Genomic DNA, 115,343 nt, shown 5'->3' with positions numbered 1-115,343 from the left:
TTAATATCGTCTCCAATAACATCCATCGCTGGACAACCACTATACGTTGGTGTAATTTCTACTTTTACAATATTATTTTCTATGACTGCAGTACGTACCACTCCCATATCCATGATAGATAATACTGGGATTTCAGGATCTGAAACTTGTTCCAGAATTGGAATTAAGATTTGGTCTATGTTTTGTTCTGTTGTCATATTCATTTTCCGTGAAAACGGGAATTTTGTTTTATTGCTTCTCGATACAATTCCGATAAAAAAAATCGGAATCACTCGAAGTGACATTTTGTTTTAATTTTTGAGATTAGCTTCGCTGAACCAAAATATTTATCTGCCTTCTGAGGAATTTGTGTTACCATTCCATATTAGGATACGCACGTTGCATATATTGAAGCTCTGCTAATAAATACCCTAAATGTTCGGTGTGAATGCCTTCTTTCCCTCCTTTTTGAAACCATTTTGATTCTGGAATTTCGAGTGTTGCTTCTTCTAAAATTTCATTTACTTTTTTATAATAGGTCTCTTTCAGTTTTGTAACATCAACACCAATTCCTTCTGCAACCATTGCTTTATCTGCTTCAGTTTGATGGAATAATTCGTCTGTATAGGTCCATAAACCATCAATAGCATCTTGCATTTTTGCTTTACTTACTTCTGTTCCATCTCCTAAACGTTTTATCCAATCACTAGAAAAACGCTCGTGATAACTTACCTCTTTTATAGATTTTGTTGCAATAACTGATAAAGTTAAATCTTTACTTTTTTCTAATTCCTGTAAAAACAATAAATGATATACATCGAATAAAAACTGACGTGCCATGCTATATGCAAAATCTCTGTTAGGTTGTTCAACCAATAATACATTTACATATTCTCGTTCTTTACGAAGCATTGCTATATCATCTTCAGTTCTCTTATCTCCTGCAATTTTTGCTGCATATTGAAAATAGCTTCGCACTTGTCCGAATAAATCTAATGAGATATTGGTGCAGGCAATATCTGTTTCTAGGCTTGGACCGTGACCTGTGAGCTCTCCTAGTCTTTGGCCTAGGATCAGACTGTTGTCTGCGATTCCTAATATATAGTGGTATAGGTTTTGTTTCATTTTAAGTGCCCATGAAAATGGGTATCTATTTAATTACTTCTCGATACGATTTGCTCGTTCCTCACAAATCACTCGAAGTGACGTTCTTATTAATAATGAGATTCTTCACTTTGCTCTGAATGAGATTTAGATTCTCTTAATGAGATTCCTGCATTTGCAGGAATTTGTTACATATGTTTTACTTCATCTGGTAAATCATAAAATGTTGGGTGACGATAAACCTTGTCTTGTGCTGGCTCGAACATTTCACCATTGTGTTCTGGATTTGATGCTGTGATATTTACAGATTCTACCACCCAAATACTCACACCTTCGTTTCGTCTTGTATATACATCTCTTGCATTTTCTAAAGCCATTTCTGCATCTGCGGCATGAAGACTTCCAAAATGACGATGTTCTAATCCGTTTTTACTTCTTACGAAGATTTCCCAAAGTGGCCAGTTTTTTTTGTTTGACATAATAAATATGTTTTGTTTCATCTTGTTCTCGATATAATTTTCTTTGATTTCGACTGCGCTCAATCTGACAGAAAATCACTCGAACTGACGATGAAATTTAAATTGCTTGTTTTTGTTTTCTTGCTTGTTTCTTTTCGGCATAAGCCATGGCAGCATCTCTAACCCATTCGCCTTCTTCCCAAGCATCTACTCTTGCTTTCATGCGTTCTTTATTCATTGGTCCATGACCTTTGACTACCTGCCAGAACTCGTCCCAATCAATAGCTCCAAAATCGTAGCTTTGACGTTCGTCGTTCCATTTTAAATCTGGATCAGGAATGGTAAGTCCGATTAATTCGGCTTGAGGAACCGTTTGATCTATAAATTGCTGACGTAAATCGTCATTGGATTTACGTTTTAATTTCCATTTCATGGATTGTTCTGTATGAATAGATTCTGCATCTGTAGGACCTAACATCATTAAACTTGGCCACCACCAACGATTTAAAGCATCTTGTGCTAATTCTTTTTGTTCTGGTGTTCCGTTTGCCAACTTCATCATGATTTCAAAACCTTGACGTTGATGAAAACTTTCTTCTTTACACACACGAACCATTGCTCTTGCGTATGGTCCATAAGAAGTGTTACATAATGGCACTTGATTGATAATTGCAGCGCCATCGACTAACCAACCTACAGCTCCCATATCTGCCCAAGTTACTGTTGGGTAATTAAAGATGGAAGAGTATTTTGCTTTACCTGAATGCAATTGATCGTATAACTCATCGCGAGAAATCCCTAAGGTTTCACAAGCGGAATACAAATATAAACCGTGACCAGCTTCATCTTGAACTTTAGCTAAAAGTGCTACTTTTCGTCGCAAAGAAGGTGCTCTTGTAATCCAATTTCCTTCGGGAAGCATCCCTACAATTTCGGAATGTGCGTGTTGCGACATTTGCCTAATATGCGTTTTACGGTATTTTTCTGGCATCCAATCTTTTGGTTCGATTTTCTCGTCTCTTGCGATACGTGCTTCGAATTGTACTTCTAGATTTTTTATTTGTTCTTCACTCATCTTGTTTGTTGTTAGTGAATTGTTATTAGTTTATAGTGGATTCCTATTTACACAGGAATGACAAATTATAGAGATATTTTTCTACAAAAGGATTTATTATACATCAAAATCTACAATTACCTTTTCTGTTGTTGGTACTGCTTGGCAACTTAAGACTAGGTTTTGTGAGACTTCTTTATCGCTTAATGCGTAATTTATTTTCATTTCGACTGCGCCTTCTTTCACTTCGCATTTGCAGGTGCTACAAACACCACCTTTGCAGGCGAATGGCAAATCTGCTCCTGCGCCTAAGGCTGCGTCGAGGATATTATCGTATTCTTTAGTCATGGTGAAGGTGAATTCTTTTCCCCCATCGACGATAACCACTTCGGTTCCTTCTACATTTTGTTTTGCTAGACGTTCTGCTCGCTTAATGTCTTCATCTGAAAGTCCGGTTACAAACAACTCAGAATGTATCAGTTCTTTTGGTAATCCTTTATTTATTAAATACGCGCTTACGTAGTTTACCATTTTTTCTGGACCACATAAAAATACTTCACTTGTATCTGGAATATCGATAAACGTATTGGTAAGAATCTTCATCTTTTCATCATCGAATCTTCCGTTTAATAATTCAATATCTCTACGTTCTTTGGTTAAGAAATAATAAATTTCAAATCTTCCGAAATAAGTGTTTCTTAATTGTTCTAGTTCTTCTTTAAAGGTAATGGATTTTGCGGTTTTATTAACGTAAAATAATTTACATGTAGAATTTGGTTCTGCTTGCAAATGTGCTTTAACCATAGACAAAACTGGTGTAATGCCACTTCCTGCTGCGAAAAACAAGTAGTTTTTGGGATTTGATGCGTTGACTTCTACACCAAATGTACCGCTTGGTGCCATCACTTCTAATTGGTCACCCGTTTTTAGCGTTTCGTTTATATAAGTTGAGAATTTCCCACCAGGAATGAGCTTTACAGCAACTTTCCATTGACTATCTAATGGACTTGAACAAAGTGAATACGAACGACGCACATCTTCTCCGTTAATATCTGCTTTTAATGTTAAATGCTGACCTTGACGAAATTTGAATGTACTATGTAATTCTGAAGGAACTTCAAAGGTTATAACAGAAGTATCTTCGGTTTCTTTGTATATATCTTGAATTTTAAGCTTATAAAACTGTGCCATATGTATTTTTAAAATACTAAACTAACACTTGTTAGTTTACTTGACAAAGTTAGTAAATAAATTTAAATCTGTTTTATGACACCTTTTATGAGAATTTCGTTGAGGTCATTGGTAAGTTCATTAAGGTGAATTGCTTCTTTTTTAGGAATCCATAAATAAAGCGAACGTAAGGTTGTTAAGATTGAAAACATCATTACATCTGGTTTTATGTCTGAAATTTCACCAGCTTTTATACCTTCAATAAGAATATTTCTGAAATCATTTTCGTAATCGCTACGCAACTTTTTGTAGTAGTTTAATCGAGCTTCTAGATGCATCCAATCGTGATTTAAAGCAGCCATACCATAAATATTAGTGCTAGATACTTCTACATGTAACGCTATAATTTCTTTTAACTTTTCGATACAAGTAGCATTGCTTTCTCGAACAGAAGACATGCCTTCTGTAAATTGTTCTGCAATAGAAATGATAATACTTTCTAATATATCTTGTTTAGAATTGATATGATTGTAAAGGCTTGCCGCTTTTATATCCATGGCAGTTGCCAAATCTCGCATGGTGACCGCACTGTAACCTTTTTCTTTGAAGAGTTTAGCAGCTACTCTAATAATTTCTTGTTGACGTGTCTCTGGTTTCATAGTGAGGTAAAACACTAAATTTACAAGATTTTTAAGTAGAACGCAATTATAATGTAACTTTGGTTACGAATGGTTTTATAAACTTTTCGGAAATTTGTTCAAAAATAAATACAATGGGAATATTTGATGCTTTATTTGGAAAATCGACTAATAACGTTGCTGAATACCTAGAAAAAGGGGCTGTTATTTTAGATGTTAGAACACCTAGTGAATACCAAGGTGGACATATAAAAAATGCGATTCACATTCCGGTTCAAGAACTAGGAAACAGAATTAACGAGATTAAAAGACTAAACAAACCTGTAATTGCCCATTGTGCTAGTGGCATGCGCTCTGCAAATGCTGCAAGTATTTTAAAATCTAATGGAATTGATGCCATAAATGGTGGCGGAATGGCAAGCTTACAACGAAAATTGGCTTAGATTTTAATCTAATATATTTTTAAGATTATTAAGTTCTCCTAATTCTAAAATTGGACTTTGGTTATATTCTAAAGTCCAACCAAGAGAATTAGTTAACATAAAGAATTTAGACAATTCGCTAATCAATCGGTTTTGCGCATTAGATTTTAGCTCTGATGCTTCAACTTTTTTCATTAGCGACTTTTTTACGGTCGTTTTTATACTATTGTAATCTTTGGCTTCAAATGGGTTGAGGTAATCTGCTTGCATATCATAATACTCGAAATCCGGACTTATTTTAATCTCTTCTTTAGGAATATTTAAGATTTTAAGTGTTTTAGTTTCTTCATCAATTTGGTATTCAATTTCACTTAAATCGTATCCAATCGTTACATCTGCATTGACAATAACTATGGCTTTTTTTTCAGCAGAAATTAAATCTCCAAAAACATCTTTAGAATTTTTATAAGTGAACACTTCACTAAAATGCCCTTCGGTAACAACGAGTTTACCAACGTTTTTAATTTGTTCTTGAATTAAAGCTGTACTCTCTTTAAGTACAATTTTATCTTCTTGTTTATCACTACAATATTTAAAGGTGAATAGTACAACTAATGTAATTATGACACCAAATAAGATTTTTCGCATAAGCTAATTTAAAAAATTAGAAGCTAAAACACCTTTAATCTTCAATATTTAAATCTTCTTTATTTGCTATACATCGTATCTTAGAGTAAATCAGCTAGAAAAAGGGTTACTTATCCTAAAAACAAGGAAATTAATTATCAATTTCATAAATTATACTATAAACTAATAAATAATAATGTTTTAAAACAACATTCTCTAAGAAATCTCTAATCTTAAAAGTGAATATTATGACTAAAAACATAAGCACACTACTCGTCCTACTTCTTACTTTATTAAGCCACAGTCAGAATACAATTTTAATTCAAAACAAAAATCCAAAAGCTAAAGAACTAAAACACCGTTTAAATTCTACAAAAGATAGTTTATTACTTTATTCTGAATCCAAAATCTTACAAATTGAAATATTTAACGAAGATTTTGAAAAAAAAGTTAATATTGAAGCTTTTAAAACTCTAATTTCATTAGAAGATGTTCCTATTGGTAACTTTGTTGTTGAAGTAAAACTAACCGATAAAATTATACTTATAGATTTAATAAAGAACAATAAATTTAATTATAATATTTCATCAGACATAAAAGAGACCTTAGGAGGAAAAGGTATGATGCTAGACGAAAACTTGAATATCGTTAATAGCGTTCCAAACGAAAGTATAGAATTCATACTAACTAGAGTAAACACTAAAAAACAACTTTCTAATAATCAAAAATATTTTTGGACAGAAAGTAAAATTATTAATAAAAGTGGATCTTGTAAAACTATGCGATTAGCGAATAAAGAGATCGTAGATAAAATGATTTTAAAACATCAGTTAGAAATAGAAAGCAATGCTGGAAAATCTAATAAACTGACTATTTGGGAAGTTTACAACACTAAAAAATTCATGGAAAATCAGCTTGCAAACCCAGATTTTGTCTATTCAATATCAGCCGAAATATTTAATAGTAACCCATATTATTCAACTCAAGTTAACACTCAAAATTTACAATAAAATTAATAGTATATAATCACTTGTATGTTCAAAAAAATAGCTCGTCACACGATATAACAGACATTTAAGACACATCAACAAAAAAATACGCTATACACCTATAATATAACAGCTTAGTATGTAAAAAGAGTAACTTTGAAGCAAATAACAATCACATCACTCAAAATGAAGCGATTGATGTTAAAAATTGTTTCCCAAAGACAAGAAACCTACTTATGAGACCACTATACATCATCGTATTCATGCTCTTGACCTCATTAGTTTATGGTCAAAAATCTGTACTACTTAAAAACAGAAATTTAAGAGCAAAAGAACTTAAGCATTATTTAAATGAATCTCAAGATAGTATCATTTTTAAAGGTGAACGTACTATTTATGAAATCATGATTTACAATAGTGATTTTGAACGTGTAGTAAAAGTTAAAACACCTGAGGCTAAAATTATAATTTCAGATATCCCAATTGGGAGATATGCTGTTGAAGCTGTATTAAGAGATAAGTTAATTATTGTTACTTTATTAAGAACAGAAAATTTCAATTTAATACAATCATCATATATTGTAGATAATGATAGGCCAGAAAGAAAATCGCTAGAAGATCTAAATATACCCCTTGTAAGTAAAGCTAAAACAATAGAGACTCCTAATGAAGAACTTATCAATACTTTAGTAACCAAAAAAAGTGAGTCATTAAATTCTGAAAACACATTGTATCAAACAAATTTAGGACTATCTGGAAAAAGGGTTTCACCTGCTAAAAAAGAAGTCAAAGTAAAAAGCATAACAAAAAAAGCAAGTACTACATCCAAGACTACAACATCTAAATATTGGGTGTCTTACAAAATAAATAGTGGTACAAGTTCTGAAAAGACATTAAAAATGGCTGATCAAGCAACTGTAGATCGTATAATTCGAAAAATAAAAATTGATATGCGCACTACAACAGGTCGGTTAAATGAGCTTACTGTATGGGAAGTCTTTAACCCTAGTGATTTTGCAAAGCATAAAAGAAAACATAAAAAAAACTATATGAATATAGATTCAAATAGTTTTAATAAAGTTCCCTATTTTAAAGTAGAGCATGAATAAACGCTAATAAAGTGCTTATTTTTTTAGCTCTAATTTTTCTGCAAAATAATCACAAAAATCTTTCATAGTATCTGTCATTTTTTGATCTTGAGTTGCTCTAAAAAATGAATCACTCATAGTCACCAAGGTTTGATGAAAAAAGAGTTTCATTTCATCTACAGGCATATCTTTAGTCCACAAGTCTATTTTTAAAGTTTCTTGTTCCTTACTGTCCCAAACAGATAACAATACAGCTTTAGCTTCTTTATTATCAATACCACCATCTTGAGCTGACCAATTTAATTTTTCTGGCACTCTATTCTCATCAAGTTCTACGTTTAGTACTATTTTAGATTTTATAACTTTAGACATTATTTTTTTGGTTTAAATTTAGATTTATTAAATATTTCTTCAGGCTCTAATTGCATAATTTTCAAAACATCATCACCTGTTGTACCTGCGTAAGCTTTTACAATTTGCCATCCTAGGTATTGACCTAAACGCCCTGGAGATTGATTGTCTAATTCTAGATAAAATTTAGAAAACGGAGCTTCTGCAATAAAGCGACCTGGTAATTTAGAATCCGTACTGTATAATAATTCTTTTTCAATAAAGTAACTCCAAATCTGACTTTCATTAGCTTCAGCCCACTTTATCTGCGCTTCAGTATAACCAATCTTCTCGGCATCTGTTTTAAATGGAATCATAACATCTTTAAAGTATAACAACTTTCCGTAGTATATCATTTCATCTAGCAACCTTTTTCTACTTGTCTGAAATAAGTATTTTGTTGCATAACCGTTTGCTACATCAGGAACAATTTGGTTTTCTTGCATGTTAGCAGCAATATACATGGGTATATTTTGATAAAATCTATGATCTTCACCTAAATAATTATCTAATGCAATAAGTACAAGAGAATCATTTACAAACGTTTTATCTCTGTATGCCACATCATTAGTTAGTGTAATTACTCTCGGTACAGAAAAAGATTTATCATAATATTTTAAGTGTTGAAATAAGCTTTTTAAATCTTTTTTTGAAGTATCGAAATCAGGGTATTTATCTTGTACATCATTTAATAATTCAGACTGCAAGGTATCTCCCATTTTTTCAATCCAAAAAGCATCTGGATCACTAGAAAAGAAAAATGGATAGTCTTTTTTTAACCTTGGTAAATCTTCTTGTTTTGCTTCAAAAAAGGCTTTATCAAAACGCTCAACGTTAAAATCCATCTTTACTTTTGCGATTTCTTGCTCTACTTTAGATTCTTCATCACAAGACATAAAAGTAAAGCTGATACATAAAATAACGAAAATTCTTATTTTCATTTGGTAAAACATTTTTAAACTTAACACGTTTCTGCTATTTTTGTTACGCAAAGGTACACTTCTTTGTTTTAAAAATTAAAAAATTATGAATACAGAAAAGGTTGTAGAACATATAGTAGGTTGGCTAAAAGAATATGCAAATAAAGCCAATATGAATGGATTTGTAATTGGTGTCTCTGGAGGTATAGACTCTGCCGTAACATCAACTTTATGTGCTATGACAGGACTAGATTTACTTTGTCTAGAAATGCCTATTCACCAAGCACCTAACCAGGTAAGCAGAGCTCTTAACCACATTAATTGGTTAAAAGACAATTACGAAAAAGTAAGTACAAAACAAGTTAATCTTACAACTGTATTTGATCAATTAATAGCTGAATTACCTGCTGTAGATGATGAAGAAAGTCGTTTTATGGCTTTAGCAAATACAAGAGCGAGATTAAGAATGACTTCTTTATATTATTTTGCTGCTTTAGAAAAATACCTGGTTGCAGGCACAGGAAATAAAGTTGAAGATTTTGGCGTTGGCTTCTATACTAAATATGGTGATGGCGGGGTAGATCTTAGCCCTATTGCAGACTTACTAAAAAGTGAAGTTTACGAAATAGCCAAATATTTAGGGGTTAATGAAGAAATAATAGTAGCAGCACCAACAGATGGTTTATGGGGAGACGACAGAACTGATGAAGATCAAATTGGAGCTTCATACCCAGAATTAGAATGGGCAATGCAAATGAAGGAAGAAGGAAAAAATGAAACGGACTTTGAAGGAAGACAACGTACTGTTTTTGAGATTTTCAAAAACTATAATACAGCAAATAAACATAAAATGGTTGCTATACCCGTTTGCGAAATCCCTAATAATTTGAAATAAATTTTTAAATTACATAAATAAAAGGTTAATTTTATTCGATTTTTTCACTATTTTTATACTTATCCCCTAGGTTGTATTTAGTTTACAAACTCTAAGCATTAAAAATAAAATACAATTACCATGATAAACATTTTGATCGTTGATAGCCACCCCATTGTCAGAACAGGATTAGAGCTTTTTTTAAACAATAAACCCGACTTAAAAGTTATCGGCAGTTTAACTAGTGGAATTGAAATATTTGAATTTGTACGTCGTAATAATGTCGATATTATAATATCTGAAATCGATTTACCAGAGCTTAATGGGATTACAGCACTTAGAGCTATTAAAAAAGAAAACAAAGCTGTAAAAGTTTTAATGTTTAGTCATCAACCCGAAGAAATATATGCCATAAGCACTATAAAAGCAGGCGCTTCGGGTTACTTAAACAAAGGTGTAGATATCGAGGAGATAGAAGCTGCTATTAGAAAAATTAATACTGGTGAAATTTCACTTAGCGAAAAAATGGATAAACATTTTCGTTATGAAGATACTAGAAAAAGCAGAAGCCGTATGTTTAAAAAACTTTCTACTAGAGAAGTCGAAGTTTTAAAACTACTTTCTATTGGTCGTAAAAATAAAGAAATAGCTGAAGAATTAGATATTAATGAAAAAACAGTCAGCACGTACAAATCTAGATTGTTTAAGAAATTAAATGTAACAAATATTGTAGATTTAATTCACCAAGCTAAGCACCACAACCTTACATAACTCACTAACTCACAACCTTACCTAGTTTTCTAGATAATAACATTTTAAGACCAACATAATCTTTTACATCCTCTATTATAGAACGTGTATCTGCATTTTCTTTTAAGGTTTCATTTTTATATTCAATAACCTTTTTGTCAATTAAATGACATCTTAAACTTAATATGGTCTGACTCACTAATAGAGCAACAGAGTCTTTTTTCTCTTTTGGGATAATTAAATTCCGCTCCCAATCATGAAGATTATAACGTTCATCTTCCATTAAAATACTTGTAACGGTACCTGCCGTTTCTTGATCTAATTGATTGATGAAATTCTTTGTAGAAAAATTTTCATCTTGATTTAATTTATCAATAAGAGAATAATAAAGTGTTTTAAACTGTGGATTAGAAAAATGCATTTCGTCTTCTTGTAAGTCTAAATATATTTTTTCGAACACGCGAGTTTCTTGCTTCATGGGTTTAGAAACTAAATCTCCTGTAGCTTCATCAACTTCTAAAACAACATCCTCAAACTCTTCAGTTTTATCACCATAAAGCATTAATATTTCAATAATCTTTCGTTCTAATTCATATTGAACATCGATTTTTGGCTTACTACTAGGAGGCTCTTCATTTCTATAAACTTCAAATGGTGGTTCATTTGGATCAGAAGAAGTAGGTGGCGCATAAGACTTGGGTTTACTATTACTCTGAGCTCCTTTATTATTAATTTGTGCTAAAGTTGTAAAAAGAACATTCTCGCTTATATCCATAATACGCGCACATTCTTGAATATAAATTTCGCGTTTTATCTGATCTGGAATTTTAGCAATACTATTTACAATCTCTCGGATTGTTTCTGCTTTTTTAATTGGATCATTATTTGCTTCTTTTACTAATAATGAAGCTTTAAACTGAATAAAATCTTTAGCATTATCATTAAGATATTCCTTTAGTTCTTCTAGAGTATTAGATTTTGAAAAACTATCTGGATCTTCACCATCAGGAAAAGTACAAATCTTAACATTGACACCTTGTTCTAGAATTAAATCGATACCACGAATAGAAGCTCTAATACCCGCTGCATCACCATCAAAAAGAACCGTAATATTATTAGTCAGTCTATTAATTAAACGTATTTGATCTGGAGATAAAGCGGTACCAGAAGAAGATACAACATTTGTAATTCCGGTTTGACAAAGCTGAATAACATCTGTATAACCTTCAACCAAATAACAATTATCTTCTTTAGCTATCGTCTGTTTTGCATGATACAAACCATACAAAATCTTACTTTTATGATAGATTTCACTTTCTGGTGAATTTAGATATTTAGCGGCTTTCTTATCGTTGGTTAAAATACGTCCACCAAACCCAAGAACACGACCACTCATACTATGAATAGGAAACATAACACGGCCTTTAAAACGATCAAAACGCTTTTCGCCTTTTACAATTGTTAAACCTGTTTGTTCTAAAAAATTAATTTTATAACCTTTACCTAAAGCATCGTCTGTAAAACCTTGCCATTCATCTAAAGAATACCCAAGATCAAATTTCTTAATGGTTTCTTCTGTAAATCCACGCTCTTTAAAATAACTTAAACCAATGGCTTTACCTGGATTTGTTTTATGCAGTACATTTTGAAAATAGCTACTCGCATATTCACTCACTAAATATAAACTCTCTCTATTGTCTGCCTGTGCTTTTTCTTCGTCTGTACGTTCTGTTTCTTCTATTTCAATGTTGTACTTTTTAGCTAAATACTTTATCGCTTCGGGATAAGTAAAATGCTCATGCTCCATTAAAAATGTTACAGCATTACCTCCTTTTCCACTTGAAAAATCTTTCCAAATCTGCTTAACAGGAGACACCACAAAACTCGGTGAACGCTCTTCACTAAAAGGGCTTAAACCTTTGTAATTAGTACCCGCTTTTTTAAGCTGTACAAAATCGCCAATAACCTCTTCTACTCGAGCGGTTTCAAAAACTTTTGCAATGGAATTTTGTGAGATCATGCTTTAGATTATTCTTGTAAAAACAGAAATATTTTATATTAAAGATTATAGAGTTTCGAAGATTCTTGATGAAATAAGAATAACAAGTTGACAAATTTAAGACAAAGTAAGTATATTAAAAATTATAGTTTGATTAAACTTGATTTTCTCATTTAAAAGAATGAAATTGGTTGGATTACACCTTAGGTTGATGCCTTAAAAGTTTTAGTATTACATGAATTGGATTTTATTAATTATTGCTGGATTATTTGAAGTTGCTTTCGCGGCTTGCCTTGGAAAGGCTAAAGAAACTACAGGAATAGAAACAATCTATTGGTATATTGGTTTCCTTGCCTGCTTAACCATGAGCATGCTATTACTTGTTAAAGCTACAGAGGAATTACCCATTGGCACTTCTTATGCTGTTTGGACAGGGATTGGTGCTGTTTGGACAGGGATTGGTGCTGTAGGAACTGTAATTGTTGGTATTTTTATTTTTAAAGAACCCGCTACATTTTGGCGCTTGTTTTTTATTTCAACATTAATCATTTCAATAGTAGGCTTAAAAGTGGTCTCTCATTAATACAAAATAAAAAAACCTTAATCTAAAATAGACTAAGGCTTTTTAACACTCAAAAATTGATTGATTGATTGATTGATTGATTGATTGATTATTTAATCCATATCGAAACGCAATCCGACAGAAATATTGTTTTGATCTACAAGTTGGTCTTTAAACAAAGGGTTAAGATCGTATTTAACGTATAATGCAACATCTCCTAAAGAAACATAACCACTTAGACCGTAAACAAACTCACTTACTTCAAACTCATCTCTTTGCTTGTCTTTCTCTCTATCTCCGTCCAGTTTATACTTTATTTTTTGCATGTTACCTAAGTTAACACCTGCATATCCACCTAATCCTATTTTAAATTTCTTGTGAGTAGAATATCTAAAATAGTCATCTTTTTCTATCTTTTCAGAAGGACCAAATTCTAGATGCATAGGAAACACCAAATTAGTAGTTCTAAATTTCACTTTATTAACATCTGAAGGAAATTCCTGTAATGAAATAGCACCATCAGTATTTACTAAATATTGATTGTTTTTAATATTTAATTTATTCCATTGAAAAGAGAAACCGTATTTTAGTCTCCAAAAATTAGTATTGTCGAAGATTCTTGTTTTCCAAGCATACCCTAATTCTATAAAACCAGAACCTCCTATTTTATAAGGTGAATCGTCTATCTGTTCTCCTTCAATTAAAGCGTTATTAAACCCAAAAGCAAAAACGATATCTGTAGATGTACGTCTGTCGTATTTTCTTTTTTTATCGCCAGATGGTTTTCCTAAATAAATAAAACTATCACTAACCTCTTCATTCCCTCCAATGCTGAGCGTAAATCCCGTATCAGAATCATCTATTACTATATTAGAATTATAACCGTTACGCTGTAATAACGCTATTTTTTTATCTAAGATATCTTTACGGTTCTCTATATTTAATACTGCTGTTTTAGCCGCTTCTTTTTTTAATGCTTCTGCTTCTTCAGCTGTGATCTCTTTATTGTCTAATTGAGAATTTATTTTTGAAATTTTTGATTTTAAAAGACCTCTTTCTTCACTTTCAATTTCTGTCTTGCTCTTTTCTAAAAGGATAATTTTAGAATCTACCTCAACCTTTCTAATAGAATCTAATGCTTTTGTTTGTGCTTGTAAACTTGATAAAATCGTAGTTAATACCAAGCAGACTACTAATCTTGTAATTGTGTTCATAATTGTTCGTTTTTTGATTGATGATTATTGATGATTTAATTTTAGATCCCTTTTTTTTAAAGTAAATTTTTAGTTATTACGATCTACAACTGCAGTTTTTACAGTATCATAACTATCCTTTAAAGCTTCAAAAACCTTAGTTCTAAAGGATTGTCCCATTTCGTCTTCTACACTTTCTAACAACTTTGTTGCATCTACAGTTTGAAATGTATCGTTTTCTAAATTTTCTTTAAAAATTTCTTTACTGGCAATATTTAATAAAGAATCTATTTCGTTATCCGCAACTGTTGTATGCTCTATTTTTAGAGTTTTTATTGCATCTGCAACTGCCAATTTTAATTGTGCTTCTCTTAAAAGTTCTTCTGCTTCATTATAAGCTAGCTCATCTTGAGTTAGAGAATCGTTATTTACAGTTGCTAATTCTGTTTTATTATCGTCGAAGGTTTTCTTAGTTACTTTTTTATAATCAATAATTTGTGACTCTTTTTTTGTTGGTAAAAGCTTGTTTTCTTTCTCTACTTCATTTTCTTTTTCAACAAACTGAATAGTTTCTTTAGGTTTAGAATCTGATTTCTGATTCTCAATAGTCTCTTTAATTAAACCATCTTCAACTACAATAGGTGCAATGTGGTTTGAATCTTCATTATTAAAAAACTGTACAGAAACAGCAACCATAACAAGTAAACCTGCAGCTATACTTAACCACCAAAACACTGATTTTTTAAACTTATTTTCTTCTGCATCTAAACGATCAGATAATTTAGACCAAGCTTCAGCAGAAGGACTCAATGTGCGTTCTTCGAGCTTACTTTTTATATTTTCTTCAAACTTAATTGGTGCCATAACTACTGTTATTTAATTCTTTTAACTTTTTTTGAAGCATTTGTCTTGCTTTAAATAATTGCGATTTAGAAGTTCCTTCAGAAATCTTTAAAAGCTCTGCAATTTCTTGATGTTTATATCCTTCTATTGCATACATTACAAAAACCATTCGATAACCTTCTGGCAAACTATCTATGAGTTGTTGTATTTCGGCAACTTCAATATTTGTATTAATGTTATTAGATGAATCTCTATCTAAATATTCGTCTTCAACAGAAAACTCAATCTTCTTCTGTTGTCTTAAATATGAAATAGATTCTCTAACCATTATACGTCTTACCCAACCTTCAAAACTTCCTTCACTTTTAAATGATTTTAAGTTTTTAAAAACTTTAAAAAAGCCATTCAGCATCACTTCTTCTGCCTGATGTACATCTTTAATATAATAACGACAAACACTTAACATTTTTGGCGCATGCAATTCATACAACACATGCTGTGCTTCGCGATTATTCTTCGCTGCTCTTTGTATAAGTTTCGTTTCGTTTTTATGAAGTTGAATAACTTTCATTATAATCTTTACGGTTACGCTTCTATTTATAAAGACGCAATTATAGAAGTAATGGTTGCTTGATAAGTGCAAAAAAAAATAAAATAAACAATAAAACACTGATTATCAGATGTAAATATTATTTTTTATTTTCCCAATCACCTGTCCATTTCCCAGGACTAACTTGTTTCATTTTAGGTTCTCCTTTTAAAAACATCATTTTAAGATAACCAAATGTTGCCAGTGTAAGCATAAACACAAAGAAGATTAACAACAGGGTTACCCAAAACGGAACTGTGTTACCAAAGAAGATTCCATAAATCAGTAATAGATTAAAACCAATCATTAAAAATGGAACAAAAAAATAAAAACCTATTTTAGAAACTAAGGCCGTATAAGCTTTCATATCTCTATTAAATGCATACATAATGATCCCTACAAATAGGAATGAAAAAATAAAACAGAAGATAAATGCTCCTACTAATTTTATTGCTAAAGTAAAGCCAAGAACTATTACCTTATCTGTTTCTGCATTATAATTAACCTTATAACTATCGCCTACATCCATACTAGAAGTAGAAAAATCTAACTCTCGCACAATAATTCTATTATCCTTAGTTATAAACCTAACTGTTGGCGTGTACATTATATATGAACTACCATCATCTGAATCGTGGTGTACTTCTGAAGTAAAACTTATTACAGTTGAAGTATAATTTTCGCCAGAAGTTATTACCGAGTATATATCATGACTGGCGCTATACATAAAAAACATTGAACCTATAGCCATACTATTAATACAGACTATCAATAGAGCTACATAACCATACGTCATGCAACCGCTTTTCCCCATTCTTTTTATAATAAAATATGTGAGTACTAAGGATACCGCAAGACCAAATAATAAATAAATAGAATTAGCATTCATGCAGTTCATTTTTTTAACAGCCCTAACTCTAAGTACAAGTTTGAGCTATGTAGGTTATTTAAAGACTTAGGAACAAAGAATTATTTTTTTCTATCAATCACATAATCTACCATAAGATTAAGTGACGCTTTATATTCTGATTCTGGGTAAGGCTCTAAAATGGCTAATGCTTCTTCTTGAAAAGCTTTCATTTTAGAAACCGCATATTCTAATCCTCCTTTAGACTTTACGAAAGTAATGACCTCTTTTACGCGTTTCTTATCCATGTTATGGTTTTTAACAGAATTAATTAACCAAGACTTTTCTTTTTTTGAACAGTTATTAAGGACATAAATAAGAGGTAAAGTCATTTTTTGTTCCTTTATATCTATACCTGTTGGTTTTCCGATAGCGTCATCTCCATAGTCAAACAAGTCATCCTTAATTTGAAATGCCATACCAATCAATTCCCCAAACTTTCTCATGGTTTCAACCTCGGGTGAGTTTGGTTTTACAGAAGCAGCACCCAAACTACAGCAAGCCGCTATTAAAGTTGCTGTTTTTTGGCGAATAATTTCGTAATATATATCTTCTGTAATATCTAATTGCCTTGCTTTTTCAATTTGAAGTAATTCGCCTTCACTCATTTCGCGCACGGCAACAGAGATAATTTTTAATAAATCGAAATCATTATTATCTATAGAAAGCAATAAACCTTTTGATAATAAAAAATCACCGATAAGAACCGCTATTTTATTTTTCCAAAGTGCATTAATTGAAAAGAAACCACGTCTTCGGTTACTGTCATCAACCACATCATCATGAACCAAAGTTGCTGTATGAATAAGTTCAATAACCGAAGCTCCTCTATAAGTACGCTCGCACACTTCACCATTATTCATCATTTTAGCTACTAAAAACACAAACATTGGTCGCATTTGCTTTCCTTTTCGGTTTACGATATAATGTGTAATACGATTTAGTAACGCCACTTTACTAGCCATAGAAAGTTGAAACTTTTGTTCAAAAAGATCCATCTCGTAGGCTATGGGTTGTTTTATTTGTTCGGTTATTTTCATCTATGACTATATACACTCTTCATTTGCAATATTACAAATAATCATTTTTGTTTATTACTAATAAAAAAAATAATACAATTATAGTCTTAAATTCAAAAAAAATGTAACAAGCAAGAATTAAAACAAAAAAATCTAAATCTACGAAACCTTTTAATTCAGAAATTATATTGATTTTATATCAGTAGAAGTTCAGCTACAAAAAACTCAGCTTTCCTATAAGTTAAAAATACGCTTACAAACACAACAAATCTTTATAAGATAGTTGTTCTTATTGTTAAAAAACGAATAATTTAATTTTAACATTTTTCTTCAAACTAATATTTGTAGCTTTATGGCTTACTAATTTAAAAATCAAAATACATGAAAAAAATTACTTTATTGGTATTAGCTTTAATAGCTTTTCAATTTAATTATGCTCAAGATACTTGTGAAACAGCTGTAGCTGTGAGCGCAGGTACGACAACTGTAGGAACTTTAAACGGGACTACCCCTGACGGTTCTTGTTTTACAGGTCTAGCAACTGTTGGTGAATGGTACAGCTATACACCCACTGCTAATTATGCAGTAACAATATCTTCAAATTTAACTGTAAATGACGGTGTTACGAATAGTAATGATACTAGACTTAGTATTTTTACAGGTAGCTGTGCAGCATTAACATGTTATGCAAGTGCAGATGATGTAGATACTACAAACTATCTTTCTGAAGTATCATTTTTCGCTGAAAGCGGTCAAACTTACTATATCTTATGGGATGACTTTTGGAGTGCTCAAGGCTTTGATTTTGAATTAACAGAAACTGCATGTACAGCTACAGCTGCTCCAAATGCCGTAACATCTCCTACTCCTGCAGATACTGCAACGGATGTTGCTATTGAACTTGGTGATGGTGTTGCTTTTTCTTGGATAGAAGACACTACCGGAGATGCAGCCGATAGCTTTACTATAAGTATTGGTTTAACAGCTACTGGTGACGACATAGGGTCTTTAGCAGATGTTACTAACGGTGGTATTATTACTTTTGGTGCTACCAGTAATACAACCTATTATTGGAAAATTGATGCCGTAAACTGTTTTGGATCTACATCTAGTGCTGTTTGGAGTTTTACCACGGCAGAATGTTTAGAAACAACAGTACCAACTTCAACTGCAACCTCACCAATACCTGCTGATGGAGCTACAGCTGTTGCAGTACAATCACCTGATGGTGGTTTAGCTTTTGCCTGGACAGCACCAGACTTAGATGGTGAATCTTATAATTTAAATATAGGAACAGCGAATCCTCCGACACAAACACTAGAAGGTGTTGAGAGCAATGGAATAATTACTGGTTTAGCTGCAAGCACTACCTACTATTGGAGTATTGATGTTGTTAACTGTTTTGGAGCAACAACAACTACAACAGTATGGAGTTTTACTACTGATTCAACATTAGGTATAGAAGATAATTCTTTTACTGCTTTTAGTGTTTACCCTAACCCAACTAGTGATATCTTAAACATTAAATCAACTCAAGATGTTGATAGTGTTACAGTATATAACTTGTTAGGTCAAAATGTAGCTAGTTTCACTAAAAATGAAATTACAAACTCTTCTATTAACTTATCTGAGTTATCTGAAGGCCTTTATTTAGTAAGAGTTACTTCTGGTGATAAAACAGAAACTCTTAGAGTTACAAAAAAATAATATTCATTAAATATTATATACAAGAAAAGCGGCAATTGCCGCTTTTTTTTATGTCTTAAAACTTAAATACATTTTCTAAATACCTAACTTTTATTAGCCAACTGTCCACAAGCCGCATCAATATCTTTACCTCTACTGCGTCTAACAGTAACCGTAATATTATTAGCTTCTAAAATACTAACATACATATCTATTGCTTGAGATTGCGCTTGCTGAAATTCGCCATCATCAATAGGGTTGTATTCTATAATATTCACTTTACTGGGTGCAAATTTGCAAAACTCAACTAAAGCCTCTGCATCTTTACGTTTATCATTAATACCATCCCACACCACATATTCGTAGGTAATTCTGTTACTAGTCGCTGCATACCAATATTGTAAAGCTTCTCTTAAATCACTTAAAGGAAATGTAGCATTAAAAGGCATAATAGACGTACGAATCTCATCTATAGCAGAGTGTAATGAAACCGCTAATTTAAATTTTACGTTATCATCTGCCATCTTCTTAATCATTTTTGGCACTCCAGAGGTTGATACCACAATACGTTTTGGTGACATTCCTAAACCTTCTGGTGATGTAATTTTATCGATAGCTTTGAGTACATTGTTATAGTTCATTAAAGGCTCTCCCATACCCATAAACACAATATTACTTAAAGGTCTATTATGGTATAATCTACTTTCATTATCTATAGCAACAACTTGATCGTATATTTCATCTGGATTTAGATTTCGCATACGTTTTAATCGCGATGTGGCACAAAAACGACAATCTAAACTACAACCGACTTGAGACGACACGCAAGCCGTGGTTCTTGTATTCGTTGGAATAAGAACAGACTCTACAATTAAATCATCATGAAGCCTTACAGCGTTCTTTATAGTACCATCAGAGCTACGTTGCATCTGATCTACTTTAATATGATTAATTACAAAGTTAGCCTCTAACATTTGTCTTGTTTCTAGAGATACGTTTGTCATATCTTCAAAACTATAGGCCGCCTTTTGCCACAACCATTCGTAAACCTGATTTCCTCTAAAGGCTTTATCTCCTTGTTTTACAAAGAATTCTCTCAGCTGTTCTTTAGTTAAGGCTCGTATGTCTTTCTTTTTTGCTTCCATCTTTTGCAAAAGTAGTGAATTGTATTGTGATACTTAAATTGAAAATTATTTTACACACGAATTGAAGTAATCCTCACTCATATAGCTGTTCAAAATTTTAAATTATGCAATTACGCAAAGATACGCTGAGTTTACGCAGAGGAAAAGCAAATATAGATTTTACCAATACAATCTATTCAAATTGGTCGTTAAGAGTTAGATTAACATTCTCGTCATTAATATAACTTAAAAATCGCGTTAAGGATGGCAGTGGAAAGCCCACAGTAATTTTGATTTTTTATCAAAATTGCGAGGACTTGTAACGGACAGCCTGACCCTAACTTTTTTTGTTAGGGTAACGCCCAAAAAGTCATAAAAAAAGCCTCAATGAAGAGGCTTTAAATTATATGTTGAAATCTTAATTAGATGATTAACATCGCATCACCATAAGAATAGAATTTATATTTTTCTTTAACTGCTTCTTCGTAAGCTTTCTTCATAAAATCATGACCTGCAAATGCTGATGTCATCATTAATAAAGTAGATTTTGGTGTATGAAAATTTGTAATCATACAATTTGCAATACTAAAATCGTAAGGAGGGAAAATAAATTTATTTGTCCAACCTTCAAATTCATTTAATCTACCATTAGAAGACACAGAACTTTCAATTGTACGCATAGATGTTGTACCTACAGCACACACACGCTTTTTCTTATTAATGGCATCATTAACAATATCTGCAGATTCTTTTTTAATGTTAATTTCTTCACTATCCATTTTGTGCTTAGATAAATCTTCAACCTCAACAGGGTTAAATGTACCTAAACCAACATGTAAAGTTACGGGAGCTGTTTTTACTCCTTTAATTTCTAAACGCTTTAATAAATGCTTAGAGAAGTGCATTCCTGCAGTTGGTGCGGCTACAGCTCCTTCGTTTTTAGCATATATAGTTTGGTAACGCTCTTCATCTTCTGGCTCAACCTCTCTATTAATGTATTTAGGTAAAGGTGTTTCACCTAATTCTGTTAATTTTGTTCTGAAATCTTCATAAGATCCATCATACAAGAAACGTAAAGTTCTACCCCTAGAGGTTGTGTTATCAATAACCTCAGCAACTAATGTTTCGTCATCACCAAAATATAATTTATTTCCGATTCTTATTTTACGAGCCGGATCTACTAAAACATCCCAAAGGCGTTGTTCTTGATTTAATTCACGTAATAAAAATACTTCAATACGTGCTCCTGTTTTTTCTTTGTTACCAAATAAGCGTGCAGGAAACACTTTTGTATCGTTCATGATCATCACATCACCTTCATCAAAATAATCGATAATATCTTTAAATTGCTTATGCTCAATAGTCTGCTCAGCTCTATTTAATACCATCAATCTTGCTTCATCTCTATGTTCTGCAGGATGTTCTGCTAATAATTCGTCTGGAAGTTCAAAATTAAAATGTGATAATTTCATGTATGAGTTTTAGTTAATTATGTGAATAATGTGAAACTATTTTCTAGCCGCTTACTTAAAGTTAGTTTGCATGCTCTAAATGTCTCAGTCCTTTATTTTTATTCGAATTGCAAATATACAATCTCAACATAGGCCTTGTCAAGTAAATGAAGGTTTATTTTACTACAATCGTCTATAATACTATACATTTAGATGAATAATGCAAACTTAAAATGATAAAATATAATTCTATTCTATTTTGAAATATTAAAACCTATAGATTTAAAATCTTCCCAAAATTGAGGATAAGATTTACTTACTACATCTGCATCTTCAATAGTAATAGGTACTTTTAAGCCTAAAGGGGCAAAAGCCATTGCCATTCTGTGATCGTTGTACGTTGGTATTTTAATATGACTATTTATAGAATTTGAAGCTTTTAAATGTAAAGATTTATCAGTTATTATAACTTCAGCTCCTAACTTTTCTAATTCAGTTTTAAGAGCAACTAAACGATCAGTTTCTTTAATTTTAAGGGTATGTAACCCTATCATATTACATTCTAGACCTAAACCAAAGGCAGAAACAGCTATGGTTTGCGCTATATCTGGCGCATTTTTTAAATCGAGATCAATTATAGTTGTCGAATTGACTTTATCTGTTTTTTGAAGTGTTATTGCTTTGTCTTTAAATAATGTTGAAACACCAAAGCTTTTATAAATCTCCGCTAAAACAGAATCTCCTTGTAAGCTTTTTTGCTTATAAGATGCAATAGTAATCTCTGTACCAACTTCACTTAATGCAATAACGCTATAGAAATAAGAAGCAGAAGACCAATCAGACTCAACAGTTAAAATTTGTGGTATTAATACTGAAACACTTGGCTTAACGGTAATGGTTTGATCTATAAAACTCGTTTCTATCCCAATACTATTTAAAAGACTTAAAGTCATATTAATATAGGGAACTGATGTTATTTTACCTTCTAATGTTAATTCTAAACCATTTTCTAATTTTGAAGCAATTAGCATTAATGCAGAAATATACTGACTACTTACGTTAGCTTCTAAAGTCACTTTATTTTTAGTAAGCTCTTTGCCTTTAATTTTTAAAGGAGGAACACCTTCATTTTCTAAATATGTGATATCAGCACCTAAAGCAATTAAAGCATCAACCAATATTTTAATTGGTCGCTCTTTCATTCTTTGAGAACCGGTAATAATTGTTTCTCTCCCTTTTTGAATTGAAAAATAGGCTGTTAAAAAACGCATTGCCGTACCCGCATGATGGATATCAATTAACTCGTCTTCTGACCTCAAAGCTTTTTGCATAACTTCTGAATCATCTGAGTTAGATAAATTATCGATACTAATTTGAGGATACAACGCCTGTATTAATAACAAGCGGTTAGACTCGCTTTTAGATCCTGTAATTTGAACGGTTTGATGATTCTTAAGCTTTGATTTTTGGATATTGATCTCCATATAGAATTTATAAAATAAAATGAAGTTACAAAACTACTTTAATTTCTCATTATTATGATGTCTATTATGATCACGTTTGGTTTTTAAATCTAATTTTTTATCAAAAGCATCTTGTAAATCAATACCTGTTTGATTTGCTAAACAAATCACCACAAATAAAACATCAGATAATTCTTCACCCAAATCCTTATTTTTATCACTTTCTTTTTCGCTTTGCTCACCGTAACGCCTCGCTATAATTCTGGCAACTTCACCAACCTCTTCTGTTAATTGAGCCATATTGGTGAGTTCATTAAAGTATCTTACTCCATGTTCTTTAATCCAATTATCTACTTCTTTTTGTGCGTTTTTAATATCCATTTTAAATCCTAGTTAATACAATTTGTTCTGTTTGCTTCTCTACTATTTTACTATAAAAAGCTTTAAATTCTTTATAGTCTGTCGGTAAAATTAAAGGATTCAAAATATCTAACTTCGCTTTTAACTGTAGATATTTTCCACCTCCTCTAATAATGTAAGAAAATGATACATTTTCATCTTTAAAATTTAAAATCTCTGATGCTGGTAAAGACTCTGCTTTATAACCTTCTGGCAATATAATATTAACTATATATTCATCAGAATAAGGAATTACAAAATCTATAGGATAATCTCTCTCTTCTAACTTAAATGGATTTTCTTTAGTCGCTAAAAACAATAGTGGTGAAAAATAAAGTTTATCTCCAACCTCATCAACTCCATCAGACAACTCATATTCGTAATTTAAATCAACAGGCAGAAAAGCATTCTTTATATTTTCTATACTAAGAGAGCTTATCTCTATATCTCCTTTATCTTTTTCAAGCGATTTAATATGATCTTCTGTTGTTACGCCAGCGTATTTATTTCTATAAAAATAAGCCGTATAATCTGTAAAATGTTTGGTTACTTTTCCAGACAATGAAAAATCATCATTGATAGTAACACTTAGTATTGAAGACTCTAATGATTTTTTATTTGGCTGAATAGAAATCCATCGAGATACTTTATTATCTTTAATCAATCTCCCTTTCCAATTTAATACACGTTGCGGTAAAACATTATTAGTACTGTATTGTTCCGTTGCATCTATTAATAAATACATATCATCTTTTTCAACACTACAAATCACATAATTAAATCCTTCTCGTGTCGGAAAAAGAGGAATTCCATTGTTCCTTGTACTAACCAAAACAGGATTTGCATTAACACCCTGAGAACGCAACATAGAAATTAGCATCAAATTAATATCAGCATCATTACCTTTACCCTCTTTATATGCCGATCTAATTCCGTTTTCGGCATATTTACCATATCTACCGTTCCACTTTACTTTAGATTTTACTAATCCTTCTACTACAAATGCTTTTTCAAAATCATCAGTAATACCATCTAATGCTGATTCTAGATCGTCTTTATAAATACTAAATGCTCTTAATTGCCCACCAAAATCTTCACTTTCATAGATTGTTTTTGAAACAACTTCCCAATTTGTAGAATAGGTCTTATCAACAAGTTTCATACTATTTAAAGTGGCAGTGAGCTCCATAGCCATTTTACTGATGTAATTGTTTATACTACCAGAATATGCTTCAGCCCTTATGGCTGGAATATTTTCTTCATTAACGCTAATTACATTAATTTTATAATTAAATGGAGTTGTAGTATTCTTAATTGTTTCGGTTATATTGGGTGAAAATTTCGCTTTAAAATTAGACTGCTTATTATAAACATAATACTCAGGGGTCTCAATACTAACATCTAGTTTGTTTACAGGAATACTGAATTGAAAAATAATGTCATCTATACTAACTCTAGCAGATGTAATTGTATATTGATATTCTATTACTGTTCCTTCTTTAACGCTTGGTAAGGTGAATGAACGGATTCTTGTGTACTCACTATAATCCTCATCAAATTTACCATCACTTTTTAGTTTATCCTTTTCTATTTTACCATCAACAAGATTGTATGAAAACCCCTTTAGACCACTAATTCTTTCTGCATACTTATTAAGTCCTTGATATAGGTAGATTTTTTTCGTTGCCCAATCAAAACCATCTTTATTATATATTTTTATGCGCTCATGTATTTTACGTCTTTGTACAAATCCTTTCTCAGAAGAATAAAAGAAACTTATATCCTCGTTACGATATAATATAGCTGCAGAAGTTGCAGAATCTTTTGGATGGTATTTTTCTTGAAGCTCTTCCTTTGATATTTTTCCGAACTTATAATTCTGACTACTTGAAAAACTAAAGCTTAAAATAAAAATGATGCTAAGTAATAATTGTTTCATTAAGTGATTGATTGATTGATTGATTAGATTCTTAATTTTCTGTTGATATTAATAATTACAAAGCTGTCGTTAAAACAATCTTGCTTTTATCGTGTTTTACAATTTGTTTTCTAAAATCTCTAAAGGCCTTATAGTCTTCTTTTTGATAATTACCCTTAAGCAATACGTAAGTCCTGGTATATTTAAGTTTATTATCTTCTAACATTTCTAACTTAAAACTATAGGTTCCGAATTTTGTTTCTATTTTTTTAGATTCCGTCATAGCTTCAACCTTTAAGTCATTGGGAATTTGAATAATAAATTCATCAATATCTTTAAAAGAACGATCTATTTCAAATTCTAAATTTCGCTCTGAATATCTTGAAGGGATAGAAGTCACTTTGTTAAAAAAATTGGGCTGAAAAATAAGACGCTTTCCACTTCTTGAAGCATAATTTGCAGCGGATATTTTTATATTTTCATGATAAATAACATTTTCCTTATCATTTGTAATACTAATATCATCTATAGAAATATTATTAATATTATCCCAATATTCTTTATAGTAACTATTTTGGTCTCGGGTAGATTTCCCTCCAACACTTTCATGAAGACCATACTGATAACCTGTAGTTTCAATATTTACACTTGCGGTAAAACCACCATTAGGATCTAGACTAATATTAGCACTCGTTTTTTGAATACTTTCATCTGCGCTATAAATCTTAGTATGTACTATTTCACCCCCTTCAGGCTTTACTAGCAATACATCTCTATCATCTGTAAAACCGGCTGTAAATCCAAATGGATTAGTTTGATTTGTACATTCTAAAAATATATTATTGTCACCATCGGGAACGCAAAGAATAGCATGATTACCTTGTGCTGAAGAAAATTCACTATCTATATTTAAAATATTACGACCACCGAATACTAGAGTATAATAAGCCGGAACATCAACAGCTTCTAATAAAGCTTTAGTATAGTTTGTTAGTCCTTTACAATCCCCATACCCTAGCTCATTTACATCAGTTGCTATCATGGGTTTCCACCCCCCTATTCCAATTTGCACACTAATATATCGAGTTCGATCTTGCATGTATTTGTAAACTAATTTAGCACGTTCAATTTTATCTTCTACACCATTAGTTAAAGCTTTTACATCATTGATTGTTTCTTGTGGTAATTCTGCTGTACCAGTTAACAACTCTGCATAAACCCACTTCCCAAAATCTTTCCAATTATTATTTACACCTTCTACACCATTCATATTAAACTTAGTTAATGCTGGTTTTAAACCAGGAGTAAATGTGAACAAAGAAGGACTGTAAGCTTCGTAATCTATACCGGGTAAGTTTTCGATTTTAAAATGAAAATCAGAGATCTCGACTACTTTATTATTTTCTATATTATCTTTTTTTAATCTCAGTGGAATCCCTGAGTTATTCTCAATTTTATATTCAGCATATTCAATCCCTAAATAATAACCATTAACTGGTCTCCATTGCGGAATAAAAGCAGTAGAGTTATACTTAACTTCAGAAACATACTCAATAGTATAAGGATAATTCATTGGTGTATAATCATAATATTTAACGCGGCTATCTGAGTATAACGTCCCTCCACTTACGGCACTATTATCTGTAAAATCTTTCTTTTTAATCTTTTTTATTTCCTCACCAAAACCATCATAAATTCTAGCTTCTATTGTTTTAATTGAAGAGTTATCGCTGTAGAATTCTAATGTATTTGCATGTTTGTCCCCATACTTATTAAAAACTGTAATAATACGCTTAGTGTGTACCACCATATCATTAATAGCATTAATTTCTATCCTTTGATTATCATACCTAACGATAGCGTTAACGTTAGATTGCAATTCTATTGGAGCAAGTATTGCATTATAGACATCTGAGGATTGTGAAAAGCTAAAAAAAGAAATAAAAAAAAGGAGTGTTGAAATTTGATTTTTATTAATGAAAAGTATTGACATTGAGTGATTTTGATTGATTTGGCACTAAATATAATAAGGAAAATATAAGTATCAAATAAATCTAAAAGTAATTTATAAAAACGCCACTTATCTAAAGAGAATCCAAATTATATAAATAGATGAGGTAGAAACCTAATCGTTCGTTTTTTTTCTTATACCCTTTTTATTCAAAAAAATATAAGTATTAAAAACACCTATAACCCTTGAAATGATTACACACTATTTTTAAAATCTATAATTATGTTTACTGTCATTATTAACCAAATACACTTTCATATCTGTACCAAATTCTCTAGTTTAAAGTGTTTTTATAAAAGCTTCATATAAAGGGAATAGCAACACATGGTTTTACTCCTTTAATGCAGCTTGTTAGATTCCCTTTTTTAATGTTAGCATTGGCTTGTTTAAGTTTTAAATATATAAAAACTGCAATTCTAGAATTAATTAGAAACCTGCTAATTTATTAAGAGCATTTTATGACTTGCTAATTTGGGTTAATTAATTGTAGAGCATGTGTTATAAAAAAAAGACCAGAAAAGTTTATTTCCTGGTCTTTTTGTAAATCTTATTGAGATTTTTTAATCTAAAATAGATAAAGCATCAAGAATTTCTTGTGTTGATTTTAATTCAAAGTTTAGAGTTAACTCTTCTTCGTCCGAAATAATAACCTCTTCCATAGCTAAGTATTGTTGGTTGTTTTCTACTGTAATTGCAACATATGTTACGGTTAAACCCTCTGGAAGCATATCTATATAACTCTGTATCCCATTAGCATAAGGTGTTGTAAATTTTACAACAGCTGGTAAATTATTTTCTTCAAAGATTAAAAATATTGCTGTTTCAGCGGCATTAGGACTATTTATTAAATTAATATAGTTGGTTGTTTGTACTCCAGGATAATTGTAAAATTTATCGCAATTAGACCATCCAGTATTAAAAACATCGTAGATATAAGATGCGGGAGCGGTTACGTATTCCATTCCACTACCACCTACACCTACATCACCATTAGGAGTCCATACAATACCTTCTTCATCAGAAGTTGTTCCGCTAAAAGGAAGCATTTCATAGTCTAAACCACCAGCAGATGGCACAGAAACTTGGTAATTAATACCATTTGCGAGGTGTAAACTATTTCCGTTTTGAGAAATCCTCACCTCTGTTTCTCCTTCAGATAAAAGAAAAGTATTTTCATTCGAAAAACTCAAAGCGTTTGTTGGTTTGTTAGACAAAATCATTTCACTAGGTGTAAATATTTCTTTTAAAGCTACATCTACTATTCCGGTTATAGGATTGTCATTTTCGTCTACAAAAGCATTAGCAGGAAAAGTAACAATAGTGCCATTTTCACCAATTACACTTCCACCTGTAACAGCATTTAACGTATAATTTTGGTCTTGTATGCCATTAACCTCATAAAAACCCTGAATACTATTGTATTCTAAAACCTCTAAAATATCAATTGATTCACCGTCATCATCAGGATCACAACTTGTGAATAAGGTTAACGATGCGATAAATAAACTTGCAAATACTGTTTTTAAATTTCTCATAATTTCTGATGCTTTAATTGTTTATACATCTTTATATAAACCGACTCACAATTTTGTTACCTAGTATTTAAATATTTTATAAGACAAGTATTGGGCTAAACACATCTTTGGATTGTGAAAAGCTATAAAAAGAAAGAGTGCTAATATTTAATATTGATTAGTAAGAAGTATTGATATTAATTGATTTTGATTGACTTACCACCCAATACAAAAGAAAAATATAAGTATTTAACACCTATAACCCTAGAAACAATTACACTCTATTTTTAGAATCTATAATTATAGTTACAGGCCCGTCGTTAACCAAATGCACTTTCATATCTGTACCAAACTCTCCAGTTTGAATCGGTTTTTCTAAGTTAATTTGAAGTGTTTCAATAAAAGCTTCATATAAAGGAATAGCAACATCGGGTTTTGCTGCTTTAATGTAGCTTGGTCGGTTCCCTTTTTTAGTACTAGCGTGAAGTGTGAACTGACTTACCAAAATCACCTCACCATTTGCGTCTTTTAAAGACGTGTTCATAACATCTTCCTGATCAGGAAAAATGCGAAGATTTGTTATTTTATTACACAACCAATTAATATCATCTTGGGTATCTTCATATTCAATACCTAATAAAATTAATAATCCTTTTTGTATGGCTGCTACTTCAGAACCTTCAATAATTACTGATGCTTCTGAAACTCTTTGTATAACTATTTTCATAAATGAAAAAACTTATTTAAATATTCAACCTACTTAAAGGTTAATTACTGAACCTCATCCCAATTATCTGTTCTGTAATGTTCATCTTCACCTTCTAAAATTTGAAGATAACTACGATATCTAGAATAAGAAACATCATCCGCTTCTAAGGCATCTTTTACAGCACATTTAGGTTCGTTAAGATGAATACAGTTGTTAAACTTACAGTCTTGTTTCAATGCAAAAAACTCAGGAAAATAATCACCGACTTCTTCTTTTTCCATATCTACAACTCCAAAACCTTTAATACCTGGTGTATCTATAATTTTAGCATCAAAACCTAAATCAAACATTTCTGCAAATGTTGTGGTGTGTTGCCCTTGCTTGTGTTGCTCTGAAATCGCTTTTGTTTTTAAATCTAAAGTAGGTTCTATAGCATTAACTAAAGTAGATTTACCAACACCAGAATGTCCCGCAAACATACTAACCTTACCTTCCATTAAGGTTTTTACTTTATCAATATTTACACCTGTTGCAGCAGAAATCTCAATACACTCATAACCTATAGCACGATAAATACTTTCTAAATATTTTACGTCGAATAAAGTGTCTTTAGAATAGGTCTCTATTTTATTAAAAAGCAATACTGTTTTAATAGAATAAGCCTCTGCTGTTACAAGAAAACGATCTATAAAACTCGTTGATGTAGGCGGACTATCTATTGTGATTAATAAAAATACCTGATCAATATTAGATGCAATAATATGTGTTTGCTTAGAAAGATTAACCGATTTACGCACAATATAATTCTTACGCTCTTCTATACGGTTTATGACTCCTGTCTCAGTATTATTTTTTGCTTCTAACTCAAATTCCACTTTATCGCCAACAGCGATAGGGTTGGTACTTTTAATACCTGCCAATCTAAAACGGCCTTTAATTCTACATTCATAGAATTTACCATTTAGTGTTTTTACAGTGTACCAACTACCTGTAGATTTATATACTGTTCCTGTCATTAATACAAAGATGAATAATATTGCGTTAATATCGTAAAAAAAAGGTTCGCAAAATTCACGAACCTTTTTTTAATAATTTAACTTCTATCTATTTATTAACGATTTTCTCTTGATGATTAATCGATTCTTGATGAATAGCTTTAAACATACGTAAAACAAATTCTTCACTCAACCCTCTTGTTTCTCCTTCTAAAACCATATTCCCTAAGATTTCGTTCCATCGTCTGTTTTGTAAAACAGCAACATTCTTTTCCTTTTTAAGTTTGCCAATACCATCAGCAGCTTTCATACGTTTTCCTAATAAATCAATAATCTGATTATCTACAATATCGATGTTAGCTCTTAAGTTATTTAACTCTGAATTGTATTCTGCTTCCGGATCTGACTCTTTTCTAATTTTTAAGTCATTCATAATCTGCACTAATCGATCTGGAGTAACTTGTTGAGCGGCATCACTCCAAGCATTATCTGGATCGAAATGCGTTTCAATCATAAAACCGTCAAAATTAAGATCTAAAGCTGTTTGCGATACATCAAAAATCATATCTCTTTTTCCAGTAATATGTGATGGATCATTAATTAAAGGTAAATCTGGAAATTTATTCTGAAATTCAATAGCCAACTGCCATTCTGGAATATTTCTATATTTTGATTTTTCGTAAGTTGAAAAACCTCTATGGATTGCTCCTAAATTTTTAATACCAGCTGTATGTAATCTTTCAATACCGCCTAACCATAAGGCTAAATCTGGGTTTACTGGATTTTTAACCAATACAATTTTATCTGTTCCTTTTAAAGCATCAGCAATTTCTTGCATAATAAAAGGACTTACTGTAGAACGTGCACCAATCCATAATAAATCTACATCGTGTTCTAAAGCTAATTCTACATGGTTTCTATTCGCTACTTCCGTTGCTGTTTTTAAACCTGTTTCTGCCTTTACTTTTTGTAACCATTTTAAACCTAATGCACCAACACCTTCAAAGTTTCCTGGACGTGTTCTTGGCTTCCAAATACCTGCTCTATAGTAATTAACATCTGTATCTTTTAGCTGGTGTGCTATTTTTAATACTTGCTCTTCTGTTTCGGCACTGCATGGTCCTGCAATAACTAATGGATGGTCTAGTTTCATATCATCCAACCATGTTCTCATTTCTTTCGTGTTTTCCATTTTTGCTTTTTTTAATCTTAATTACTATTGAATTCCTTTTAATATCTCTTTTATATAATTTGTTTGCTCCATTTCATTGAAAACGGCATTAAAATCTTCGTCTTCCATAAGCTGTTTAAAATGCTTTAGATTCTCTATATATTCATCTAAAGCTTCTATGACATTTGCTTTATTGTGATTAAATATTGGCGTCCACATTGCTGGTGAACTTTTTGCTAAACGCACAGTACTTGCAAATCCACTGCCTGCCATATCAAAAATATCGCGCTCGTTACGCTCTTTATCTATTACTGTTTTACCTAACATAAATGCACTAATATGTGATAAATGTGATACGTAAGCAATATGTTTATCATGTGCTTTAGGATTCATATAACGAATACGCATCCCTAAATCGGTAAACAACTTTAACGCTTTTTCTTGAAGTTTGAAGGCTGTTTCTTCAACTTCACAAATAATATTAGTCTTGTTTTTATACAAACCTCTAATCGCAGCTTTAGGTCCTGAATGCTCTGTACCGGCAATAGGGTGTACAGCTAAATAATTACGACGTTTGGTATGGTTTTTTACAACCTCACAAATATTTTCTTTAGTTGACCCAGCATCAAACACAATAGCATCATCAGATATATAATCTAACACCTGTGGCAAAACTTTTAGAGTTGCATCTACAGGGATTGCTATAATAACCACATCTGCTTTACTTAAATCTTCTAAATTGGCTTTTTCATCAATGACTCCTAATTCTAAAGCTTCATCAAGATGTGCTTCAGTTGTATCAATACCAAAAACCTTACAGTCTGGATGTAATGCTTTTATATCTAAAGCAAAACTACCGCCTATTAATCCTGTTCCTATGATAAAAATATTATTCACTTTACTTTTTTTCTCTTTTAACAATCATTGCAAAATGCAAATAAGTATTCTTATACTCTTGCAATTGCTTCTTCTATAATTCCTTCTTCCGCACATAACGAAAATCTAACATAACCTTCTCCATTACTACCAAAAACAGTTCCTGGTGTTATAAAGATGGAATGTTCTTTTAATACTAAATCTGTAAATTCTTCAGATTTTATATGTGGTGGCAATTTTGCCCAAATAAACAATCCTGTGGCATCTTCATCGTAGGTACAATTAAGGGCTTCAGCTAATTTCCACACTAACGCTCTTCGTCTTTGATAAACACTATTTAAGCTTTTAAACCACATATCAGAACATTTTAAAGCTTCAATGGCTCCTTTTTGTATGCCATAAAACATACCCGAATCCATATTACTTTTCACACGTAAAACGGCCGAAACAAAATCGTAATTACCGACTAACATACCAACACGCCAGCCTGCCATATTAAAAGTTTTACTTAATGAATTTAACTCTAAACAGACATCTTTAGCATCCTTATATCTTAAAATACTATTAGGTTTATCGTTTAAAATGAAACTGTATGGATTATCATTTACAATTAATATATCGTGACGTTTACCAAAGGCAATCACATCATCATAAAACTTATTTGTTGCGTTAGCTCCCGTTGGCATGTGCGGATAATTGATCCACATAATTTTTACACGACTTAAATCTAAACGCTCTAAGGCACTAAAGTCTGGCTCCCAATTTGTATCCGCTTTTAAATCATAAAAAACAGGTTTAGCTTCTAAAAGTTTAGTTACAGCAGCATACGTAGGGTAACCTGGATTTGGTATTAAAACTTTATCACCTTTATTTAAAAAAGCCATAGAGATATGCATAATCCCCTCTTTGCTTCCCATTAATGGCAACACTTCTGTCTGCGAACTTAAATTAACTTGAAAGTGCGTTTTATAAAAATCAGCAATACCTTCTCTTAACTCTGGCAAGCCTTGATAACTTTGATATTTATGTGCTTCTGGCTCTACTAAACAATCTTGAAGAGACATAGAAGCCTTAAAAGGCGGTTCTAAATCTGGACTCCCTATTCCTAAATTAATAATAGGTTTCCCCTGTGATTTTAAAAAAGCAACTTCTCTTAGTTTTTTTGAAAAATAATATTCTTCAACTTTTTGCAAACGTTTTGCAACCTCTATCATAATCTTGCATTTTTATATTCTCCTAATACTTTAAAATTCTCAGCCATAATAGCCATTATGGACTTCGCTTTTTTGTAATTCTCATACTTATCAAAAGTAACATCAACAAAAAACGCATATTTCCATGGGGTCTCTATTTTAGGTAAAGATTGAATCTTAGTTAAATTCAATTTACAATCACTCAACACATTTAAAATAGTCGCTAAACTTCCTCGTTTATGATCTAATTCGAACTTTAAAGAAGCTTTATTAATTTCATTTTCATCTGCATGATCCATTTCTCGCTTCACAAAAACAAAACGTGTTTCATTTTCTTTTATCGTTTGGATGCTTTCTGCTAAAATATTTAGACCGTATAATTGTGCAGCAGATTTACTAGCAATCGCTGCTATTCCTTTAATCTTTTGTTCTGAAATTTGCTTTGCAACATCTGCAGTATCTTTAGCTTCTACCAATTTTATATGCGGAAAATCTCTAAAAAACACTTTACACTGTAATAATGCCATAGGATGTGAATGCACCTCATTTATATCTGCTATAGACTGATTTTCTAAGGCCATTAATTGATGTTGTATATCTAAATAATACTCTCCAACAATGCTTAATTGATTATTATCTATCAGTGCATAATTTGGTATAATAGAACCTGCAATAGAATTTTCTAGCGCCATTACAATTTCATCTGTCTGCTCCTCTAATAAAGTATTTACTTCACTATCAAAAGTCATACACTCTACCACATCTATCTGATTATCAAAATAATTCAGAACAACTTCATGATGAAATGATCCTTTAATTCCTTGTATTGCAATTGGTTTTTTCACAATTTATTTTTCTAGTTGTAAATCCTTTAAACAAAAAAAAGTCTCGATTACATCGAGACTTTAAATACTATATTTTAAATAAAACATACTCAGTCTCGTTCCTTTAGCTAAAAAAGAAATAAAACCAGTTATAATATGCTCTAGATATGTTCATACTTGTTTTCCACATATGTGGATCATTTTAATATATAGCTAATGTAATTATTATTTTTACAAATCAAAATTGTTACATAGTTTTTTTTCATAAAAATTGAAAAAACTTAAAGAATTAACAATAAATGCAATACAATATTCGGAAATAACTATTTTTGAATAAATTCTACAAGTATGTCTATTGAAGTTAAAAACATCACTAAATTATATAAGGATCAAAAGGCACTTAACAACGTCTCTTTTAAGGTAAAAGATGCTGAAATTGTTGGATTCCTAGGCCCAAACGGTGCAGGAAAATCGACGATGATGAAAATCTTAACCACTTATATAAAAGCTGATGAAGGTTCTGCTAGTGTAAATAATTTTGATGTAGACACAGAAAAAAAAGGAGTTCAAACTAGTGTTGGGTATTTACCAGAACACAATCCACTATACACAGATTTATACGTAAAGGAATATTTAAACTTTAATGCGAACGTATATGGAACTCCTAAATCTCGTATAGAAGAAGTTATTGAGCTTACAGGTTTAAAACCTGAAGCTCATAAAAAAATAAGTCAACTTTCTAAAGGTTACAGACAACGTGTTGGTTTAGCCAATGCATTATTACACAACCCTGAAGTTTTAATTTTAGATGAACCTACAACCGGCTTAGACCCTAATCAGCTTATTGATATTAGAAATTTAATTAAGTCTATTGGTAAAGAAAAAACGGTTTTTCTTTCAACACATATTATGCAAGAAGTTGAAGCGATGTGCGACCGTGTTATTATTATTAATAAAGGAGAAGTTGTAGCCGATAAATATTTAAAAGATTTACGCGACGGACAAGAACAAATTGTTATTGTTGAGTTTGACTATAGAATTGAAAATGCCTTTTTATCAAAATTACCCAAAGTAAAATCTGTAAAAAACACTTATGGATTTGTTTACGAAATTACCTTTTCTACAAAAGAAGATATGCGCTCTCACGTGTTTGACTTCGCACACGATAATGAGTTAAAAATTCTACAATTAAATCAGAAAAACGCCAGTTTAGAAAGTTTATTTCAAGAATTAACAAAATAATTGACAATTATCATAATACCTTAAAATTGGTCAACCAATTTCACCATTTCTTTTAAACCATGATAAAAATCATCTTTAAAAGCGCATACCCATGTTAAATTTGTAAAAAAATTTAACTTAAAATTGAAGAACACATCCTATTTATAAATCCATAAATAAGTGTTTTTCAATACAAAAAAGGTATAAATGAGCAAAGGTATTTATGTAGCAACGATTGAGGCTAATAGTGGTAAGTCTATCGTTGTTTTGGGTTTAATGAGAATGCTATTAGGTAAGACTGCAAAAGTAGGATACTTTAGACCTATTATAGAAGACACTAAAAATGGTGAGCCAGATAACCACATCAACACTGTTTTATCACATTTTGAATTAGATATAAATTACAAAAATACATTTGCTTTTACCAGAAGTGAAATACTTGATTTATACAACAAAGGCAAATCTGGAAAAGTAATTGATGAGATTATAAAAAAGTATAAATATCTAGAAGAACGTTTTGATTTTATACTTGTTGAAGGGACCGATTTCTCTAACGAAAATACTAATTTAGAGTTAGATATTAATATTCTTATTTCTAAAAACCTTGGACTTCCTGTAATTATAGTAGCTAATGGCTATAAGAAGACACTTGAAAATATAGCAGAAAACATTCAATATGCTTACAACACTTTTAAAGAAGAAGTTGAAGTTCTTTCTATTATAACAAATAGAATTGACACAAAAGAAGTTGAAATATTAAAACCACTTCTAGAAGAGCGTATTAAAAGAGAAACCAATGTATCTGTTATACCTAATGTAAAAAGTTTATCGTCTCCAACAATTAAAGAAATTACAAAAGCTTTAAAAGGAAATATTCTTTTTGGAGAAGACATGATTAATAATCAAACGGATCACTTTGGGGTTGGTGCTATGCAATTAGCAAACTACTTAACCCATTTAAAGGAAAACACTTTAGTAATAACACCAGGAGATAGAGCAGATATTATTTTAGGTGCGCTACAAGCTAACATTTCAAAAAATTACCCTAAAATATCTGGTATAATTCTTACAGGTGGTTTAGTCCCAGAAGAACCAATATTAAAACTTATAGAAGGGCTATCGAGTATTACACCAATTGTTAGCGTAAAAGAAGGAACTTTTAGTGTTACAAATGCTATAGGTAAAATTAAATCTAAAATTTACGCTGAAAACATTGAGAAAATAGAAACCTCAATAGCGACTTTTGAAAAACATGTAGATACAGATAAACTTGCTGATGATTTAATTACGTTTAAATCTGATGGGTTTACACCAAGAATGTTTCAGTATAATTTATTACAAAAAGCATTAAAAGATAAAAAACACATTGTACTTCCTGAAGGTTCCGACGAGCGTGTATTAAGAGCAGCCGCTAGGTTAATTGATGCCCAAGTTGTTAATCTAACCTTAATTGGAGATGAAGACAAAATATTAGAACGTATTAAAACATTAGATATCCCTTTAGATACTAAACAACTTAATATCGTTTCACCTCAAAAATCTGAACATTTTGACGACTATGTAAACACTTTCTACGAATTACGTAAACATAAAAACATCAATTTAGACATGGCAAAAGACGCTATGTCTGATGTCTCTTACTTTGCTACAATGATGATCTACAAAGGTCATGCCGATGGTATGGTTTCAGGAGCTGCGCATACAACAGCACACACATTACGCCCTGCTTTACAATTTATAAAAACAAAACCAGGAGTAAATATTGTATCCTCTGTCTTTTTTATGTGCTTAGAAGATCGAATTTCCATATTTGGTGATTGTGCCATAAATCCTAATCCTAATGCAGAACAACTAGCAGAAATAGCAATATCCTCAGCAAAAACAGCTCAAGATTTTGGAATAACACCAAAAGTCGCTATGCTTTCTTATTCGTCTGGAGCTTCTGGAAAAGGAGAAGATGTAGATAAAGTTAGAAAGGCTACACAAATTGCAAAAGAAAAAGATCCTTCTATAAAAATTGAAGGCCCTATACAATACGATGCTGCTGTAGACATGCGTATTGGAAAAAGTAAATTACCTGATTCTGAAGTTGCAGGACAAGCAAGCGTTTTAATATTCCCTGATCTAAACACAGGAAACAACACTTACAAAGCAGTACAAAGAGAAACAGGCGCATTAGCCATTGGCCCAATGTTACAAGGGTTAAACAAACCAGTAAATGATTTAAGTAGAGGCTGTACAACAGATGACATTTATAGTACAGTAATTATAACCGCTATCCAAGCTCAAGAATTTTAGACTATGCAACAAATATTAGTATTAAACTCAGGAAGTTCTTCTTTAAAATTTCAATTATTCACTATGCCAGAGGAAACCGTTTTATGTTCTGGTTTAATTGAACGTATAGGCTCTGAAGATGCCAAATTTAAATATAAAACAAACAGAGAAAAAATTAGAGTTGTCACTCCTATTCCTAATCATAAAGTAGCATTAGAAATATTAGCTAAGCAATTATTAGATCCAGAAACAGGAAGTATAAAATCTCCAGAAGATATTGATGTCGTTGCACACAGAGTTGTACATGGTGGAAAAGAATTTAGTGAAACAATTGAAATCACTAAAAACGTTAAAGATAAAATTAAAGCTTTATCTCCTTTAGCACCATTACATAACCCAGCAAATTTAGAAGGGATTAATATTGCAGAAACTATTTTCAAAAAAGCAAAACAAGTTGCCGTTTTTGATACTGCTTTTCATCAAACAATACCAGAGCATGTTTATAAGTATGCCTTACCAAATAAATTTTCAGACAAAATAAGACTTTACGGATTTCATGGTACAAGTCATAAATATGTAAGTGAAAAAGCGATTGGTTTATTAGGTGAAAAAGAATCTAAAATAATTACCATTCACTTAGGAAATGGATGTAGTATGTCTGCAATAAAAAATGGAGTATGTATTGACCACTCATTAGGTTTTTCTCCAAATGCAGGATTAATTATGGGAACGCGTTCTGGTGATTTAGATCCGACAATAATTTTTTACTTAGCTGAAAAATTTAACTTAAACTTGAAAGAATTAAACACGCTGCTTCAAAAAGAAAGTGGTATGCTAGGATTAACTGGCCATGGAGATTTAAGAGAAATTGAAGAATTAGCTAAGGAAGGTGATAAAGCTTGCCAATTAGCAATTAAAATGAACACCTATCGTATAAAAAAATATATAGGAAGTTATACTGCTGCTTTAAACGGCTTAGATGCCATTGTATTTACTGCTGGTATTGGAGAAAACTCCACTATAATGAGAGAGTTAATTTGTGAAGATTTAGACTTTTTAGGAATTAAATTAGACATTGTTAAAAATAATGAAAGACTAAAAACCATTAGAACAATTAGTACCTCAGATTCTAAAATAAAAGTATTTGTAATACCAACTAATGAAGAATTAGAAATTGCAAAAGAGACTTATGATTTATTAGTTAAAGAATAATTGACCTGTATATAAACGTTCAATATCAACATCTGGTGGCTCATTAACTGAAAATAAATTCCCAGTACTTTTGAGCTCACCAGATAATGATTGTTGCGGATTTACAATCATATCATTACTACTTCGGTGAAAAACATTAACATTCTCTGCTATTAAGTTTTCACCTTCAAAACGGCCTGCTCCTGCATAAAAGCCAACAAACAAATCCTCTACATTACCATCTATATAAAAGAACGATAAGTTATTGGATGTTATATTTAATCTTTCTGAATTAATAGTAAGCCTAAAATCACCAATGGTAAAGTCATTATCCGTATTAAAACTCTCAGAATACAATGTTAAATTATCATAGTTTAAAACTCCATCTGATGAAATATCATATTGAGTAGATGTACTTATCTCTGTAAGATTTGGTGTTTCAACAAAAACTTTAGTAATGCCATAATCTCTAACAAAGTTACAAGAATTATTATCTATAAGTATCAACTGATTACCTACAACCTCAACTATAACATCATTAATTAAGTTTTCACCAGACTCAACTACGACCTTATATTCTGCTGCTTCTTTTATTATTAATTCTACATCTCTGTTAACTAAAATACGTTCAAAACTAGATACTATAACTTCTTGTTGAATTAAATCTCCTGATGTTTGAAAACAATCATTTGCATCTTCACTATTACAAGAAAGAAACAATAAAACAAATAAGTACGTTAGTTTTTTCATAATCTTACTCCTATTCCTAATTCTACAGCTTCAGCTTTAGCTCCATGAGATTTTAAGGTTAATGCTCCAAAAAAGTTATCTCCAAAATAACGTTTTAAACCTATCCTTAAATAGGTTCGACCTTCAAAATCATAAGGATAATACACATAATAACCTACTTGAGTTTCTACAGATAGTTTATTAACAAACAATTCATGCCCTACAAAAAGTCCTACTCGTTTGTAATCTTCGTCTCCACTTATATTTTCTTCAGGAAATGAAACGGACTTGTAATAAATCAATTCTTTTAAAAATTTTGAAAAGAATACATCTGCTCCAAATTGAATTGCACTAACATGACTTAAGCGTTTATCTGCATAAGCTGATATAACATAAAATGGAAACTGTTCACTTCCTATAACATCACTTTGATTAATCCCTGACCTAAAAACTATATTATATTTAATTGGTTGTGTAAATTTTTCATCATCAAGATTACTAATAAATTCAGAATCTTCAGCATCTAATTGATACGTTAAACCAACATTAAGCGCAATAGTATTTACACTTGTATTTGGTGCTTTTACATTTGCATTAGAATAATGAATTAAAGACAACCCGGCCTGAAGACCAAAACGATTAAATAGGCGATCCTTTTTGTAGTTAATCATTAGATAAGTAGAACTCAATATCTCAGAACCAAAAGCTATATTCTTAGGATTATCAATTTTATCATATGGATTAGTATTGTATGCTAAACCTTGTGCAATACGCAACATAATGTTACGCTTAAAGAAATAAAAATTATAGTGCGCATACAACCCGTAGCTATCACCTAATTTGCTATTCTTAAAATCTTGATACATGAAAGACGCCCCATAATCTGGATAATTATAGCGTTGTTGCCATGCTTTATCTCCAAAAGTTTTTTTGTTCCAACTTAAAACAAAACCTTCAGGGTGACCTGTAATTAAATGTAGTATATCATTGTTGTGAAGTGCTATGTTTCCTCCAAAATAATTGAGGTCAACATAGGTATTATATGCTTTATCTTGCCCATAAATAGTTATAGACATTATTACTAAAATTGTACATAATAGATTTCGCATTGGTAATTATTAAGCCGTAAAAATAGTCAATAATTACAATTTGCCTCTACCTAACGTACAAGAATGCTACATAAATAATGTAGCAATTAAAGATACTGCTGTTAACAACAATAGTTGTAATGCAAATCTAAAATCTGATTTATACTTATTTATTAATTTCATGATTTAAGGCTTTAACCAAATTGAACATTTACATTCAATATTGGTATTAATAAAGCGCAAATATCTGATTAAAAAAATATTCTTTTGTTAATTTAATTCTAATAAATAGTTATCTAATTAAATTTAAGTCGAAATCTTAAGTTTAATTCAATTTCGACTTAAATTTAAGCCTCATAAATAGACATGTGATAATATTATTAAATTACACTATTGCCTTTACTACTGCTTTTGGTGATTCTTTTCTTGTACCATCAAAGCCATTAATACCACTTACAGTTGTGTATTTTAAAACAAACTTTTTACCTGGATTTAATAGTTTATAAGCCGATTGACACATTAGTGTAGCTTCATGAAAACCACATAAAATTAATTTCAGTTTACCTTCGTATGTATTCACATCTCCAATAGCATAAATACCAGGGATATTGGTTTGGTAATCTAAAGTATCTACTTTTATAGCATTCTTTTCGATCTCTAATCCCCAATCTCCTATCGGTCCTAGTTTTGGAGATAACCCGAAAAGCGGAATAAAAGCATCTGCTTCTAAAATTTCAGTTTCACCATCTTTAGTCACAGATACACCTTCAATTTTAGTTTCGCCATGTAACGCTGTAATTTCAGCAGGTGTAATAATATTAATTTTGTTTAGAGATTTTAATTCTTGCGCTCGTTCTACAGAATCTAATGCCCCTCTAAATTCATTTCGTCTGTGAACAAGCGTTACCTCTGAAGCTACATCTGCTAAGAAAATACTCCAATCTAAAGCAGAATCTCCACCACCTGCAATCACCACTTTTTTATCGCGATACACTTCTGGATCTTTAATAAAGTAAGCTAAACCGTTGTCTTCATATTTATCAATACCATCTAACGGTGGTTTTCTAGGTTCAAAACTTCCTAAACCTCCTGCAATCGCAATTATAGGTGCATGGTGTTGTGTGCCTTTATTTGTAGTTACAATAAAACTCCCGTCTTCTAATTTCTCAATGGTTTCTGCTCGTTCTCCTAAGGTAAAACCAGGCTGAAATTGCTTGCCTTGTTCTAATAGATTAGATGTTAAATCGTCTGCTAATATTTCGGGGAACCCTGGAATATCGTAAATCGGTTTTTTGGGATATAATTCTGAGCATTGCCCACCAGCTTGAGGTAAAGCATCTATTAAATGACATTTCATTTTTAACAATCCTGCTTCAAATACTGTAAATAATCCTGTTGGCCCTGCGCCTATGATAAGTATATCTGTTTTAATCATAATCTATAATTTCTCTACTAAACCTTTAGTAAATTCATTTAATTTTTCGACTTTCTGTTCAAAGTCACCTTTTATTGTTTTTCTGTAAACATTGAGATTCTTCACTAAATCATCAATATTTTCAGGGATAACGTCTTCAAAAAACTGACGTAATCGCTTTGCTGTAGTTGGCGATTTTCCATTGGTAGAAATCGCAACTTTCACATTACCTTTAGTAACAATCCCTCCCATATAAAAATCGCAATATGGTGGATTATCAGCCACGTTGACTAATTTATCTTGTGCTCGGCAATCTCTATATATTTCGACATTAATTTCAGGAAGATCCGTTGTTGCAATAACAATGTGATGTCCTTTTAAGTAATCTATATTATAATTATCGGTAATTCTATTAACGTTACCTGTATCTGCTATTGCAATGGTTCCTTCTCTAAACATTGGTGAAACCATAGTCATATTTGCATCTGGACTCGACTTTAATAAAAAGGTCAATTTTTCTTCTGCAACGTAACCACCACCAACGATTAATACCTTAAGATTATTCGTTTTTAGAAAAATGGGATATAAATTATTTCTTTCCATTATTATGCGGATTTTTTATGCGCCAAATCAGCTTCAACATAAATATTTGAAAGATCTACACGCTGATTAACAACTTCACCTATAATGATAATGGCTGGATTAGATAATTGTTTTTCTTCTACAATAGCTTCGATCGTAGACATTTTACCAATCCCTACTTTTTCATTGACTCGCGTACCATTTTGAATAATTGCAATCGCTGTTTCTGACTTACCCTCTTTTGAAAAAATCTGAACAATTTCTGAAAGTTTACTCATTCCCATTAAAATAACAACTGTTGCTGTAGATTTTGCCGCTAAGGCAATATCACCTGAGATTTGATGCGATTTTGTGGTTCCTGTAATGACCCAAAAGCTTTCAGATGCATTTCGTTTTGTTAACGGAATACCTTGGTAAGCTGGTACTGCTGCAGATGAAGAAATACCGGGAACAACTGCTACTTCAATAGCATATGCTTTAGCATACTCTAATTCTTCTGCACCACGACCAAAAATAAATGGATCTCCACCTTTTAGACGTACTACATGTCCGCATCTTAAGGCGCGTTCTATGATTAACTCATTAATTTGACTTTGTTGATAGGCATAACAACCTTTGCGTTTACCTACAAAAATTAATTCTGCATTTGGCGAAGCGTACTCTAACAACTCGTTATTAACAAGTGCATCATACAAAATAACATCTGCTGATTTAATGGCTTTTATAGCTTTAACAGTAATTAAATCTACATCTCCAGGTCCTGCGCCTACTATGGTTAATTTAGGTGTCATAATCTTATTTTTTTTTTAGCAACCTGTACGTCTCTAAAAGCTCTTACACTTTTTAAAAATTGTTGTGCTGTATTTATATAATTGCTTGCAAAATCTTCCGTTGGTGGAACCGTTTTTATTTGATAAATTACATCTGAAAAAGAGGCTCCTAATTCAATTTTCTTTGTGTCTACAAAAAGTTCATCGAACTGTTTAATAATTCCGGCTTGTGAATTTGTTGTAACATTCTCTGAAAGTAAAATGGCTTTTGCCGAATTTACCATAGAGCGATACGCTTCGTAAATAGCACCTGAATACACTTTATTTTTATAGGCCGCTTGTGCTTCTTCAATCTTCTCATCACTTTCTAAAAACAATGTGGCAATTAAATCAATAACCACACCTGCACACTCACCAATTCCGATGGCTTTTACATATTCTTCTTCTGTTCCCCAATCAATAAAATCTTGTTGAGTAAGATTATCTACACTAGATAAATCTGTTAATAGTTGATAAAAATACTTTTCACCTTGCTCTTTATAGTAATCTACAAATAGTTTTCCTGCTGCATTTTCTTCAAAATCATTTAGAATTCTACGCAACGCTTCAGGTCCTCTTCGACTTGGAATCTTAACCACTTTATCTGCAAAATAAGCCTTACCATTTCCTAAATTACCGCCACCCAAAAGCACTTGTAATGCGGGTGCCACTAATTTATCTTTGGTTCTAATAGACATCCCTTGAAAACCTATATTTGCCATATTGTGTTGCCCACAAGCATTCATACAACCACTAATTTTAATGACTAAATCATTGTTTTCTAAATACTGTGGATATTCTGCTTTAATAACACGTTCTAATTCTTCCGCAATTCCTGTACTACTTGCAATACCTAGGTTACAAGTATCTGTACCAGGACACGCTGTAATATCTACGGCTTTGTTATAGCCCGCTTCTACAAAACCAAGCTTCTCTAATTCGGTATAGAAAAAAGGAAGAGCTTCTTCTTTTACAAAAGGAATTAAAATATTCTGGCGTAAGCTTAATCTAATTTCACCTGCCGCATATTGTTCTACCAAATCAGCTAATAATCTTGCTTTATCGGTATAAAAATCACCTAAAAGTACTTTAATACCAATCGCCACATAGCCGTCTTGTTTTTGAGGAATTACATTCGTAGACTTCCATAGTTTATAGGCTTTTTCATTTTTAATCGTAACTTTTGGAAAATTGACTTCAACTGGTTTTGAAGCCGTATAATTAGATTCATCAATTGTTACCGTTTTAAACTCTATAGCCGTTTGTTCTTCTTCAACTAGTACTTTAAAAGCCTCTACTCCAATATCTTTCAACAAGAATTTCATTCGGGCTTTGGCTCTACTTTTTCGTTCGCCATAGCGGTCAAAAACCCTAAGTACACCTTCCATTAAAGGAATAATTTTATCTGCGGGTAGAAATTCATAAAATAAATCGGCATGTCTTGGTTGTGATCCTAAACCACCAGCTAACATGACTTTAAAACCTTTAACACCGTTTTCAATTTTAGCAATAAAACCTAAATCGTGCATGTAAGACAAACCTGTATCTTCATCTGAAGCTGAAAATGACACCTTAAATTTTCGACCCATTTCTTGACAAATAGGGTTTCTTAAAAAGAATTTAAATAAAGCATCTGCATAAGGTGAAACATCAAAAGGTTCATTCATATCAATACCTGCCGTTTCACTAGCGGTAACATTTCTTACCGTATTTCCACAAGCTTCTCTAAGCGTAACATTATCGCGTTCTAATTCCGCCCAAAGTTCTGGGGTTCTGTTTAAATCCACATAGTGAATTTGAATATCTTGACGCGTAGTTATGTGCAATCGACTTCTAGAATATTCATCAGAAACCTCTGCAATACGACGCAACTGATGACTTAGAACTTTACCATAAGGCAATTTAATTCTAATCATCTGCACACCTTCTTGGCGTTGACCGTAAACGCCTCTGGCTAAACGTAGACTACGGAATTTTTCTTCATCAATCTTACCCTTATGAAAAAGCTCAATCTTATTAGCTAACTCAAGGATATCCTTCTGTACAACAGGATTTTCTAATTCGGTTCTAAAACTTTGCATAATTTAAACTATATTATTCCTATAGATTTGATAGGATAATGAAACGTATTTTTTAAGCTACTGATAGCCTTTATTTTAAAATTGTATTACTGAAAATGTATGCCACATTCTCTATTGAGAAGTGCCTTAATAGGATCGAAATAATCAGCATTTTTAGCTAATTCATTATCCTGTATATATTGATCTAAATCTTTATCGCTCCAATAATAAAAAGGACTCACTTTAAGGATTCCATCTTTACTATAGCTTAAAATATCTTTTTTATCTCTAAATTCTGTTTGTCTAATTCTAATATTTGTAAACCAGATATCAGGATTTTCTTCTTTTAACGCACGTCTAAAAGGTTCTAATTTTACGACTTCTGAAAATTCATCATGATTATCATCCTCTAAATTAGGAAGTCCAATAGTAGAATCAATTTCTGCTTTAGTCTGTAAACTTTTATATTTTCGAATATTAAGATCATACTCATCAATTAAATTTGCTGCATGCTCATAAGTTGAAGGCTGATTATATAAAGTATCACACCACACAACTCTAATATCATTATCTAATTGAGACATTGTGCTTAGTAAAACTGAAGAATAGATACCAAAACTAGTGGTTACAATTCTATTTTCAGATAGCTCTAAAGCCCATTCTGCTATTTCAATAGGTGATTTATCTTTTAACTTTTTATTCCAAACATCAATATCTATATCTATCATTTTCCCCATTTTATATTGTTCCAAGTGCGCTCATGAAAAAAATAAAGCACCATTTTGGTTATTAATTCTACACCTCCAATAGCAGCTGCTAATGCCAATGTTCCTGTAATTAAGTACGAAATAATTACAGTATCTATAGTACCAACAATTCTCCAACTGATAGTCTTTGCTATACTTCTCTTAATATTTTCTTGAGTTGAATGCAATTCTAATTTCTCTTTTTCTAAACTAGAATCAGCTTGTAATACACGATTCATAATATGTTTTTAATTCACAATCTTTTACCCTATCGACTTACTAGAGTATGCAAACATAAATATTATTTTTGAAACTAAAAGTTAAATCTTTCGAAAAAAGAACAAACAGAACTTATAGCACACTAATTAACAGCATCATATAAAAACAATATTGAGCATTATTTATAAAGTTACATGAGTATCGGATAGATCTGCTAAAGTTGTATTGCGGAATATTTCAAGAGTATTATCGCGAACTTTAAGCATTATTTTGTTAACCGCACAAGTTGCTTCATCAGGACAATCAGCACATTTTTCATAAAAATTTAAACTTACACAAGGCACCATAGCAATAGGACCTTCAAGTAAGCGCATCACTGTAGTCATAGGAATTTCTTTTGGATCTCTTAAAAGATAATAGCCACCGCCTTTACCCTTTTTAGATCCTAACATTCCATTTTTTCGTAAGGTTAATAAGATACTTTCAAGAAATTTTTGAGAGATATTTTCAGTTTTAGAAATTGTAGAAATCTGCACGGGCTTACGATCTTCTTGTCTAGCCAAATGCACTAACGCCTTAATTCCGTATTTTGTTTTCTTTGAAAGCATAGTGTAAATCTAAGGATTTTTTAATCATCAAAAAAAACTAAAGAACTCACAATTAATAATTTTAAGATTTTCTTTAGACTATAAGATTTTTTGTGTTGATATTAATACGTACTTTTGCCGAGAATTATAAGAGGAAAAATTTGTCTGATTGCAACCTCTAGTGCTGAAACCATTTCAGTACCTGTTCATTAAGAACAGATTCTGAATTAAATTCAGAATAAAAAATGCTAAAGCAGTAAGTTTTCTACTTCTCTAGCGACCTTGTAATCGAAAAGTTTTTCTATAACTGAATTATTATTCTAAATAATAGAATTTATGCCATATTTATTTACTTCTGAAAGTGTTTCGGAAGGACACCCAGACAAAGTAGCGGACCAAATAAGCGATGCTCTAATAGACAATTTTTTAGCCTTTGATAAGGAAGCTAAAGTAGCATGTGAAACTTTAGTCACGACAGGTCAGGTTGTACTTGCGGGTGAAGTAAAGTCTAATACATATCTCGATGTGCAAAAAATAGCAAGAGACACTATAAACAAAATAGGCTATACAAAAAGTGCTTATATGTTTGATGGAAATTCTTGTGGTGTTTTATCTGCAATCCACGAACAATCTGAAGAAATTAGCCAAGGTGTTGTTAGAGCATCAAAAGAAGAGCAAGGTGCAGGTGACCAAGGAATGATGTTTGGTTATGCAACTAATGAAACCGAAAATTTTATGCCTTTAGCATTGGATTTATCGCACCGAATTTTAAAAGAATTAGCTGAATTACGTCGTGAAAATAAAGATATCACGTACTTAAGACCAGATTCTAAAAGTCAGGTTACTATTGAGTATAGTGATGATAATGTACCACAACGTATAGATGCTATTGTTGTTTCTACACAACATGATGATTTTGATGCTGATGAAGCTATGTTAGCTAAAATTAGAAAAGATATCATTGAGATATTAATCCCTAGAGTCATTGCTAAATTACCAGAACATATTCAAGAATTGTTTAATGATGATATTACTTATCACATTAATCCAACAGGTAAATTTGTAATTGGAGGACCTCATGGTGATACAGGATTAACAGGTCGTAAGATTATTGTTGATACTTACGGAGGAAAAGGTGCACATGGTGGTGGTGCTTTCTCTGGTAAAGATCCAAGTAAAGTAGATAGAAGTGCTGCATATGCAACAAGACATATTGCTAAAAATTTAGTTGCTGCTGGTTTGTGTGATCAAATTTTAGTACAAGTATCTTATGCAATTGGGGTTGCTGAACCAATGGGTATATTTATTGATACTTATGGAACTTGTCATTTTAATTTAACAGATGGTGAGATTGCTAAAACAGTTCAAACACTTTTTGACATGAAACCAGCTGCTATAGAAGCACGTTTAAAACTACGTCAGCCAATGTATAGTGAAACTGCTGCATACGGTCATATGGGAAGAAAAAACGAAACCGTGAGTAAAACTTTTTACTTACCGAATGCTGATTCTAAAACTTTAGAAGTAGAGTTATTTACTTGGGAAAAATTAGATTATGTTGATAAAGTAAAAGAAGCTTTCAATATTTAATAAAACTTAAATATTACAAATAATAAAAACACCCTAACTTTTTTAGTTAGGGTGTTTTTAGTTTTAATTAATATCGAATAGATTTCTAAGTCATTTTTAAATATGTAATAAATGAAAAAGAATACTTATGCTTATCATCTGCTTCATGAGTTGTTCTACTTACTTCCCTCCATCTAGTTTCGTCTATTTTAGGGAAAAATGTATCTGCATTTTCAAAAGTTGCATGTACTCTAGTTATTTCTAATTTATCTACAAAAGGTAAAGCTTGCTTATAAATTTCACCGCCACCAATTACAAAAGGTTGTTTATCAAATCTAGCAGCATCAATAGCATCATTTAATGAATTTACAACTATAACACCTGCAGGTACTTTATAATCTTTCTGTCTTGTTATTACAACATGCGTTCTATTAGGCAAAGGTTTAGGAAAGCTCTCAAAAGTCTTACGCCCCATAATAATATAATGACCATTAGTAATCGATTTAAAATGTTTTAAATCATCGCTTAAATGCCAAATTAAATCATTGTCTTTCCCTATTGCATTGTCTTCACCTTCTGCTACAATTATGGTTAACTCAGATGTTCTTTTTTTTTTTATAACTTGAGGTGTTTCTTTTGTTTCATTAGATACCTCAGGAATTACCTTCTTAGTATCTTCTTTAATAAGATTCTGCTTTAATTTATCAATACGCACTTCTTGCAGGTTTACTAATTTTTCTAGCTGATGCTTCTCCCAATCTTTACCCATAAATTTATGAGTAATAAATACACTTACAAAGTGATAGATAAATAAGAATAACCAAGCTAATATGGCATAAACAAACCAATCAATGCCAGCGATAGTAAAATCTTTTTTAATCCCTAAAACTGTATTAGCTATAATTAAAAAAACTGCACCTATTAAAAAAATAACAAAATGAATATAAAGACGTTTCTTTTGCTTGATACGCTTCTGAGCGTTTTCAATCAACTCTAATTGATCTTTATCTATTGTAGAAACTTGTTTTTTGCTGCCAAACATAATTGTGATTTAATAAGATAAAGATACTTTTTTTTTGATAATATGTTTATATGATTTATATCCTTTTGATTTTATTTAGAAATCTATAATACAATACTGAAAATCAAAATAATAAGACAAATGATTATTACTAAGATTCTAAAATACACAACTAAATTTTACATAGTTAAAGATAAAATGGTTACAAAATTAATAAATCAATAAATGATTGTTTTTTAGACAATTAAATGTATTTCTATAATACAATCTTTCATCTTTTTGTTTTATATTTAATTGTTCAAACTTATTATTATGGCAATCAAAAAACAATTTTTAAAAACTAAGCCTGTTTGTAAAGTAACCTTTACGATTACTGCAAAAGAAGCTAAAAATGTAGCTGTAGTAGGAAACTTTAACGAGTGGAATACCGAAGCAAATCAATTAAAGAAATTAAAAAATGGCTCTTTTAAAGGGACTGTAGATCTGGCAAGTGATAATTCTTATGAATTTAGGTATCTTGTAGATGGAGAATCTTACATTAATGATGAGGAAGCTGATGAGTTTGCTTGGAATGAGTTTGCTGGTGCTGAAAATGGCATTATTAAATTATAAGACCTTTATCATAAAACAAAAAAGCATCTCTATAATTTAGAGATGCTTTTTTTTGTTTACTCAGTTACGCTAAAAACAATAGGCAAAGAGTAAGGAACTTTTACTGGTTTCTTTTTAAAATAACCTGGTCTCTTTAACTTAGGTATTTTGTTTATTACACGAATAGCTTCTGCTTCTAAATCGGGGTGTGGTCCTCTTGCTCTTATATCTGAAACCTTTCCTTTTTTATTGACATTAAATGTTACGTAAATACGTTTTAGCCCTTCAGAAAGACCTAATTTACTTGCTAGATTTATATTAAAATTATTTGAAATTAATTTATAGATCTCACTATTCATACATTTTAAAAGATCTTTATTATTTAATTTTCTATCACATCCTTTATAAACTGGTGCTTTTTCTATTATTGAAAATGGAATTATCTTTGGTTCATAGCCTACTAAAGGCATAATTGAATCTTTAGTTCTATCTAGAAAATAACCAAATATGCTACTTATATTTATTGCTACACCTTTATTATAGGTATCCAAAACGGGTTTCACCCTAGGAATTGAATCCAATAAGCCTTCATAACTCTGTTTAGATTCCGTGTTAGGATTTGTTACTAAGGAGTAATCTTTTACTATAACTCCAAATTCATCATAAAGAATATTTATAGGTACTGCAATTGTATCTCTTTTAGCTAAATAAAAAATAGAATCTTTAAAAAATTTATGATTCAATTGTTTTCCTATAAGTTCCTGAAGATTTATCTCATAGCATTTTTCTTTGTCTTCAGCTGTATCGCAACCATCAAAAATAACATAAGGTCTATTATAAACATTTTTAATAGGATCTGTTTGTGCCCAACTAAACTGCATTAATATTAAAAATATAATCGTAAATAATTCTGATAACTTCATAAATCAAATTTAAACAGCCACTTTACCCTTAATATGTGGATGAGGATTATAACCTTCAAGCGTAAAATCTTCAAATTTAAAATCGAAAATATTTTTTACCTCTGGATTTAAAATCATTTTTGGTAAAGGTCTAAGCTCTCTAGAGAGTTGTAATTCTAACTGCTCTTTGTGATTATTATAAATATGAGCATCTCCAAATGTATGAATAAAGTCTCCTGCTTCATAACCACAAACCTGTGCCATCATCATAGTGAACAATGCATAAGACGCAATATTAAACGGCACACCTAAAAATGTATCAGCACTACGCTGATAGAGTTGACAAGATAATTTACCATCAGCAACATAAAATTGAAAAAACGCATGACACGGCGGTAATGCTGCTTTTCCGTTAGCTACATTCTCTGAAAATGATTTTGAAGTATCTGGTAATACTGAAGGATTCCATGCTGAAACCAACATTCTTCTACTATTAGGATTATTCTTTAGAGTTTGAATAACTTCTTTAATCTGGTCAATATCTTCACTTGCCCAATTACGCCATTGATGACCATAAACAGGTCCCAAATCACCATTTTCATCAGCCCAATCGTTCCATATTTTTACTCCGTTCTCAGTAAGGTAATCAATATTAGTATCGCCTTTTAAGAACCAAAGTAATTCATAAATAATAGACTTTAAATGCAATTTCTTGGTTGTAACCATTGGAAAACCTTCACTTAAATCGAAGCGCATTTGATAACCAAATACACTTTTTGTACCTGTACCTGTACGATCTCCTTTTTCGTTTCCTTCAGCTAAAATATGTTTTACTAAGTCGTGATATTGTTTCATAAAATTTCCTGCAAAAACAGGAATCTCTTTTAATTAAACTTAAATTTAGGAATATATGCTGATTAATTTATCAGCAAGACTTGAAGCGAAAATAAAGAAAAAAAGCATCAAATGTAATATCTGATGCTTTAAGTATTTTTATAATCTAAAATTTATTCTTGTTGAATTACCCAATAATCATACCTGCAATAGTCGCAGAAATTAAAGAAGCTATAGTTCCTCCTATTAAAGCTTTCATTCCAAATTTAGATAACTGTGTACGTTGCCCTGGTGCTAAAGAACCTATTCCACCTATTTGAATTCCTATTGAAGCAAAATTAGCAAAACCACAAAGCATATAAGTTGCCATAATAATTGACTTCTCATATGTAAGATGTGTCGCATTCGCCACATTCTTTAAATCCGCTAATTGTATATAGCCTATAAATTCACTTGCAGCTAATTTTATTCCTAATAACTGTCCCATTAACGCCATATCTTCAGAAGCCACACCAATTAACCACATTAAAGGTGCAAATAAATAACCCAATATAAACTCTAAGGATAAACTTTCGTAAGGTGTGTTTGTTGCAATAATTTCATTAAGCGATGTAAAACTCCAATCAATATTTAAAGCAGCAATCTTAAAACCATCAAATCCAGCTACCCCCCCTAAAATTCCATTTATCATAGCAATAAAAGCTACAAAAACTAAGAGCATTGCTCCTACATTAACAGCTAATTTTAATCCCTCTGTAGTTCCGTTAGCTATAGCTTCTAAAATATTAGAACCAATTTTTTCTTGAGAAACTTCAACTTCAGTATTAATATCTTCAGTTTGCGGAAATAATATTTTTGAAATTACAATAGCTCCTGGTGCTGCCATAACGGAAGCCGCTAACAAATGTTTTGCATAAAACAATTGTAAAGCTTCATCTTCTCCTCCTAAAAATCCAATGTAAGCGGCCAAAACAGCACCTGCAACAGTTGCCATACCACCTATCATTACGAGAAGAATCTCTGATTTATTCATTTTTTCTAAATACGCCTTAATAAGCAATGGCGCTTCGGTTTGACCTAAGAAAATATTACCAGCCACACTTAAACTTTCTGCACCAGAAATACCTAAAAATTTAGATAGTAACCACCCCATACCTTTTACAACTTTCTGAATCAATCCTAAATAGAATAAAACAGAGGTTAAGGCAGAAAAGAATATAATTGTTGGTAATACTTGGAAAGCGAAAATGAATCCGAAAGACTTAATATCTAGCATCCCTCCAAATAAAAACTCACTTCCTGCTTGTGTAAATCCTAGAATTGCAATAAATCCTTGTCCCACAACCTCGAAAGCGGTTTTAATAAAGTCTATTTTTAAAACACCAATGGCGATAACAAGTTGAAAAAGTAAGCCTATTCCAACCGTTTTCCAATTAATTGCTTTACGGTTGCTACTGAATAGAAAAGCGATAAAGATTAAAGAAACCATACCTAAAAGACCTCTCCATAAGCTTGTAAATGAAAACCCTTGATTTGGTATAATTTCTGTAAAAGTACCTTCTTGCTCTACAGTAATTTCTTCTGGTTTTGAAACCAAGTTGAAACTCATCTTCCTCCCTTTTAAAATCAAGGTAGAATCTGTTAGTTCTGTAATTTTATATCTTTTAATTGAATTAAGAGAATCATTATGATACAGTACCAATAAATCATTTTGAAACATGTAATTTCCATCAAGCGAATTATCGGTATCAGAAGAAAAATTGAATTCACCGTTTTGAAAATCTAAAGTATTGTAAATACTTTCAGAAGCATTTAGCTCCCATGTTTTTTCAAGTTCTTGTGCTGTTATTGATGAAAATCCAAGAAATATAGCAAAAATTGCCTTGAAAAAATAATTCATAAATAATAAGTATTTAGTTAGCGTTTAGAAATTTCATCTCTAATTTTGGCAGCCATTTCGTAATCCTCATTATTTACGGCTTCTTCTAAGAGAGTATTAAGATCTGAAAGAGATTTATTTTGATAACCACCTTGCTCTTCTGAAGAAGATTCAATTTCTTCAACAATAAGCTCATCCATTAGAATACTGTCTTGATCTTCTTCATCTTCCTTTTTAGGGTTGACTTTAAGATAGATACCTGCTTTATCTAAAATATTTTTGTAAGTAAAAATTGGAGATTGAAAACGTAAAGCCAAAGCGATAGCATCGCTAGTTCTGGCATCGATAATTTCTTCGATCTTATCGCGTTCGCAAATTAGGCTAGAGTAGAAAACGCCATCAACCAACTTATGGATAATGACTTGTTTAACCGTAATATCGAATCTGTCTGCAAAGTTTTTAAATAAATCGTGAGTAAGGGGACGCGGAGGTCGGATTTCCTTTTCTAAAGCAATAGCAATAGATTGCGCTTCAAAAGCACCTATAACTATTGGCAATTTTCGGTCACCATCTACCTCATTAAGTATTAAAGCGTAGGCACCATTTTGGGTTTGACTATACGATATGCCTTTGATATTTAAACGAACTAAACTCATAATTTATAAAACACAAAGAACTGTTTAAATTTGGACTTTACCAACTGCTTTAAGCAGATTTGATGAATTTCTCTGTTACTTCTGATAAAAAACGGATACAAAAGTAAGGTCTAAATTTAAACAGTCCTTATTAATATCTTTTAATTCTCACACATAAAATGCTGAATATTAAAAGGTCATAAAATTATGCATTTGCAGCTTTAAAAACTTTTAATTTTTCAATTAATTTAGGAACAACCTCAAATGCATCTCCAACAATTCCGTAATCAGCTGCCTTAAAGAAAGGTGCTTCTGGATCTGTATTAATTACCACTTTTACTTTTGAAGAGTTAATACCTGCTAAATGTTGAATTGCACCAGAAATCCCAATAGCAATATATAAGTTTGAAGCTACAGGTTTTCCTGTTTGCCCAACGTGTTCACTATGTGGTCTCCATCCTAAATCTGAAACCGGTTTAGAACATGCCGTTGCAGCTCCTAAAACCTCAGCTAATTCTTCAATCATTCCCCAGTTTTCTGGACCTTTAAGTCCTCTTCCTCCCGAAACAACAATTTCTGCATCAGCAATACTCACTTTATCTGTCGCTTTGTCTACCGACTCAACTGTAATCCCAGAATCTGGTATTGCAGGAGAAAAATCTTCAACAGATGCACTTCCTCCAGTTTCAACTAACCCGAATGAATTATTAGATAAACCAACAATTTTCACATCAGTATTGATTTCTGTGTTAGCAAATGCTTTATTTGTAAAAGCTGAACGCTTCACTGTAAAAGGAAAAACGCCAGAAGGAGCTTCTATAACATTAGAAACATAACCGGCTTCTAAAGCGACTGCTAACATAGGTGCTAGATATTTGCTATCAGCACTAGAGCTTAAAACAACAACTTTAGCATCTTCATTTTTAGCAGCACTCTCAACAATTGCTGTATATTTTTTAACATTAAAAGCTTTTAACGATTCATCTTTAATTAAAAGAACTTTAGAGGCTCCGTAATTACCTAATGCTTCTGTATTATCTGCATTTACAGCTATAGCAGTAACCGATGTTCCCATTTGGTCTGCAATAGCTTTTGCATATGAAACGACTTCTAAAGCCGCTTTTTTAAATTTTCCGTTTTCGGACTCTGTATATACTAGAATTGACATAAAATTTGATTTTTGTCATTCTTGCCAAAGCAAGAATCTATTTTGTTATTATTAATTTTTAAAATAGCATTCGTTAAATACTTAACCAATGCTGGTAGTGCAACTATAGATTAAATTACTTTAGCTTCGTTATGAAGTAAGTTTACCAACTCATCTATATTATCTGCATCTACTAATATCACTTCACTTTTAGCTATAGGCTTAATAAAACTTACAGCTTTAGTTTCTGCACTAACATCAATTGGTTCTACAACCGTTAATGGTTTTTTACGCGCCATCATAATCCCTCTCATATTAGGAATACGAAGATCACTTTCTTCAACCAAACCTTTTTGACCTCCTATAACTAAAGGTAACATTGTACTTACTGTTTCTTTTCCGCCATCAATTTCTCTAACCGCTTTTGCATTAGTTCCGTCAATTTCTAAACTGATACAATTACTCACAAAATTTGCATCGATTATTGCTGCTAACATTCCAGGAACCATAGCTCCGTTATAATCAATAGATTCTCTACCTGCTATAACTAAATCATAACCTCCGTCTTGAGCTACTTTTGCTAATTGTTTCGCTACAGCAAAACCATCAGTAGCTTCTGTATTAACTCTAATTGCAGAATCTGCTCCAATAGCTAAAGCTTTTCTTAATGTAGGTTCCGTTTCTGGACCACCAACATTAACAACATCTACACTTGCTCCTTGTTTTTCTTTAAACCACATAGCACGTGTTAAACCAAACTCATCATTAGGGTTAATTACAAATTGAACCCCTCTAGTATCAAATCTACTATCTCCTTCTGTGAAATTAATCTTTGATGTTGTATCAGGTACATGACTAATACATACTAATATCTTCATATAAAATAATTTTATTTTAAACGTCTTTTTCTCGATTACGAATATAAAAATAATAATTCGGATTTTTACTATGCGCGCATAATAAAATTTTCATAAAATCATTTTCAACTCAATAAAATGTTAAATTAATAAAAATTTAAGATTTTATTGTTAATTACATAGACTAAGATCCTAATAAAAGAATTTCAGTGTATAATCCCCTAGCATTTTAAGAACAAATAAAATCATTCTCAAAATCTAGAATACCTTCAAAATCTAATAAGTTAAGATAAACAATAGTTATATTAAAGACTAGTATATTAATAATAATGTTTCAAACAAAGTTTGTAAAAAGAAATAATATGATCAATAACCCTCAAAAAAAAATAAAAATATTGATCTGAAAGGTCCAAAATATTCACATATCAGGATTTTTGAGTCAATGTAAAAATATTTTTCAATATATAATTAGCAATTTGGCCACTTTACCCCAAAATAAACTTTGCTTAATAATAAAAAAACAAGACTATAAACATCTAATATGTAAACTATTACGCTTTTAACACTCTCTTTATTATACAGCTATAAAACAATCACAATTCTAAAATGAAAATAAATTCATTTTTCACTCTACTTTTAATGGTATTTTATATCCATAATTATTATTTTTGCTAGACGTTTAAAAATAGAAAAATGAAGACAATTCAATTTAGAGAAGCAATTTGCGAAGCCATGAGCGAAGAAATGCGCAGAGATGAGAGTGTTTATCTTATGGGCGAAGAAGTAGCAGAATATAATGGTGCTTATAAAGCATCAAAAGGAATGTTAGACGAGTTTGGTGCAAAACGTGTAATTGATACACCAATTGCAGAGCTTGGTTTTGCAGGTATAGCAATCGGATCTACAATGACAGGTAATCGTCCTATTGTAGAATACATGACGTTTAACTTCTCTCTAGTTGGTATTGACCAAATTATAAATAATGCAGCAAAAATCAGACAAATGTCTGGTGGACAATTTAACTGTCCTATCGTATTTAGAGGCCCAACAGCTTCTGCTGGTCAATTAGGAGCAACACACTCACAAGCTTTAGAAAATTGGTTCGCAAACACACCAGGTTTAAAAGTAATAGTACCTTCTAATCCTTATGACGCAAAAGGTTTATTAAAATCTGCTATTAGAGATAATGATCCTGTTATCTTTATGGAAAGTGAACAAATGTATGGTGATAAAGGAGAAGTGCCAGAAGGAGAATACACTTTACCTATTGGTGTTGCTGAAATTAAACGTGAAGGTACTGATGTAACTATCGTATCTTTTGGTAAAATTATCAAAGAAGCTTACAAAGCTGCAGACGAATTAGCTAAAGAAGGTATTTCTTGTGAAATTATAGATTTACGTACAGTACGTCCATTAGACAAAGAAGCTGTTTTAAAGTCTGTTAAGAAAACAAATCGTCTTGTTATTTTAGAAGAAGCTTGGCCTTTTGGAAATGTTTCGACAGAAATTACATATATTGTGCAATCTGAAGCTTTTGATTACTTAGATGCTCCAATTGTAAAAATAAATACAGCAGATACACCTGCGCCTTATTCACCTGTATTATTAGCAGAATGGTTACCTAACAGTGACAGTGTTGTTAAAGCAGTAAAAAAGGTTATGTACAAATAAATTGCAGTTTTCTGCGTTTAATAAACTTCATTGGCGACCCTCAAGCTTAATTTAGCATGGTTGTTGATGAAGTTTATTTTTTTTTAATATGAAATTAAAACTATTTATATCTTTTTTCGTTTTTGGATTTTTATCTGCATTGGCACAGACCAAAGTAAGCGGTCACGTCTACGATGAAAACAACTCACCTATCCCTTTTGCTAATGTTTTATTTTCTGGCTCAACAGAAGGTACAATTACAAATGAAGATGGTAAATTCTATTTAGAATCTGAAGATAACTGGAATACTTTAACTGTTTCATTCGTTGGTTTTGAAGTCCTAGAAATCCCACTAACTAAACGTGTTAATTACGACTTAAGTTTTATACTTAAAGAAGAAACATCTACACTAGACGAAGTACTTATTGTTACTGGAAAACAATCTAAAAAAGCCTCTGAAAATCCTGCCATTAGAATTCTAAAAAAGATTTGGGAACGTAAAAGAAAAAATGGGTTAAACCAATTTAATCAATATGAATACGACCAATACGAAAAAGTAGAATTTGACCTAAACACAATTGACAGCGCTCTGATAAAAAGTAAACTTTTTAAAGGAATGGAATTTGTATTTGAAGAAGTTGATACTTCTAATGTTACAGGAAAAACCTATTTACCTATATTTCTAAATGAATCTGTAAAGAAAATATCAGGAGATAATAATCTTAATAAAAATCACGAAGAATTAATTGGTAATAAAAACTCTGGTTTTAGTAACAATCAAATGATTATTGATTTTATAGACGATTTATATTCAGAATACAACGTTTATGATAATTACCTAAAGTTCTTCGACAAAAGTTTTGTTAGCCCTTTGAGTAGAACAGGCATTCAAACTTACAACTACGTTTTATCTGATAGCGCGTACATAGGAGATAAATGGTGTTATAATATTATTTATTACCCAAGACGAAAAAATGAATTAACCTTTAAAGGTGATTTTTGGGTTAACGACTCTACTTATGCTATAAAAGAAATTAATCTTCAAGCTTCAAAAAGCGCAAATATAAACTGGGTTAAAGAAATTTATATTGAACAAGAATTTGAAGTTTTAAACGATTCTGTATTTCTAATTAAACGCGACTATTTTCTTTCAGACTTCTCTGTGAATAAAAAAGAAGAATCTAGAGGTCTATATGGAAAACGAACCACCATTTATGATAATTATAAGTTTAACCAACCCAAAGACCCAAAGTCTTACGACAAGGTTGTATATAATTATGATGAAGATGTATATAACCGAGAAGATGATTTTTGGCAAACCAATAGACTTGAAGCTTTAAGCAAAGACGAAAAAGGTGTTTATAAAATGTTGGACACCCTAAAAACCGTTAAGAAATTTAAACGTTTATACAACCTTGGTAGCATCCTTGCTTCAGGTTATGTTGAATTTACTAGTGCGAACTTAGATTACGGTCCTATTTTTTCAACATTTGGTTATAATGAGGTTGAAGGCGTTAGATTAAGAGGAGGAGGAAGAACTTATTTTGGACCAAACGATTTATGGAGAATCGAAGGCTTTTTAGCATACGGTTTTAAAGATGATAAGTTTAAATATGGTGTTTCTGGTAAATGGTTATTAGACAAACGTAGTAGACTTACCGTATTTGGAGGTAACCGAAGAGATGTAGAACAAATAGGAGCTAGCTTAACAAGCTCTTCAGATGTTTTAGGTCGTAGTTTAGCTTCTTCTGCTGTAATTGGTACTGGGACTAATGACAAGCTCTCAAATATTAATCTTACAAATTTTGGAGCCTCAATAGAACCTCTGCGTAATTTTGAAGTCCGTGTAGATGGTAGCTTTAGAACTTTAAGTTCTGCTTCACAAACATTTAGTTTGGATTACAACGACCCTGAATCTTCTACTGGAATAGCTACCGAAGTTAATCAATTTGAAACCCGATTTTCTTTAGGTTATTTCCCTAAACGTCAAATGACTGGTTTTGGTGTAGAACGTCAAAATAAAAATGATGATTTTGCAAGACTATTTACTCAAGTGAGCTATGGTAATCAAGATTGGTTTAATAGTGATTTTGATTATACTAAATTACAGTTTTCTTATATACAGCCTTGGCAAGTAGGTGGATTTGGAAGATTAGTAACCTCTGTAGAATTGGGTAAAACTTTTGGAGAAGTACCTCTTGGATTGCTAAGTATTGTTCCTGGTAACCAATCGTATTTTTCAATATACAATACGTTTACACAATTAGATTATTACGAATTTGTTACCGATACTTATAGTTCTGTACATTTAGAGCACAATTTTAACGGACGTATTTTCTCTCGTATTCCGTTCTTAAAGAAATATAACTTAAGAGCTATTTTAGGCTTAAGAGGAGTTTGGGGAGAGCTTTCTGATGAAAACATTGCTTTAAACAGCACAGGTAATCCAATGGAAATTCCATTAGTTTCACCAAATACACGTATGTATTACGAATATAGCTTTGGTGTTGCTAATATTTTTAAAATATTAAGATTAGACTTCAACTTTAGAGGTAACTATTTAGACCGACCAGACGCAAGAGCTTTTGGTGTTACTGGTAGTTTTGGCTTTTATTTTTAACAAAAAAACGATTTACAATTAAGTAAATCGTTTTTTTTTTGCATAATACTTTTAATGGCTTATTCAAATAAGTCTGAAGACAAATAGCGATCTCCACGGTCGCAAATAATACAAACTACAATTCCGCTTTCTAATTCATTAACCAATTTTAAAGCTGCAGCTGTAGCTCCTCCACTACTCATCCCTGCTAATATACCTTCTTCTTTAGCTAATCTTCTAGTCATTTGCATAGCTTCATCTTTACTGACTTCTATGGTTTGATCTACTTTTGAGGCATCAAATATTTTAGGCAAATATTCTAAAGGCCATTTTCTAATACCTGGTATTTTTGAACCTTCTGTTGGTTGCACTCCTACTATTTTTATTTCTGAATTTTGTTCTTTCAAATAAGTTGAAGTCCCCATTATAGTTCCTGTTGTACCCATAGAAGATACAAAATGAGTTATAGTTCCTTCAGTATCTCTCCATATTTCAGGACCTGTTGTTTTATAATGCGCTTTCCAATTGTCATCATTAGCAAACTGATTAAATGAAAAATAACCTTCCTTTTCAACTTTATTAGCCGCATAATCTCTAGCACCTTCAATTCCATTGGGATCTAAAGTAACAGTAGCTCCATAAGCACGCATCGTTTGCACACGCTCTTTTGTTGCTGTTTCAGGCATAACAAGTTCTATATTCAACTTAAAAAGACTAGCAATCATCGCTAGAGCAATCCCTGTATTACCACTTGTAGCTTCAATTAATTTTGAAGATCTATCAATTTTATTTGAATCAAGAGCACTTTTAATCATATTGTAAGCTGCTCTATCTTTAACACTACCTCCAGGGTTATTTCCTTCAAGTTTAAAATACAAACTAACATTAGGATTCGTATTTAAAGCTATTGACTTAACAATCGGTGTATTTCCTATTTGATCTATTAAGGTCTTATTCATGTTATTTCTTTGTTTTTGAAAAAATTTCAACCTGATGATTATGTGTTACAATAGAATTCTCAGGAACAGATTCTGTTAACCAAGTATTACCACCAATCACACTATTTTCACCAATAACGGTATCACCACCTAAAATGGTTGCATTAGCATAGATAGTAACATTTTGTTTAATTGTGGGATGACGTTTTGTGTCTTGATATTCTTTTTTCACCGTTAAAGCTCCCAAAGTAACCCCTTGGTATACCTTAACATTATTATAAATTTCTGTTGTTTCACCAATAACCACTCCCGTACCGTGATCTATAAAAAATGAAGCACCTATGTCGGCTCCTGGATGTATGTCTATACCCGTAATTGAATGTGCATATTCTGTCATTAACCTAGGGATTAAGGGTAAATTCAGTTTATAAAACACTCTCGCCATTCTATAAATTGAAATTGCAAAAAAGCCTGGATAAGCAAGGTATATTTCTTCAATTGATTGTGATGCCGGATCATTATTAAATATAGCTTCTGCATCCTTCTTTAAACTAGAATATAAATCAGGAATTTTGTCTTTAAAATCACCCCAAAGTTTACAAGGCAAATCTTTAATTTCAGGACATGCATTATTTCTAATTGTAATAAACAAAGATTCTAATTCTATTAATGCTTCTTCGGCATTAGTATCACAATCATAAAAGGCCTTAAAAAGTAGTTTTGTAAAGCGTTGTGAGTCCTCTTTTAAAGTCATAGAAACTTTAATTGTTTCTTTATGCTGATTGATGACTTTTATTAAATCCGAATTCATACTTAAATAGCTATTTTTAGTTAAATACAATTTGAATCATCATATTGTACACCATAGGTAAAACGAAATTAGTGAAACTATTTCAACAAGAAAAGCACACTATAGTTAATTAGGATATTAACATAATGAGCAATTAAATTAGTTTCAACTTAACGTTATTTATTTCTTAAGTCGACATTTTTATACAAACCTAAATCATAAAAGAAAAAAACATTAAATTTTCACTTAAGTAAACTCAAATAAATTAATTGTCTAACTCGTACAATATATTATCTTTGTTATACTTTTGTTTAATTAAGAATATAATAAGAGTTCTATGCATAATAGAATTCTAAATCCAATATAAAACATGTCAGAATTAGAAGAAGATTTAACTTTCGATGTATTAATTGAAATACCTAAAGGAAGCCGTAATAAATATGAATACGATTTTACTTTACACAAAATTAGGTTTGACCGTATGCTTTTTTCATCTATGATGTATCCTGGTGATTATGGTTTTATACCTGAAACATTAGCCTTAGATAGTGACCCTTTAGATGTCTTGGTTTTAGGTCACCAACCAACATACCCAATGGTTGTTATGGAAGTTAGACCTATTGGTGTTTTCCATATGACTGATGAAAAAGGCCCAGATGAAAAAATTATTTGTGTACCAGTTTCAGATCCAATTTGGAGCAATAACAGGGACATTAGTGATTTAAACCCACATAGATTAAAAGAAATTGAGCACTTTTTCCGTGTATACAAAGACTTAGAAAAAAAGAAAGTTGATGTAGGTGGTTGGGGAGATGCTGTAGAAGCTGTTAAAATTTATCATGAATGTATAGAACGTTATGATGAAAGCGAACATAAAAAGAAACGCACTTTCACAATTTAATCTAAGATCCTAAATTTAGGAATTCAGATTATATCATCATTTAAATATAAAAAAAGCAATATCAAGCAATTGATATTGCTTTTTTCGTAAAAAATATTTTCATTTTCATTATATTTACTATGCTAAAAATTAATTAATACTAAATAATTTAACATGGGATCAATGATGATTTATATGCCAATTACTTTGGCTATTATAGGTTTAATTTACATGCTTGTAAAAAAAACCTGGGTAATGAAACAAGATGCAGGAGATGGTAAAATGAAAGAAATTTCAGATCACATCTACGAAGGTGCATTAGCGTTCTTAAATGCTGAGTACAAATTACTCGCTGTATTTGTTTTAATAGTCTCTATACTATTAGCAATCGTTTCTTTTATAGTACCAACAACACATTGGTTAATTATAGTTGCTTTTATTTTCGGTGCTGTATTCTCTGCTTTCGCGGGAAACATAGGAATGAAGATTGCCACAAAAACAAATGTAAGAACAACACAAGCTGCACGTACAAGCTTACCAAATGCGCTTAAAATCTCTTTTGGAGGAGGAACTGTTATGGGACTTGGTGTTGCAGGTTTAGCCGTACTTGGTTTAACTGCTTTCTTTATTTTCTTCTTCTGGTTTTTTATGGGAAGTGAATGGACAAACACTATGGACATGACTATTGTGTTAGAAACCTTAGCTGGATTCTCTTTAGGAGCTGAATCCATTGCTTTATTTGCAAGAGTTGGTGGTGGAATTTATACTAAAGCAGCCGATGTAGGAGCCGATTTAGTTGGTAAAGTTGAAGCAGGAATCCCTGAAGATGATCCTCGTAATCCTGCAACTATAGCAGATAATGTGGGTGACAATGTGGGAGATGTCGCTGGTATGGGTGCTGATTTATTTGGCTCTTACGTTGCAACGGTTTTAGCTGCAATGGTTCTTGGTAATTACATTATTAAAGATATGGGAGGATCAATTTCTGATGCTTTTGGAGGTATTGGACCAATTCTATTACCAATGTCTATTGCAGGTGTCGGAATCATTATTTCTATCATTGGAACTATGCTAGTGAAAATAAAAAATAATGATGCTAAAGAAGACCAAGTTATGGGTGCTTTAAATATTGGTAACTGGACCTCAATAGTTTTAGTTGCAATTTCTAGTTTTGTCTTAGTAAATTGGATGTTACCAGAAACAATGCAAATGCATTTCTTTGGTGAAGGCTTAGTTGAAATATCTGCAATGCGTGTGTTCTATGCTACACTAGTTGGTTTAGTTGTAGGTGCCGTTATTTCTTCAGTTACTGAATATTATACAGGATTAGGGAAAAATCCAATTTTAAAAATAGTACATCAATCATCTACTGGAGCAGGGACAAATATTATAGCAGGTTTGGCAACTGGTATGATTTCTACATTTCCTTCTGTATTATTATTTGCCGCTGCCATATGGGCATCATACGAGTTTGCTGGTTTTTATGGAGTAGCACTAGCTGCTTCTGCAATGATGGCAACAACCGCTATGCAATTAGCCATTGATGCTTTTGGACCAATATCTGATAATGCAGGTGGTATTGCAGAAATGAGTGAACAAGAACCTATTGTAAGAGAACGAACTGATATTTTAGACACAGTTGGTAATACAACAGCAGCAACAGGAAAAGGTTTTGCTATCGCTTCTGCTGCACTAACATCATTAGCTTTATTTGCGGCTTATGTAACGTTTACAGGTATCGATGGAATTAACATCTTTAAAGCACCTGTACTATCCATGTTATTTGTTGGAGGAATGGTGCCGGTAGTATTCTCTGCCCTAGCAATGAACGCTGTTGGTAAAGCTGCAATGGAAATGGTACATGAAGTCCGTCGTCAGTTTAGAGACATTCCAGGAATTATGGAAGGAACAGGAAAACCTGAATATGATAAATGTGTTGCTATCTCAACAAAAGCATCTTTAAAAGAAATGATGCTACCTGGATTATTAACTATTGGATTCCCTTTAGTCATTGCTTTTGTTCCTATGCTTTTTGGTATGAATACATTATTAATAGCAGAAATGTTAGGAGGTTATATGGCAGGTGTTACAGTATCTGGTGTGCTTTGGGCTATTTTCCAAAACAATGCTGGTGGAGCTTGGGATAATGCTAAAAAATCTTTTGAAGCAGGTGTAGAAATTAATGGAGAAATGACTTTTAAAGGTTCTGAAGCACATAAAGCGGCAGTAACAGGAGATACGGTTGGAGATCCTTTTAAAGACACTTCTGGTCCGTCAATGAATATTTTAATTAAGCTAACTTGTTTAATTGGTTTAGTAATTGCTCCTATACTAGGTGGTCATAGCGAAGAAAGTGCTTTAGGTCTAACAAGTAATGAAGTTGAAGTTATGAGATCTATAACTGTAGAAACAAATGATGATGGCACAATAAATGAAAATGCTTCTGCAAAAGTAACAACGACTTACAAGGAAAATGGGCAAACCGTTATTCTTGAAAAATCTTTTGAAGGCACTTTAGAAAAAGTAACAAAAGACGCTAGTGCCTATGCTAAAGCACAAAAGAAAAACAAAAAATAATAATTTTATTTCTTGTTATAAAACCTTAAAAGCAATATCAATTATTTGATATTGCTTTTTTATGATTTAGATTTCATTCAGAACTAGAATAAAGCACTAAAAAAAGCTTCAAATTCTTATTGTAGAAGATGAAGCTTTTTTATTTTATAATGTATTTATATATTATCGCTTTAAAGAAAAATGAGCTTTAAATATTCTGATTTTTTGATTTTCCACAAACTCTACTTTAAACCAATAATCCGAAGTTGGTAATGCTTTTGAATTATAAGTCCCATCCCATCCTACTTCTGTTGGAGTCAGGAATTTTATAAATTTACCGTATCTATTATAAATATAAATTTTAGCATTGGGTTGATCTCTTAACGAATAAATATTCCAAAAATCATTATCGCCATCCATATTGGGGGTAAAAAACACAGGGTAATCTATGACCAATACTTCTTTCATTAAATAAGTACAGCCCTCTTCATCGATCACTGTTACATCATGGAAACCTGGACTTACATTTGTAAACGTATTGGATGATTGATAATCTAAATCATCTAATTGATATAAAAAGGTACCGTCTCCGTCAACAACAGTAACAACTATTGTAGGGTTATCAGAAAAGGCATTAGACACTGTATATGTAAAATCTGTTGCTTCATCGATTTCGTCAACACTTACCGTATTAGAAGTTTTATCGCAATTTACTACCGTATTAAAAACAGAAACATAATAATCTCCTATCTCATCAGCATTATATGTACTACTTGTAGCTCCTGGAATTAAACTATTATTAAAATACCAGCTAAAATCATAATTTGATAAGTCTCCCTGCATACCAGAATCTAATAAAACACTTTGGGTTAATAACCCTGTATCTGGGTCTGCACAATTAGAACCACCTTCTATTACAATTTCTGGAATAGAGATAACTGTCACTGTTTGTATTTCACTAAGTGATGTTATGCAGTCAAAGGTTGAAGATGCTGAAATATCGATAAGTTCAATAACCTGATCTTCAAAAACACCTGTTAATATTACTGTACCATTTCCTGTAGCATCTAATAATGCTGTTTGAACAGCTCCTCCATTAACAGTATAAGTAACTGTAGAATTTGGTGTTCCATTTAAAGTAAAAATAGCATCTTCGTTTTCACATATTGCACCACTATTAGTTAAACTGGTTAGTGTAGGTATTGGTCTGACGCTGATTGTTTGAGTTTCGGTAAGCACAACAAAACATCCTGATGATGTAATTTCTATTTGCGATACTTCTATTGTTTGATCAGAAGTTACAGCATCTAGATTAATGACAGCATTACCCGAACTATCTAAAAGAATAGTTTCATTAGCTCCTGAATTTATACTATAAGTAACTAAAGCATCTGGAGTTCCTTCTAAATTAAAAATTGCGTCTTCATTTTCGCATATTGAAACCTCACTCGTAATCGCTGTTAACTCAGGCACGTCATTTATTACAATTGTTTCAACTTCATTAAGTTCAGTAGCACATATTGATGATGAAAGTGCAATTTCAGATAATGTTATGACTTGCTCTGTAGCTGCAGCTCCTAAGTTAATAGTTGCATTTCCTGTAGCATCTAAATTAACGGTTTCAACAGCACCATTATTTATACTGTAGCTAACAATCCCTTCTGGAGTTCCTTCTAGAGTAAAAATAGCATCTACACCAAAACATATTGGACCATTACCTTCTACACTAGTTAGTATAGGAACAGAAAGAGGATCTACATGAACAAAAATTACAGTATCACCACAACTTTGAGAAAAAGTATACGTATAGACACCTGTAGCATCTAAACTGGCATCGAAAACATCTGTTCCACTAGCTAAAACAGGACTCCAAGTCCCTCCTGCAAGAACATCATCTCCTATAATAGCATTAAATAGATTAACGGTATCTTCAGGACAAACCTCTACTGGGTTTACAATCGGTTGATCTTTAAAACCAGAATAATGACCTGCATATCCTATTGTTCCCGTAGACCCAAATACACCTATAGACATTGGACCTGTTGCTTCTGCTTTAACATCTCCAGTGTATCCTGTAATTCTGTAGGTCACCCAATTAGGATTTCCTAAAACAGGCTCTGGGAGAGCTGTTGTAAGCCCTCCATTTATATAGATATAAGAATCAACTGTAGTTAGCACAAATAAATCAGTTGGATAAGTCGCACTTGAAGTCGGATTGAGTTTATTTACGCTCGGTATTAAATCTACCACTGATGGAAAAGAGCAACTTATAGGTGGTATAAAATTAAGCCCTGTACTTCTATCTGCTGTCACTCCTGCTAAAATCTGATAGGCATAAACTGGCTTATCTGTTAAAACACGCATATTTTCATTCTCTGTTCCTTGATAAAAGGTAGGAGGAATGGTTACATAATCACCCGCATTTGCTAAAGTAGTATATGGTGTTGTAGACTCATTTATATAAACCTCTGTATTATCTTGTGTTGCTATAATTAAAGGTAATTCTGAATTCCCTGAACCATTACCTTTTATAAAAATATATTCATTTCCAATTTGTTCTACAGATACAATTTGATCTAAATTTATATCGCTAAAAGCATCTGAAACACCCCCTAAAATATTACCAGTATTAACTGCAATAGGTTTATTAGATAATAAGCGTGCTCCTATAAATCCGGTTAAATTTTCAGGGACATCAGAATAACCAGATAACACAACAGATTCACCCGCATCTAAACTAAAGGTTTGTGAAGAAACATCAGTAGTCCCTGTAGCTGTAGTAAAAGTAACCCCTGTGTCATAGTCTGAAACAGTTACTGTAGTGCCATTTTCTGTTGCCATAAAACTAGAAACAAAATTTCTACGAGCAAAAGTATCATCTGCCGTTTGCGGCACACTTCCCAATCTAAAATCGGTTCCGATACCTCCCCTCCCCTTTGAAACTATAATTTCACCATGGTTAGCATTAACAATTTTGAATGTAACGTAAAACTCATTTGGCCCTTCAAAAATAAGCCCACTATCTCCTGAAGGAGCATTTAAACCAACTCTCTCAACTAACATGAGCGATGGTTGAGCATTTCCTACTAAAAAATAAACAGGATTATTTTGAGATATTGTAAATGGTGAACCTGGTACTGCCACACCATTTCCGTTAGTAACAACAACCTGAAAAGGTACTGGTTCTGGAGTAGAAAGATAAACATAATGATCTAAAGATGTCGTTATTCCTCTTGAGTGCAGAGGAGGAAACCAATGTTTATTACTAAGTTGTCCATAGGTTAATGTTGAGAACAGGGTAAAAACTACTAACAAATAACGCATTAAATATAATTTAAAAGATTTAGTCTTTTACAAAAAATAATATCAAGAAACCAACAAAATCTCATGTATTGTTTAATTTTTTAACTTTTTTAACATAAAATTTCGATAAATATATCAAAATTTAAGCTCTTTATATAAATTTTTAAAGCTAAAAAAAATAAAAAAACCCACAAAAAACCTAAACAACTCAATAATAACAATCTATAATAAAAACATAGGGGTAATGTTTTTTTTTCAATCGTATGTTAATTATATAATTAACAAGTTATTATTTAAAATACATCAACTAATTTTTAAAGTGAGAGCATTAAAGTCTAAATCATACTAATATGCAACTGTTGGCCATTTTACCTTTATCCGTTTGACTCTACCATTCATCTTCTTAATTTAACTTAATACAAACTCAACTCTATAACGGCTAAAAACATTGACTTTCTTCACATTAAATAATAATGAAACCATCTAAATCATCATACTAACTATCATTTTCAGTCTGTTCACTTCTTTATATTTAATAAAACACTACATTTTTTCTTGTTTAGACATGACTAAAAAAAAAGCTTCAAATTTTAATTATAGAAGATGACGCTTTTTTATCTTATAACGTATTTACATATTATCGCTTTAAGGTAAAATGAGTTACAAATATTCAGCTTTTTTGATTTTCCATGAACTCTACTTTAAACTAATAATTTAAAGCTGATAATCATAAGCCTATATGGAGGATTACATAAAAATCATTAATAAATAATGCTTTGATCTATTTTTATTTCCTTGTTATAAAAAATTTAGGCTAACAAACTAAAGATATAGTTTGTTAGCCTAAACAGTAAAGCCTTTTATCGATATAAATTATCATCTATTTACATACACCCAACCAATTTTAGAATCAATATTATCATTAAAATCTATAATATAATAGTATGTTCCTGTAGGTAATTTATCACCTTTATTAGACTGACCATGCCATTCATCCTCATAACCTAATTTTGTATAAACCTCAACTCCATAGCGATTAAAAATCTTTATTTTCTTCACATTAAATGATGACAAATCTAAATTATCATTTATATCGTCATTATTAGGTGATATCCCTTCTGGAATAAAACAAGTTGATACATTTATTTCAAAACTGGTTGTAATTGCACAGAATTCAGAATCTGGTGTAAACGTATATGTATAAATCCCTAGAGTACTTGTATCAACAGTTGACGGATACCATGTTCCTGTATACCCCTCTAAAGAGCTACTTGGCAATTCTATATCTGAAGCGTTTAAACAAAAATCTTGAATATTAAATGAAACTGTATTACTTGCTTCAATAACGACATCAAATTCATCAAACCCATCATTTATACAATCAGTTTCATCTGCTACATAAGTATATGTTACGGTATGATTCCCCAGGTCACTACTTAAAATATCAATTTCACCAGTTGAAGAATCAATTACCAACCCTGCTGTAGATGAATAAGTTCCTCCTGAATTAAATTCTGAAGATACCGTAGGCAATGCATAATCTTCATTTGGACAGATTGGAGTTGCATAAGAAAATGACAAATTAGGATCTAATAAACCATCTATAACTATTGTTTCAGACACAGTTACAGTAGTAATATTGCTACAAAAAGCATCACTAATACCAGTAACAGACACCGTTAAATCACCAGCTTCAAGATCTGAAATAGTAATTATCCCTGTACCCGTGGCGTCAATATCCAAAATCATTACAGCACCTCCATTAACTGTATATTCTACACTACTATTAGGAGAAGCTGTTACGTTAAAAATTGCTTCTTCATTTTCGCATACAGAACCATTACCTGTTATACTTGTAAATACGGGTATAGGTAGTGGACTTACAGTTATATCTAAAACAAGATCTCCACATGTTTGAGAAACTGTATATGTATAAACACCTGTAGAATCTAGCGTTGCATCAAAAATATCTGTTCCACTCGCTAAAGCAGGACTCCAAGTTCCTCCTTCAGGAATATCTCCACTCACAATAGCATCAAATAAGCTAACAGTTTCTTCTGGACAAACCTCTACAAGTTCTACTTCAGGATCCACACCAAAACCAGAATAATAACCAGCATACCCTACCGTTCCACTAGATCCAAACACTCCAACTGACATTGGTCCCGTAGACTCTACTTTTACATTATCTGTATACCCTGTAACTCTATAAGTTACCCAATTAGAATTCCCTATGACAGTTGCAGGCAAAGCTGTAGTAAGTGTACCATTTACAGAAACTTCAGCATCTACTGTCGTTAATACAAATAAATCCGTAGAATATGTTTTATTTGATGTTGGGTCAAGCATATTAAGACTAGGTATTAAATCTACAGACCGAGGAAAAGAACAACTTAAAGGCGGTATAAAATTAAGACCTGTATTTCTATCTGCTACATTGCTTACAATATTCCCTGCTAAAATCTGGTAAGCATAAACAGGTTTATCTGTTAAAACACGCATATTTTGATTAGAAACTCCTGAGTAATAAGATGTTGGAATCAACACATAATCACCCGCATTTGCTAAAGTGATATACGGTGAAGGTATACCTCCTACAAAAACCTGAGTATTATCTTCTGTTGCAATAATTAAAGGTCGTTCCGAATTATCAGAACCATTACCCTTAATAAAAACATATTCTGTTCCAACTTCTTCCACAGGTACAATTTGATCTAAATTTATATCATTAAAACCATCAATAACACCACCTATAATATTACCTGTATTAACCGCAATAGGTTTATTAGACTCTAATCTCGCACCTATAAACCCAGTAAGATTTGCAGAAGTATCGGTATAACCAGATAACACAACAGATTCACCGGCTTCTAAATTAAAAGTCTGTAAAGCATCACTAATTGTCCCTGTAGCTGTTGTAAAAGTAACTCCTGCGTCATAATCTGAAACAGTGACTGTTGTTCCATCTTCTGTTGCCATAAAACTCGAAACAAAATTCCTGTTCCCGTTATTATCATCTGAAATTTGCGGCAAGCCTCCCAATCTAAAATCTGTTCCTATACCTGCCTTTCCTTTCGATACTATAATCTCACCGTGATTAGCATTAACAATTTTAAATGTAACATAAAACTCACTTGAACCTTCAAAAACAAGCCCATTATCTCCTGAGGACATATTTAACCCACTTTGATCAACTAGCATAAGTGATGGTTGCTCATCTCCTACATAAAAAGAAACAGGGTTATTTTGAGATATCGTAAATGGAGAACCTGCAATAGGAACACCATTACCATTTGTAACAACCACTCCAAAAGGAATAGGTTCTGGAGTAGAAAGATAAACATAATGATCTAAAGAACTCGTTATACCTCTTGAGTGTAAAGGAGGAAGCCAGTGTTTGTCACTAAGTTGCCCATAGGCAAATGTTGAGAATAAGGTAAAAACTAATAACAAATAACGCATTGAATATATTTTAAAAGATTAAGATTTACACAGCAAAAAATTAAGAAAAACAACTGAATTAACATGATACACACAATTTTTTAACTTATTTTTAGATTAAATTTTTGTTAAATATATTAAAGCTGAAGCTCATTTCCCTATTTTTTTAGATAAAAATAAACACAAAACTCACACAAAAAACATAATAAACTAATCAGCAACTATATAACGCAAAAAACACTATGATTTCCAAAAACTCTCAATGTATCTAAAAAAACCACCAAAGCCACTAAAACAAAGACTATTAAGTGAAATAAACTATTTAAATCACCTTCTTTTATTAAAGAATTAACGCGCTAATTCTAATACTATATTCACAATAAAACTAAAGTCAATATTATTGTAAATGCAATAGATTCCATATAGAAATAAAAAGATAAAGCCTTATATTCATAATTTGAACATAAGGCTTTGTCTAAAAAACAATTAAAGCTTAAAATAATTAATTATCAAAATTATATTTAAGCTTCTTTTTTTACAGCGTATAAGTCAACCTAAAAGTAATAAACCTAGGCAAAATAAACGTCTCTGAACTGTATACAGAAATATTACTCGAACCATTACTAACTTCAGAATCTATATTTAATAAGTTGGTTGCTTTAAGTTCATACTCCCATTTTGCGTCTTGATCCTTTCTATATGCTAAACTAGCATTCCATGTTTGATAAGACTGAGTATCACTTACATTACTACTTTGGCTTGTGTATGAATAATCTGTTCTTAACGTTAAAGACTTCCATATATAAGCATCAAAATCTATAGATGGAGCACTTGTGATAAATTGCGTATCATTATCAGCACCCTGCTTTGTATCTGACACACTGTATCTATAGCTTAAACTTACATTTGGTGCTTCTCTAAAATTAGTACTTAATCCCGGTGTATAAGTTTGAGAAAACGTTTCATTTATAGATCTTACATCTTGTATAAATTGATTACTCTTACTATAATTATAACCTACACGCATGCTTGCTTTAAACTTACCATAGGTACGCTGTATACGACCACTAGCTGTTACACTTTCATCTGCAAAATTAGAATTGAAATATGTATTGGTTCTAATAACATTATCAAAATTAGTATATGATCTTATTTGATCAATATTTTTATTATAATTAAGAAAGGCAAATACATTGGTGTAATTAAATAAATTAAAGCTAAAATAACGTAGGTTTAAGTTATGTGATAAAGAGTTTTGCAATTGCGACTCACCATACTGCAGACTATTATAATTATTTAAAACTAAACCTTCTGCTAAACTTGTTACATCTGTAAAAGAGTTTTGCATATTATAACGGAACGTTAAACTTTCACTCTTTTTAAATTGAATTTGAGTTTCAAAATCTGGCAACACTCTAAAGAAATTATCTTTATATGTTTCTCCAAATTGCGTGTTTTTATTTCCATAAGCATGAACAGTAAAACCTGGAGTAATTGTAAATTTTCCTGTTTTTAATCTGTAATGAAAACCTAAATAAACATCACTAAAATTATATTCTACGTCATTTTCGTTTCGTAATAATTCACCATCAGCATTTACCAAACTTGAAGTTGGATCAAAATATGAACCATCATCTAAAAATTGAAAGATATTAGAATTGAATTTCTGATGACTTAAAATAGTACCTAAAGTTAAGTTGATATTACTTTTTGAATTTAAAATATTATAATAATCTAATTTAGCATCTAGCTGATTAGATTTAATACGTCTTTCTTGGTTAATATCGTAAGTGGATTGAAGCCTGTTTAAACCTAAAGAATCTGCTGTTACCTCGAAAGCATCTTCATCTTTTAAACCTGTTACATTATAAAAAGGATCTTCATCTTTTAGTAAATGTTGTGCTTCAAAAGCAAAAATATTATTCTCGTTTAACGTATAGTAATAATTTACATTTTGATTGATACTAAAAGGTTTTGCTTCATCTATTTGATTTGTATTTCCTACGACTGAAGAAAATTCGTTTTGAATTTCAGAATCATCAGAAATTCTACCTAAAACATCATAATTTAACTGATGATTAGCATTTGGCTTATAGCTTGCACTTAATTTAGCTAAACCTTGATTCGTTGCTTCTCTACCTGTTTGTACAGTTTCTTCATCTGGAATTCCCAATTCAGGATTTGTATAACGCACAAAACTTTCTTCTCTAGTTTTTAAACGATTTGCATTATAAATTAAAAAACCACTTAAGTCTAATGCTTTATTTGGTGCATAACTAAAATTAACTGCGGCCAATTTAGATTCTACAGATTGAGAATCATCTACATTAGTTAAACCACTCAATCCATTATCTCCAAGATCAATACTTGTTCCACTACCAGAGCTTGGGCTTCTAAACCCACCTCCAAAGTTTCTAATATCTCGACCTGTTAATGCCACTTCACCTGTATTATTTAAATCTCCAATAACATTGATACTATACTTTGGACTGTAATAAAATAATTTTGGCTGAACTAAATACAAATTATCATTTGGTGATGGAGCAACACCTCCACCAGCTGTTATATTTCCAAACCAAAAGTTTTCTTTACCTTCTTTTAGCTTAATGTTTATAGCTACGTTATCTTGATTATTTTGAACACCACTTAACTGACCTACTTCTGCATAATTACGTAAAACTTGAATTTTATCTACGGCATTTGAAGGTATATTTTGAGTTGCTAATTTAGAATCCCCATCAAAGAAATCTTTACCATTAACCATAAGTTTGGTCACTTCTTTTCCTTCAACTTCTATCTTTCCATCTGCTGTTATCTCAACTCCTGGTAATTTTTTAAGTACATCTTCTAGCTTTCGTTCTGTACCACTCTTAAAAGAATCTGCATTATATATTATAGTATCACCTTTAACAGTTACAGGCATTTCATACGTTAACTCAACAGCATCAAGCATATTGTCTGATCGCAAATCAAAATTCTTTATTATATCTACCTCTTTAGATTCTACAATAGCATCAACAGATTTTAAACCTATATAACTTACTTGAATATTATAATTTCCGTTTTTCCCTAATGAAATAACGTATTTTCCATTAGCATCAGTAATAGCATAAGATTCTAATGCATTAGACTCTTTATTAATCGCAATAATATTGGCCAATTCTAAAGGCTCACCAATACTATCTCTTACAACTCCTTGCATTTTAATTTGAGCATAAGAACTCATAACTACTAAAGTAAATAGTAGCGTTAAAATATTTTTCATATAAACAATTTCTTTGGTTGGTAATTTAGAGTGGGGTTAAATTTCACTCTTCACTAGTGTATGTATTCTATTTTTAATTTCTACCGCGTCCACCTCCACGGCCACCACGTCCTCCGAAATTTTCCCGCATCTCTTCCAACTTCTTAGTCGTAATTTCAGTGTATTCCGTCTGTGTTACCTCTTCACCTTTTTTAGGCTTTTCTATAGTTTCCTTTTCAGTAGGATTTAAAACAATTTTAGTACAAAGAATTGTTGTACGATCTGCATTAACTTCTAAAATTAAGCCTGGTAAACCCCAATAATCATCTGGACCTTGGTTAACAGGAATTTGTGGCGTGTACCAAGCAACTACCTCTATTGTTTTAGGTTCAACTGGCTCTTTAGAATTTGTAGAATCTTTTGATTTATCATCATTTCTTCCTCTTGGACCTCTAAAACTACTAATATCTAATCCACTAGGAACTACAGTCGCAGTAGCTTTAAAACAGGTATATTGACCAATTTGTTTTGTTTCCGTACCCATTGTCCACTTTAAATCCTTCAACTCGTCTTTAATTAAAAACTGTTTTCCAAAAAACTCTTGATCTTGAATAACTTCTTTAGTCTGAACATTTTTATACTTAGGACCTCCTGATAAACTAGCACCAAAACCTCTTCTTCCACCTCCAGAACCAGGAGCTTCTAATTTTTCTTCTTCTTTATAAATAGATTCTGATTTAGAAAAAATTAAAGTATATTCTTTTTCTAAAAAGCTTTTCATTCGTTCTTGAAGTTGCTTTTTTCGTTCTGGAGTCATGTCTTGTCCTCCAAATTGGTCCATATCCATAGTCGTTTTAGATATGTAATATGCTTTTCCTTGAAAATCTTGTGCAAATAAATTAGAACTTGCAAAAAGTACAGTTAGCAACAATGCTATTTTTAGCGGTAATTTCTTCATTTTTAGTATTCTAGTTAAATTCAATAACGAATTAAGTTAATCTTACCTCCATAAGACTCCCTAAATGAAGAAAAGTAAAGCCTCAACTTGTTAAACTTGTGTTAAGAAAATTAACCACCTATTGATATATGAATTGCTCCATCTTTCGATCCTCTGCTTGGTGCATACCGCTCCATCATTTCTTTAGTTTTCTTCTCCATGATATCATTGTACTCTTTTTGATTAACTTCTTTACCTTTCGTTGGTTCTTCAATCTCTACTTTTTCTTTTGGATTGATAACAATTTGACTACAGATAATAGTTAATTTTCCATCATGTACTTCTAAAATTAATCCTGGCAATCCTTGGTATTTTGCTGGACCATTACTCACTGGAATTTGAGGGGTGTACCAAGCTGTAATAGTACGATCTTCCATTTCAGGTTTCTTTTCTTCATCATCTTCATTATCTATTGTTGAATTACTATTAAAGTTTAAATTTACTTTAGGAACTTGTTTTGTAAAGGTGGCTTTAAAACACATGTACTCACCAATATGTTTAGTATCGGATTCTAATTGCCATTCAATTGAAGATATAGAATCTTTGATTAAGAAATTTTTCCCCATAGTTTCTTTTTGATCAACATAAGTTTTATTCTTGACGTTTTTATAAAACACATCAGACCCACTACTACCAAAAGACATCTGAAAACCGCCTCCTACTTGTGGTTTATCTAACTCCGCTTCTTGCTGGTATAAAGATGAAGATTTATCGAAAGTTAATGTATAGGTTTTTTGGAATTGCTTCTTCATCATTTCCATCATTTGCTTCTGCATAGCATCATTCATTTTGGTGCTATCCATCTTAATATCAATTTTTCGTTGGGTTTTGTATGTCGCTACACCTTGAAAATCTTGAGCGTTAACAGATGAAACGACTCCTATTAATATAAAAATTAGAATTCTAGTAATTGTTGTCATTATTTTCTGTTTTTTAAATTATAAAATTTCAATACTGTAGCTTTCATTTTTTCAATATTCTTTAGAAATTTTGATTTTTCATTTGTACTTCCTACAACAGTATAAGTCATGCTACCTTTTAAATTATCCTTATCCTCTGAAAAGCTACAGTTTAAAGTAAAACTTAATTCTTCATTTCCATCCATCATTTTAAATAACCCATCTAAATCTTCCGCTTTAAAAGTAGATTCTAATTCTTCAAAGGAATCAATTGTAACCTCAATACTAATCGCATCAATTTTTACTGATTTGTCTTCAACTTTAGACTGACTATATCCAACAATAGAAATTAATAATACGAAACAAGTGAATACTTTTTTTAGACTAAAACAGTCACGAATCTTTGATTTCATTTTTTATGGTTTTATAATTAATACCCTACAAATATCTCAACACCAATTCTATTTTTAGGTTAACTAGTGTTAACGTGTGTTAACCAATAACTTTTACTAAATAATAACTTTATACATTTGAAATATGAATAATAAAAGATACAGGTGGATTTTATATACCATTGTTGTCGTAATTGTTGCCACGATTAGCATACAAGTCTATTGGAACTACAAAAACTATCAAACCAATAAACAACAGCTAATAAACGATGTGCAAATTAGCTTAGATAAAGCAGTTGATGATTATTATGCAGCTTTAGCAGAGCGTACCACTATTGGTTTTATTCTTGAAGGCGACCAACAAAAAAATGCTTTCGAAGAAGGTAGTGAGCTGGAAAAATTTTTTAAAACCATTGATGAATCTAAAAATGAGTTTACAAACCTTGATTCTTTAGACAAAAATACTATTGAAGGCATAACTGTGTTTAGAGGACTTAAAGCAGATTCAATGTCAGAAGCACATAATAAAAAACATAATCCTTTATCAGCAGAGCAATTTAAATTAAAAATAGATAGTCTAAAAAATAACCATAAAGATGTCAATTTAAAAAATGCCGAATTTCTCACCTCTAAAGTGATGATTTCGATAAAAAATGACACACTCGATGTTAAGGTTGTTGAAGAATTAATAGCTAAAGAATTAGAACGAAAAAGCATTAATGTCGACTTTTATTTAGATTATAAAGACATTGAACGTGACGTTAACTATTTTAAGGTAAACGGATCCTTACCAGAATTGGACCCTAACCATATGTCTGATGATTATTTGCAAACAGACACAAAATCTAGATTCCTTCCAAAAGGTACTTTTTTAACCATTCTATTTACTAACACCACTAAAACTATTTTATATCGCATTCTTGGAGGCATCCTAATTTCAACGTTATTAGTTTTGGCCGTAATTAGCAGTTTATTCTACCTCCTAAAAATCATAAAACACCAAAAGCAACTCGCCGAAGTAAAAAATGACCTCATCAGCAATATTACACACGAGTTCAAAACACCAATTGCTACGATTAGTGCAGCTATTGAAAGCATTAGCAACTTTAACGGCATTGATGATAAAGAAAAAACCAAAAAGTATCTCAATATGTCTTCCACGCAATTAGGTAAATTAAATACTATGGTCGAAAAACTACTTGAAACCGCAACTTTAGACAGCAACAATTTAGACTTGAATAAAGAAAATTTTGATATCACTAGTTTACTTGATGCTTTGGTTAGTAAGTATAAGATTCAATTTCCTAAAAAGACATTTAACAGTAATATTCAACTTAAAAGTTTAATTGTAAATGCAGATATCTTTCATGTTGAAAATGCCTTAAATAACATTTTAGATAATGCCGTAAAATATGGAGGTACAATAATAACCATAGAATTAAAGACGAAGAAAAACAGCTTCGATATTTTAATTTCAGATAACGGAAATAGCCTGAACAACGAAAATAAAAATCAAATATTTGATAAATTCTATCGTGTTCCAAAAGGTAATACGCACGACGTAAAAGGCTTTGGTATTGGCTTATATTACACCAAAACTATTATTGAAAAACATGATGGTTCTGTTGTTCTCGATTTAAATAAAAATCTAACCACATTTAAAATCACACTCCCTAATGACTAATAAAATTAAATTATTATTAGCGGAAGATGAAGCCGCTTTAGGACAAATTATAAAAGAGAGTCTTGAAACCCGTGATTTTGAAGTTATACTCTGCGAAAATGGAGAAATAGCTTATAATAAATATCTATCGGATGTACCAGAAATTCTGGTTTTAGATATTATGATGCCTAAGAAAGATGGCTTTACTTTAGCTAAAGAAATTAGAACTATAGATGATACTATTCCTATTATATTTTTAACTGCAAAATCGCAAACAGCAGATGTGGTTGAAGGATTTTCTATCGGTGCTAATGATTACCTTAAAAAACCATTTAGCATGGAAGAGCTTATTGTAAGAGTTCGTAATTTGGTAGGCAGAACAAAAGTTCAGAAAACTTCAGAAATTACAACACTTGGTGCATTTACGTTTGATTTCCCTAAGCAGCAATTAAAATTTAAAAGCGAAGCACCTGTTCAACTCACACATAGAGAAGCTCATTTATTGTTTCATTTAGTAAAAAATAAAAATCAAGTTTTAGACCGTTCACTTATTCTAAATAAACTTTGGGGAACAGATGATTTTTTCTCTGCAAGAAGTATGGATGTCTTTATTAGTAAACTCCGTAAGAAACTGAGTAAGGATGAAAGTATTCAGATTATAAATGTACGTGGATTTGGATATAAGTTAACGGATTAGGATTTAACACATCTAAAATGCTACAATTTTCGTATTTTTCATAACTTATTGCACCAAGAACTATGAACAAGCTATTTTATGTATGCGTTTTATTTAGCTTTTTCAGCTTCTCTCAGCAGAAATCTAAAAAACAGATTACTGCTATCTTAAAAGATTCTATAAAAATTGAAGCTAAATCTATTTTTGGAGTCGATAATTTTGGAACACTTTATTATACTAGCAAAAACAATTCATTTCATAAAAAAACTAAGGATACAATAATTACCTATGCTAATTTTCAGCTAGGTGAAATAACCTCTGCAAATACCTTTAATCCACTAAAAATAAATCTATTTTATAAAGATTTTAATACCGTTGTCGTTTTAGATAATCGTTTGGCTGAAATTGCAAAAATTGACTTTAATACAACACAACCTTATAAAAACATCTCTTTTGTTTCTTCTGCTTACAACAATTCATTTTGGATTTTTAATGAAGATTATAAATATTTAGAATTATATGATTTTCAAAATAAAAAAATCAAATTAAAAACAATGCCTATTCAGTCTAGAGTTATAGACCTAAAAAGTGACTATAACTATTGTTATTTATTGACCGAAAATTTTCTTTACGTTTATAACTACTTCGGCAGCTTGATACAAAAAATAAAAAACGAGAATTACGAGAGTTTAGCTTTTAGTGAGGCACATATATTTTTAAAGTCTAACAACAAGTTATATTTCTTAGAAAAAAATGAATCTACAATTCAACCGATAAAGCATTCCTTTTTTTTAATAAAACAGTTTTTGGTAACGAATGAAAGCTTGTATCTTTACCACAAAAATTCACTACGTCATTACCAATTAAAAATAGAATAGATTATGCATGTTGCTATTGCTGGAAATATAGGAGCCGGAAAAACAACGCTCACAAAGTTACTCGCCAAACACTTTAAATGGGAAGCGCAGTTGGAAGACGTGGTTGACAACCCTTATTTAGATGATTTTTACAATCAGATGGAACGTTGGAGTTTTAACTTACAGGTGTATTTCTTAAATAGTAGATTTCGCCAAGTCAACCAAATTCACGATAGCGGGAAAGAAATCATTCAAGATAGAACTATCTATGAAGATGCACATATTTTCGCACCCAACTTACATGCTATGGGATTGATGACAAATCGTGATTTTGAGAATTACTCATCTCTTTTTCAATTGATGGAATCTTACGTAAAAGGGCCCGATTTACTTATTTATTTACGCAGTTCTATCCCTAACTTAGTGAAACAGATTCACAAACGTGGTCGTGATTACGAAAACACAATTAGTATCGATTATTTAAGCCGATTAAATGAACGTTATGAGGCTTGGATTTCTAAATATGATAAAGGAAATTTACTGATTATCGATGTAGATAATCTTGATTTTGTTGATAATCCCGAAGATTTAGGAGATATTATCAATAGAATTGATGCTGAAATTAATGGTTTATTTTAAGTAGCTGATTAAATATAAATTATAGTCTTGCATTAGAATATTACAAGTTAATACCATAACTATAAAAAAGGGTTAGACTCACATCTAACCCTTTTTTATATTAAAAGCTAATTTAGTCTTTTATAGAACTTATTACATTTCCTTTTTCATCAAAAACAACCTTTAATTCTTCTTCCCAACCTTTATCTAACTCAACCTCATACCTTTTATTTTTATTTAGCTCAGTCACCTTAGCTTCATCAACTTTATATCCTGAATATTTACTTTTAATTACAGATAAAATTGCTGACGGTAAATCTCTCTCTGTAATTTCCTTTTTAGATTTTACAACTTCACCAGACTTAGTGTACCAAATTTCATAATCCAGCTTTCCTTCATCAAATTCCACTTTATAATTATCACCTTCCATTTCCCACTCTACATCCAAAGCTGTTTTGTGATTTTTCTGAAAATCAGTTATTAAATTTGCTGGAACTTCATCCATTCTTAAATCTTGTGCACTAACTGTTAGCGTAACTAAAGTTGCAAAAACAATCATTCTTAAATTTTTCATTATATCTTTTTAAGTTAAATTATTCAACAAAATAAAGTAACAAATCTGCAATCAATTAGGAATACAATGCCCTTAATAGGTTTATTAAAAAAGATCAATTCATATTTTAAAATACAAGATCAATCATTGTTAATACAAGATTGAGTTTGTGCTTTATTTTCTATTATTCCTAATTGTTTTTAGATTTGGGTTATATTGTTGTTGAAAGCCATTTATAATGAAAATTTTAATCATAGAAGACGAACCTGAAATGCTAGAAAATATGCGTTTAACATTAGAACGCGAGCATTACCAAATAGAAACAGCTACAGATTATAAAACAGCCAGCTCTAAGCTTAACGTATATGATTATAGCTGTATTTTATTAGATATCAATCTACCAGATGGTAATGGACTAAATTTGTTAGAACAAATAAAGGCACTAAGCAAACCACATGGTGTTATTATTGTTTCTGCAAAAAACTCTCTGGACGACCGTTTAAAAGGACTTAATTTGGGCGCTGATGATTACTTACCTAAACCATTTCATAATGCAGAATTAAACGCTCGTGTAAAAGCTATTTTAAGACGCTTAAATTTTGATGGACAAAAGCTAATAAACATAGGAAATGTAAGTATCTCACCAGAAAATCGTGAAGTAAAAATTAAAGATCAGGTTATTGATCTAAACAGAAAAGAGTACGACATTTTAATGTATTTAATAACGAACAAAAACAGACTTGTTACAAAATCTGCTTTAGCAGAACACGTTTGGGGAGACCACATAGACCAATCGGATAGTTTTGATTTTATCTACTCACAGATTAAAAACCTTAGAAAAAAAATAGAACAAGCAACAATCAACGTAGAAGCTGTTTATGGCGTAGGTTATAAATTGAACATTAACTAATGAAACTACTTAACCATACAACTAAATATTTATCACTCCTACTTCTTCCTCTAATTACAATTTGGGCCATTGCGTTTTATTATGCCATGTTAGAAGAAATTTATGACAGTTTAGATGATGGACTAGAAAATCATAAAATATTACTCACAAAACGCGCTAATGAAGATCCTTCAATACTAAATAATACAGACTTAAATAAACACGTCTACACCTTTAAACCCATTTCAAAAAACCAATATAGAGCATTTAAAGATAGTTATAGAGATACATTAATGTATATGTATAACGAAAATGATTTTGAACCTGTACGTATTTTTGAAAGTAAATTAAAACACGATCATGGACTTTATAAAGTAAAAATCATAACCTCTATGATTGAAGAAGACGACCTGATCTCTGATATGTTTACGTATCTTATTTCTTTATACTTTATACTACTTATCAGTATCCTTTTATTAAACAATATTCTCTTAAAAAAAATATGGAAACCTTTCTATTATTCTATTTCTCAATTAAAAAATTTCAAGATTGAGAAAGAAAATAAAATCATTACAAAACCTAGTTCTATAGATGAGTTTCAATTATTAAATGACACCATTACAAAACTGATAAAAAAATCTAGCGATAGCTACATTGAACAAAAGCACTTTATTGAAAATGCCTCTCATGAGCTGCAAACCCCTTTAGCTATTAGCATCAATAAACTGGAGTTATTTTTAGAAAAACATCGTTTAGATGAAGACCAAACGAAATCATTAGCTTCTGTTTTAGATAATTTAAATCGATTAACACGCCTCAATAAATCTTTACTTCTATTATCTAAAATTGAAAATAAAGAATTTTTAGATGAAGAAAACATTGATTTCTTAAACTTAACAAAAAAAATAACTGAAGATTTTGAAGACTTACTTAACCATAGAAATATGTCTATTATTATAGATCATAAATCTACTCCAAGTATTAAAATGAATAAAGATCTAGCGACAATACTACTGACCAATTTTATGAAAAACGCCATTATTCATGGTAATACAAATCAGCAAATCAACATTAAGCTTAATCATAATACTTGGTCTATTTCTAATACCGGTATTACTGAAGCACTAAGAAAAGAAGATTTATTTACTAGATTTAAAAAAGTTAGTTATAGTGAAAAATCATCAGGATTAGGGCTGGCCATCAATATAGCTATTGCTTCTAAATACGATTTAGAAGTTTCTTACAACTTTAAAAACACACATGTTTTTTATATTCATTTCTAAAAAACGTTAATTTAATTATAAATACGACTCTATTAATCCCTATTACCAATTGTTTTCAGTTTTCAGTATCATATTTGGGTCATTAATAACTTAAAAAAAATATAATAATGAAAAGATTCCCTTTAATTGTAATGATAGCAGTAACTTTAGGTTTTACATCATGTAGTGATGACGATGATGATTTAAGTATTTCTCAAGTTCCAAGTGAAATCAATGTTGCATTTGATGCAGAATTTCCAAATGCAACGGATGTAGAATACGAAACCTATGGCGACCAATATATTGTTGAATTTGAAATTGGAAATGTAGATTACGAAGCTCTTTATAATAACGATGGTAGCTTAGTAAAATACAAGTACGACATCCTTATATCTGAAGTTCCCGAATCTATAACAACAACAATTGCTACAGATTACAATAACAGAACTATTGATGATGCTGAAATACTAGTTATCGACGATGTTAACTACTATTTAATTGAGCTAAACAACACTCCAACTGATGATCACATTGTATTTAATGAAGATGGTACGGTAAATACAACAGTATTATTTTGGGATTAATTAAATTTACCCAATATTAATATAGAATTTAGGTAAATAATAAGGCTTTTATGAATTTTTTAAAATCTCACATAACCATTTTTATCACTATCCTTTTTGGCATTATATTACTAGCATTACAAAAACCCATAACGGACTCTCTAGTAAATAAAAGCAATAAAACTGATTTGATATTTTCTAAAATTTACGAGATAAAAAACACTTATTATTTACCTGAAATTTTAAATGAAATTAGCGGTATTGTTTGGATCAGCGAGAATGTTTTTGCTGGTATACAAGATGAAGACGGCTATATTTATATTTATGATATTGAACAAAAAGCGTTACTAGAAAAAATAAAATTCGCTAATTCTGGTGATTACGAAGGCTTAGCTATTAATAACGACAACGCTTATGTAATGCGAAGTGATGGAGTGATCTATGAAGTGAAAAATTACAGATCTACAAACAGAGAAGTTTCAAAATTCAAAACTCTTTTCACAGAGCATAATAATATTGAAAGTCTAACTTTTGATAAAGACCACAACCAATTACTCTTAATCCCAAAAGATGAAGGTCTTATTGCTAAAGACTTAAAATGCATCTATAAAATCCCGATAAACACCAAACAAATGGACAGTTTACCTTTGTTTAAAATTGACTTAAAAGCTGACGTATTTAAACTTTATCGCGGAAAAAAAATCCACAAAACACTTAATCCATCCGACATTGCTATTCACCCTAAAACTAAAGATATTTATGTTTTAGAAGGTAAAAAGCCAAAACTCGTAATTCTCAATAGCAAAGGAGAAATATTAAAAGTTCTCCCATTAGATGAGCGTAAATTCACCCAAGCAGAAGGTATTACCTTTAGTGAAGATGGACGCCTATTTATTTCTAATGAATTTAAAAAGAAGAGCAGAAGCGCTAATATTTTAGAGGTTGAGCTGAAGTAATCAATCCAAAAAAATTACTCAAGAAAAACGAAGCTTTACAAGATTGCTACGCATCCCTTAAAGCTCCGCTTTGAAACTATTTATTAGTGACCGCGAAGGGATACCGAAATAGTTTTTCACATAAAAACTAAACTATCTAAAAACAACATCACAAACTTACGAAAACACCATAAAATAAAGACAAATATAATACTCAAGTAAAAACGTAAGCAAAGTTAGACCAACTTAAACAAATCAAAAAGTGACACAAATAATGACACAATAATCATTTTGTGTCACTTTTTAATTATATTTGAATATAAGTTTAAGTTATTATGGCAAAAGTTACATTTAAGACAAGAAAAGGAGCAAACAAATCAGCTTCAATACAATTATTCTTTAATTACGGAAGCAAGAAGCGTTTAAGATACTCTACTGGTCTCAAAGTATCAGACATAAAGAATTGGGACAATTCTAAAATGAGAATTAAAAATGTTGTCGCTGAGGTTCAGAAAAACGAAGTCAACAATAAATTAACCGACATACACGCATTAATAGAAAAGACATACACAGACTTAGCTATTACTAAAAACATTGAAGTTACTAATCAAATGCTAAAAGAAGTTTTAGACCAGTATTTAAACAAAAATAAAGTAGTATCAGAAAAACCTCAACACTTGGAATTATTGCCATTTTACAAATGGTTTATCGAACATTACCAAAAAAACCCATTAGTAACTACTGGCGCACCAATGGCTAGCGGAACTGCAAAAACCTACCGCAACGCTTATTCATTATTAAAAAAATTTAACGATACAGTATTAACACTTAGTTACAACAAAATAAATGTTGAGTTTTACGATGAATTCCTAAACTATCTGCACGACAACAACTATTCATTAAACTATATCGGCACTCAAATTAAAATTTTAAAAACAATCATGAATGCTAGTTTCGAAAAAAATTATCACTCTAATTTAGATTTTAGAAAAACATATTTTAAGAAACCATTTGAAGAAGTTTATAACATATACCTAAATACAGATGAACTTCAAAAAATATTTGAATTAGATTTTTCAAATTTTGAACCAAAACGAATTAACAAAGATTTTGTTATCACTAAAGATAAATTAGAAATATCTCGCGATCTGTTTTTAATATCAGCTAATACTGGATTAAGAGTTTCAGACTTCAACAATCTTTCTTCTAAAAGTATCATAACAGAAAACGGTTCTTGCTATATTTCAATTATCACTAAGAAAAACTCAAAAAGACTAACCATACCAATCAACAGTACTGTTAACAACATCTTAGACAAAAGAAACGGGAATCCACCAAACAAAATGACTGAACAACATATAAACTATTGCCTAAAAGAAATTGGTGAGCTTGCACAAATTAACGAGCCTATTAATAAAGAAATAACTAAAGGAGGCATTAAAATATCTAATACCGTTAGCAAGTTTGAGCTTATAACAAATCACACTGGACGAAGAAGTTTTTGTACAAACGCATACAAAAGTGGGATGCCGACAATTGACATCATGGCAATCTCTGGACACTCTACAGAAAAAGTCTTTTACAATTATATTAAAGTTGATGATTTAGAGCGCGCCGAAAAGATTTCAAAACATAAATTTTTTAATTAATCAAAATCATATAATCTAATAGAATTCATTTTTTGGTTTTATATTCGAGCGCATGAAAACCAGAACAAAATGGATGACTTACAGTATTTAGATAGTCTAATTACAGACGAAAAAATAATTAAAGAGATTGAAGACACAACACATTATTATTACAAATTAATATTCAATCATGTTCGCATAATCAATACTTACAATTTAGAAATTAAAGAATTAGAAAAGCAACATCAAAAAGACTTAGCAAATCATTCTGGTAATAATTCTATTAGGACTGCAGAGCAATTAGGCAATTTAAGCGAACTAAAAACAAAACGAAAAGACTCAACGCTTAATCTTAACTTCGATTTCGAAAAACTTCATGGTTTTGCTAATAAAAACAATTATTATTGGTGTAATTCTGATCTACAAACTTATAAATTTTACTTTGAAGGATTTAAGCGAAATTTCAAAAGATTAAGCAATGAACATAATAAAATAGAATTTCTTAAGCACGAACTGCAACATTTTTTAGATTATGAAAAAAGCGCCTTCATTATCAAAGCTGACAACAAAACCAACTTTATACATAGAACAAAATTCTTAGACTACTTCGCTTTTATAGATTATTACCCCTTTTTATTTAACACCAATAAATTAAAAATTCAAACTCAAAACAATAACATTATTGAATTTCTAAAATCTGAAATAGAAAACGAAGGTTATAGTATAAAAATAAAAAAGAATAAAGTCACAATAAAACCTAAATCTCAAACTTCAAATATCATCGAAACTACAGATGAAGAAGTAATACAAAAATCTAATTTACCAGAATTAAACTTACTTGAAAGATTCCACTTACTACAGAGACTTGGTGTAATTGATTTAATCGAAAAATCCACAGATATTAAAGGCACTAAAAACATGCTTTTAGGATTAACTATGAATTGTAGCAGCGTAAATGCACGAAAACTACTGAACAACAACTATAAATATAAAAACGAAGAGCAGTACAAAAAACTACTTAGTGAAGCTAAATCTGAAGTAGATGAAATTATTTATAGAAATAAAATAAACACAAAAGACTAAAAAACAGATACTTATGTTTTATTGCGTTTTTTAGGGGTCTAAATACCATAGACCCCACATTAGACCCGCCCGACACTTGCAGCATTAAATAATTAAATAAATTATAATATGCTGCAACTAATTCAAATTACAGAAGAAAAGCTAACGTCTAACATCTTATTAGCGCTAAAGCAAGAGCTACAACAGTTCAAAAAAGATTTTCAACCTCAGCAACCTCCTACATGGGTTTCGCGCAAAGAAACCGCCAAAATGCTCGGGGTGAGCTTCACTACACTTACTAACTGGCACAAAAAAGGTGTCCTTACTGCTTATAGCATAGGAACACGAGTTTACTACAAACTCGATGAGGTTCACAATGCACTAACCCCAATTGCGTGCTGACCAAAACACATAAATAGGAGGGGCAAAACCTCAGCTAGCATATCACTGGCTCACTAAATTATTTTCAAGATTTTAACAACTAAAAATCAGTTAGTTAACTGCTTATTTAAAAAAAAGAAGGGTATAACTATTCACTTTACCCAAGGTGCATAGTATTTATTAATACCAAGTCCGAGCTGTGTCTTGTTATAAACAAATTTAAATATGAAAAACAAAGTAAAAATTAAAAAAGAGTATAACGATTTAATAAAAGGTATTAACAAAAACAGATATGATAAATGGTACTGCCTTAAAGATATAGTTGCTATTAAAAATATCAGTTACAAATCATTAAAGAATATGGTTAAGAGGATTTTTGAAAAGTATCACCCACAAGGAACAATCAAAAAAGAAAAAGGTAGATACCAAATTCATTATTCTATTCTAGATGCATTTAAACTGAAAACACCCCAAAAAAATAAGTCACCAACCATATATAGCCATAATTGGAAAAGCAATATAGTTTGGACTACTAAAGATTATTACGATCGCGATTATCACCAATACTTAATAAATCATTTAAAGGTATTAACACGAGATGTTAACTATCTCGAAGCAATAGAATATGATAAACAAGATAGACTTCATGTGCACCTATTAGCGGATGAAGAACCAAAGGTTTTAAAGCCCGTTTTAGAAAACTTACTCCAAACTTTTCTAGAAGATAATAGAAACTATAGAATATACTGCGAAACCGTCGCAAATACTGGGTGTAGCGTTGATTACCTATTCAAAAATCAACAATAAATTAAATTTAAATTAAAAATTATGAAAAAAATTCATTTAACAGATGCAAAAAGCATCTTAATCAGCAATTACATGAGTACGACTAGTAATGATTACACATGTATTCACAAGGCACACCAAATTGGTGTGTACAAACATCTTAAACAAATAGGTTTATTAGAAAAGCTATTTACCTATCATAATCCAGACGACTTAGAGTCTGTGTTTAACGAATATCAAAGGAATGTAATTATAGCGTTTATGCATGTAAAGTACGAGGAGAGCTCTATATGCACCGACGATTACATAATGAAAGAATACATACACATGCTTGAAACTAATTCATTACATGAGCTGTTTGAGTATTAAAATTTAAACTAAAAAAGTTTTGGGGATTTCCTCCTTAGTAATAAGACAAGGAGGCTACCCTAGAACGACATTAAAAACTAAAAGGATTAACACTAAAAATTAAAACACTATGACTGAAATAGAGTTCAAATATTACAATATAATATTAACAGAAAATCAAATAGAATTAATTGTAGATTACACAATCTTCTCAATTCAAAATGAAGTATATCTATACGACCAAGAGATACTCGATACCGCACGTCATCTACTAGAAAATAATCAAATTAGCAGATTATTCGAATTTAACATAGAGGATGACGGTGTCTTGAGTTTAAATAAAAATCAACAAAATGTAATTGCTGATTACATTTCCATTATTCATGGAACAGATGCTATACATAGAACAGAAAATTACAAGCATGCATACAATTATTTAAAAAAAAGCGACTTATTAAATGAATTATTTGACGCAGTGTGCGAAAACCCCGATTACTAAAAACTGACAAACTTTATTTTTTTTAAAATATATGTTTATTATCAGTTTGAGTACAATAAAAACATAAAGAAAAATAACAAACAGTTTTGGTCACCTCCCTCCCGTCACGTACTTCCATACTTGGGAGGGAAACCAAAACCCGTGACCGTTCTTAGATAAAGAAATAATTAAACAATAATTTACACACATGATCTGGCAAAGTAAAATTTTGGGTAAAATTTTAGGCATTTTACTGTACCTTTTGCACTAACTCTCTCCCCTATTTACAAGCTCTAACATTAAAATTAACTCCCTAAAAAGCTAAATAGCGTAATAAACTTGATGAGGTTCTCAAACCGAATACAAAAAATTAAATAAAATTTAAAAATGGATAAAAACGAAATAAATAATAAAATTGTACTAAAACAAAAAGAAATAGATTTAGAACAAGACTTCAATAAAAAGAATAAACTAAGACGTGATTTACAGATACTTCAATTAAGATTAGAAATAATAGTAGCACAACAAAAAATAGATAAGATAAAAGGAATCCACTAATCTTATTTCATTATTTTTGAGAGACTAAGTAAAATTCCCACAATGACGATACAAGAATATATTACTAAAATAAATACACTTTTTCAAACTGGCAACGCAAGGGAACATTCATACAGAGGGGATTTACAAAACCTCATCATGGCAATATTGCCAGATGTTTTAGTTACAAACGAACCCGCACGTGTGGCGTGTGGTGCACCCGATTACGTTTTAACACGCAAGGACGTACCTATAGGCTATATTGAAGCTAAAGACATTGGGGTTGATTTAAAAAGCAAATCACTAAAGGAACAGTTTGACCGCTACAAAGCGGGTTTAACAAACTTAGTTTTTACAGATTATTTAGAGTTTCATTTTTATAAAAGTGGTGAATTAACTACCAAGATATCAATTGCAAAAATTGAAGATGGTAAAATAGTACCTCGACCAGAAAATTTCGAGCAGTTTACACATCTAATAGAAAACTTTGCTCAAACTATATCACAAACCATTAAGTCACCAACTAAGCTAGCTGAAATGATGGCTGGTAAGGCGAAATTAATGGCGGATATCATAGAAAAGTCTTTAAATAGTGATGATGAAGCCGACAAAAAATCTAACTTAAAGTCGCAAATGTTGTCCTTTCAACAAATGCTAATACATGATATTAATAATCAATCATTTGCCGACATTTACGCTCAAACTATTGCTTATGGTATGTTTGCAGCTCGTTATCATGACCCGACATTAGGAGATTTTACAAGAACAGAAGCCGCTCAATTAATACCAAAGAGCAACCCATTTTTACGTAAATTATTTCAAGATATTGCGGGTTTTGATTTAGATGACCGTCTTGTATGGATTGTTGACGAACTTGTAAATATTTTTCTAGCTAGTGACGTTGCCGACATCATGAAAAACTTCGGAAAGTCCACAAAACAAGAAGACCCAGTGGTGCACTTTTACGAAACTTTTTTAGGTGAATATAATCCCGCCTTGCGTAAAGCACGAGGCGTTTGGTACACACCAGAACCCGTAGTTAACTTTATTGTACGTGCGGTTGATGATGTATTAAAAAAAGAATTTAACCTACCACAAGGCTTAGCAGACACTAGCAAGACAAAGATTAAGGTTAATACAGACATAGCAGATAAACGCTCTGTAACTGGCTATAAGCAAGTAGAAAAAGAAGTACACAAAGTACAAATACTGGATCCAGCAACAGGAACTGGCACTTTCTTAGCTGAGGTAGTTAAGCACATTCATAAAAAATTCAAAGGACAGCAAGGTATATGGAGTAATTACGTCACTAAAGACCTAATACCAAGATTAAACGGTTTTGAATTGCTAATGGCTAGTTACGCAATGGCACATTTAAAAATGGATATGTTGCTAACTGAAACTAGCTATAAACCAAAAGATGACCAACGACTAAAAATATTCTTAACCAATAGTTTAGAAGTAGCACATCCCGATAGTGGCACATTATTTAGTAGTTGGTTAGCCGATGAGTCCAACCAAGCCAACGCCATAAAGCGTGATACACCAGTAATGTGTGTGATTGGAAATCCGCCTTATAGCGGGATTTCCTCTAATAACGGAAAATGGATAAGTGATTTAATTGATGATTACAAATATATTGACGGGGTACATTTTAATGAACGTAAACACTGGTTAAATGATGACTATGTTAAATTTATGCGTTTTGGGCAACATTTTATTGAAAAAAATGGAGAAGGAATTCTAGCGTTTATTAATCCACATGGATTTTTAGATAATCCTACTTTTAGAGGAATGCGTTGGAATTTATTAAAAACTTATGATAAAATTTACGTGATTGACTTACACGGTAATAGCAATAAAAAAGAAGTTTCTCCAGATGGTTCTATAGATGAAAATGTATTTGATATTCAACAAGGTGTTTCTATAAATATCTTTGTAAAAAAAGGAGACAAACAAACAAACCTTTTATCTAGGGTCTTTCATTATGACTTATATGGTAAGCGAAAAGGTAAGTACGATTTTTTAAGCAAAATGGACATGTCTCAAATAAATTGGGAAGAAACAAATCCAGAAGAATCTAATTTTTCTTTTAAAAAAATAGACCTATCTAAAAATAAAACATTTCAAAAAGGTTTTAAAATATCGAATCTATTCCAGTCTTGGACTACAGGAGTGCAGACTTCACGAGATAAAATAGCTTTATCGTATAATCTAACAGAAGCTAACGAAAAAATAAAAGATTTTTGTAATGAAGAGTTTTTGGATAACGAATTAAGAATCAAATATTTTAGTCAAACCTCACCGAAATATCAAGCTGGAGACACAAGAGATTGGAAATTAAATAATCAAAGAGCAAAAACTACGGAAGAAAAATTGAAAACATCAGTGATTAATTATTGTTTTCGTCCATTTGACTCTAGAAAAATCATTTTTAATGACGATTTAATATCATGGTCACGAATGGATACTTCAAGGCATTTGTTGAAAGATAATATTTCTTTAATTACAGCTAGAAGTAACAAAAAAGGGGTTGATCATTTTTTTATAAGCAAATCTATATCTGATGTTAAGGCTGGAGAAAGGACAACTGGGTCGATTTTTTGCCCTCTTTATTTGTATCCAGATGAAGGTGATTTAAAAGGTATGGTTTTAATTGATGGAAGAGAACGAACTCCTAATCTAAAAGATGAAATTGTTTTCAAAATAGCAGATAGTCTAAATTTAAATTATACCTTCGAAAAAGAAGATTTAGTCGGTACTTTTGCTCCAATTGATGTTTTAGATTATATCTACGCAGTGTTACATTCACCAAATTACCGAGAAACCTACAAAGAATTTTTAAAAATAGATTTCCCACGTGTGCCATACCCTAAAGATGAAGCTACATTTTGGAAGTTAGTTAAATTAGGAGGTGAGATTCGCGAGATACATTTATTAGAAAGTGAAACCGTAGAAAATTATATTACAGAATATCCAGAAGACGGTGACAACATTGTTACACGCAAACTAACTAAAAGCAGTATTGGCTATGAAGCCGATAATGAAACACATGGTAAAGTTTGGATAAATGACAACCAGTATTTTGACAAAGTACCATTAGTTGCATGGGAGTTTTATATTGGTGGTTACCAACCCGCACAAAAATGGCTAAAAGACAGAAAAGATAGAGAGTTGAGTTTTGAAGATATATTACACTATCAAAAAATAATTGTAGCTTTGACCGAAACAGACCGATTAATGAAGGAAATTGACACCATCGATTTCATGGAAACAAAAAAAGCAACTTCAAAAGCTAAAAACTAAGCATTTCTAATATTAGTGACACAAAAAGTGACACACCTATAAAAACAAAAACCTCAACTAACTAATAATTAGATAGCTGAGGTTTTATTTTGTGACCGCGAAGGGATTCGAACCCCCAACCCTCAGAGCCGAAATCTGATATTCTATCCAGTTGAACTACGCAGCCATAAACACCTGTAAAAACAGGTGCATTATTTATATTTATACCTAAGACAATTTAGCCTTAACAATATTAGAAATTGTTTTTCCATCAGCTTTACCAGCTAATTCTTTACTTACCATTCCCATAACTTTACCCATATCTTTCATACCTTCTGCTCCAGTTGTAGCAATAGTTTTCATTACTACTACAGTAATTTCCTCTTCAGATAGTTGTGCAGGTAAAAATTTACTAATAATTTCTGCTTGTGCTAATTCTGGCTCAGCTAAATCGTTACGATCTTGTTCTAAAAATATAGCGGCGCTATCTTTACGCTGTTTAACCATTTTAGATAATATTTTTATTTCCTCTTCTGCAGAAATTTCTTCTTTAGATCCAGTAGCTGTTTGTGCTAATAATATTTCTGATTTTACAGCTCTTAAAGCAGCTAAAGCTGTTTGATCTTTTCCTTTCATCGCTGCCTTCATTGCAGTCATAATATCAACTTGTAAACTCATAATTTTGTTCTTTATTTAAGAAGCCCAAAGATACTAAAAGTTTCCATGAGGACACATAAGATAAGTTCTAATAAACACCTATTATAAACAAAAAATCCAAAAAGAGAATATCTCTTTTTGGATTTAATTATGTTATAGATTAGAGTCTATTATTAATCTACATTATCATGTAAAAATGAATTATTACTTCTTAATTGAATATCATCATTTTCATCTGTACCAACAGACATTCTAGAGGCTTTAGTTTGAGAAGAATGCTGAGCATCTTCTAAATTAACACCTTGTCTCTTGTAAGCAGGTACTTTTTCTATTTCATTAATCTTAGCAGTATTAAACTTATAGTTGAAATCTTTCATCTTTCTTCTACGTTCATCTGCACGAGAAATCAACAAATCAGAAATAGGACTGTTCATCGGATCAATCTCTTCATCAGCTACGACTTTAGATTCCTCTGTAGTAATTGTTTTCTGTACAAAAACAACTTCTTCTTTAACTTCTACTTTTTCTTTCTTTGTATTTACAGAAGAAGGAGTTGTTTCAAAATCACCTAACTGATAACGCTTTTCACCTTCTTCATTAATTTTCGCTACTGATTTCACCTCTACAGGTTCATTAACTTTTATCTCGTTAATATCTTCATCAAGGCTAAAAAACATTTTCTCTTCTTTCTTCTCCTCTTCTACTTCCTTTGGAATATTGTTAGATATTGGTAAATCGAAAGTTAAAGTTATTTGTTCTTCTGGCTCAGGCTCAATCGTCTCCGCTTTATTTACAATTGGAGTTGTAATTATAAAATCTTCTGGCTCAGTTATAGCTTGTGGTTTAGAATCTAAAACCTCATCATAAACAACATTCATATTCTTTAAAAAGTCTGTTGTCTTAATTAAATTTGTTTCGTGAGTTGTTTCTACTTTAGATTGGATTTTCACCTCTTCTACTTCTTCTTCAACTAATAACGTATGACGAACAACAGGATCTGGTTTTTTTTCTTCTAAAACAATATCTGGAGTGATAATAGCAGGTGTTTTTTCTTGAGTACTTACATCGGCTTCAGAAGCTTCCTCTAAAGCATGAACTACTTTTTTTGTTTCAGTATTAGAAATTTCATTCTGTTGATCAAGATCAAAACCTGTTGCGATAATCGTTACAGAAATTGATTCTTGTAGTTCTTCATCATCACCAACACCCATAATAATATTGGCACCATATCCTGCTTCTGATTGAATATGATCGTTAATTTCACCGATTTCATCAATAGTAATTTCTTGTGAACCAGAAACGATTAGCAACAATACGTTTTTGGCACCAGTAATTTTATTATCGTTAAGTAAAGGTGAATCTAAAGCATTCATAATAGCTTCTTGTGCTCTAGTTTGACCTGAAGCAGTAGCCGATCCCATAATCGCTGTTCCACTATTACTTAATACTGTTTTAGCATCACGTAAATCAATATTCTGAGTATAGTGATGTGTAATTACTTCTGCAATACCACGTGAAGCGGTAGCTAATACTTCATCTGCTTTTGAAAAACCAGCTTTAAAACCAAGATTTCCATAAACCTCACGAAGTTTATTATTATTAATAACAACCAATGAATCTACTTGCTGACGTAATTTTTCAATACCACGCTGTGCTTGTTCATTTCGCATTTTACCTTCAAATCCAAAAGGCATGGTAACAATACCAACCGTTAAGATCTCTAGTTCTCTTGCCATTTTCGCAATAACAGGAGCTGCACCAGTACCAGTACCACCACCCATTCCGGCTGTGATAAATACCATTTTAGTATTGGTATCTAACATTCTACGAATGTCTTCTGAACTTTCTATTGCTGCTTGTTCTCCTACATCTGGATTTGCACCTGCTCCTAGACCTTCGGTTAAATTGACACCTAATTGTATTTTATTAGGCACACCGCTATTGTGTAGGGCTTGAGAATCTGTATTACAGATTACAAAATCTACACCTTTTATGCCTTGTTGAAACATGTGGTTTATAGCGTTACTACCACCACCACCTACACCGACAACCTTAATCACATTTGATTTGTGCTTAGGTAAATCGAATGAGATATTTCCAAATTCGTTGCTATTACTCATAATTATTATGGGTTTACTATTTATTCTATTCTTTTTCAATACAGACAATTTTTAAGTTGTCCTACTCTTTAATATAATTACTTAGATAACTTAACAGTCATCACTACGTATTATTCTGTTTTATCTAAAAAATCTTTTATGCCTTCAGTTAATTTATCTAAAAACGAACGGCGCTCTTTTATTGGCTTTGGCTCAACTACTACTTCCTCTTCTTCATCTACAACGTCATCTTCAATTATAGGTTCTTCAATAACCTGCTCTTGTTCTTCAATAGCTTCAGCTTTTTTTCGTTCTTGACGTTTTAAACCATCCATCACTAAACCTACTGCGGTAGCAAATAATGGACTAGCAATATCTTCATCACTTTCACCTGCTAAATGCTCATTTGGATATCCAATTCTGGTATCCATACCGGTGATATATTCAACTAATTGCTTTAAATGCTTTAATTGTGCTCCACCACCTGTTAATACAATTCCGCCGATTAGTTTTTTCTTCTGCTCGTCGTGACCGTAATTTTTTATTTCAACATAAACTTGTTCTATAATTTCCACAACTCTAGCGTGAATAATTTTAGACAAATTCTTTAATGTTATTTCTTTTGGCTCTCTTCCCCTTAATCCAGGAATAGATACAATTTCATTATCTTTATTTTCACCTGGCCATGCCGATCCAAACCTTACTTTTAAAAGCTCTGCTTGTTTTTCTATAATTGAGCAACCTTCTTTTATATCTTCAGTAATTACATTACCACCGAAAGGGATTACAGCTGTATGACGAATTATACCATCTTTAAAAATAGCTAAATCTGTTGTTCCTCCTCCTATATCAATTAGCGCAATTCCTGCTTCTTTTTCTTCTCTGCTTAAAACTGCATTTGCAGATGCTAATGGCTCTAATGTAATACCATCTAAAGTTAGACCTGCACTTTTAATACAACGTCCAACATTTCTAATAGAAGAGACCTGACCAACGACTACATGAAAATTAGCTTCTAAACGTCCTCCATACATACCGATAGGCTCTGTAATTTCAGCCTGACCATCAATCTTATATTCTTGAGGTAAAACATGAATAATCTCTTCACCAGGAAGCATAACCAATTTATGTACTTGGTTAATTAAACGATCTATATCTTCTTCATCAATAACATCATCAGAGTTTGGCCTTGTGATATAATCACTATGTTGCAAACTTCGAATATGTTGACCTGCAATACCTACAGTTACATCTACAATTTTTTCGTTTGCAGCAGCCTCAGCTTCTTGCACAGCTTGTTGTATAGATTGGATCGTTTGCATTATATTATTAACAACACCACGATGCACCCCCATACTTTTAGCCCTACCTAAACCTAAAATCTCAACTTTATCGTACTCGTTTTTGCGACCAATCATGGCCACAATCTTTGTGGTTCCTATATCTAGACCTACTGAAATATGATGTTTGTCCATAGCTTACTTTTTGGTGCAAATAACTTGTTTATCAAACTTTAAATTCACTACAGCATAGTGGTCTAAAATTTGGTCTTTAAATGCTTTTTGGTAAAAAGCCTTAAAATTGTTTATCTTTTTTTTGAGATTTTTTAAAGTTCCTATATGAACCGTAAAATCACTTTTTCGAATTTTGAAATCGATGGTGTCATCATTATTCTGACGAATCTCAATGACATGTTTTTTTAAGAAATCATCTCCGTCTGCAAATTTCGCAAATTGATAGACAGTATCAAGCTTATTTTTCTTAATATTTCCAGTGACGAGTGGAACTCTTGCAGCATAATTATAAGACAAAGGCATAAAACCACCTTCTTCATCTATATAATATGATGCATTTGTGTTAACTCTTGCTATAGGTTTTTTTTGTTTAATTTCGGCTGAAAGCCCACCGTTTACTGACATAAACACTTCGGCTTGCCTGATCATAGGATTAGAATTTAGGGCCAATTCTAATTGGTCCAAATCTATAATATCTTTAGATAGCTCTGATACAGGTTCTTGATTTTGTATTAACAATTTACTAACATTAGCTTCTGTAATAAACATTGTATTTTCACCCAAAAACGTAATGCTTGGCTTACCGACTTTTCTTACCTTATTTCTTTGATTAGAAAATGCAAACAAAAAGCCAACTACAATAATTAACCCAATGACTTTTATATAATTAAAATTAATTTTCGACATAGAACGCTTCTTTTATAAGTTTCACTTCCTGCCCTATATCTCCTGCCCCAATAGTTAATACCACTTGAGCATTTGATGCCTTAATTTCATCTATTATATTTGCTTTCTCAACTAATTTTTTATTCGTGTTTTTAATCTTATCTAAAAGCCATTTAGAGGTTACACCTTCAATTGGTAATTCTCTTGCAGGATAGATATCTAAAAGTAATAATTCGTCGAATTTTGAAAGGCTCTCAGCAAATTCATCTATAAAATCTTTTGTTCTACTAAATAAATGAGGCTGAAAAACAGCTAACACTTTCTTTCCTGGATACATCTCTCTAACGGCGTGATGCACTGCTTTTATCTCTTCAGGATGATGTGCATAATCATCTATAAACACAAAATCTTCAGTCTTTATCTGATAAGTAAATCTACGCTTCACACCTTTATACGATTCTAAAGCAACTTTAAGATCCTCATAAGAACAACCGTATTCTGCAGCCATAGCCAATGCAATTGTTGCATTAGATAAATTATGTCTCCCTGGTAAATTAAACTTAAAACCTTTATGTAAACCTTTAGGCGTTTTTAAATCGAAAATATAGCTTCCGTTTTCTATAGAGATATTTTGAGCACAGTAATCTGCATCATCCTCTATACCGTAAGTAATTCCGCTTAAAGGCAAACCTTTTTTTACAAATAGTTTTCCACCTGGCTTTATACATTCTGAAAAATCCTTAAAACTCTTTACTAACTCTTCAGCACTTCCATAAATATCCAAATGATCAGCATCCATAGATGTAATACAGGCTAGGTCTGGCGATAAAGTTAGAAACGAACGATCAAACTCATCTGCTTCAACCACCGTAACTTCGGTTCCGTTTAAGATTAAGTTTGAATTGTAATTCTCACTTATTCCACCTAAAAAAGCAGTTACAGGACTATTACAAGCATTAAGTAAATGCCCTAAAATACTTGTTGTTGTGGTTTTACCATGCGTACCTGCTACAGCTAAGCAAAAAGTTTGCCTTGTAATCTCTCCTAAAATCGCTGAACGTTTTAGAATATTGAAATTATTAGCTTTAAAATATTCAAATTCTGAATGCCCTTTTGGAATTGCCGGTGTATAAATCACCAAAGTAGATTCTGTATCTAAAAATTGAGTATCAATTTCTGAAACATCATCATTAAAATGAATGGCAACACCTAAATCTTGAAGCGCTCTTGTAATGTCCGTTGGTGTTTTATCATAACCACCTACTTGTTTGCCATTGGCCACAAAATAGCGCGCAATTGCACTCATTCCGATTCCTCCGACACCAATAAAATAGACGTTATTTATATTTTCGAAATTCATTACTTACTTAACATTTTTTCAACTTCATCAACAATATCCTTTGTTGCATTTACTAATGCTAAAGCTTCAATATTTTTACTTAATTCTTTTCTTTTATTTTCGTTTGAAATCAGTTCTGAAAATTCATTTTGAAAATCAGTATCTAAATCTTTTTCTCTTATTAAAACAGCTGCATTTTTATCTGCAATCGATTTTGCATTTTTAGTTTGATGATCTTCTGACACATTAGGTGACGGAATAAAAACTACAGGTTTACCCACTATGCACAATTCTGAAACTGAAATCGCTCCTGCTCTAGAGATAATCATATCTGAAGCCGCATAAGCCAAATCCATTTGATTTAAAAACGCATGAACCTGAATATTTTTATGATCATCATATTTTTTATACTGATCATAATACAGTTTTCCGCATTGCCAAATCACTTGAATATTTTGAGTTTCAAAAAAATCGATATTTGCCTCGATAAGTTGGTTAATTCGTCTTGCTCCTAAACTTCCCCCTAACACTAAAAGGGTTTGTTTTCCTTCTTCTAATTTAAAAGCGACTTTACCTTCAGCAGTCTTATTTTTGACTTGCAATAAATCTTTTCGGATTGGATTTCCTGTTAATTTAATTTTCTCTTTTGGAAAAAATCGCTCCAATCCGTAATAAGCCACACAGATTGTATTCACTTTTTTTGCCAACAACTTATTGGTAATCCCTGGAAACGAATTTTGTTCTTGTATTAAACTCGGTATTCCTTTTGAAGCTGCTACTTGCAACAATGGACCACTCGCAAAACCACCCGTACCAACAACGGCATCTGGCTTAAATGATTTTATAATCTTTCTAGAATTCCACAAACTACTGATCAGCTTAAAAGGAAATGCTAAGTTTTTCAACGTTAACTTTCGTTGAATTCCTGAAATCCATAACCCTTCAATCTTATATCCCGCTTGCGGTACTTTTTCCATTTCCATACGATCGGAAGCTCCTACAAAAAGGAATTCGGCATCAGGATAGCGTGACTTTAATTCATCTGCAATCGCAATTGCAGGATAAATATGTCCTCCTGTACCTCCTCCTGAAAGGATAAATCGATATGTTTTATTATTTTTCAATCTGTATTATAATTTCTTTTTATTCTCTTTATTAAATCGCTTCACTTAAAATAGACAAAGGATTATCTTCAGCATCCTCTTGTTCCTTTAACTCTTCGCGCTTAGCACTAACACTTAATATAATTCCGATGGATAAACACGTCATCCAAATCGATGTTCCTCCACTACTTATTAAAGGTAATGTTTGACCCGTAACAGGAAATAACTCTACAGCAACCCCCATATTTAACAAAGCCTGAAACACAATAGGCAAACCAACTGCCAAAACTAATAATCGACCAAAAATGGTATCTGATTTATGACTGACAACAATGATTCTTAATAACAACCACAAGTATAAACCCAATAGAAAAACACCTCCAAATAAGCCATATTCTTCAATAATAATTGCAAAAATAAAATCGGAAGAAGATTGTGGTAAAAAGTTCTTTTGAATACTTTTCCCTGGACCTAATGGTGTAATCCCCGTTGCAATCGCAATTTTAGCTTTCTCTATTTGATAATCTGCTTCTGTATCTTCTCCATTTGAAAAATTCTCAATTCTACTTATCCAAGTATCAACACGGTTGGGCATAACACCAGGAAATGCTTTTGCTACTAATATAAATATGGTTAAAGCCACAACACCGGTCAAAACCATTAACAGCAAATATTTAATTGGATACCCACCCACAAACGACAACATCATAATCATAGTAAACACGATTGCTGTTGTAGAAAAGTTAGCAGGGAGAATGAGTATTAAAATTAAAAATATAGGTGCCCATAAAGGCAAAATAGATTCTGTAAACTTAACTTCCCTATCTTTTATTTTTGACAGATATCTTGCCACATAAACCATTAAAACTACGGCTGCCAAAGTCGATGTTTGAAAAGACATACCAACAATAGGAATCTGTATCCAACGACTCGCATTTGCACCATCAATAGTGGTTCCTTGCAACATGGTAATTAACAATAACACAAATACAATAGGAATCATTACAATTGATAACCCACGAAAGTATTTATAAGGTACTTTGTGTACACCAAACATAATAACAAAGCCCAAAAACAAATGCATAAAATGCTTTATGAAGAACGAAAATGTACTCGTATTCCCTCCATGATAAGCCAAATTACTAGCCGCACTATAAACAGGTAAAAAAGAAAATATAGCCAACAATGTGACTATAGCCCAAATGGCTCTATCTCCTTTTATTTGTTTAATTAAGTTTTGCATTTACTTTTTTGTTATTCCTGTAAAACAGAAATCTAATTACTCATATCCTTTTTAAATTCCCGTTTCCACAGGAATGACAATCTATTATAAATTTCTTACTGCATTTTTAAATTGACGTCCTCTATCTTCGTAATTCTCAAATAAATCGAAACTAGCACAAGCAGGTGACAACAATACATTATCTCCAGCATCAGCTAATTTGTACGCCATCTTCACAGCCTCAGTCATAGATTGTGTTTCTACAATCACATCAACCATTTTACCGAAAGAATCCATAAGCTTAGCGTTATCAACACCTAAGCAGATGATTGCTTTTACTTTTTCGTTAATGAATTGAAATAGCTCTCTATACTCATTTCCTTTATCAACACCTCCAACGATCCAAACTGTAGGTACAGACATACTTTCTAAAGCAAAGTACGTTGCGTTTACATTTGTAGCCTTCGAGTCATTTATATATTGAACCTTATTAATCTTTAATACGCTTTCTAAACGGTGCTCTACACCTTGAAAGTTCTCTAAACTCTCACGGATAGTTTGTTTTCTTATTTTAAGTAAATGCGCAACAGTAGAAGCTGCCATTGCATTCTTTACATTGTGTTTTCCTTCTAATGCTAAATTATTTGTTGGCATAATGATTTTATTATTATCTATTGTTATTATTATCTTGTTGTTTTCTAAATACGCGCCTTGCTCAATAACTTTTGTTAATGAAAAAGGCAGTTTTTTTGATTGAATTTGATGCGTTTTCATATACTCTAAAATGACATCATCATCTGCATCGTATATAAAATAATCATCTTCTGTTTGATTCTCTACAACTCTAAATTTTGAAGCGATATAGTTTTCAAACTTATAATCGTAACGATCTAAATGATCTGGCGAAATATTAGTTATAACTGCAATTTTAGGTTTGAAATCTTTAATATCATCCAATTGAAAACTGCTGATTTCTAAAACATAGTTATCATAGTTTTTTTCTAAAATTTGCTTCGCGAAACTATCACCAATATTTCCAGCTAACCCAACATCTAATTCTTGTTTTAGAATATAATCTGTAAGTGTTGCTGTTGTTGTTTTACCATTACTACCAGTAATAGCAACTAAAGTCGCCTCAGTAAATTTTGATGCGAATTCAATTTCTGAAACTATAGTAACTCCTGCTTCACGAATTTGTTTCACCAAAGCCACTTTATCTGGAATACCAGGACTTTTCATGATGATGTCTGCATTCAAAATTTTTGATTCCGTATGCTTTTCATCTTCAAATTCAATCTCATTATTTAAAAGAACGTTTTTATATTTTTCTTTAATCTCTCCTTTGTCTGATACAAATACATCGTATCCTTTTGCTTTTCCTAAAAGCGCTGTACCTACACCACTTTCTCCTCCACCAAGAATGACTAACCTTTTCATTATCTAATTTTCAAGGTTACCATTGTTATAATAGCAAGTAAAATTCCAACAATCCAAAAGCGAGTTACAATCTTACTTTCGTGATAACCCGATTTCTGATAGTGATGATGCAATGGCGACATTTTAAAAATACGCTTACCGACACCAAACTTTTTTCTTGTATACTTAAAATAACTCACTTGCAAAACAACTGACAGATTCTCTGCTAAGAAAATTCCGCATAACACAGGAATCAACCATTCTTTACGAATTGCAATTGCGATAACTGCGATAATCCCACCAATTGTTAAACTTCCTGTATCTCCCATAAAAACCTGAGCAGGAAACGTATTATACCACAAGAAACCGATTAACGCTCCCACAAAGGCAGCGATATAAATTGTTATTTCTTCCGCCCTTGGGATATACATGATATCTAAGTAATCTGAAAAAACGATATTACTAGAAACCCACGCAAAAATCCCTAATGTCAATACAATAATGGCTGACGTTCCTGCGGCGAGTCCATCGATTCCATCCGTAAGATTAGCACCATTAGATACAGCCGTGATAATAAAAATGGTAACTAGAATAAAAACTACCCAAGCATATTTTTCTAAACCTGGATGAATCCAAGTAATCAAATCTGAATAATCAAATTCATTATCCTTTAAAAATGGAATTGTTGTTTTGGTTGATTTCTCTTCCGGCTTAAATAACTTAGCTCCTTGCACTCCTGGGTTCGCTATTCTTAATTCATTTTGCTGTTGAATTGGCAACTTCTCCTTAATAGTAACATCATTATTAAAAAATAATGTTGCACCCACTATAATCCCTAGTCCAACTTGCCCAAGCACTTTAAACTTTCCTTTTAAACCTTCCTTATCGTTTTTGAATTTCTTGATATAATCATCTAAAAACCCAATAGCACCCATCCATAATGTCGTTACAATTAAAAGGATGATATAAATATTTTCTAGCTTAGCTAATAACAAAACAGGAATAAGCGTTGCCAGTATAATGATGATTCCCCCCATTGTTGGAGTCCCAGCTTTTTCTACTTGACCTTTTAAACCTAAATCCCTAATCGTTTCTCCAACTTGTTGCTTTTGCAAAAATCGAATAATGCGTTTACCATAAATCGTAGAAATTAACAACGATAATATCATAGCCACAGCAGCCCTAAAGGTTATAAACCCAAAAAGTGATGCTCCCGGTAATTGGAACTGTTTTTCTAGATATTCAAATAAGTAATACAACATTCTTTGTTATTGTTTTTCGTTTTATTTCTGCAATTGTTTTAAATAATCTTGAACAATTTTATAATCATCAAAATCAAAACGTTCACCTTTAATTTCTTGATAACTCTCATGCCCTTTTCCTGCAATAAGAATAATATCTTTTTCTCCTGCCATTTGGCAAGCCGCTTTTATAGCTTGCTTTCTATCTGTAATTGATAACGTCTTTTTAAAATTCTGTGGCTCAACACCCGCTTCCATTTCTTCTATTATAGTTTCAGGAACCTCATTTCTTGGATTATCGCTTGTTAATATCACTTTAGTACTTAAAGCAGAAGCGATATGCGCCATTTCTGGTCGTTTTGTTTTATCACGATTACCACCACAACCAACAACCGTAATTAGCTCTTCGTTTTTAGTTCTAATATTATTGATTGTTTCTAATACATTTTTTAACGCATCTGGCGTATGTGCATAATCAACAATCGCTGTAATTTTTCCTTCTGAAATGAAATACTGAAAACGTCCTGAGACATTTTCAAGCTCACTTATCAATCTTAATATTTCGTCTCTATCTAATCCTAATAATTCAGCTGTTCCATAAATAGCTAGAATATTATAAGCATTAAAACTTCCTATTAATCGCGTCCATAATTCACTATCATTTACTTTTAACAGTAAACCACTAAATTCATTTTCTAATATCTGCGCTCTATAATCTGCATAACTCTTTAAAGCGTAAGTATGTTTTTTCGCTTTTGTGTTCTGCAACATCACAAGGCCATTTTTATCATCGCTATTCGTTAAAGCAAATGCTTCTTTTGGCAACTGATCGAAAAATGCTTTTTTAACATCTCTATACTCAGCAAACGTTGCGTGATAATCTAAATGATCGTGAGAAAGATTCGTGAAAATTCCACCTTCAAACTTTAAACCTTCAGTTCGTTTTTGATGAATACCATGAGAACTCACTTCCATAAAGCAAAACTCTACACCTTCATCATTCATTAACTGTAAATATTTATTAATAGTCAATGAATCTGGTGTTGTATGTGTTGCTTTATATTCGTTATCACCAACCATAATTTTCACGGTAGATAGCAACCCAACTTTATAACCTGCTTTTTTAAACAACTGATATAATAAACTAGAAACTGTTGTTTTACCATTAGTACCAGTTACACCAACCAATTTTAGATTCTCAGAAGGATGTTCATAAAAATTAGCAGCCATATAAGCCAAAGCTTGATGAGAATTCTCAACTTTAATATATGTGATTCCCTTTTCTAAATTCTCAGGAAGTATTTCGCATACAATAGCTACCGCACCATCTTTAATCGCTTTTTCAATATAATTATGACCATCAGTTATAGTCCCCGAAATTGCTACAAAAACATCACTAACCTCAACTAAACGTGAATCGAATTCTATTTTACCCACAGCTGCGCTTGTATCACCAATAACAGTATCTATAGTAACCTTATATAATATCTCCTTTAACACCATCATGACGCTTCTAAAACAATAGTTTGATTCGTTTGTAATTTTTCATGCTTTTTCACAGATTGCTTTTTCACAACTCCACTTCCTGTTAATCTCACTCTCACATCAATATGTAAATTCTCTAATAATGCAATTGCATCCATCGCAGGCATACCCACAACACTTGGCATTAATTCTTTATACTTTCGTGCGTTTTCGTAATAGCTTTCATAATCTTTATTCACCAAATTATCTTTAAAATCTAGCATTTTAACCTCATCTATAATTGGCGTGTCTGTATATATTTTCTGAGCAATTCTTTTAAATACTGGACCCGAAACATCTGCACCATAAAACCCTACTTTTGTACTTGGCTGATGAATAACCACGACACATGAATACTTAGGATTGTCTGCCGGAAAATAACCTGCAAAAGACGACACATATTTTCTGTCTTTTCTCCACTTTTCATAATCAGCATAATCCGTTCTTGCCGTACCTGTCTTACCAGCCATAGAAAATGTTTCTGAATACATACGTCTTCCTGTACCACGGATAACAACATTCTTCAGCATATCTTGAACTTCAGCTAAGGTTTCATCTGAACATATTTTCTCTACTATCACTTCTTTTTTAAAGACTTCGATATCCTTATCAAAAGATTTTACCGATTTTAAAAATCGAGGTTTTATTAATTCACCACCATTAGCAATAGCATTATAAAATGCCAAAGTTTGAAGCGGCGTCATTCTAAGATTATAACCATAAGCCATAGAAGGCAATGCATTTCTACTCCAGTTTGAAGCTCCAGGTTTTGGAATATCTGGTTTTCCTTCTCCAATGATAGCAACACCTAAAGGCTGATCTAATTTCCAAGAACTTAACCGATCTAAAAACTTCTCTGGCTGTTTTGCATAATTTTCATCAATAATCGTTGCTAAACCAATATTAGAAGACACCTCTAAAGCTCTTGCAGCAGAAATTTTACCAAAACCTTTACCCGAATCCGTAATTACACGCCCATGAAAAGATTTCCTTCCTTTTTTAGTATCTATAACCGTAGATGTATCAATAACCTTATCTTCTAAAGCTGCCATCATAGCCATTACTTTAAAAGTAGATCCAGGCTCATGACTCTCTCCTACAGCATAATTTAAGCGCTCATAATAACCACCTTTTTTATTTCTCCCAAGGTTTGAAATCGCCTTTATTTCACCTGTTTTCACATCCATTACAACTACACAACCGTGGTCAGCTTTGTAATACTCTAATTGTTTTAACAAAGAATGATGTGCTATATCTTGAATATTAACATCTATCGTTGTATAAACATCATAACCATCTTGAGGTTCTACTTGATCAAAATCAGCAATAGGTTTCCATTGTCCGTTACCTATTTTCTGCTTTAAACGCTTTCCGTTTGTACCTTGTAAATATTTAACACCAAAAGCACCATCGATTCCTGGTCTCGTAAAATTCCCATTTTCATCCTCTCTTTCGTAACCAATTGTACGCTCCGCTATTCCACCCATCGGATGTTCACGTTTTGTAGTTTGCTCTACAATTAAACCTCCCTTAATAGCACCAAGACTCAATAAAGGAAAATTGCGCATTCTTATATAATCTGAATAACTCAAATTTCGAGCTAATAAGAAATATCTATTTTTATTTTTTCGAGCTTTACGAATTATATTTTTATAATATGATACTGGCTTTTGCTTTTTTCTAAATAGATAAAGTGAATCTGCCAAAGCACCAATATATTTCTCGAACGTTGCATCTTTAGCCTGAACAGCATCAATTCTAATATCATATTTAGGAATAGAAGTCGCTAGCAAACTACCGTCTGCAGAATACACATTACCACGGTTTGCAGGAATATCAAAATTCTCTAACGTACGCTTATCAGCGAGTGCCCTATATTTATCACCTTGAACAAACTGAATAGTCACTAATTTAAACACCACAGCCATAGCGAATACAAACATGCAGCCTGTAACGAAATATAATCTGTGTAATATGTTTTTCTCAGTTATTGCCAAAACTTACTCTTCTTGTGATTTTACTATGATTTTTGTTGGTGGGTTTAAGGAAATCCCAATTCCTTTTTTTACGACTACCGCTTCTACAAACGATTCTTTTTTAAGCTGCATTAACTTCCCTCTTTTATCAACAAAAGCTGAACGCAATTCTTTTACTTCATTTGTTAACTTAGCTATTTGATAAACTTTTTGATCCGCACTATGCGAACTTGCTATCATAACAATTGCCAGAATAGAAATAAAAATGATGATACGCCAATTTTTAAACGAATCATCACTGACTAGAAACTTCCCTTTTAATATGCTGTATATGCCTTTTCTCATATTTTTTTAGCAATCCTAAGTTTCGCGCTCCTGGCCCTATTATTTATTTTTATTTCTTCTTTTGAAGGAACAATCAATCCACCTACTTTTTTTAAGGGAACTTCAAAATTCCCAAAAACATCTCGCTCCGGTTCTCCTTCAAACAATCCATTCCTTATAAATCGTTTTACCAATCGATCCTCTAAAGAGTGATAAGAGATAAAACTCAACCTTCCTTCTTTTTTTAAGACTTCTGGCATCTGAAGTAATAATTCTTTTAAAACTTCAATTTCTTGATTTACCTCAATTCTAATCGCCTGATAAATCTGAGCCAAAACTTTATTCTCCTTTTGATGATTTAAAAAAGGTTTTAAAACCGCCTTTAATTGCTCACTTGTTTTAATCTCTGCATTTTTCCTTTCCTCAACAATCACTTTAGCCATTGCAGGTGCATTTCGCAATTCACCATATTGAAACAAGACCGCCCTTATATCTTCTTCTTCATAATTATTAATAACCTCAAAAGCAGATAACTTACCCCCCTGATTCATTCGCATATCTAAATCCGCTTCAAATCGAGTTGAAAAACCACGTTCTGCAACATCAAATTGATGAGAAGAAACTCCGAAATCAGCCAAAACACCATCAACCTCTTTCACGCCATAAAACCTTAAAAATCTTTTTACAAATCTGAAGTTCTCATTAATAAGCACAAACCTTTCGTCATCGATAGCATTTTCTAAAGCATCTTTATCCTGATCAAAAGCATATAATTTTCCGTTAGGACCTAATCTAGATAAGATTTCACGACTATGACCACCACCTCCGAAAGTGACATCTACATAAACACCATCTGGCTTAATAGCTAAACCATCTACTGTTTCTTTTAGTAATACTGCATTATGATAATCCATTATCGTCTTCATCTTGTCCCATGACATCCTCGGCCAAATCTGCAAAATCTGAAGCCGCATCATCAATAGCTTGTTCGTATTTATTTTTATCCCAAATCTCAAGAATATTAACCGCAGACGCCAAAACCACTTCTTTAGAAATCCCAGAAAAACTAATTAAGTCTTTCGGAATCAATAAACGGCCAGCACTATCTACCTCTACAATTTTAACACCCGCTGTAAAACGTCTTATAAAATCATTATTCTTTTTCTTAAAGCGATTAAGTTTATTTAATTTTTCCATCATTTTATTCCACTCAGACATCGGATACAATTCTAAACAAGGCTGAAAAACAGCTCGCTTTAAAACAAATCCATCTTGCAAAGCTGATGAAAGCTGTTTTTTAAGCACAGCAGGTATCATTAGCCTTCCTTTAGCATCCGCTTTACATTCGTATGTCCCTATAAATGAATTCAAAAGATTTCTTTTACCACTTTAACGATTCAAATTCAAAGATATTGAAAAAAACACCACTTTTTACCACTTACTACCACATTTGTTGATAAGTTTTATATCAAATCCCATGAGATATTACTCAATGTCAATAAATTCGTCTTGTGAGCACAGTTTCTTTTGGTGGGAATTATTAACACCATCAATATCTTGTATCATTAGATAAAAAACATTGATATTTCCCACATATTATTTATATTCTGATGGAAATAGTTATATTTGTTACTAACACATAAGTACGTATTTGCAAATGGCACACCTTTTAAAAAAAGAAAAGGAATTTAGATATATTGAAGTAGGCGAAGGCAAACCAATTATTGTGTTGCATGGCTTAATGGGAGGCCTCAGTAATTTTGACGGAGTAACTAAATTCTTTAGCTCAAAAGGCTATAAAGTCATTATACCAGAGCTACCGATCTACAGCATGACACTTTTAAAAACTAACGTAAAAAGCTTTGCTAATTACCTTAGAGACTTTATTGAATTTAAAGGTCTTGAAGATGTTATCTTATTAGGAAATTCTCTTGGTGGACACATTGGTCTATACCACACAAAATTATACCCAGAAAAAATAAAAGCACTTATCATTACTGGAAGTTCTGGACTTTATGAAAGCGCCATGGGAGGCGGTTACACAAAGCGAAGTGATTACGAAGTTATGAAAAAGAAAGCTCAGGAAGTTTTTTACGATCCTGCTGTAGCAACTAAAGAAATTGTAGATGAAGTTTACGAAACCGTAAACGACAGAAACAAACTAATTAAAACTTTAGCTATTGCCAAAAGTGCTATTAGACATAATATGGCTAAGGATTTACCTAACATGGATATTCCAATCTGTATTATTTGGGGTAAAAATGATCACGTAACACCACCTGAAGTCGCTGAAGAGTTTCATGAATTATTACCAGACTCAGAATTATATTGGATTGATAAATGTGGACATGCTGCAATGATGGAGCATCCAGATGAGTTTAATAAAATTTTGTTTAGCTGGCTTGAAAAACGTGGATTCTAAAATCCCATCATAATCCTTCCTCAAAAGAAGGATATATTGTTAAGATAAAAAATTAAAAATATTCTTATCTAATATCTTCATCTTCGAAAAACATCGAAATGAATAGATAAGATTTAAAAAATTTCTGTTTTCGCAGGAAGTACCATGAAAATAAAATCAGCTGAATTTATAGTTAGTAATTCTGAAGTCTCAAAATGTCCTAAAAATAATATGCCAGAATATGCATTTATAGGACGAAGTAATGTTGGAAAATCATCATTAATCAATATGATTACTGATCGTAAAAGTCTAGCAAAAACTTCTGGACGACCAGGAAAAACACAATTAATCAATCATTTTGCTATAAATGACAGTTGGTATTTAGTTGATTTACCAGGATATGGATATGCTCGTGTTTCAAAATCTTCAAAGCAAAAATTTCAAAAATTTATTACAGATTATTTTGAGAAACGTACACAATTAGTTTCTGCTTTTGTTTTAGTAGATATTAGACATAAGCCACAACCTATAGATTTAGAGTTTATGCAATATTTAGGTGAAAGCGAAATTCCGTTTGGAATTATATTCACTAAAGCTGACAAACTGAAACCTATGGCTATTGAACGCCATGTTGAAGACTATTGTAAAGAGCTTTTAAATTTCTGGGAAGAATTACCTCAATATTTCGTAACATCTTCATCTAAAAGCATAGGAAAAGATAGCGTATTAGATTTTATAGAAGCTACTAATGAAGAAATTGAACAGCTACGTGCTAATCAATAATTCTAAGACTTTACATCTAAAGCATCACGCAAAGCATTACCCACTAACATAAAAGCCATTACCAGCAACATAATACACAATCCTGGTATTAAGGCTAAATAGGGTTTACCTAAAATAATATAGTTGTAATGATCTTTTATCATAGCTCCCCAACTTGCCATTGGTGGCTGAGCTCCAATACCTAAAAAACTCAATCCACTCTCTATTAAAATAGCTGCTGCAAAATTAGCCGCAGAAATAACAATTAAAGGCCCAAAAATATTGGGCAATATGTGTTTAGTGATTATTCTATAATCATTATAACCTAGAGCTCTTGCTGCAGTTACGTACTGCATTTCTTTAGCACTGATAATTTGCCCTCTTACAACTCTTGCCACTTCTACCCACATCGTTAAACCAACAGCAATAAAAACTTGCCAAAATCCCTTTCCTAAAGCTAAGGTTATTGCTATCACTAATAATAAGGTAGGAATAGACCACGTAATATTAATAATCCACATTATAAAAGCATCAATTTTACCTCCATAGTAACCCGCTAAGCTCCCCATTAAAAGACCTACAATTAGTGAAATAAAAACAGCTACAAAACCGATAAAGAATGAAATACGCGAGCCTATTAAAATTCTACTTAAATAATCTCTACCATATTTATCTGTACCAAAAATAAAACTTCGCGTATCTATATAATCTTTATAGTTTGAGTTAGAAAAACGTGATAGCTCAAGTTGCTTTTCTTGCCCTTGCAATCCATCTGAAGCATACTCTATATAATGCAATACATCACCTTTTACTTTATATGATGAAATTGGAATTTCGGTATCCGTATTATTTTCTCCAAAAGATAGTTTTGAAAAAATATTTTGTCCCGACTCAATACCAGAAGGAATCGTTAGCATTTCAACTTTAAAACCAGGAGATTTAGAATGAATGGACAAATGCATCTGATTCGCATTTATTGAAGCATCTGGCGCAAAAACATAAGCAAACACAGAAAGCAAGCCAATACAGGCAATTATACTCAAACTAAAAACGCCCCAAAAGTTTTTTTTAAACTTTTGAAGCGCCAGTTTTGATAATGAATTATTTTTATTAGACATCCATCTCTTAATTAGAAATCTCTAAATAAAACGTTTAAAACACGTTTCATTATATAAAATTTCTTTTAATTAAATAGTATTAGTTCTTTACTGAATTAGCTACACCACCTTTAATGGTATAAGACATTTTCATGTCGTTAAGCACATTAATAGCTTCTTCAACATATACATCTTTAGATAAACTTTTATGCCATCTATCTCGTTTCTCCATCAATATAGAATCAGCATCCATTAACTTCACCTCATATGGTAGAGACGTAAATGTTAAGTTTGTTTCATACTCTGAAAGTTTAGAAAAACGCTTAGCCTCTTCTTCATTAACTTCCATTTCCTTTTTATAGGTCTCATAGTTTAATGAATAAGATTCGCGATCTCTAATTTTCTTTACCCATTGCGCGTTAGCATCAATAAGTTTTAATTGTTGATTATCTGCCATACGAGCTTTACTTTTATTTACAGTATTATCGTAATCAAAGTAATTAGTCCAAACATCATAATCAGCAG

102 protein-coding genes and 1 tRNA gene (2 of these 103 running past the window's edge) are annotated in these 115,343 nt (G+C 31.6%); 33 read left to right on the top strand and 70 right to left on the bottom strand.

What is annotated here, in order from left to right; translation table 11 throughout:
- From paaD to H0I32_RS10975, 6 genes are all read right to left on the bottom strand, one after another.
- Nucleotides 1-197 carry the start of a 1,2-phenylacetyl-CoA epoxidase subunit PaaD gene (gene paaD, locus H0I32_RS11000; RefSeq protein ID WP_179313342.1) on the bottom strand. 301 nt of this gene lie to the left of the window's left edge, so 197 of the gene's 498 nt are visible here — the first part of the coding sequence; its start codon is at nt 195-197; its stop codon lies beyond the left edge, outside the window.
- Between the two features lie 154 nt (nt 198-351).
- Nucleotides 352-1,104: a 1,2-phenylacetyl-CoA epoxidase subunit PaaC gene (paaC, locus tag H0I32_RS10995; RefSeq protein WP_179313343.1), complete on the bottom strand. Its 753-nt coding sequence runs from the start codon at nt 1,102-1,104 to the stop codon at nt 352-354.
- 167 nt (nt 1,105-1,271) lie between these two features.
- Nucleotides 1,272-1,562, bottom strand: coding sequence for a 1,2-phenylacetyl-CoA epoxidase subunit PaaB (gene paaB, locus H0I32_RS10990; protein WP_218747070.1), 291 nt, complete (start codon nt 1,560-1,562; stop codon nt 1,272-1,274).
- Between the two features lie 97 nt (nt 1,563-1,659).
- The gene (paaA, locus tag H0I32_RS10985) at nt 1,660-2,616 is read right to left on the bottom strand and encodes a 1,2-phenylacetyl-CoA epoxidase subunit PaaA (protein ID WP_179313345.1); all 957 of its coding nucleotides are present in this window, start codon (nt 2,614-2,616) and stop codon (nt 1,660-1,662) included.
- Nucleotides 2,617-2,712: 96 nt separating this feature from the next.
- On the bottom strand, nt 2,713-3,786 hold the full coding sequence (locus tag H0I32_RS10980) for an FAD-binding oxidoreductase (RefSeq protein WP_179313346.1): 1,074 nt from the start codon (nt 3,784-3,786) through the stop codon (nt 2,713-2,715).
- Nucleotides 3,787-3,848: 62 nt separating this feature from the next.
- Nucleotides 3,849-4,424 (bottom strand): TetR/AcrR family transcriptional regulator, encoded by a 576-nt coding sequence (locus tag H0I32_RS10975; RefSeq protein WP_179313347.1) that lies wholly within the window; start codon nt 4,422-4,424, stop codon nt 3,849-3,851.
- 113 nt (nt 4,425-4,537) lie between these two features.
- On the opposite strand from H0I32_RS10975, the gene H0I32_RS10970 reads away from it, so the two are divergent.
- The gene (locus H0I32_RS10970) at nt 4,538-4,846 is read left to right on the top strand and encodes a rhodanese-like domain-containing protein (protein ID WP_179313348.1); all 309 of its coding nucleotides are present in this window, start codon (nt 4,538-4,540) and stop codon (nt 4,844-4,846) included.
- Between the two features lie 3 nt (nt 4,847-4,849).
- On the opposite strand, the gene H0I32_RS10965 is transcribed toward H0I32_RS10970, so the two are convergent.
- Entirely contained in the window at nt 4,850-5,473 is a 624-nt protein-coding gene (locus H0I32_RS10965; protein WP_179313349.1) for a DUF4230 domain-containing protein, read from the bottom strand.
- Nucleotides 5,474-5,700: 227 nt separating this feature from the next.
- On the opposite strand from H0I32_RS10965, the gene H0I32_RS10960 reads away from it, so the two are divergent.
- Nucleotides 5,701-6,462 carry a hypothetical protein gene (locus H0I32_RS10960; RefSeq protein ID WP_179313350.1) on the top strand — a complete coding sequence of 254 codons (762 nt, stop codon included), beginning with the start codon at nt 5,701-5,703 and terminating at the stop codon, nt 6,460-6,462.
- A gap of 215 nt (nt 6,463-6,677) precedes the next feature.
- Nucleotides 6,678-7,550 carry a hypothetical protein gene (locus H0I32_RS10955; RefSeq protein ID WP_179313351.1) on the top strand — a complete coding sequence of 291 codons (873 nt, stop codon included), beginning with the start codon at nt 6,678-6,680 and terminating at the stop codon, nt 7,548-7,550.
- 15 nt (nt 7,551-7,565) lie between these two features.
- Here H0I32_RS10955 and gldC read toward each other — a convergent pair whose 3' ends face one another.
- On the bottom strand, nt 7,566-7,901 hold the full coding sequence (gene gldC / locus H0I32_RS10950) for a gliding motility protein GldC (protein ID WP_173586532.1): 336 nt from the start codon (nt 7,899-7,901) through the stop codon (nt 7,566-7,568).
- Nucleotides 7,901-8,860: a gliding motility lipoprotein GldB gene (gldB, locus tag H0I32_RS10945; protein WP_179313352.1), complete on the bottom strand. Its 960-nt coding sequence runs from the start codon at nt 8,858-8,860 to the stop codon at nt 7,901-7,903. Before gldB ends, gldC begins: the two co-directional genes overlap by 1 nt.
- A gap of 85 nt (nt 8,861-8,945) precedes the next feature.
- Here gldB and nadE point away from each other — a divergent pair, with 85 nt between their 5' ends.
- Together nadE and H0I32_RS10935 are read left to right on the top strand one after the other, a co-directional pair.
- Nucleotides 8,946-9,734: an NAD(+) synthase gene (gene nadE / locus H0I32_RS10940; protein ID WP_179313353.1), complete on the top strand. Its 789-nt coding sequence runs from the start codon at nt 8,946-8,948 to the stop codon at nt 9,732-9,734.
- A gap of 120 nt (nt 9,735-9,854) precedes the next feature.
- Entirely contained in the window at nt 9,855-10,484 is a 630-nt protein-coding gene (locus tag H0I32_RS10935; protein WP_179313354.1) for a response regulator transcription factor, read from the top strand.
- Between the two features lie 4 nt (nt 10,485-10,488).
- On the opposite strand, the gene dnaG is transcribed toward H0I32_RS10935, so the two are convergent.
- Nucleotides 10,489-12,483 (bottom strand): DNA primase, encoded by a 1,995-nt coding sequence (dnaG, locus tag H0I32_RS10930; RefSeq protein ID WP_179313355.1) that lies wholly within the window; start codon nt 12,481-12,483, stop codon nt 10,489-10,491.
- A gap of 214 nt (nt 12,484-12,697) precedes the next feature.
- On the opposite strand from dnaG, the gene H0I32_RS10925 reads away from it, so the two are divergent.
- Nucleotides 12,698-13,045: a DMT family transporter gene (locus H0I32_RS10925; RefSeq protein WP_179313356.1), complete on the top strand. Its 348-nt coding sequence runs from the start codon at nt 12,698-12,700 to the stop codon at nt 13,043-13,045.
- Nucleotides 13,046-13,137: 92 nt separating this feature from the next.
- Here the strand turns inward: H0I32_RS10925 and H0I32_RS10920 are convergent, their stop codons facing one another.
- From H0I32_RS10920 to H0I32_RS10900, 5 genes are all read right to left on the bottom strand, one after another.
- Entirely contained in the window at nt 13,138-14,238 is a 1,101-nt protein-coding gene (locus tag H0I32_RS10920) for a hypothetical protein (RefSeq protein WP_179313357.1), read from the bottom strand.
- A gap of 69 nt (nt 14,239-14,307) precedes the next feature.
- Nucleotides 14,308-15,081 carry a hypothetical protein gene (locus H0I32_RS10915; protein ID WP_179313358.1) on the bottom strand — a complete coding sequence of 258 codons (774 nt, stop codon included), beginning with the start codon at nt 15,079-15,081 and terminating at the stop codon, nt 14,308-14,310.
- Nucleotides 15,068-15,631: an RNA polymerase sigma factor gene (locus tag H0I32_RS10910; protein ID WP_173586524.1), complete on the bottom strand. Its 564-nt coding sequence runs from the start codon at nt 15,629-15,631 to the stop codon at nt 15,068-15,070. Before H0I32_RS10910 ends, H0I32_RS10915 begins: the two co-directional genes overlap by 14 nt.
- 118 nt (nt 15,632-15,749) lie before the next feature.
- Entirely contained in the window at nt 15,750-16,538 is a 789-nt protein-coding gene (locus H0I32_RS10905; protein ID WP_173586523.1) for a hypothetical protein, read from the bottom strand.
- Nucleotides 16,539-16,618: 80 nt separating this feature from the next.
- On the bottom strand, nt 16,619-17,596 hold the full coding sequence (locus H0I32_RS10900; RefSeq protein ID WP_179313359.1) for a polyprenyl synthetase family protein: 978 nt from the start codon (nt 17,594-17,596) through the stop codon (nt 16,619-16,621).
- A 360-nt stretch (nt 17,597-17,956) separates the two neighbouring features.
- Between H0I32_RS10900 and H0I32_RS10895 the strand changes: the two genes are divergently transcribed.
- Nucleotides 17,957-19,282, top strand: coding sequence for a T9SS type A sorting domain-containing protein (locus H0I32_RS10895; protein ID WP_179313360.1), 1,326 nt, complete (start codon nt 17,957-17,959; stop codon nt 19,280-19,282).
- 83 nt (nt 19,283-19,365) lie between these two features.
- On the opposite strand, the gene rlmN is transcribed toward H0I32_RS10895, so the two are convergent.
- From rlmN to H0I32_RS10830, 13 genes are all read right to left on the bottom strand, one after another.
- Nucleotides 19,366-20,406, bottom strand: coding sequence for a 23S rRNA (adenine(2503)-C(2))-methyltransferase RlmN (gene rlmN, locus H0I32_RS10890; protein ID WP_173586520.1), 1,041 nt, complete (start codon nt 20,404-20,406; stop codon nt 19,366-19,368).
- Between the two features lie 401 nt (nt 20,407-20,807).
- The gene (queA, locus tag H0I32_RS10885; protein WP_179313361.1) at nt 20,808-21,857 is read right to left on the bottom strand and encodes a tRNA preQ1(34) S-adenosylmethionine ribosyltransferase-isomerase QueA; all 1,050 of its coding nucleotides are present in this window, start codon (nt 21,855-21,857) and stop codon (nt 20,808-20,810) included.
- A gap of 233 nt (nt 21,858-22,090) precedes the next feature.
- The gene (locus H0I32_RS10880; RefSeq protein WP_179313362.1) at nt 22,091-23,320 is read right to left on the bottom strand and encodes a 3-phosphoshikimate 1-carboxyvinyltransferase; all 1,230 of its coding nucleotides are present in this window, start codon (nt 23,318-23,320) and stop codon (nt 22,091-22,093) included.
- 33 nt (nt 23,321-23,353) lie between these two features.
- The gene (locus H0I32_RS10875) at nt 23,354-23,680 is read right to left on the bottom strand and encodes a nucleotide pyrophosphohydrolase (RefSeq protein WP_173586517.1); all 327 of its coding nucleotides are present in this window, start codon (nt 23,678-23,680) and stop codon (nt 23,354-23,356) included.
- Between the two features lies 1 nt (nt 23,681).
- Nucleotides 23,682-25,637, bottom strand: a complete 1,956-nt coding sequence (locus H0I32_RS10870; RefSeq protein WP_179313363.1) for a DUF3857 domain-containing protein — start codon at nt 25,635-25,637, stop codon at nt 23,682-23,684.
- A gap of 55 nt (nt 25,638-25,692) precedes the next feature.
- The gene (locus H0I32_RS10865; RefSeq protein ID WP_179313364.1) at nt 25,693-27,609 is read right to left on the bottom strand and encodes a DUF3857 domain-containing protein; all 1,917 of its coding nucleotides are present in this window, start codon (nt 27,607-27,609) and stop codon (nt 25,693-25,695) included.
- A gap of 578 nt (nt 27,610-28,187) precedes the next feature.
- Entirely contained in the window at nt 28,188-29,162 is a 975-nt protein-coding gene (locus tag H0I32_RS10860) for a hypothetical protein (protein WP_179313365.1), read from the bottom strand.
- A gap of 253 nt (nt 29,163-29,415) precedes the next feature.
- Nucleotides 29,416-29,868 (bottom strand): D-aminoacyl-tRNA deacylase, encoded by a 453-nt coding sequence (gene dtd, locus H0I32_RS10855; protein ID WP_179313366.1) that lies wholly within the window; start codon nt 29,866-29,868, stop codon nt 29,416-29,418.
- A 44-nt stretch (nt 29,869-29,912) separates the two neighbouring features.
- A complete protein-coding gene (gene rsgA, locus H0I32_RS10850) occupies nt 29,913-30,866 on the bottom strand; it encodes a ribosome small subunit-dependent GTPase A (RefSeq protein ID WP_179313367.1) in 954 nt (317 codons plus the stop codon).
- An 88-nt stretch (nt 30,867-30,954) separates the two neighbouring features.
- Nucleotides 30,955-32,037: a bifunctional 3-deoxy-7-phosphoheptulonate synthase/chorismate mutase type II gene (locus tag H0I32_RS10845; RefSeq protein WP_173586511.1), complete on the bottom strand. Its 1,083-nt coding sequence runs from the start codon at nt 32,035-32,037 to the stop codon at nt 30,955-30,957.
- A 24-nt stretch (nt 32,038-32,061) separates the two neighbouring features.
- Nucleotides 32,062-32,913, bottom strand: a complete 852-nt coding sequence (locus H0I32_RS10840) for a prephenate dehydrogenase (protein ID WP_179313368.1) — start codon at nt 32,911-32,913, stop codon at nt 32,062-32,064.
- Between the two features lie 50 nt (nt 32,914-32,963).
- Nucleotides 32,964-34,106 carry a pyridoxal phosphate-dependent aminotransferase gene (locus tag H0I32_RS10835; protein ID WP_173586509.1) on the bottom strand — a complete coding sequence of 381 codons (1,143 nt, stop codon included), beginning with the start codon at nt 34,104-34,106 and terminating at the stop codon, nt 32,964-32,966.
- Nucleotides 34,103-34,930: a prephenate dehydratase gene (locus H0I32_RS10830; protein ID WP_173586508.1), complete on the bottom strand. Its 828-nt coding sequence runs from the start codon at nt 34,928-34,930 to the stop codon at nt 34,103-34,105. Before H0I32_RS10830 ends, H0I32_RS10835 begins: the two co-directional genes overlap by 4 nt.
- Nucleotides 34,931-35,257: 327 nt before the next feature.
- On the opposite strand from H0I32_RS10830, the gene gldA reads away from it, so the two are divergent.
- The 3 genes from gldA to H0I32_RS10815 all read left to right on the top strand — a co-directional run bounded on the left by gldA (nt 35,258) and on the right by H0I32_RS10815 (nt 39,619).
- Nucleotides 35,258-36,151, top strand: a complete 894-nt coding sequence (gene gldA / locus H0I32_RS10825) for a gliding motility-associated ABC transporter ATP-binding subunit GldA (RefSeq protein WP_173586507.1) — start codon at nt 35,258-35,260, stop codon at nt 36,149-36,151.
- A 186-nt stretch (nt 36,152-36,337) separates the two neighbouring features.
- On the top strand, nt 36,338-38,428 hold the full coding sequence (pta, locus tag H0I32_RS10820) for a phosphate acetyltransferase (protein ID WP_173586506.1): 2,091 nt from the start codon (nt 36,338-36,340) through the stop codon (nt 38,426-38,428).
- A 3-nt stretch (nt 38,429-38,431) separates the two neighbouring features.
- Nucleotides 38,432-39,619, top strand: a complete 1,188-nt coding sequence (locus H0I32_RS10815) for an acetate/propionate family kinase (protein WP_179313369.1) — start codon at nt 38,432-38,434, stop codon at nt 39,617-39,619.
- Here H0I32_RS10815 and H0I32_RS10810 read toward each other — a convergent pair.
- From H0I32_RS10810 to H0I32_RS10770, 9 genes are all read right to left on the bottom strand, one after another.
- A complete protein-coding gene (locus H0I32_RS10810) occupies nt 39,605-40,348 on the bottom strand; it encodes a head GIN domain-containing protein (protein ID WP_173586504.1) in 744 nt (247 codons plus the stop codon). The genes H0I32_RS10815 and H0I32_RS10810 overlap by 15 nt on opposite strands.
- Nucleotides 40,345-41,436: an acyloxyacyl hydrolase gene (locus H0I32_RS10805; RefSeq protein ID WP_179313370.1), complete on the bottom strand. Its 1,092-nt coding sequence runs from the start codon at nt 41,434-41,436 to the stop codon at nt 40,345-40,347. The genes H0I32_RS10810 and H0I32_RS10805 overlap by 4 nt, the downstream gene beginning before the upstream one ends.
- 364 nt (nt 41,437-41,800) lie before the next feature.
- Nucleotides 41,801-42,850 carry an NAD(P)/FAD-dependent oxidoreductase gene (locus H0I32_RS10800; protein WP_173586502.1) on the bottom strand — a complete coding sequence of 350 codons (1,050 nt, stop codon included), beginning with the start codon at nt 42,848-42,850 and terminating at the stop codon, nt 41,801-41,803.
- A gap of 3 nt (nt 42,851-42,853) precedes the next feature.
- Nucleotides 42,854-43,432 carry a bifunctional precorrin-2 dehydrogenase/sirohydrochlorin ferrochelatase gene (locus H0I32_RS10795; RefSeq protein WP_179313371.1) on the bottom strand — a complete coding sequence of 193 codons (579 nt, stop codon included), beginning with the start codon at nt 43,430-43,432 and terminating at the stop codon, nt 42,854-42,856.
- A gap of 2 nt (nt 43,433-43,434) precedes the next feature.
- Nucleotides 43,435-44,202 (bottom strand): uroporphyrinogen-III C-methyltransferase, encoded by a 768-nt coding sequence (gene cobA / locus H0I32_RS10790; RefSeq protein WP_179313372.1) that lies wholly within the window; start codon nt 44,200-44,202, stop codon nt 43,435-43,437.
- Nucleotides 44,199-46,301 (bottom strand): HEPN domain-containing protein, encoded by a 2,103-nt coding sequence (locus H0I32_RS10785; RefSeq protein ID WP_179313373.1) that lies wholly within the window; start codon nt 46,299-46,301, stop codon nt 44,199-44,201. Before H0I32_RS10785 ends, cobA begins: the two co-directional genes overlap by 4 nt.
- 86 nt (nt 46,302-46,387) lie before the next feature.
- Complete coding sequence (locus tag H0I32_RS10780; protein ID WP_179313374.1) at nt 46,388-47,008, bottom strand: phosphoadenosine phosphosulfate reductase family protein; 621 nt, start codon at nt 47,006-47,008, stop codon at nt 46,388-46,390.
- Nucleotides 47,005-47,265 (bottom strand): DUF2061 domain-containing protein, encoded by a 261-nt coding sequence (locus H0I32_RS10775; RefSeq protein ID WP_173586497.1) that lies wholly within the window; start codon nt 47,263-47,265, stop codon nt 47,005-47,007. The genes H0I32_RS10780 and H0I32_RS10775 overlap by 4 nt, the downstream gene beginning before the upstream one ends.
- Nucleotides 47,266-47,427: 162 nt before the next feature.
- Entirely contained in the window at nt 47,428-47,853 is a 426-nt protein-coding gene (locus H0I32_RS10770) for an RrF2 family transcriptional regulator (protein WP_173586496.1), read from the bottom strand.
- A gap of 315 nt (nt 47,854-48,168) precedes the next feature.
- Between H0I32_RS10770 and metK the strand changes: the two genes are divergently transcribed.
- Nucleotides 48,169-49,422, top strand: coding sequence for a methionine adenosyltransferase (gene metK / locus H0I32_RS10765; protein ID WP_179313375.1), 1,254 nt, complete (start codon nt 48,169-48,171; stop codon nt 49,420-49,422).
- A gap of 85 nt (nt 49,423-49,507) precedes the next feature.
- Here metK and H0I32_RS10760 read toward each other — a convergent pair whose 3' ends face one another.
- Nucleotides 49,508-50,443: a dihydrofolate reductase gene (locus H0I32_RS10760; protein WP_173586494.1), complete on the bottom strand. Its 936-nt coding sequence runs from the start codon at nt 50,441-50,443 to the stop codon at nt 49,508-49,510.
- A gap of 291 nt (nt 50,444-50,734) precedes the next feature.
- Here H0I32_RS10760 and H0I32_RS10755 point away from each other — a divergent pair, with 291 nt between their 5' ends.
- Nucleotides 50,735-51,034: an isoamylase early set domain-containing protein gene (locus H0I32_RS10755; protein ID WP_179313376.1), complete on the top strand. Its 300-nt coding sequence runs from the start codon at nt 50,735-50,737 to the stop codon at nt 51,032-51,034.
- Nucleotides 51,035-51,090: 56 nt separating this feature from the next.
- On the opposite strand, the gene H0I32_RS10750 is transcribed toward H0I32_RS10755, so the two are convergent.
- The 6 genes from H0I32_RS10750 to H0I32_RS10725 form a co-directional block, all read right to left on the bottom strand.
- Nucleotides 51,091-51,936, bottom strand: a complete 846-nt coding sequence (locus tag H0I32_RS10750; RefSeq protein WP_173586492.1) for an energy transducer TonB — start codon at nt 51,934-51,936, stop codon at nt 51,091-51,093.
- A gap of 9 nt (nt 51,937-51,945) precedes the next feature.
- Nucleotides 51,946-52,770 carry a thymidylate synthase gene (locus H0I32_RS10745; RefSeq protein WP_179313377.1) on the bottom strand — a complete coding sequence of 275 codons (825 nt, stop codon included), beginning with the start codon at nt 52,768-52,770 and terminating at the stop codon, nt 51,946-51,948.
- Nucleotides 52,771-52,936: 166 nt separating this feature from the next.
- The gene (locus H0I32_RS10740; protein ID WP_179313378.1) at nt 52,937-54,649 is read right to left on the bottom strand and encodes a NupC/NupG family nucleoside CNT transporter; all 1,713 of its coding nucleotides are present in this window, start codon (nt 54,647-54,649) and stop codon (nt 52,937-52,939) included.
- A 17-nt stretch (nt 54,650-54,666) separates the two neighbouring features.
- Complete coding sequence (locus tag H0I32_RS10735) at nt 54,667-55,284, bottom strand: bifunctional nuclease family protein (protein WP_179313379.1); 618 nt, start codon at nt 55,282-55,284, stop codon at nt 54,667-54,669.
- Nucleotides 55,285-55,468: 184 nt separating this feature from the next.
- Entirely contained in the window at nt 55,469-56,431 is a 963-nt protein-coding gene (locus H0I32_RS10730; protein WP_179313380.1) for an electron transfer flavoprotein subunit alpha/FixB family protein, read from the bottom strand.
- 110 nt (nt 56,432-56,541) lie between these two features.
- Entirely contained in the window at nt 56,542-57,288 is a 747-nt protein-coding gene (locus H0I32_RS10725; RefSeq protein WP_179313381.1) for an electron transfer flavoprotein subunit beta/FixA family protein, read from the bottom strand.
- 672 nt (nt 57,289-57,960) lie between these two features.
- Here H0I32_RS10725 and H0I32_RS10720 point away from each other — a divergent pair.
- Nucleotides 57,961-58,938: a pyruvate dehydrogenase complex E1 component subunit beta gene (locus H0I32_RS10720; RefSeq protein ID WP_173586486.1), complete on the top strand. Its 978-nt coding sequence runs from the start codon at nt 57,961-57,963 to the stop codon at nt 58,936-58,938.
- Between the two features lie 88 nt (nt 58,939-59,026).
- Nucleotides 59,027-61,537: a DUF5686 and carboxypeptidase-like regulatory domain-containing protein gene (locus H0I32_RS10715; RefSeq protein ID WP_179313382.1), complete on the top strand. Its 2,511-nt coding sequence runs from the start codon at nt 59,027-59,029 to the stop codon at nt 61,535-61,537.
- 59 nt (nt 61,538-61,596) lie between these two features.
- Here the strand turns inward: H0I32_RS10715 and cysM are convergent, their stop codons facing one another.
- Together cysM and epsC are read right to left on the bottom strand one after the other, a co-directional pair.
- Nucleotides 61,597-62,475 carry a cysteine synthase CysM gene (gene cysM, locus H0I32_RS10710; RefSeq protein ID WP_173586484.1) on the bottom strand — a complete coding sequence of 293 codons (879 nt, stop codon included), beginning with the start codon at nt 62,473-62,475 and terminating at the stop codon, nt 61,597-61,599.
- A gap of 1 nt (nt 62,476) precedes the next feature.
- On the bottom strand, nt 62,477-63,265 hold the full coding sequence (epsC, locus tag H0I32_RS10705) for a serine O-acetyltransferase EpsC (protein WP_173586483.1): 789 nt from the start codon (nt 63,263-63,265) through the stop codon (nt 62,477-62,479).
- Nucleotides 63,266-63,614: 349 nt separating this feature from the next.
- On the opposite strand from epsC, the gene H0I32_RS10700 reads away from it, so the two are divergent.
- Together H0I32_RS10700 and H0I32_RS10695 are read left to right on the top strand one after the other, a co-directional pair.
- Nucleotides 63,615-64,145 carry an inorganic diphosphatase gene (locus H0I32_RS10700; protein WP_173586482.1) on the top strand — a complete coding sequence of 177 codons (531 nt, stop codon included), beginning with the start codon at nt 63,615-63,617 and terminating at the stop codon, nt 64,143-64,145.
- A gap of 153 nt (nt 64,146-64,298) precedes the next feature.
- On the top strand, nt 64,299-66,701 hold the full coding sequence (locus H0I32_RS10695; RefSeq protein WP_173586481.1) for a sodium-translocating pyrophosphatase: 2,403 nt from the start codon (nt 64,299-64,301) through the stop codon (nt 66,699-66,701).
- 162 nt (nt 66,702-66,863) lie between these two features.
- Here the strand turns inward: H0I32_RS10695 and H0I32_RS10690 are convergent, their stop codons facing one another.
- From H0I32_RS10690 to H0I32_RS10665, 6 genes are all read right to left on the bottom strand, one after another.
- Complete coding sequence (locus tag H0I32_RS10690) at nt 66,864-70,004, bottom strand: T9SS type B sorting domain-containing protein (RefSeq protein ID WP_179313383.1); 3,141 nt, start codon at nt 70,002-70,004, stop codon at nt 66,864-66,866.
- Nucleotides 70,005-70,859: 855 nt separating this feature from the next.
- On the bottom strand, nt 70,860-73,445 hold the full coding sequence (locus H0I32_RS10685) for a gliding motility-associated C-terminal domain-containing protein (protein WP_179313384.1): 2,586 nt from the start codon (nt 73,443-73,445) through the stop codon (nt 70,860-70,862).
- Between the two features lie 514 nt (nt 73,446-73,959).
- Nucleotides 73,960-76,689, bottom strand: a complete 2,730-nt coding sequence (locus H0I32_RS10680; RefSeq protein ID WP_173586478.1) for a TonB-dependent receptor — start codon at nt 76,687-76,689, stop codon at nt 73,960-73,962.
- Nucleotides 76,690-76,762: 73 nt separating this feature from the next.
- A complete protein-coding gene (locus H0I32_RS10675) occupies nt 76,763-77,626 on the bottom strand; it encodes a GLPGLI family protein (RefSeq protein WP_173586477.1) in 864 nt (287 codons plus the stop codon).
- A 110-nt stretch (nt 77,627-77,736) separates the two neighbouring features.
- Nucleotides 77,737-78,585: a GLPGLI family protein gene (locus H0I32_RS10670; protein WP_179313385.1), complete on the bottom strand. Its 849-nt coding sequence runs from the start codon at nt 78,583-78,585 to the stop codon at nt 77,737-77,739.
- Nucleotides 78,585-78,977, bottom strand: coding sequence for a hypothetical protein (locus H0I32_RS10665; RefSeq protein ID WP_173586475.1), 393 nt, complete (start codon nt 78,975-78,977; stop codon nt 78,585-78,587). The genes H0I32_RS10670 and H0I32_RS10665 overlap by 1 nt, the downstream gene beginning before the upstream one ends.
- 124 nt (nt 78,978-79,101) lie before the next feature.
- Here H0I32_RS10665 and H0I32_RS10660 point away from each other — a divergent pair, with 124 nt between their 5' ends.
- The 4 genes from H0I32_RS10660 to H0I32_RS10645 all read left to right on the top strand — a co-directional run bounded on the left by H0I32_RS10660 (nt 79,102) and on the right by H0I32_RS10645 (nt 82,791).
- Nucleotides 79,102-80,640 carry a sensor histidine kinase gene (locus H0I32_RS10660; protein WP_179313386.1) on the top strand — a complete coding sequence of 513 codons (1,539 nt, stop codon included), beginning with the start codon at nt 79,102-79,104 and terminating at the stop codon, nt 80,638-80,640.
- Nucleotides 80,633-81,316: a response regulator transcription factor gene (locus tag H0I32_RS10655; RefSeq protein WP_173586473.1), complete on the top strand. Its 684-nt coding sequence runs from the start codon at nt 80,633-80,635 to the stop codon at nt 81,314-81,316. The genes H0I32_RS10660 and H0I32_RS10655 overlap by 8 nt, the downstream gene beginning before the upstream one ends.
- A 62-nt stretch (nt 81,317-81,378) precedes the next feature.
- Entirely contained in the window at nt 81,379-82,173 is a 795-nt protein-coding gene (locus tag H0I32_RS10650) for a hypothetical protein (protein WP_179313387.1), read from the top strand.
- A gap of 3 nt (nt 82,174-82,176) precedes the next feature.
- Nucleotides 82,177-82,791 (top strand): deoxynucleoside kinase, encoded by a 615-nt coding sequence (locus tag H0I32_RS10645; RefSeq protein ID WP_173586471.1) that lies wholly within the window; start codon nt 82,177-82,179, stop codon nt 82,789-82,791.
- Nucleotides 82,792-82,903: 112 nt separating this feature from the next.
- Here H0I32_RS10645 and H0I32_RS10640 read toward each other — a convergent pair whose 3' ends face one another.
- Nucleotides 82,904-83,344, bottom strand: a complete 441-nt coding sequence (locus H0I32_RS10640) for a PepSY-like domain-containing protein (RefSeq protein ID WP_179313388.1) — start codon at nt 83,342-83,344, stop codon at nt 82,904-82,906.
- Between the two features lie 217 nt (nt 83,345-83,561).
- Here H0I32_RS10640 and H0I32_RS10635 point away from each other — a divergent pair, with 217 nt between their 5' ends.
- From H0I32_RS10635 to H0I32_RS10585, 11 genes are all read left to right on the top strand, one after another.
- Nucleotides 83,562-84,233 (top strand): response regulator transcription factor, encoded by a 672-nt coding sequence (locus tag H0I32_RS10635; protein WP_179313389.1) that lies wholly within the window; start codon nt 83,562-83,564, stop codon nt 84,231-84,233.
- Nucleotides 84,233-85,495 (top strand): sensor histidine kinase, encoded by a 1,263-nt coding sequence (locus H0I32_RS10630; protein WP_179313390.1) that lies wholly within the window; start codon nt 84,233-84,235, stop codon nt 85,493-85,495. Before H0I32_RS10635 ends, H0I32_RS10630 begins: the two co-directional genes overlap by 1 nt.
- 107 nt (nt 85,496-85,602) lie before the next feature.
- Complete coding sequence (locus tag H0I32_RS10625) at nt 85,603-86,058, top strand: PepSY-like domain-containing protein (RefSeq protein WP_173586467.1); 456 nt, start codon at nt 85,603-85,605, stop codon at nt 86,056-86,058.
- A 50-nt stretch (nt 86,059-86,108) separates the two neighbouring features.
- Entirely contained in the window at nt 86,109-86,993 is an 885-nt protein-coding gene (locus tag H0I32_RS10620) for an SdiA-regulated domain-containing protein (protein ID WP_173586466.1), read from the top strand.
- A gap of 314 nt (nt 86,994-87,307) precedes the next feature.
- A complete protein-coding gene (locus H0I32_RS10615; RefSeq protein ID WP_178983441.1) occupies nt 87,308-88,621 on the top strand; it encodes a site-specific integrase in 1,314 nt (437 codons plus the stop codon).
- A gap of 69 nt (nt 88,622-88,690) precedes the next feature.
- Nucleotides 88,691-89,683 carry a hypothetical protein gene (locus H0I32_RS10610; protein WP_178983440.1) on the top strand — a complete coding sequence of 331 codons (993 nt, stop codon included), beginning with the start codon at nt 88,691-88,693 and terminating at the stop codon, nt 89,681-89,683.
- A gap of 585 nt (nt 89,684-90,268) precedes the next feature.
- Nucleotides 90,269-90,850: a hypothetical protein gene (locus H0I32_RS10605; RefSeq protein ID WP_178983439.1), complete on the top strand. Its 582-nt coding sequence runs from the start codon at nt 90,269-90,271 to the stop codon at nt 90,848-90,850.
- A gap of 21 nt (nt 90,851-90,871) precedes the next feature.
- The gene (locus tag H0I32_RS10600; RefSeq protein ID WP_179313391.1) at nt 90,872-91,198 is read left to right on the top strand and encodes a hypothetical protein; all 327 of its coding nucleotides are present in this window, start codon (nt 90,872-90,874) and stop codon (nt 91,196-91,198) included.
- Between the two features lie 109 nt (nt 91,199-91,307).
- Nucleotides 91,308-91,676: a hypothetical protein gene (locus H0I32_RS10595; RefSeq protein WP_178983437.1), complete on the top strand. Its 369-nt coding sequence runs from the start codon at nt 91,308-91,310 to the stop codon at nt 91,674-91,676.
- 366 nt (nt 91,677-92,042) lie between these two features.
- Nucleotides 92,043-92,213, top strand: a complete 171-nt coding sequence (locus tag H0I32_RS10590) for a hypothetical protein (RefSeq protein WP_178983436.1) — start codon at nt 92,043-92,045, stop codon at nt 92,211-92,213.
- Between the two features lie 42 nt (nt 92,214-92,255).
- The gene (locus H0I32_RS10585) at nt 92,256-95,498 is read left to right on the top strand and encodes a type ISP restriction/modification enzyme (protein WP_178983435.1); all 3,243 of its coding nucleotides are present in this window, start codon (nt 92,256-92,258) and stop codon (nt 95,496-95,498) included.
- Between the two features lie 92 nt (nt 95,499-95,590).
- Here the strand turns inward: H0I32_RS10585 and H0I32_RS10580 are convergent.
- The 15 genes from H0I32_RS10580 to mraZ all read right to left on the bottom strand — a co-directional run bounded on the left by H0I32_RS10580 (nt 95,591) and on the right by mraZ (nt 111,929).
- Nucleotides 95,591-95,664: transfer RNA gene (locus H0I32_RS10580), tRNA-Arg, on the bottom strand.
- A gap of 41 nt (nt 95,665-95,705) precedes the next feature.
- The gene (locus tag H0I32_RS10575; protein ID WP_179313392.1) at nt 95,706-96,155 is read right to left on the bottom strand and encodes a GatB/YqeY domain-containing protein; all 450 of its coding nucleotides are present in this window, start codon (nt 96,153-96,155) and stop codon (nt 95,706-95,708) included.
- A gap of 152 nt (nt 96,156-96,307) precedes the next feature.
- Nucleotides 96,308-98,254, bottom strand: coding sequence for a cell division protein FtsZ (gene ftsZ / locus H0I32_RS10570; protein ID WP_173586464.1), 1,947 nt, complete (start codon nt 98,252-98,254; stop codon nt 96,308-96,310).
- A 110-nt stretch (nt 98,255-98,364) separates the two neighbouring features.
- The gene (gene ftsA / locus H0I32_RS10565) at nt 98,365-99,708 is read right to left on the bottom strand and encodes a cell division protein FtsA (RefSeq protein ID WP_173586463.1); all 1,344 of its coding nucleotides are present in this window, start codon (nt 99,706-99,708) and stop codon (nt 98,365-98,367) included.
- 3 nt (nt 99,709-99,711) lie between these two features.
- Entirely contained in the window at nt 99,712-100,434 is a 723-nt protein-coding gene (locus tag H0I32_RS10560; RefSeq protein ID WP_179313393.1) for a cell division protein FtsQ/DivIB, read from the bottom strand.
- Nucleotides 100,421-101,773, bottom strand: coding sequence for a UDP-N-acetylmuramate--L-alanine ligase (gene murC / locus H0I32_RS10555; RefSeq protein ID WP_179313394.1), 1,353 nt, complete (start codon nt 101,771-101,773; stop codon nt 100,421-100,423). The genes H0I32_RS10560 and murC overlap by 14 nt, the downstream gene beginning before the upstream one ends.
- On the bottom strand, nt 101,773-102,876 hold the full coding sequence (gene murG, locus H0I32_RS10550; protein ID WP_179313395.1) for an undecaprenyldiphospho-muramoylpentapeptide beta-N-acetylglucosaminyltransferase: 1,104 nt from the start codon (nt 102,874-102,876) through the stop codon (nt 101,773-101,775). The genes murC and murG overlap by 1 nt, the downstream gene beginning before the upstream one ends.
- A gap of 31 nt (nt 102,877-102,907) precedes the next feature.
- Nucleotides 102,908-104,098: an FtsW/RodA/SpoVE family cell cycle protein gene (locus H0I32_RS10545; protein WP_173586459.1), complete on the bottom strand. Its 1,191-nt coding sequence runs from the start codon at nt 104,096-104,098 to the stop codon at nt 102,908-102,910.
- A gap of 84 nt (nt 104,099-104,182) precedes the next feature.
- A complete protein-coding gene (gene murD, locus H0I32_RS10540) occupies nt 104,183-105,514 on the bottom strand; it encodes a UDP-N-acetylmuramoyl-L-alanine--D-glutamate ligase (protein ID WP_179313396.1) in 1,332 nt (443 codons plus the stop codon).
- Entirely contained in the window at nt 105,514-106,755 is a 1,242-nt protein-coding gene (gene mraY, locus H0I32_RS10535) for a phospho-N-acetylmuramoyl-pentapeptide-transferase (RefSeq protein ID WP_179313397.1), read from the bottom strand. Before mraY ends, murD begins: the two co-directional genes overlap by 1 nt.
- Nucleotides 106,756-106,776: 21 nt before the next feature.
- Entirely contained in the window at nt 106,777-108,240 is a 1,464-nt protein-coding gene (locus H0I32_RS10530; RefSeq protein WP_179313398.1) for a UDP-N-acetylmuramoyl-L-alanyl-D-glutamate--2,6-diaminopimelate ligase, read from the bottom strand.
- Nucleotides 108,237-110,201 carry a penicillin-binding protein gene (locus H0I32_RS10525; protein WP_179313399.1) on the bottom strand — a complete coding sequence of 655 codons (1,965 nt, stop codon included), beginning with the start codon at nt 110,199-110,201 and terminating at the stop codon, nt 108,237-108,239. Before H0I32_RS10525 ends, H0I32_RS10530 begins: the two co-directional genes overlap by 4 nt.
- 57 nt (nt 110,202-110,258) lie before the next feature.
- Nucleotides 110,259-110,579: an FtsL-like putative cell division protein gene (locus tag H0I32_RS10520; RefSeq protein WP_173586455.1), complete on the bottom strand. Its 321-nt coding sequence runs from the start codon at nt 110,577-110,579 to the stop codon at nt 110,259-110,261.
- Nucleotides 110,576-111,472 (bottom strand): 16S rRNA (cytosine(1402)-N(4))-methyltransferase RsmH, encoded by an 897-nt coding sequence (gene rsmH / locus H0I32_RS10515; protein ID WP_179313614.1) that lies wholly within the window; start codon nt 111,470-111,472, stop codon nt 110,576-110,578. Before rsmH ends, H0I32_RS10520 begins: the two co-directional genes overlap by 4 nt.
- A complete protein-coding gene (gene mraZ, locus H0I32_RS10510) occupies nt 111,459-111,929 on the bottom strand; it encodes a division/cell wall cluster transcriptional repressor MraZ (RefSeq protein WP_173586453.1) in 471 nt (156 codons plus the stop codon). Before mraZ ends, rsmH begins: the two co-directional genes overlap by 14 nt.
- A gap of 286 nt (nt 111,930-112,215) precedes the next feature.
- On the opposite strand from mraZ, the gene H0I32_RS10505 reads away from it, so the two are divergent.
- Together H0I32_RS10505 and yihA are read left to right on the top strand one after the other, a co-directional pair.
- Nucleotides 112,216-112,980 carry an alpha/beta fold hydrolase gene (locus H0I32_RS10505; protein ID WP_173586452.1) on the top strand — a complete coding sequence of 255 codons (765 nt, stop codon included), beginning with the start codon at nt 112,216-112,218 and terminating at the stop codon, nt 112,978-112,980.
- 144 nt (nt 112,981-113,124) lie between these two features.
- Nucleotides 113,125-113,742 carry a ribosome biogenesis GTP-binding protein YihA/YsxC gene (yihA, locus tag H0I32_RS10500; protein WP_173586451.1) on the top strand — a complete coding sequence of 206 codons (618 nt, stop codon included), beginning with the start codon at nt 113,125-113,127 and terminating at the stop codon, nt 113,740-113,742.
- Between the two features lie 2 nt (nt 113,743-113,744).
- On the opposite strand, the gene H0I32_RS10495 is transcribed toward yihA, so the two are convergent.
- Both H0I32_RS10495 and H0I32_RS10490 read right to left on the bottom strand, forming a co-directional pair.
- The gene (locus H0I32_RS10495; protein ID WP_173586450.1) at nt 113,745-114,839 is read right to left on the bottom strand and encodes an ABC transporter permease; all 1,095 of its coding nucleotides are present in this window, start codon (nt 114,837-114,839) and stop codon (nt 113,745-113,747) included.
- A 79-nt stretch (nt 114,840-114,918) separates the two neighbouring features.
- On the bottom strand, nt 114,919-115,343 hold the 3' end of the coding sequence (locus H0I32_RS10490; protein ID WP_173586449.1) for a carboxy terminal-processing peptidase. The gene runs 1,735 nt beyond the window's last position; the window shows 425 of its 2,160 coding nt (coding positions 1,736-2,160); its start codon lies beyond the right edge, outside the window; its stop codon occupies nt 114,919-114,921.

The sequence above is a fragment of the Winogradskyella sp. HaHa_3_26 genome (assembly GCF_019278425.1).
Taxonomy (GTDB): Bacteria; Bacteroidota; Bacteroidia; order Flavobacteriales; family Flavobacteriaceae; genus Winogradskyella; species Winogradskyella undariae.
The sequence above is the reverse complement of the archived record's forward strand: the minus strand, read 5'-3'. Positions and strand labels throughout refer to the sequence as shown.

What these genes read in the sequence shown, in the direction of transcription:
- H0I32_RS10865 (WP_179313364.1), bottom strand. Translation starts at nt 27,609, where the DNA reads ATGTCAATACTTTTCATTAATAAAAATCAAATTTCAACACTCCTTTTT.
- H0I32_RS10955 (WP_179313351.1), top strand. Translation starts at nt 6,678, where the DNA reads ATGAGACCACTATACATCATCGTATTCATGCTCTTGACCTCATTAGTT.
- H0I32_RS10620 (WP_173586466.1), top strand. Translation starts at nt 86,109, where the DNA reads ATGAATTTTTTAAAATCTCACATAACCATTTTTATCACTATCCTTTTT.
- H0I32_RS10505 (WP_173586452.1), top strand. Translation starts at nt 112,216, where the DNA reads ATGGCACACCTTTTAAAAAAAGAAAAGGAATTTAGATATATTGAAGTA.
- H0I32_RS10650 (WP_179313387.1), top strand. Translation starts at nt 81,379, where the DNA reads ATGAACAAGCTATTTTATGTATGCGTTTTATTTAGCTTTTTCAGCTTC.
- gldA (WP_173586507.1), top strand. Translation starts at nt 35,258, where the DNA reads ATGTCTATTGAAGTTAAAAACATCACTAAATTATATAAGGATCAAAAG.
- H0I32_RS10920 (WP_179313357.1), bottom strand. Translation starts at nt 14,238, where the DNA reads ATGAACACAATTACAAGATTAGTAGTCTGCTTGGTATTAACTACGATT.
- H0I32_RS10590 (WP_178983436.1), top strand. Translation starts at nt 92,043, where the DNA reads ATGGATAAAAACGAAATAAATAATAAAATTGTACTAAAACAAAAAGAA.
- H0I32_RS10805 (WP_179313370.1), bottom strand. Translation starts at nt 41,436, where the DNA reads ATGCGAAATCTATTATGTACAATTTTAGTAATAATGTCTATAACTATT.
- H0I32_RS10545 (WP_173586459.1), bottom strand. Translation starts at nt 104,098, where the DNA reads ATGCAAAACTTAATTAAACAAATAAAAGGAGATAGAGCCATTTGGGCT.
- murD (WP_179313396.1), bottom strand. Translation starts at nt 105,514, where the DNA reads ATGAAAAGGTTAGTCATTCTTGGTGGAGGAGAAAGTGGTGTAGGTACA.
- H0I32_RS10910 (WP_173586524.1), bottom strand. Translation starts at nt 15,631, where the DNA reads ATGAAAGTTATTCAACTTCATAAAAACGAAACGAAACTTATACAAAGA.
- H0I32_RS10735 (WP_179313379.1), bottom strand. Translation starts at nt 55,284, where the DNA reads ATGAGTTTAGTTCGTTTAAATATCAAAGGCATATCGTATAGTCAAACC.
- H0I32_RS10560 (WP_179313393.1), bottom strand. Translation starts at nt 100,434, where the DNA reads ATGTCGAAAATTAATTTTAATTATATAAAAGTCATTGGGTTAATTATT.
- H0I32_RS10760 (WP_173586494.1), bottom strand. Translation starts at nt 50,443, where the DNA reads ATGTTTGGCAGCAAAAAACAAGTTTCTACAATAGATAAAGATCAATTA.
- gldC (WP_173586532.1), bottom strand. Translation starts at nt 7,901, where the DNA reads ATGTCTAAAGTTATAAAATCTAAAATAGTACTAAACGTAGAACTTGAT.
- H0I32_RS10870 (WP_179313363.1), bottom strand. Translation starts at nt 25,637, where the DNA reads ATGAAACAATTATTACTTAGCATCATTTTTATTTTAAGCTTTAGTTTT.
- paaA (WP_179313345.1), bottom strand. Translation starts at nt 2,616, where the DNA reads ATGAGTGAAGAACAAATAAAAAATCTAGAAGTACAATTCGAAGCACGT.
- H0I32_RS10740 (WP_179313378.1), bottom strand. Translation starts at nt 54,649, where the DNA reads ATGAATTATTTTTTCAAGGCAATTTTTGCTATATTTCTTGGATTTTCA.
- H0I32_RS10880 (WP_179313362.1), bottom strand. Translation starts at nt 23,320, where the DNA reads ATGGAGATCAATATCCAAAAATCAAAGCTTAAGAATCATCAAACCGTT.
- H0I32_RS10585 (WP_178983435.1), top strand. Translation starts at nt 92,256, where the DNA reads ATGACGATACAAGAATATATTACTAAAATAAATACACTTTTTCAAACT.
- H0I32_RS10595 (WP_178983437.1), top strand. Translation starts at nt 91,308, where the DNA reads ATGACTGAAATAGAGTTCAAATATTACAATATAATATTAACAGAAAAT.
- H0I32_RS10670 (WP_179313385.1), bottom strand. Translation starts at nt 78,585, where the DNA reads ATGACAACAATTACTAGAATTCTAATTTTTATATTAATAGGAGTCGTT.
- nadE (WP_179313353.1), top strand. Translation starts at nt 8,946, where the DNA reads ATGAATACAGAAAAGGTTGTAGAACATATAGTAGGTTGGCTAAAAGAA.
- H0I32_RS10755 (WP_179313376.1), top strand. Translation starts at nt 50,735, where the DNA reads ATGGCAATCAAAAAACAATTTTTAAAAACTAAGCCTGTTTGTAAAGTA.
- H0I32_RS10785 (WP_179313373.1), bottom strand. Translation starts at nt 46,301, where the DNA reads ATGCAAAGTTTTAGAACCGAATTAGAAAATCCTGTTGTACAGAAGGAT.
- H0I32_RS10495 (WP_173586450.1), bottom strand. Translation starts at nt 114,839, where the DNA reads ATGTCTAATAAAAATAATTCATTATCAAAACTGGCGCTTCAAAAGTTT.
- queA (WP_179313361.1), bottom strand. Translation starts at nt 21,857, where the DNA reads ATGAAATTATCACATTTTAATTTTGAACTTCCAGACGAATTATTAGCA.
- H0I32_RS10770 (WP_173586496.1), bottom strand. Translation starts at nt 47,853, where the DNA reads ATGCTTTCAAAGAAAACAAAATACGGAATTAAGGCGTTAGTGCATTTG.
- H0I32_RS10895 (WP_179313360.1), top strand. Translation starts at nt 17,957, where the DNA reads ATGAAAAAAATTACTTTATTGGTATTAGCTTTAATAGCTTTTCAATTT.
- rsgA (WP_179313367.1), bottom strand. Translation starts at nt 30,866, where the DNA reads ATGACAGGAACAGTATATAAATCTACAGGTAGTTGGTACACTGTAAAA.
- H0I32_RS10875 (WP_173586517.1), bottom strand. Translation starts at nt 23,680, where the DNA reads ATGGATATTAAAAACGCACAAAAAGAAGTAGATAATTGGATTAAAGAA.
- H0I32_RS10690 (WP_179313383.1), bottom strand. Translation starts at nt 70,004, where the DNA reads ATGCGTTATTTGTTAGTAGTTTTTACCCTGTTCTCAACATTAACCTAT.
- H0I32_RS10700 (WP_173586482.1), top strand. Translation starts at nt 63,615, where the DNA reads ATGTCAGAATTAGAAGAAGATTTAACTTTCGATGTATTAATTGAAATA.
- H0I32_RS10655 (WP_173586473.1), top strand. Translation starts at nt 80,633, where the DNA reads ATGACTAATAAAATTAAATTATTATTAGCGGAAGATGAAGCCGCTTTA.
- rlmN (WP_173586520.1), bottom strand. Translation starts at nt 20,406, where the DNA reads ATGGAAGCAAAAAAGAAAGACATACGAGCCTTAACTAAAGAACAGCTG.
- H0I32_RS10630 (WP_179313390.1), top strand. Translation starts at nt 84,233, where the DNA reads ATGAAACTACTTAACCATACAACTAAATATTTATCACTCCTACTTCTT.
- paaC (WP_179313343.1), bottom strand. Translation starts at nt 1,104, where the DNA reads ATGAAACAAAACCTATACCACTATATATTAGGAATCGCAGACAACAGT.
- H0I32_RS10960 (WP_179313350.1), top strand. Translation starts at nt 5,701, where the DNA reads ATGACTAAAAACATAAGCACACTACTCGTCCTACTTCTTACTTTATTA.
- H0I32_RS10685 (WP_179313384.1), bottom strand. Translation starts at nt 73,445, where the DNA reads ATGCGTTATTTGTTATTAGTTTTTACCTTATTCTCAACATTTGCCTAT.
- H0I32_RS10640 (WP_179313388.1), bottom strand. Translation starts at nt 83,344, where the DNA reads ATGAAAAATTTAAGAATGATTGTTTTTGCAACTTTAGTTACGCTAACA.
- ftsZ (WP_173586464.1), bottom strand. Translation starts at nt 98,254, where the DNA reads ATGAGTAATAGCAACGAATTTGGAAATATCTCATTCGATTTACCTAAG.
- H0I32_RS10675 (WP_173586477.1), bottom strand. Translation starts at nt 77,626, where the DNA reads ATGAAGAAATTACCGCTAAAAATAGCATTGTTGCTAACTGTACTTTTT.
- ftsA (WP_173586463.1), bottom strand. Translation starts at nt 99,708, where the DNA reads ATGGACAAACATCATATTTCAGTAGGTCTAGATATAGGAACCACAAAG.
- murC (WP_179313394.1), bottom strand. Translation starts at nt 101,773, where the DNA reads ATGAATTTCGAAAATATAAATAACGTCTATTTTATTGGTGTCGGAGGA.
- H0I32_RS10915 (WP_179313358.1), bottom strand. Translation starts at nt 15,081, where the DNA reads ATGGCACCAATTAAGTTTGAAGAAAATATAAAAAGTAAGCTCGAAGAA.
- H0I32_RS10835 (WP_173586509.1), bottom strand. Translation starts at nt 34,106, where the DNA reads ATGATAGAGGTTGCAAAACGTTTGCAAAAAGTTGAAGAATATTATTTT.
- H0I32_RS10720 (WP_173586486.1), top strand. Translation starts at nt 57,961, where the DNA reads ATGAAGACAATTCAATTTAGAGAAGCAATTTGCGAAGCCATGAGCGAA.
- H0I32_RS10775 (WP_173586497.1), bottom strand. Translation starts at nt 47,265, where the DNA reads ATGAATCGTGTATTACAAGCTGATTCTAGTTTAGAAAAAGAGAAATTA.
- H0I32_RS10905 (WP_173586523.1), bottom strand. Translation starts at nt 16,538, where the DNA reads ATGAATGCTAATTCTATTTATTTATTATTTGGTCTTGCGGTATCCTTA.
- H0I32_RS10965 (WP_179313349.1), bottom strand. Translation starts at nt 5,473, where the DNA reads ATGCGAAAAATCTTATTTGGTGTCATAATTACATTAGTTGTACTATTC.
- H0I32_RS10980 (WP_179313346.1), bottom strand. Translation starts at nt 3,786, where the DNA reads ATGGCACAGTTTTATAAGCTTAAAATTCAAGATATATACAAAGAAACC.
- H0I32_RS10780 (WP_179313374.1), bottom strand. Translation starts at nt 47,008, where the DNA reads ATGATAGATATAGATATTGATGTTTGGAATAAAAAGTTAAAAGATAAA.
- H0I32_RS10520 (WP_173586455.1), bottom strand. Translation starts at nt 110,579, where the DNA reads ATGAGAAAAGGCATATACAGCATATTAAAAGGGAAGTTTCTAGTCAGT.
- H0I32_RS10900 (WP_179313359.1), bottom strand. Translation starts at nt 17,596, where the DNA reads ATGAAAATAACCGAACAAATAAAACAACCCATAGCCTACGAGATGGAT.
- H0I32_RS10600 (WP_179313391.1), top strand. Translation starts at nt 90,872, where the DNA reads ATGAAAAAAATTCATTTAACAGATGCAAAAAGCATCTTAATCAGCAAT.
- dnaG (WP_179313355.1), bottom strand. Translation starts at nt 12,483, where the DNA reads ATGATCTCACAAAATTCCATTGCAAAAGTTTTTGAAACCGCTCGAGTA.
- H0I32_RS10605 (WP_178983439.1), top strand. Translation starts at nt 90,269, where the DNA reads ATGAAAAACAAAGTAAAAATTAAAAAAGAGTATAACGATTTAATAAAA.
- yihA (WP_173586451.1), top strand. Translation starts at nt 113,125, where the DNA reads ATGAAAATAAAATCAGCTGAATTTATAGTTAGTAATTCTGAAGTCTCA.
- H0I32_RS10680 (WP_173586478.1), bottom strand. Translation starts at nt 76,689, where the DNA reads ATGAAAAATATTTTAACGCTACTATTTACTTTAGTAGTTATGAGTTCT.
- mraY (WP_179313397.1), bottom strand. Translation starts at nt 106,755, where the DNA reads ATGTTGTATTACTTATTTGAATATCTAGAAAAACAGTTCCAATTACCG.
- H0I32_RS10610 (WP_178983440.1), top strand. Translation starts at nt 88,691, where the DNA reads ATGGATGACTTACAGTATTTAGATAGTCTAATTACAGACGAAAAAATA.
- gldB (WP_179313352.1), bottom strand. Translation starts at nt 8,860, where the DNA reads ATGAAAATAAGAATTTTCGTTATTTTATGTATCAGCTTTACTTTTATG.
- H0I32_RS10665 (WP_173586475.1), bottom strand. Translation starts at nt 78,977, where the DNA reads ATGAAATCAAAGATTCGTGACTGTTTTAGTCTAAAAAAAGTATTCACT.
- H0I32_RS10715 (WP_179313382.1), top strand. Translation starts at nt 59,027, where the DNA reads ATGAAATTAAAACTATTTATATCTTTTTTCGTTTTTGGATTTTTATCT.
- H0I32_RS10810 (WP_173586504.1), bottom strand. Translation starts at nt 40,348, where the DNA reads ATGAAAAAACTAACGTACTTATTTGTTTTATTGTTTCTTTCTTGTAAT.
- H0I32_RS10815 (WP_179313369.1), top strand. Translation starts at nt 38,432, where the DNA reads ATGCAACAAATATTAGTATTAAACTCAGGAAGTTCTTCTTTAAAATTT.
- dtd (WP_179313366.1), bottom strand. Translation starts at nt 29,868, where the DNA reads ATGAAAATAGTTATACAAAGAGTTTCAGAAGCATCAGTAATTATTGAA.
- H0I32_RS10660 (WP_179313386.1), top strand. Translation starts at nt 79,102, where the DNA reads ATGAATAATAAAAGATACAGGTGGATTTTATATACCATTGTTGTCGTA.
- H0I32_RS10725 (WP_179313381.1), bottom strand. Translation starts at nt 57,288, where the DNA reads ATGAAGATATTAGTATGTATTAGTCATGTACCTGATACAACATCAAAG.
- H0I32_RS10530 (WP_179313398.1), bottom strand. Translation starts at nt 108,240, where the DNA reads ATGATGGTGTTAAAGGAGATATTATATAAGGTTACTATAGATACTGTT.
- H0I32_RS10625 (WP_173586467.1), top strand. Translation starts at nt 85,603, where the DNA reads ATGAAAAGATTCCCTTTAATTGTAATGATAGCAGTAACTTTAGGTTTT.
- H0I32_RS10615 (WP_178983441.1), top strand. Translation starts at nt 87,308, where the DNA reads ATGGCAAAAGTTACATTTAAGACAAGAAAAGGAGCAAACAAATCAGCT.
- H0I32_RS10745 (WP_179313377.1), bottom strand. Translation starts at nt 52,770, where the DNA reads ATGAAACAATATCACGACTTAGTAAAACATATTTTAGCTGAAGGAAAC.
- H0I32_RS10635 (WP_179313389.1), top strand. Translation starts at nt 83,562, where the DNA reads ATGAAAATTTTAATCATAGAAGACGAACCTGAAATGCTAGAAAATATG.
- H0I32_RS10935 (WP_179313354.1), top strand. Translation starts at nt 9,855, where the DNA reads ATGATAAACATTTTGATCGTTGATAGCCACCCCATTGTCAGAACAGGA.
- rsmH (WP_179313614.1), bottom strand. Translation starts at nt 111,472, where the DNA reads ATGGATTATCATAATGCAGTATTACTAAAAGAAACAGTAGATGGTTTA.
- H0I32_RS10750 (WP_173586492.1), bottom strand. Translation starts at nt 51,936, where the DNA reads ATGAAGTTATCAGAATTATTTACGATTATATTTTTAATATTAATGCAG.
- cysM (WP_173586484.1), bottom strand. Translation starts at nt 62,475, where the DNA reads ATGAATAAGACCTTAATAGATCAAATAGGAAATACACCGATTGTTAAG.
- H0I32_RS10800 (WP_173586502.1), bottom strand. Translation starts at nt 42,850, where the DNA reads ATGATTAAAACAGATATACTTATCATAGGCGCAGGGCCAACAGGATTA.
- metK (WP_179313375.1), top strand. Translation starts at nt 48,169, where the DNA reads ATGCCATATTTATTTACTTCTGAAAGTGTTTCGGAAGGACACCCAGAC.
- H0I32_RS10695 (WP_173586481.1), top strand. Translation starts at nt 64,299, where the DNA reads ATGGGATCAATGATGATTTATATGCCAATTACTTTGGCTATTATAGGT.
- H0I32_RS10845 (WP_173586511.1), bottom strand. Translation starts at nt 32,037, where the DNA reads ATGGAAAACACGAAAGAAATGAGAACATGGTTGGATGATATGAAACTA.
- H0I32_RS10925 (WP_179313356.1), top strand. Translation starts at nt 12,698, where the DNA reads ATGAATTGGATTTTATTAATTATTGCTGGATTATTTGAAGTTGCTTTC.
- H0I32_RS10645 (WP_173586471.1), top strand. Translation starts at nt 82,177, where the DNA reads ATGCATGTTGCTATTGCTGGAAATATAGGAGCCGGAAAAACAACGCTC.
- H0I32_RS10970 (WP_179313348.1), top strand. Translation starts at nt 4,538, where the DNA reads ATGGGAATATTTGATGCTTTATTTGGAAAATCGACTAATAACGTTGCT.
- epsC (WP_173586483.1), bottom strand. Translation starts at nt 63,265, where the DNA reads ATGAATTCGGATTTAATAAAAGTCATCAATCAGCATAAAGAAACAATT.
- paaB (WP_218747070.1), bottom strand. Translation starts at nt 1,562, where the DNA reads ATGTCAAACAAAAAAAACTGGCCACTTTGGGAAATCTTCGTAAGAAGT.
- H0I32_RS10730 (WP_179313380.1), bottom strand. Translation starts at nt 56,431, where the DNA reads ATGTCAATTCTAGTATATACAGAGTCCGAAAACGGAAAATTTAAAAAA.
- H0I32_RS10575 (WP_179313392.1), bottom strand. Translation starts at nt 96,155, where the DNA reads ATGAGTTTACAAGTTGATATTATGACTGCAATGAAGGCAGCGATGAAA.
- cobA (WP_179313372.1), bottom strand. Translation starts at nt 44,202, where the DNA reads ATGACACCTAAATTAACCATAGTAGGCGCAGGACCTGGAGATGTAGAT.
- H0I32_RS10860 (WP_179313365.1), bottom strand. Translation starts at nt 29,162, where the DNA reads ATGAGAAATTTAAAAACAGTATTTGCAAGTTTATTTATCGCATCGTTA.
- H0I32_RS10975 (WP_179313347.1), bottom strand. Translation starts at nt 4,424, where the DNA reads ATGAAACCAGAGACACGTCAACAAGAAATTATTAGAGTAGCTGCTAAA.
- pta (WP_173586506.1), top strand. Translation starts at nt 36,338, where the DNA reads ATGAGCAAAGGTATTTATGTAGCAACGATTGAGGCTAATAGTGGTAAG.
- H0I32_RS10795 (WP_179313371.1), bottom strand. Translation starts at nt 43,432, where the DNA reads ATGGAAAGAAATAATTTATATCCCATTTTTCTAAAAACGAATAATCTT.
- H0I32_RS10525 (WP_179313399.1), bottom strand. Translation starts at nt 110,201, where the DNA reads ATGTTTGTATTCGCTATGGCTGTGGTGTTTAAATTAGTGACTATTCAG.